Here is a 94,017-nt window from a genome sequence, read left to right on the forward strand (position 1 = left end):
GCAGGGGGGACCCTGTGGGAGAGTAGGACGCCGCCGAACAATCATTGTGGGAAAGCCCCGCACCTTATGGTGCGGGGCTTTTCTGCGTTCTGGATCAGGTACGAACTGTGGGCTCCCTGCCGGGAGCCCACAGGCAGTTTCAGAGGCGGCCGGCCGCCTTGAGTGCGAGGTAGGCGTCCGCCAGTGCGGGCGCGAGATTGTCGGGGGTGGCGTCCACGACCGTGACGCCTTGGCGGCGGAGTTGCTCCGCCGTGCGGTGGCGCTGGGCCTGGGCCTGGGTCGCGGCGGCGGCCTCGTAGACGCCGTCGATCGTGCCGCGGCTCGCCGCCATTTGGGCCGTGTGCGGATCGGCGACGGATGCCACGAGGACCGTGTGGCGCTGGGTGAGTTGAGGGAGGACCGGGAGGAGGCCCTCCTCGATCGGAGCCGCGTCGAGGCTCGTGAGCAGGACGAGGAGCGAGCGGCGCGGGGCCCGGGCCAGTGCGGTGGCGGCCAGGGAGCGCGCGTCCGTCTCCACGAGCTCGGGCTCGATCGGGGCCAGGGCGTTCACCACCGCAGGTAGGACGTCGGCGGCCGAGCGGCCCTGGACCTGGGCGCGTAGGCGGCGGTCGTAGGCCAGGAGGTCGACACGGTCGCCGGCGCGGGAGGCGAGGGCGGTGAGGAGCAGAGCGGCGTCCATCGCGGCGTCGAGGCGCGGGACGTCTCCGACGCGGCCCGCGGACGTACGGCCCGTGTCGAGCACGATGAGGATGTGGCGGTCGCGCTCCGGGCGCCAGGTGCGGACGGCGACGGTGGTCTGGCGGGCCGTGGCACGCCAGTCGATGGAGCGGGTGTCGTCGCCGGGCACGTACTCGCGGAGACTGTCGAATTCTGTGCCCTCACCGCGGGTGAGGACGCTGGTGCGGCCGTCGAGTTCGCGGAGGCGGGCCAGTCGTGAGGGGAGGTGCTTGCGGCTGGTGAACGGTGGCAGCACGCGGACCGTCCACGGCACGTTGTGGTTGCCCTGTCGGGCGGCCAGGCCGAGGGGGCCGTAGGAGCGGACGGTGACCCGCTCCGCGTGGCGGTCGCCGCGGCGTGTGGGGCGCAGGGCGGTGGTGATCCTGCGGCGTTCGCCGGCGGGGACCGTGAGCTTGTGCCGGGAGGCGGCCTGGTCGGCGCCCGGGAGCCAGCTGCTCGGCGGCCAGGCGTCGCGGAGCTGGGCGCGCAGACGGCGCCGGGAGGTATTGGTGACCGTGAGCTGCACGTCCGCCCCGTCACCCAGTCGAACTGTTGTGTCACCACTTCGGGTGAACTGCAGCGTTCGCACTGGCGCGGCCATCGCGTAGTCGCACAGAATTGCGAGTGAGAGGGGCGCGTTCACCGCGAGCATCCCCGTCCAACTGGGGGCGAGGATGCCTACGGGGAGCGATCCGAGGGCGGCGAGCAGTGCGGTTCGTCCGGTGAGGGCCATGGGGCGCCGTTCTCAGCGGGGGACGGGGACGTGGGCGAGGATCGAGTTGATGACGGAGTCGGCGGTGACTCCTTCCATCTCGGCCTCGGGCCGCAGCTGGATGCGGTGACGCAGGGTGGGCAGGGCCAAGGCCTTCACATCGTCCGGGGTGACATAGTCCCGGCCGGTGAGCCAGGCCCAGGCCCGGGAGGTGGAGAGCAGGGCGGTCGCACCTCGGGGGGAGACACCGAGGGTGAGTGAGGGGGATTCACGCGTGGCACGGCAGATATCGACGACGTAGCCGGCGATCTCGGGGGAGATCGACGTCTTGGCGACGGCGGCGCGGGCGGCCTCGAGTTCGGCGGGGCCGGCGACCGGACGGACTCCGGCGGCCTGGAGGTCGCGGGGGTCGAAGCCGTTCGCGTGCCGGGTCAGGACGTTGATCTCGTCCTCGCGGGAGGGCAGCGGGACGGTCAGCTTCAGCAGGAAGCGGTCGAGCTGGGCCTCGGGGAGGGGGTAGGTGCCCTCGTACTCGACCGGGTTCTGGGTCGCGGCGACCAGGAACGGGTCGGGCAGCGGGCGGGGGGTGCCGTCGACGGTGACCTGGCGCTCCTCCATCGCCTCCAGGAGCGAGGACTGGGTCTTGGGAGGCGTGCGGTTGATCTCGTCGGCGAGCAGCAGGTTGGTGAAGACGGGACCGGGCTGGAAGGAGAACTCCGCGGTACGGGCGTCGTAGACCAGTGAACCGGTGACGTCGCTCGGCATCAGGTCGGGGGTGAACTGGACGCGCTTGGTGTCGAGTTCGAGGGTGGCGGCGAGCGCACGGACGAGCAGCGTCTTGGCGACGCCGGGGACTCCTTCGAGGAGGACGTGGCCCCGGCAGAGCAGGGCGACGACGAGTCCGGTGACGGCGGGGTCCTGGCCGACCACCGCCTTCGCGATCTCGGTGCGCAGGGCCTCCAGGGAGGCGCGGGCGCTGTCCGAGTTCGTAGCGGTCTCGGGGGTCGGGGCGCTCATGAGGTGCGTACCTCTCTTTCGAGGGCGTCGAGTTGGTCTGCCAGGCGGATCAGGGCGGCGTCGTCGGCGGGAGCCGGGCCGAAGAGCAGGTCCCGGGGGGCTGCGGCGGTCTCGGGGAGTCGGGCCGAGAGCGCGGGGAGCAGGGCCTCGGGGGAGTGGGCGTCCTGGGTGGCGACGCCGAGGAGGGGGGCGATGCGGGTACGGGTCGCGCTGCGCAGTACGGCAGCCGCGCGGTCGCGGGCGTTCCCCTTGCGGTAGAGGCGGGCGCGGCCCTCGGTGGCCTCGGAGGCCCGGATGGCGACCGGGAGACGTTCGGTCACGAGAGGGCCGAGGCGCCGGGCTCGCCAGATGGCGGCGAGGACGGCGGCGAGGGCGAGTTGGAGGGTGCCCCACAGCCAGCCCGAGGGGACGAGCGAGAGGAAGCTGTCGGCGGCGCTGTCGGGGGATTCGCCCTCGGGGTCGTTCTCGGCGACGGAAGTGTCGGAGAGGGAGGGGAGGTACCAGACCAGATGGGTGCGGGAGCCGAGGAGTTGCAGGGCGAGGGAGGCGTTGCCCTGCTTGTCGAGACGCTCGTTGTAGAGGATGTCGGCGGAGCCGAGGAGCACGGTGTCGCCGCCGCCGGAGGCCCGGACCCTGACCAGGGTGGGCAGCCCGTCGCCGAGGTAGCAGGTGTCGGCCGTGTCGGCACCGGTGACGTACCGCTCGCCGCCGATGTCGACGCTGCCGGCGCGGACGGCGGCCGGAAGGGAACAGCCGGGCTGACGGGCCGTCACCGAAGTGCTGGTGCCGGAGGTGATTCCGGGGGCCAGGGCGTCGAGGGAGGGACTGCCCGCGCCGACGAGGACGGTGCGGCCGTGAGAAGCCGTCATGGCCCTGTGCAGCTCGGACTGCTGGCGCTCCGTCAGGAGGTCCGGGGTGGTGACCAGGAGCGTGCTGTCGGCTCCGGTGGCGGCGGCGGCCTCGTCGAGGGTGGTGACCACCCGGACGGTGACACCCTGGGCCTTGAGGAGCTCGGCGACGGCCCGGCTGCCGTTGGGGTCGGCGGAGCGGGGGTCGAGGCGGCCGTGGTGGTCGGCGGAGCGCACGGTCGCCAGGACGATGCCGCCGATCAGGATCAGGCCGAGGAGGACGAGTACGCCGCGAGCCCGGCTCCAGATCTGGCGGGGGGTCAGAGAGGCCGAGGTGGCGCTGGTGCGTGTCCGGCTCATTCGGATGCCCCCGCGGGGGCGGTGTCGAGGGTGGGCCTGGTCCGCTCCAGGGACACGTCCAGCTCCTCGATGCGACGGTACGCGGACTCGTCGGCCGTGCGGCCGCCGTATGTGACGTCGTCGAAGGAACGGGCGGCGGCGCGGAGTTCGTCCGTGTGGGAGGGCAGGGAACGGCCCGCCTCGGCGGCGGCCTCGTCGGCCGTGCGGCCGGGGCGCGGGTCGAGGAGGGTGCGCTCTTCCAGGGAGCGGACGATCGCCCGCATCCGCTCCTGGACCGCCTGGTTCCAGCGGCCGGCGGAGGCGTGCTTGGCGGCTGCGGCACGGTGCTGGTCGGCCGTGCGGGGGCCGTCCTCGAACAGCGAGTCCGCTGTGGTGGGGGTCAGCTGCGGAGTGCCGAGCCGCCACCAGAGCGCGCCGACCAGGGCGAGCACGACCACGACGATCGCGAGAAGTCCGAGCAGGCCGCCGGGGGTCGCCCCCGAGGCCGAGTCGAAGAGGTCGCCGACCCACTCCCAGAAGCGGTCGAGGCCGCGTTCGAGCAGGCTGGGGTCGTTCTCGTGGTACATCGGCTTGGACAGTTCCCGCTCCGCCGCCTCCCGGGCGGGGACGCGGGGGATGTCCACCGGTACGTCGTCGGCTGCCCGGATCGGCAGCCGCGCCGTGATCGTGCCCCCCGTTGTCTGCACCCCGTCAGCTCCCGGTGGCCTGGTCGCCGGGGGCGGGGCCGTAGCCGGGGAGGCCGGCGGCTCGGGCGAGTTCGAGGTCCAGGGCCTCGCGGCGGATGCGCTGGTCCACGTAGAGGAGGACGGTCACGCCGGCCGAGATCGGGTAGGTGATCGCGTTGGTGATGACACCGCCGATGCCGGTGATGATCAGGAACGACCAGCCGAACTCGGGGGTGGAGCCGGAGATCAGGCCGCTGAAGCCCTCGCCGTCGACAGTGATCGCGATGATCGCGAACGGGATCGCGATGATCATCGCGACGAGGAAGAGCAGCAGCTGCGTCAGCAGCGTGATGCCGAAGATGCGCCACCAGGAGCCCTGGACGAGCTTGGCCGAGCGCTTCATCGACTGGATGATCCCCTGTCGCTCCAGCATCAGGGCCGGCGAGGACAGGCTGAAGCGGACCATCAGCCAGACGACCACGACCAGGCCGGCCAGAGCGCCGAGGACGACGAGCGCGCCGCCGGTGGCGTCACCGAGGAGGATCCCGGGCAGCATGGCGACGAACACGATGGCCGCGCTCATCGCCGGCAGCAGCAGGGTCAGCCCCAGCAGGTGGGGCAGGCGGGGCCGGGCCTCCTGCCAGGCGGCACCGATCGAGACCGGGCGGCCGAGGACCGCGCGGCTGACGACCACGGTGAGGAGCGCGGCGCTCACCAGGGTGGCCATCAGAAGGATCAGGATCGCGGGGATCGAGGCGATCAGTGTCGTCTGCAGGGACTCGCCGAGCTGCGCCACGGCCTCGTCCGGGGAAGCGTCCGGGTTGAGCTCCGGCGGGGTCGGGGCCAGGAAGCGCTGGACGAGGATGTCGGCGACCTGCGAGATCACCGCGACGGTGACCGTGATTGTCAGGACCGTGCGCCAGTAGGTGCGCATTGTCGACACGGCGCCGTCGAGGATCTCGCCCATGCCCAGGGGGCGCAACGGGATCACACCGGGCTTGGCGGCCGGCGGCTTGCCCCAGTTTCCCTGCTGTGGCGGACCGCCCCAGCCCTGGCCGGGCCGAGGCGCGGGGGCCTGGCCGGGGACAGGGGCCGTCGGCGTGGACCACTGTCCGGCGGGGGGCTGGTCCTTGGACCACTGAGGGGCGGAGCCGTTCGCGTCACCGGGCGTCGCGGGCCGGGGAACCCCGGAGCCGTCCTGGCCGTCGGAGGGAGCAGATCCGGGCGAAGTCCAGCCCGGAGTGTCGTTCACGGTCGTCCACCTCGAGGAAGGGTCGCGGGGCCGGCTCGGCGAGCCGGCACGGTCTCAGGGGCCGATCGCCTGTACGGGCGGCGGGCCGTGAGCCATCGTGCCACGAGGGGCCCGCCGGTGGGCGGGGGCCGCCATCTCCATTCTCGCCTTCATTGTGGGCGCTCCAGGGGGCAGACTGGGCGGATGCCTGATCAGTGCGCACAAACCGCAGCGGCGGCGGGCAGAGCAGGGACGAGTTCCCCGGATCACGACCGGGGCTGTGGAGGGGCTGTGTGGCAGGTCACGGCAGGTAACGATTGGCTAATGGGATGATGTCGATATGAAGGGACGCGTTCTTGTCGTCGACGACGACACCGCACTGGCCGAGATGCTCGGGATTGTGCTGCGGGGTGAAGGGTTCGAGCCGTCGTTCGTAGCGGACGGCGACAAGGCGCTCGCCGCATTCCGTGAGGCCAAGCCGGACCTGGTGTTGCTGGACCTCATGCTGCCCGGAAGGGACGGCATCGAGGTGTGCCGGCTCATCAGGGCCGAGTCCGGTGTACCCATCGTCATGCTGACGGCCAAGAGCGACACCGTCGACGTGGTGGTGGGGCTCGAGTCCGGGGCCGACGACTACATCGTCAAGCCGTTCAAGCCGAAGGAGCTCGTCGCCCGTATCCGGGCGCGGCTGCGGAGGTCGGAGGAGCCCGCGCCGGAGCAGCTCGCCATCGGCGATCTGGTCATCGACGTGGCCGGTCACTCGGTGAAGCGGGACGGGCAGTCCATCGCCCTGACCCCGCTCGAGTTCGACCTGCTCGTCGCGCTGGCCCGTAAGCCGTGGCAGGTGTTCACCCGTGAGGTCCTGCTCGAGCAGGTCTGGGGCTACCGGCACGCGGCCGACACCCGGCTGGTGAACGTGCATGTCCAGCGGCTGCGCTCGAAGGTCGAGAAGGATCCGGAGCGCCCGGAGATCGTGGTGACTGTCCGCGGTGTCGGCTACAAGGCGGGGCCGAGCTGACATGAGCGTAGGCAGTACTGCTCCGAAGCCCGGGGAGCCGGGAGTCCGGTCGGGGCGGACTGCCGGACCGAGGCGGGGGGGCTCGCGATTCGGCCGTCTGCTCCGTGGCGGATTGCTGCTCCAGGACGGAGCACCGGGTGGACCGGTGCTCCGGCTCTTCGCCCGCTGGGTGCGCCGTCCGTTGCTGCCCGCCGTGCGGTTGTGGCGGCGCAACATCCAGCTGCGGGTCGTGGCGGGCACCCTGCTGATGTCACTCGGTGTCGTGCTGCTGCTCGGCCTGGTCGTCATAGGCCAGGTCCGCAACGGTCTGCGTGACGCCAAGGAGCAGGCCGCCCAGAGTCAGGCCGCCGGCGGCTTCTCGGCCGCCCAGGACAAGGCGGCGACGACCCCGTACGTGCCAGGTGGGCAGGACGGCGGCCGTGCCGGCGCCTCGCTGACCTGGCGCTCCACGCTGGTCGAACAGCTCGCCAGTGGCGGCCAGAGCGCGTTCAACGTGGTCGCGCTGTCCCTGGAGGACTCCGACGGACCCGCCAGCCGGGGCGCCCGCGCCTCCGGCGAGGTCGACCCGGCCACGAGCATCCCCGCCGATCTGCGGGGCTACGTGGCCCAGGGCGCGGGCACCTTCCAGACGTACACCCGGATCCACTACACCAACGGCAAGGACTCCGAGGCCGGGCTCGTGGTCGGCAAGCGGCTCAACGACGCCGAGGGCACCCAGTACGAGCTGTACTACCTCTTCCCGCTGACGCACGAGGAGGACTCCCTCGCCCTGGTGAAGGGCACGCTGGCGACCGCCGGACTGTTCGTGGTCGTGCTGCTCGGGGCCATCGCCTGGCTGGTGGTCCGCCAGGTCGTCACGCCCGTGCGGATGGCGGCGGGGATCGCCGAGCGGCTCTCGGCGGGCCGCCTCCAGGAGCGGATGAAGGTCACCGGCGAGGACGACATCGCCCGGCTCGGTGAGGCCTTCAACAAGATGGCGCAGAACCTTCAGCTGAAGATCCAGCAGCTGGAGGAGCTCTCGCGGATGCAGCGGCGGTTCGTCTCGGACGTGTCGCACGAGCTGCGTACGCCGCTGACGACGGTGCGGATGGCGGCAGACGTCATCCATGAGGCGCGTGTCGACTTCGACCCGGTCACCGCCCGCTCCGCGGAGCTGCTGGGCGACCAGCTCGACCGCTTCGAGTCGCTCCTCGCCGATCTGCTGGAGATCAGCCGTTTCGACGCGGGGGCCGCGGCCCTGGAGGCCGAGCCGATAGACCTGCGCCAGGTCGTCCGGCGGGTGATAGGCGGCGCGGAGCCGCTCGCCGAGCGCAAGGGCGGCCGGATCGTCGTCGTCGGCGACGAGCAGCCGGTCGTGGCCGAGGCGGACGCCCGCCGGGTCGAGCGGGTGCTGCGCAATCTCGTCGTCAACGCCGTGGAGCACGGCGAGGGCAAGGACGTGATCGTCAAGCTGGCCGCCGCGGGCGGCGCCGTCGCGGTCGCCGTACGGGACTACGGCGTGGGGCTCAAGCCGGGCGAGGCGACCCGGGTCTTCAACCGGTTCTGGCGGGCGGACCCGGCACGCGCGCGTACCACCGGTGGGACGGGCCTGGGCCTGTCGATCGCGGTGGAGGACGCGCGGCTGCACGGCGGCTGGCTCCAGGCGTGGGGCGAGCCCGGTGGCGGTTCGCAGTTCCGGCTCACGCTGCCGCGGACGGCGGACGAGCCGTTGCGCGGATCCCCGATCCCGCTGGAGCCCGAGGACTCACGGCGTAACCGTGAGCAGGCGGCGGCCGAGGTGGCCGCCGGGCACGGGCCGCAGAGTGGGCCTCGGCGGGTGACCCTGCCGGTGCAGCCCGTGGGCGACCGGCCGGCTCTGCCCGTACCGCCGCGGCTGCCTACGGTGCCGCGGGCCACGGTGGATCCGACGGCCCTGCCGGGCAGTGGTGCGCGGGTGGTCGCGCGGTCGACGGCGGAGTCCGCCAGCGGTGAGGCGATGGCGTCGGCGAACGCCGAGGGGGAGGACGGAACAGGTGAGCGCTGACTCCCGAGGCCGGCGGTTGCCCGGCGGCGTGCGGACAGGTGTGCTGTTCGCCTGCGGTGGGCTGCTGGTGACCGGTTGCGCGACGATGCCCGACAGCGGGGACGTACGGAGCGTGAAGGCGTCCAACCCGGGCGACTCGCAGGTCCGTGTCTATGCCGTGCAGCCGCGGGAGAACGCGGAGCCCGACGAGATCGTCGACGGCTTCCTGGAGGCCATGACCAGCGACGACCCCGGTTTCGCCACGGCCAGGAAGTATCTGACGAAGGAAGCCGCGCGCACCTGGAAGCCCGCGCAGAGCATCACGGTGCTGACCACGGCGCCGGACCGTGAGCAGGCCGACCGGCTCGCGGACCCGGAGAGCCAGGGACGGTCGTATCCGATCCGCGGCCGGCAGATCGCCACGGTGGACGCCCGGCACGCGTACCAGCCGATGAGCCCTGCCGAGTACAAGGACTTCATCCACGTGGTGCAGCAGCCCGCCGCGGACGGCAAGGGCAAGGAGTGGCGCATCGACCACCTGCCGCCGGGTCTGGTGCTCAGCGAGGCCGACTTCCAGCGCAACTACCGCTCCGTCAACAAGTACTACTTCGCCTCGGGGCAGGAGTGGGTCGTCGCGGACCCGGTGTACATCCGGCAGCGGCAGGACCCGGTGACCCGGATGGATCCGGTGACCCAGACCGTCAAGGCGCTGCTCGAGGGCCCGACGAACTGGCTGAAGCCGGCCGTCGATTCACGCTTCCCCTCCGGTACGGAGCTGAAGGAGGGCGTCACTTCGCTGGCGACGGACGACCAGTCCACGCTGAAGGTGCCGCTCAACGCCAAGGCCGACCGGGTGGGCGGGGAGGTGTGCCGGCGGATGGCGGCTCAGTTGCTGTTCACGCTCGGCGATCTGACGTCCGTACGGGTCGAGCAGGTGGAGCTGCAGCGAGGTTCCGACGGCGGGCGGCTGTGCGTGCTGTCCAAGGAGCAGGCGCAGGACTTCGCCCCGGTGCACGACTCGGGGCGGGCGGAGAACCCGTTCTTCCTCGACGAGCACGGCCTGTTGAAGACGCTGCCGGTCGGCGGCAAGGAGGACACGGAGGCGGACTCGACGCTGGGGCCGTTCGGCAAGGGCGAGATGCCGCTGCGGTCGGTCGCCGTGGACCGTGAGGAGAGCCGGGCGGCCGGGGTCGGCAAGGACGGGCGGGAGCTGCGCGTGGCGTCGATCCTGTCCGACGACGAGCTGCCTCCCGCGCTGGTGTCGAGCGGTGCGGCGCGGCTGGAGGACCGGTTGTCCGCGCCGAGCTGGGACGGCCGGGGCGATCTGTGGGTGGCGGACCGCGACCCTGTGAAGCCGCGTCTGTGGGTGGTTCCGGGCGGTGACGGGGAGCCCGTCGAGGTACGGGCCCCCTGGCTCGCGGACGGTGCCCGGGTCGAGTCGCTGCGGGTCTCCGCGGACGGTGTGCGGATCGCGCTGCTGCTCAAGGAGAAGGACGGCCGCACCACCCTGAAGATCGGCCGGGTGGAGCGGGACGGCGGCGGGACGCAGCACACCGTGTCGGTGGCGGATCTGCAGCCTGTGGCGCCGCGGATGGAGGCCGTCACCGCCGTGTCCTGGGCCGGTCCGAGCAGGCTGGTCGTGGTCGGCAAGGAGGCGGGCGGGGTCCAGCAGGTCCGCTACGTCCAGACGGACGGCGCGACCTCGACGGCCTCGGTGCTGCCGGGCCTGAACGGCGTGACGGCGGTCGCCGCGCCGAACGACGAGCGCGCTCCGGTGGTCGCCGACTCGGGCAACGACGGCATCGTGCGTCTGATGCCGGGCGCGAACTGGCAGCGCATGGTCAAGGTCGCGGGCTCCGCGCCGGTCTATCCGGGATAGCCGCCGAGATCCGGCCGGTCACCCTGCCGGTCATCCGGCCGGTCACCCGGTCGGCCTCCCGCTCTGCTCGTGATCGGCCCTGCCGCCCCGTTGTCCACAGGGGTGGCCGGACCGGACCGGCAGGAGGACAGTGGAGCCATGCGGGGGTGGTGGCGTGAGATCGCCGGACTGGTGCTGCCGGTCGCCTGCGGAGGCTGCGGCAGGGCCCGTACGGAGCTGTGCGCGCGGTGCCGGGAGGAGCTGGCAGGCCCCGGCCCGCGCCGGGTGCGGCCCCGTCCCGAGCCGGCCGGACTGCCGGTCGTCCATGCGTCGGCGCCCTATGCCGACGCCGTGCGGGCCGTGCTCCTCGCCCACAAGGAGCGTGGCGCGCTTTCGCTCGCCGGGCCCCTGGGGTCCGCGCTCGCAGGCGCCGTGGAGGCTGCTGCCGGGCGCTCTGGCGCATCGGGGACCGGCCCCCTTCTCCTCGTACCGGTGCCCTCGTCACGTCGCTCGGTGCGGGCACGTGGCCACGATCCGACCCGGCGCATCGCGCTGGCCGCGGCCGGCAGGCTGCGCTGTCGGGGGCGGGCCGCCCGGGTGATTCCGGTGCTGCGCCAGCGTCGTGCCGTGGCGGACCAGTCGGGGCTCGGTGCTCGTGCGCGGTTCGCGAATCTGGCCGGGGCGCTGGAGGTGGTGGCCGGAGGGGCACGGCTCATGGCGGGCGGGCAGGTGGTGCTGGTGGACGATCTGATGACCACGGGTGCCTCGTTGAGGGAGGCGGCGCGGGCACTGCGTGCCGTACACCCGCCGTTCATTCCGGGACAGCACGGAGGCACGGCGGAAAACGGCGCGACGGAAAGCGGATTCGTACAACCCGCGGCGGCGGTAGTGGCATGTTCTCCGTCGTCGTTCGAGTTAAACCGGAACTGACGGAGAACTTGCATCGTTGCAGGTGATGAGAGGTGGAAACACCCGTACGGAGGTATGTGGCGGCAGCGGGTGCCGACACCCGTCCGAACGAGCTATGTTCGGTTGTGAGGAATGGCGAATGCTACGCCTCAGCGAATGCACGGGTGCGCCTACAGGACAGGAGTTCAGGGCGAATTAACCTCGGGTCGGTGGGGTGGGGATCTTGCCGACTGGGGAGGAGGAGGTGAAAGTCGCCAAGTCCGAGGCTCCGGCATTCACCGGAGTCTGGTGCAAAGGGAGATGCTCAGCGGCACAGGAGCCGCTCCGAGCGATCCGGGAACGGAGTTCTGCGTGGACATCGTCGTCAAGGGCCGCAAGACCGAGGTGCCCGAGCGGTTCCGCAAGCACGTGGCCGAGAAGCTGAAGCTGGAGAGAATCCAGAAGCTCGACGGCAAGGTGATCAGCCTCGACGTCGAGGTGTCCAAGGAGCACAACCCGCGGCAGGCCGACAGGTCCGACCGTGTAGAGATCACCCTCCACTCCCGAGGCCCGGTGATCCGGGCGGAAGCGGCGGCAGGCGACCCGTACGCAGCGCTCGACCTCGCCAGCGACAAGCTGGACGCGCGACTGCGCAAGCAGCACGACAAGCGGTACACCCGCCGTGGCAGCGGCAGGTTGTCGGCGGCCGAGGTCGCCGATGTGGTGCCGGGCGTCGCACAGCTCAACGGAAGCGGCGAGCTGGTCGCCGAAGAGGCCGGTGGAGTGCCCACCACGATGATGGGCTCGATCGAAGTGCAGGGCGAAGGCCCGCTGGTGGTCCGCGAGAAGACCCACAGCGCCGCGCCGATGACCCTCGACCAGGCGCTCTACGAGATGGAGCTCGTCGGTCACGACTTCTATCTGTTCGTCGACTCCGACACGAAGCAGCCGAGTGTCGTCTACCGGCGACACGCGTACGACTACGGCGTCATCCATCTGGAGAGCGACCCGCTCGCCGAGGGCGGCGGCGCCGGTGGTGCCCTCGGCGGCTGACCCGCAGCCGCAGCACCACACCCACTCTGTCCGTCACGGTGCCCCTGGAGCGCCCCTTGCGCCCCCAGGGGCACCCCCGTGCGACCCCGTGGAGAGCACGGGATCACCGCGCCGTCGTCCGGGCATGAAATCATGGCGTGCACGCCAACCGGTGCTTCGAGAGCAGTGGTTGGAGGACCGAACACGAATTCAGGCCACGGCCTTCAGGGGGAGGAACGATGGCGGACAGCTTCGGGCCGGTGCACAGCGGGCGGGAGCCCGATGGCGCGGCCACCCCCGAGGGATCGGATTCGGACAGCGGGGATTCCCGCAAGGAGCCGATCCGGGTCCTCGTGGTGGACGACCATGCCCTCTTCCGTCGGGGTCTGGAGATCGTCCTCGCCCAGGAGGAGGACATCCAGGTCGTCGGCGAGGCGGGTGACGGGGCGGAGGCCGTCGACAAGGCCGCCGACCTGCTTCCCGACATCGTGCTGATGGATGTCCGGATGCCCAAGCGCGGCGGTATCGAGGCCTGCACCTCCATCAAGGAGGTGGCCCCGAGCGCGAAGATCATCATGCTGACGATCAGCGACGAGGAGGCCGATCTCTACGACGCGATCAAGGCGGGCGCGACCGGCTATCTCCTGAAGGAGATCTCCACCGACGAGGTCGCCACGGCGATTCGCGCGGTGGCCGACGGCCAGTCGCAGATCAGCCCCTCGATGGCGTCCAAACTCCTCACCGAGTTCAAGTCGATGATCCAGCGGACGGACGAGCGCCGGCTGGTACCTGCGCCCCGGCTGACCGACCGCGAGCTGGAGGTCCTCAAGCTCGTCGCGACCGGGATGAACAACCGGGACATCGCCAAGGAGTTGTTCATCTCCGAGAACACGGTGAAGAACCACGTCCGCAACATCCTGGAGAAGCTCCAGCTGCACTCCAGGATGGAAGCGGTCGTCTACGCGATGCGGGAGAAGATCCTCGAGATCAGGTGAGGGCGGCGGTCAGCTCCGCGCCCACCGCGGGGCTGTCCGCCCGCTCGATCCGTACCGCGTCGCAGCCCACCCACTCGGCCGCCTCGCGCAGGGCCTGCGCCATCGGACCGACCGCCTTGGGGGAGTCGAGGGACACCTGCTTGGCCACCAGCGTCCGGCCCTCGCGCGCCGGGTCGACGCGGCCCAGCAGCTTCCCGCCCGCCAGCAACGGCATGGCGAAATAGCCGTGCACCCGCTTCTGCTTCGGCACGTACGCCTCCAGGCGGTGTGTGAAGCCGAAGATCCGCTCCGTGCGCGCCCGCTCCCAGATCAGCGAGTCGAAGGGCGAGAGCAGCGTCGTACGGTGCCGGCCGCGCGGCTCGCTCGCCAGCGCCGCCGGGTCGGCCCAGGCCGGCTTGGCCCAGCCCGCCACCGTCACCGGCACGAGCCCGGACGCCTCGACCACGGCGTCGAAGTGCTCGCCCTTGATCCGGTGGTAGTCGGCGATGTCCGCGCGCGTGCCCACGCCCAGCGCCTCGCCCGCCTGGCGCACCAGCCGACGCAGGCACTCGGTGTCGTCCAGGTCGTCATGGAGCAGGGTGTCCGGGATCGCCCGCTCGGCCAGGTCGTAGACCCGCTTCCAGCCGCGCCGCTCGGTGCACACCACCTCGCCGTACATCAGCGCCCGCTCCACGGCGATCTTCGACTCGGACCAGTCCCACCACTCGCCCTTGTTCTTCGCGCCGCCGAGCTCGGTCGCCGTCTGCGGGCCCTCGGCCCGCAGCTGCTTGATCACCGCGTCGTACGCGCCGTCCGGCAGGTCGTGGTACCAGTGCGGACGGTCGCGGTAGGCCCGGCGGCGGAAGGCGAAGAGCGGCCACTCCTCGACCGGCAGGATGCAGGCCGCGTGCGACCAGTACTCGAAGGCGTGCCCCTCGGTCCAGTACGCGCCCTCGACCGTCGTACGGCCCACCGCGCCCAGGCGCGCGTACGGGATCAGCTCGTGGGAGCGGGCCAGGACGGAGATCGTGTCGAGCTGTACCTGGCCCAGGTGACGCAGCACGCCCCGCACCCCCGCGCGGCGGTCCGGCGCGCCCAGGAATCCCTGGGCGCGCAGGGCGATCCGGCGGGCTTCGTCCGCGGACAGTTCGGTGGCGGGCGGCGGCACAGTGGTCATGATCCGCACCCTAGAGGGCGGCACTGACAGTCCGCCCGGGCTCTGCGGAAATCAGCCGCGGCCCGGCAGATACGGCAGCGGGGACGGCAGGTCGAGGTCCGAGGGGAGCAGGGCGGCGACCCAGCAGTCCCGGACGGTGCCCCTGGTGGTGAGGCCCGCGCGCTCGACGCCCTCCACGTGGAAACCGGCCCGCTCGGCCACCGTGCGCGAGCCCGTGTTGCCGACCTCGGCCCGCCACACCAGACGATGGCAGGAGGCCTCGGTGAAGGCCCACCGGGCCAGGGCGCCCACCGCCTCCGTCACGTAGCCCCGGCCGCGGTGCTCCTTGGCGGCCCAGAAGCCGACCTCCCGTACACCCGGACCCCTGTCGTGCAGGCCGGTCGCGGCGAGCAGCGGCCCGCCGTCCAGCGGCTCGACGGCGAAGGTGAACTCCGCGCCGTCGCGCCAGCCGTCCGGCACCAGGCGGCCGAGGAAGTACTCGGCGTCCTGACGCGTGTACGGGGAGGGCACCGTCGTCCAGCGCTGGATGTCGGGGTCCTGGCAGGCGGCGAAGACCGCCTCGACGTCCTCCGGGACGAAGGGGCGCAGTCGTAGGCGTTCCGTGGTCAGTGTCGTCGGCTCCATGACGGAATTCTGGTGATCGGGCCGACGGGAAGCGAACACTTTTCGGGCTCGGCGGCACCTTCGGTGCGTCTCATGCGTTCTCATTCCGGGCAGCGGTGACGCTCCGGCCCTTCGGGCCTCCCGGCGCGGCGGCGGTCTCGCTTACGATGGCCGTTGCGGTGGGGACCACCTGCCGTGCCCGCGCCCGAGTCCATCACACGACCCAGTGCAGGCCCGACCGGCAAGGAGACCAGCCTCAGTGTCCGTCTTCAACAAGCTCATGCGTGCAGGCGAAGGCAAGATCCTGCGCAAACTGCACCGCATCGCGGACCAGGTCAACTCCATCGAAGAGGACTTCGTCAACCTCTCCGACGCCGAGTTGCGGGGGCTCACCGAGGAGTACAAGCAGCGGTACGCCGACGGTGAGAGCCTTGACGACCTGCTCCCCGAGGCCTTCGCGACCGTCCGTGAGGCCGCCAAGCGTGTCCTCGGCCAGCGTCACTACGACGTCCAGCTGATGGGCGGCGCCGCCCTGCACCTCGGCTACGTGGCCGAGATGAAGACCGGTGAGGGCAAGACCCTCGTCGGCACGCTCCCGGCGTACCTGAACGCGCTGTCCGGCAAGGGCGTGCACCTGATCACGGTGAACGACTACCTGGCCGAGCGCGACTCCGAGATGATGGGCCGCGTCCACAAGTTCCTGGGCCTGACCGTCGGCTGCATCCTCGCCAACATGACGCCGGCCCAGCGTCGCGAGCAGTACGGCTGCGACATCACGTACGGCACGAACAACGAGTTCGGCTTCGACTACCTGCGCGACAACATGGCGTGGTCCAAGGACGAGCTCGTCCAGCGCGGCCACAACTTCGCCTGTGTCGACGAGGTCGACTCCATCCTCGTCGACGAGGCCCGTACGCCGCTGATCATCTCCGGCCCGGCCGACCAGGCCACGAAGTGGTACGGCGACTTCGCGAAGCTGGTCACCCGCCTCACCAAGGGTGAGCCCGGAAACCCGCTCAAGGGCATCGAGGAGACCGGCGACTACGAGGTCGACGAGAAGAAGCGCACCGTCGGCATCCACGAGTCGGGCGTCGCCAAGGTCGAGGACTGGCTGGGCATCGACAACCTCTACGAGTCGGTGAACACCCCGCTCGTCGGGTACCTGAACAACGCCATCAAGGCCAAGGAACTGTTCAAGAAGGACAAGGACTACGTCGTCATCGACGGCGAAGTCATGATCGTCGACGAGCACACCGGCCGTATCCTCGCCGGCCGCCGCTACAACGAGGGCATGCACCAGGCGATCGAGGCGAAGGAAGGGGTGGACATCAAGGACGAGAACCAGACCCTTGCCACGATCACCCTGCAGAACTTCTTCCGCCTCTACGACAAGCTCTCCGGCATGACCGGTACGGCCATGACCGAGGCGGCCGAGTTCCACCAGATCTACAAGCTCGGCGTCGTCCCGATCCCGACGAACAAGCCCATGGTCCGTAAGGACCAGTCGGACCTGATCTACCGGACCGAGGTCGCCAAGTTCGCCGCCGTCGTCGACGACATCGCGGAGAAGCACGAGAAGGGCCAGCCGATCCTCGTCGGTACGACGTCGGTCGAGAAGTCCGAGTACCTCTCCCAGCAGCTCTCCAAGCGCGGCATCCAGCACGAGGTGCTCAACGCCAAGCAGCACGACCGTGAGGCGACGATCGTCGCCCAGGCCGGCCGCAAGGGCGCTGTCACCGTCGCCACGAACATGGCCGGCCGAGGCACCGACATCAAGCTCGGCGGCAACCCGGACGACCTGGCGGAGGCCGAGCTGCGCCAGGCGGGCCTGGACCCGGTCGAGCACGTCGAGGAGTGGGCCGCGGCCCTCCCCGCCGCCCTGGAGCGCGCCGAGAAGGCCGTGAAGGCGGAGTTCGAGGAGGTCAAGGAGCTCGGCGGGCTGTACGTGCTGGGCACCGAGCGCCACGAGTCGCGCCGGATCGACAACCAGCTGCGCGGCCGTTCCGGCCGTCAGGGCGACCCGGGCGAGTCCCGCTTCTACCTCTCCCTCGGCGACGACCTGATGCGCCTGTTCAAGGCCCAGATGGTCGAGCGCGTCATGGCCATGGCCAACGTGCCGGACGACGTGCCGATCGAGAACAAGATGGTCACGCGCGCCATCGCCTCCGCGCAGTCCCAGGTCGAGACCCAGAACTTCGAGACGCGTAAGAACGTCCTGAAGTACGACGAGGTCCTCAACCGCCAGCGCGAGGTCATCTACGGCGAGCGCCGCCGCGTCCTGGAGGGCGAGGACCTGCACGAGCAGATCCAGCACTTCATGGACGACACGATCGACGACTACATCCGCCAGGAGACCGCCGAGGGCTTCGCGGAGGAGTGGGACCTCGACCGGCTGTGGAACGCGTTCAAGCAGCTCTACCCCGTGAAGGTCACCGTCGAGGAGCTGGAGGAGGCGGCCGGCGACCGTGCGGGCATCACCGCCGAGTTCATCGCCGAGTCCGTCAAGGACGACATCCACGAGCAGTACGACGCCCGTGAGAAGTCGCTCGGCTCGGACATCATGCGTGAGCTGGAGCGCCGCGTGGTCCTCTCCGTGCTCGACCGCAAGTGGCGCGAGCACCTCTACGAGATGGACTACCTCCAGGAGGGCATCGGCCTGCGCGCGATGGCGCAGAAGGACCCGCTGGTCGAGTACCAGCGCGAGGGCTTCGACATGTTCACCGCGATGATGGAGGGCATCAAGGAGGAGTCCGTCGGCTACCTGTTCAACCTGGAGGTCCAGGTCGAGCAGCAGGTCGAGGAGGTCCCGGTGCAGGGCGGTGCCACGTCGCTCACCAAGGAGGACGCGGTGCCGGCCGGCGCCGCGCGTCCGGAGATCCGCGCCAAGGGGCTCGACGCCCCGCAGCGGCCGGACCGGCTGCACTTCACCGCGCCGAAGGTGGACGGCGAGGGCAGCATCGTCGAGGGCGACTTCGTCAGCGACGAGGCCGCGGCGGGTGGTGACGGCCTGACGCGTGCCGAGCGGCGCAAGGCGCAGAAGAGCAGCGGCGGGCGTCGCCGCAAGAAGTAACCCCCCTGTGGGGAGGAGGGGTCGGGCACCTGGTGAGGTGGCCGGCCCCTTCGTCATGTCCGGGCGGCGCCGGACTGGACCGGCACGCGCGCGTGGAGGCCGTCCAGCTCGACGGCGGCGCAGCGCCAGCGGCGGTCGGCGCCGAGTTCGAGGCGGAAGGCCATGGCTCGTACGCCCTGGTGCGTGACGATGCTGGCGAACGCCTCCATGGCGCCGGGGCCGGGCTGGACGCGGCAGCTGCGGAGCACGGGGCGGGCGCCCTGACCCCCGAAGGGGGTCGCGGGGGCGAGCTGCACCAGCTGCTCGTACGCCTCGCCGACGGTGTGGCCCAGCATCCAGTGGACGGGGCGCCGGCCGCTCAGGACGAGCAGGAGACGCTCGGCGAAGTGGGCGTGGGTGGGAAGGACCCGAGGCGGCGCCGTACGGCCGCGGGAGGCGGTCCCGGGGCGGGTCCCCGCGGAACCGCGGGGGCCGGTGCCGGCCGGGCCGCGGGGCGCGGAGCGAGGGCGTGGGGTGCGGGGGCGGGTCGTGGCCGCGGCCAGGGGCCCGGGCATGGGCGGCGTGGCCGGGGGCAGGGGCGCGGGCGTGCGCGGCGTGGCCACGGGCAAGGGCGCGGGCATGGGCGCGGGCATGGGCGGCGTGGCCGGGGGCGTGGGCGGCGTGGTCGTGGCGGTGGTGTCCATGGGCGGTCCCCGTTCCGTCGCGCCCGATGGCCTACCGGGCGGTAACTTCTGTTGGGGATCTTGTACGGGGATGCTCGGCGCCCTCGCAAGGCGGCGTGGGCCCCCGTGCGGCCGTTCGGCAGGTTCACCTATCAGAGTGAGGAGGCGGTCCTGCGGGTCTGTCGGCGCAGGGGTGGGGGATGCCTCGGGTGGACCGGCGGGACGGCGGCCCGAGAACCCCGAAGGGGGACTCCGCACGTATCCTGAGGGCGTTTCCGACTACGAAAGCGGCCAGCCATGCGCGTGTACGTCCCCCTGACCCTCCCCGGTCTCGCACAGGCGCACAAGGCGGGCGAGCTGGGCCCCGGCCCGCTGACCGCGTACGCCGTGACCCCCGCCCTGCGCGAGTGGTACGTCTCCGACGACATCGAGGAGCTGGAGTACGCGGCGCTCAGCCGGGCCGCCTCCGCGTCCCTGCGGCTGCTCGCCGGGGACCCGTCGGCCGCACGGCGCCGGATCGTCGTCGCCGTCGATGTGCCGGACAAGGACGCGGTGGTCGACCCCGACCGCGGCCTGGACGCCGGCTCGCTGGGTGAGGTCCGGATCGCCGGAGCCGTACCGCTGGCCAAGGCGGCGGCCGTGCACGCCGACGCGGACGACGCCGAGGCGGACGTCTCGGCGGCGGCGGACGCGCTGGGCGCGGCGGACCTGGGTGACGACGACGCGCAGTTCACGGTGGACGGTGCGGAGGACCACGAGCTGCTGTGGTTCGGCGTGCAGGAGATCCCGGGGCTGCTCAGCTGACCGTCCTCGTCCTGTCGGTGGGTGCCGGTACCGTCTTCGCATGGGGAAGAACGGGAAGCCCGGGAAGCATCTGGTCTGGGACTGGAACGGCACGCTGCTCGACGACATCGAGGCGGTCATCGGGGCGACGAACGCGGCGTTCGCCGAGCTGGGTCTGGAGCCGATCACGCTCGCGCGCTACCGGGATCTGTACACGGTGCCGGTGCCGAAGTTCTACGAACGGTTGATGGGGCGGCTGCCCACGGACGCCGAGTGGGCGCTGATGGACGGCGCCTTCCACCGGCACTACTGGCAGCGGGCCGAGAGCTGCGGTCTGACGGTCGGGGCGGCGGAGCTGCTGGCGACGCGCCAGGCGTCCGGGTTCACGCAGTCGCTGCTGTCGCTGGCGCCGCACGCCGAGCTGATACCGCTGGTGCGGAGGCACGGCATCGAGGAGCGCTTCGTGCGGGTGGACGGGCGGATCGGGTCCTCGACCGAGGGGAAGTCGGCGCACATGGTGCGGCATCTGGCGGCGCTGACCGACGTCCCGGCGGAGCGGGTGGTCGTCATCGGGGACGCCGCGGACGACGCGCGGGCCGCGGCGCATGTGGGGGCGCGGGCGGTGCTGTACACCGGGGGCTCGCACAGCCGGGCGTCGCTGGAGGCCGTGGGGGTCCCGGTGGTGGACTCGCTGGCCGAGGCGGTCGCCGTCGCGGAGGAGCTGGTCTAGGACGGCGTACGGAGCCGGGTGCGGCCCGGAGGGGGCAGGGTGGCGGCGGAGCCGCCACCCCTCGGTGGTCAGGCCTTCGCGCGGAGGAGCTTGAGGAATTCGCGCATCCAGGTGGGGTGGTCCGGCCAGGCACGGGAGGAGACCAGGGTGCCGTCGACGACCGCCTCGGTGTCCTGGAAGCTCGCGCCCGCCGCCTGCATGTCGAGTTCCAGGGCCGGATACGCCGTGACCCTGCGGCCCTCCAGGCCCCCGATCGCCGCCGTCAGGAGCGGGCCGTGGCAGATCTGGGCCACCGGCTTGTCCGCGTCGAAGAACGACTTGAGGATCTTGCGGAGCTCCGGGTCGTTGCGGAGGTACTCCGGGGCCCGGCCGCCCGGGATCACGACCGCCACGTAGTCGCCCGGATCCACCTCCGAGAACGCCAGGTCGGCGGGCCAGGTGTAGCCCGGCTTCTCGGTGTACGTGTCGAAGCCCGGCTCGAAGTCGTGCACCACGAACCGCAGCTGCTTGCGCGCCGGAGCCGCGATATGGACCTCGTACCCCTCTTCGAGAAGGCGCTGGTAGGGGTACATGACCTCCAGCGACTCGGCCGCATCCCCGGTCACGATCAAGATCTTCGCCATGGCGACTCCCGGATCCCAGTGGTGTACCCACCACGCTGCCCGCCGCGGGCTGCTTTGCCAAGAGGACATGTGTCGCTGTCCATAACGTCAAACTTCCACCCCCTCTTTTGTACACATACGGACCATGACGGCCCCCGGGTGGAGAGCGATAGGCTTTTCCCGTGATCAGCGCGATACGCCGAGGGGGCAGCGAAGCCCCCGGCTCTCGCCCGGTCCGCTACCGCGGCCGGGCCGACATGGCGTTCGCTGATCCCTTCCGTCCGGGCCTCCCGCCGACAATGGCCGATATCGGCCCGGACATCTCTCATCCCGGCATAGCGTCGACCTCGACCGGTGACACCGCGTCGTGGCGTTGTGCCATTTCTTCCACCGACGTCACGCAACGGCGCGCGACAGGAGCCAGAGGACATGCAGACCAAGCTGGACGAAGCCAAGGCCGAGCTGCTCGCGCGGGCCGCCCGGGTAGCTGAGACCGGCCCGGTCGGGGGGCAACTTCCGACGGGGCCAGGGAACGGGAAGCGTCCGGACAGGGACACCCTGCTCGACTACCTCCAGCGCTACTACCTGCACACCGCGCCCGAGGACCTCGCCGACCGGGACCCGGTGGACGTCTTCGGCGCCGCTCTCTCGCACTACCGGCTCGCGGAGAACCGCCCCCAGGGCACCGCGAACGTCCGCGTCCACACCCCGACGGTCGAGGAGAACGGCTGGACCTGCAGCCACTCCGTCGTCGAGGTCGTCACCGACGACATGCCCTTCCTCGTCGACTCGGTCACCAACGAGCTCTCCCGCCAGGGCCGCGGCATCCACGTCGTGATCCACCCGCAGGTCCGCGTCCGCCGCGATCTGACCGGCAAGCTCATCGAGGTCATGGCCGGCGAGCCCAAGGGCGAGCAGGCCCACGACGTGCTCACCGAGTCCTGGATCCACGTCGAGATCGACCGCGAGACCGACCGCGCCGACCTCAAGCAGATCACCACGGACCTGCTGCGCGTCCTGTCCGACGTCCGCGAGACCGTCGAGGACTGGGAGAAGATGCGCGAAGCGGCGCTGCGCATCGCCGAGAACCTGCCCGACGAGCCCACCGCCGACGACCTGCGCCCCACCGAGGTCGAGGAGGCCCGCGAGCTGCTGCGCTGGCTCGCGGACGACCACTTCACCTTCCTCGGGTACCGCGAGTACGAGCTGGTCAACGGAGACGCGCTGGCCGCCGTCCCCGGCACCGGCCTCGGCATCCTGCGCTCCGACCCGCACCACGGCGGCGACGAGGACCACCACGCCCACCCCGTCTCGCCGTCCTTCAGCCGGCTGCCGGCCGACGCCCGCGCCAAGGCGCGCGAGCACAAGCTGCTGATTCTGACGAAGGCGAACAGCCGGGCGACGGTGCACCGCCCCTCGTACCTCGACTACGTCGGTGTGAAGAAGTTCGACGCCGAGGGCAACGTCGTCGGGGAGCGCCGCTTCCTCGGACTGTTCTCGTCCGCCGCGTACACCGAGTCCGTCCGCCGCGTCCCGGTCATCAAGCGCAAGGTCCAGGAGGTCCTGGAAGGCGCCGGCTTCTCGCCGAACAGCCACGACGGCCGCGACCTGCTCCAGATCCTGGAGACGTACCCGCGCGACGAGCTCTTCCAGACGCCGCCCGACGAGCTGCGCTCCATCGTCACCTCCGTGCTCTACCTGCAGGAACGCCGCCGACTGCGGCTCTACCTGCGCCAGGAGGAGTACGGCCGCTTCTACTCGGCCCTCGTCTACCTGCCGCGCGACCGCTTCAACACCACCGTCCGCGAGCGTCTGACCGACATCCTCAAGGAGGAGCTCGACGGGACGAGCGTCGACTTCACGCTCATGAGCACCGAGTCGGTGCTCACCCGGCTGCACTTCGTCGTGCGCGTCGCGCCCGGCACCGAGCTGACCCACCTCACCGACGCCGACAAGGACCGCATCGAGTCCCGGCTCGTCGAGGCCGCCCGCTCCTGGGCCGACGGCTTCGCCGAGGCCCTCAACGCCGAATGCGGCGAGGAGCGCGCCGCCGAGCTGCTGCGCAAGTACGGCAACGCCTTCCCCGAGGGCTACAAGGCCGACCACTCGCCGCGTGCCGCCGTGTCCGACCTGGTCCATCTGGAGCAGCTGAGCCGCAGCGGCAAGGAGTTCGCGCTCTCGCTGTACGAGCCGGTCGGCAGCGGCCCCGGCGAGCGCCGCTTCAAGATCTACAAGGCCGGCGACCAGATCTCCCTCTCCGCCGTGCTCCCGGTGCTCAACCGGCTCGGCGTAGAGGTCATCGACGAGCGTCCGTACGAGCTGCGCTGCGCCGACCGTACGCACGCCTGGGTCTACGACTTCGGTCTGCGGATGCCCTCCCCGACCGCCAACGGCCAGTCCTTCTCCGAGGACGCCCGTGAGCGCTTCCAGGAGGCCTTCGCCGCGACCTGGACCGGCGAGGCCGAGAACGACGGCTTCAACTCGCTGGTGCTCTCCGCCGGTCTGAACTGGCGCCAGGCGATGGTGCTGCGCGCCTACGCGAAGTACCTGCGCCAGGCCGGTTCGACGTTCAGCCAGGACTACATGGAGGACACCCTCCGCAACAACGTCCACACCACCCGGCTGCTCGTCTCGCTCTTCGAGGCCCGGATGTCGCCGGAGCGCCAGCGCGCCGGCATCGAGCTGATCGACGCGCTGCTCGAGGAGCTCGACGCCGCCCTCGACCAGGTCGCGAGCCTGGACGAGGACCGGATCCTCCGCTCCTTCCTCACCGTCATCAAGGCGACCCTGCGGACGAACTTCTTCCAGAACACGGTGGACGGCGTCCCGCACGCCTACGTGTCGATGAAGTTCGACCCGCAGGCCATGCCCGACCTCCCCGCGCCCCGCCCGGCGTACGAGATCTGGGTGTACTCGCCGCGTGTCGAGGGCGTCCACCTGCGCTTCGGCAAGGTCGCCCGAGGCGGTCTGCGCTGGTCCGACCGCCGTGAGGACTTCCGTACCGAGATCCTCGGCCTGGTCAAGGCGCAGATGGTGAAGAACACCGTCATCGTGCCCGTCGGCGCCAAGGGCGGCTTCGTCGCCAAGCAGCTCCCGGACCCGTCCGTGGACCGCGACGCCTGGCTGGCCGAGGGCATCGCCAGCTACCGGACCTTCATCTCGGCGCTGCTCGACATCACCGACAACCTGGTCGCCGGCGAGGTCGTGCCCCCGGTCGACGTGGTCCGCCACGACGAGGACGACACCTACCTCGTCGTCGCCGCCGACAAGGGCACCGCGACCTTCTCCGACATCGCCAACGAGGTCGCCGTCTCCTACGGCTTCTGGCTCGGCGACGCCTTCGCCTCGGGCGGCTCGGCCGGCTACGACCACAAGGGCATGGGCATCACCGCCCGCGGCGCCTGGGAGTCCGTGAAGCGGCACTTCCGCGAGCTGGGCCACGACACCCAGACCGAGGACTTCACCGTCGTCGGCGTCGGCGACATGTCCGGCGACGTCTTCGGCAACGGCATGCTGCTCTCCGAGCACATCCGCCTGGTCGCGGCCTTCGACCACCGCCACATCTTCATCGACCCGACCCCGGACGCGGCCGTCTCGTACGCCGAGCGGCGCCGCCTCTTCGAGCTGCCCCGCAGCTCCTGGGCGGACTACAAGACCGAGCTGCTCTCCGCGGGCGGTGGCATCCACCCCCGTACCGCCAAGTCGATCCCGGTCAACGCGCAGATGCGCGCGGCCCTCGGCATCGAGGCGGGCGTCACCAAGATGACCCCGGCCGAGCTGATGCAGGCGATCCTGCACTCGCCCGTCGACCTGCTGTGGAACGGCGGCATCGGTACGTACGTCAAGTCGTCCGCCGAGTCGAACGCGGACGTCGGCGACAAGGCGAACGACGCCATCCGCGTCAACGGCGAGGACCTGCGGGTCAAGGTCGTCGGCGAGGGCGGCAACCTGGGTCTGACCCAGCTCGGCCGCATCGAGTTCGCCCGCAAGGGCGGCGCCGACGGCGAGGGCGGCAAGGTCAACACCGACGCCATCGACAACAGCGCCGGCGTGGACACCTCCGACCACGAGGTCAACATCAAGATCCTGCTCAACGGGCTCGTCACCGAGGGTGACATGACCGTGAAGCAGCGGAACAAGATCCTCGCCGAGATGACCGACGAGGTCGGCTCGCTCGTCCTGCGCAACAACTACGCGCAGAACGTGGCCCTCGCCAACGCGGTCGCCCAGTCGCCGTCCCTCCTCCACGCCCACCAGCGGTTCATGCGCCGCCTGGGCCGGGACGGTGCCCTCGACCGCTCGCTGGAGTTCCTGCCCAACGACCGGCAGATCCGCGAGCTGCTCAACAACAACAAGGGCCTGAGCCAGCCGGAGATCGCCGTCCTCCTCGCGTACACCAAGATCACGGTGGCCGACGAGCTGATCGGCACCGAGCTGCCGGACGACGCCTACCTGCGCGGTCTGCTCCACGCGTACTTCCCGACGCAGCTGCGCGAGAAGTTCGCCGACGCGGTCGACAGCCACCCGCTGCGCCGGGAGATCGTCACCACGGTCCTGGTGAACGACACCGTCAACACCGGTGGCTCGACCTTCCTGCACCGCCTCCGCGAGGAGACCGGCGCGTCGATCGAGGAGATCGTCCGCGCGCAGACCGCCGCCCGCGCCATCTTCCGGCTCGGCGAGGTCTGGGACGCCGTCGAGGCGCTCGACAACCAGGTCCCGGCCGACGTCCAGACCCGGATGCGGCTGCACTCCCGCCGTCTGGTCGAGCGCGGTACGCGCTGGCTGCTCGGCAACCGGCCGCAGCCGCTCCAGCTCGCCGAGACGATCGACTTCTTCGGCGAGCGCGTCGAGGAGGTCTGGGCCGAGCTGCCGCAGCTGCTGCGCGGCGCGGACCTGGAGTGGTACCAGTCGATCCTGGAGGAGCTGACCGAGGTCGGCGTGCCGGAGGAGCTCGCCCTGCGGGTCGCCGGCTTCTCCTCCGCCTTCCCGACGCTCGACATCGTCGCGATCGCGGACCGCACCGCCAAGGACCCGATGGCGGTCGCCGAGGTCTACTACGACCTGGCCGACCGGCTGCGGATCACCCAGCTCATGGACCGGATCATCGAACTGCCGCGCGCCGACCGGTGGCAGTCGATGGCCCGCGCCTCCATCCGCGAGGACCTGTTCGCCGCGCACGCCGCCCTCACCGCGGACGTGCTGTCGGCGGGCAACGGGACCTCGACGCCGGAGGAGCGCTTCAAGGCCTGGGAGGAGAAGAACGCGGCGATCCTCGGCCGGGCGCGCACCACGCTGGAGGAGATCCAGGGCTCGGAGACCTTCGACCTGGCGAACCTGTCGGTGGCGATGCGGACGATGCGCCAGCTGCTGCGGAGCCACAGCTAGTCGGTACGTGTGAAGGGGCCCCGCCGGTTTTCGAACCGGCGGGGCCCCTTCGTCATGCCGGGACGGTGACGGTCGAGGTCCACAGGCGCCGCGCGGCCAGCAGCGCCGCCGCGAGCAGCAGCCCGTTGCGGACCACCATGACGGCCACGCCCGGCCAGGAGGCGGCCACCACCTCGTCGTACAGCACCGGGTACGCCAGGGAGCTCAGCGCGGCCGCGGGCAGAAGGAGCAGGGTTACGGGCCGCATCACGGTTTCTCGCGACGTCAGACAGACGGCGGCGAGGCCGAGCAGCCAGATCATGTACTGCGGACTGATCACCCGGCTGGTGACGGTGAAGAGGAGTACGGCGGCGAGCGCGGCGTCCAGCGGGGTCGCCTCGCTCCAGCTGCGGGCGCGCAGCCGCCACAGCACCAGCCAGACGAAGGCGAGGACCGTCAGGAGCAGCGCGAGCCGGCCCACGCTGGAGACGTACGGGCCGATGTACTCGAAAGCGCCGTAGCGGTACTCGACGGTGCCCGGCCAGCTGCCCGTCCATCTGGCCAGCGCGAGCGCGGTGCCGCCCAGCGACTCGATCTGGATGCCGCGGCTGCCCTGCTGGCGCAGGAAGCCGAGCGAGTCCGAGAAGAGCAGGGCGAGGGTGCCGAGGAGGGCCACGACGGTGGTGGCGGCGGCGATCCAGGCGTCGCGGGTGGTACGGCCCCGGGGCGTGCCGATCAGGGTGAGGACCGGCCACACCTTCACCAGCGCGCCGACCCCGGCGAGCACCCCGCCGAGCACCCCGCCGAGCCGGCGCGCCGCGGCCGAGCGGGACTTCAGCGCGAGCAGGCCGAGTACGGCGAGTGCGGTGACCTGGACGTCGTACCGGGCCAGCGGGATGTGCAGGAGCAGCGGGAGTCCGCCGACCCAGACCCATGCGCCGTGGGTGACCCGGTCGCTGTCGGCCCGGGCGAGGGCCAGCGTGATCGCGGCGTCGGCGAGGAGCGCGAGGGCGACGAAGCCCTGGAAGTACGTGAGCGAGGGCAGCACCCCGGGGGACATGATCACCAGTCCCGCGCCGGGCGGGTACTGCCAGGTGACGTCGTCCACCGGGAACGTGCCCTGGGCGAACTGCCGGTACCAGAGCTGGTAGAGGACGTACACCTCGCGGCCGACACCGCCCACGCCCAGGCTGTCGCGGAGCAGGAGCAGCGCCATGCCGGCCCGGGTGACGACCCAGACCACGGCGAGGGCGAGGGCGGGGCCCCGCCCGACCGAGACGAAGGTGGCCGTGGTGAAGGTTTCCGAGTCGAAGGGTGAGCCGGTGAGGCCCCGTGGTGCGGGGGCGCACGGCTGCTTGTCGCCCGGCTCGGGCGACGGCTGCGGGGTGTGGTCGCGATGCGTCGTCATCGAAACCGCACTCTATTGCGGTTTGGGTGCTTTGCTGGTGTTTTGTCAGGCCTTCTTGGTGAACGCCTCGTACGCCGCCACGACCTCCTTCGCCGGTCCGTCCATCCGCAGGGTGCCCGCCTCCAGCCACAGCGCGCGGTCGCAGGTCTCGGTGATGGTGGAGTTGGAGTGGGAGACGAGGAAGACGGTGCCCGCCTCCTCGCGCAGCTCGTCGATCCGCTGCCGGCTGCGGCGGCGGAACCTCGCGTCGCCGGTGGAGAGCGCCTCGTCGATGAGCAGCACGTCATGGCTCTTCGCGGCCGCGATGGAGAAGCGGAGGCGGGCGCCCATGCCGGAGGAGTACGTCCGCATGGGCAGCGAGATGAAGTCGCCCTTCTCGTTGATGCCGGAGAAGTCGACGATGTCGCCGTAGCGGGCGCCGACCTCCGCGCGCGTCATGCCCATCGCGAGCCCGCCGAGGATCACGTTGCGCTCGCCGGTCAGATCGTTCATCAGAGCCGCGTTGACGCCGAGGAGGGAGGGCTGGCCGCGGGTGTAGATCCTGCCCTCGTTGACGGGCAGCAGGCCGGCCACGGCCTTGAGGAGGGTGGACTTCCCCGATCCGTTCGAACCGATCAGGCCAATCGCCTCGCCTCGGTACGCGACGAAGCTGACGCCCTTGACCGCATGCACCTTGCGGGCGCCCGGGGTCGCGCGTCGGGAGAAGATCCGGCTGAGCGCGGCGGTCGCGCTTCCCTTGCCGGTACGGGCGCCGTTGACGGTGTACGTGATGTGGACGCCGTCGGCGACGACGGTGGGGGTCTGCTCAGCCACGGCCGTAGGTCTCCTCTGCCTTCCAGAAGTAGATGAATCCGCCCACGAAGCCCACCAGCGCCCAGCCGGCGGCGAGCGCCCAGACGTGCGGCGGCAGCTGGTCGGAGGTGAAGCTCTCGATGAGCGCGAAGCGCATCAGGTCGATGTAGACGGCCGCCGGATTGGCCTGCAGGACCGCGATCACCGCGTCCGGGAGCCGGCCGCTCGCCGCCAGGTGCTGGATGGACCACATGGCGCCGGAGACGTACATCCAGGTGCGCAGCAGGAACGGCATCAGCTGGGCGATGTCCGGGGTACGGGCGGCCAGGCGGGCCATGACGAGCGCGACCCCGGAGTTGAACAGCGCCTGGAGGAGAAGTGCGGGGACGGCCAGGAGCCAGCTTGCGCGAGGGAACTCGCCGCAGCAGAACAGGATCGCGACGAGCACACCGAGCGAGAGGACGAGCTGCTGGAGCTGCTGGAGCGCGAGGGCGAGGGGGAGGCTCGCGCGGGGGAAGTGCAGGGCGCGGACCAGACCCAGATTGCCGCTGACCGCCCGGGTGCCGGTCATGATCGACTGGGAGGTGCAGGTCCAGACGAAGATGCCCGTGATCAGGAACGGCACGTAGTCCGGGATGCCCTGCTGGACGTTCATCAGGACGCCGAAGATCAGGTAGTACACCGCCGCGTTGAGCAGCGGGGTCATCACCTGCCAGACCTGTCCGAGCTTCGCCTGGCTGTACTGGGCGGTGAGCCGGGCGGTCGCGAACGCCGCGATGAAGTCGCGCCGCGACCAGAGCTGCCGGACGTACGTGGGGAGGGCCGGGCGGGCGCCGCTGACGGACAGGCCGTGGCGCAGGGCGAGCGCGCGCAGGTCCGGCGCGGGGTGCGGGTCCGGCGGGGACGCGGGGGGCTTCTCGAGCGTCTCGGTGGTCACGAGGTCGCTTTCGACGAGGGTGCAGGGCATCGCTGGCGATGGAACGGGTCCGTATCGTCGCTACGGGGAGAGTAGGACGGTCTTGCGTCGCAACGCAACCGTATCGTCGTGACGTCAGCGTTCGCCGTTGGTTAGGATCCCGTTCATGACGACACCCTCCGGATCCCCCCGCCGCGCCCCCGCGGGAGCCGCCGTGCTCCGTGAGGACGTCACGGAGGCCATTCGCCTGGCCGTCTTCGAGGAACTGGCCGCCGTCGGCTTCGCCCGTATGTCCATCGAGGGCATCGCGCGGCGCGCGGGCGTCGGCAAGACCGCCGTCTACCGCCGCTGGAAGTCCAAGCTCTCCCTCGTCCTCGACCTCGTCGGCGCCTTCGCCGCACAGGGGCTGCCGGCGCCTTCGACCGGCTCGCTCCACGGTGACGTGCGCGCGCTCCTCGAAGTCGCCTCGCACGCCCTGCGCCACCCGGTGGCCTCGCAGGTCATCCCCGACCTGCTGGTGGAGGCCGCGCGGCAGCCGGAGATCGCCCAGGCGATCAAGGCGGCGCTGCTCGACAGCCAGCAGGGGGTCGTCGCGCAGATCGTGCGCGAGGCGGTGGCGCGCGGGGAACTGGCCGAGGGCGCGGACCCGGACCGGGCCCTCGACGTGGTCGTCGGGCCGCTGTACTGGCGGCTCGTGGTGGTGCGCGGCGAGCTGCCGAAGGGGTACCTGGACGACCTCGCGCGCTCGGCGGTCGCGGCGCTCAAGGCGTAGGCGCGCCCGCGGCGTGAGGACGCGCAGCGGTACGGGTACGGGGGCGCCGCCCTCGTACCCGTACCCATGAGGCCGCGCGGCGGGGCTACTTCACCGCGCCCGCCATCACGCCCGAGACGAACTGCCGCTGGAAGGCGAAGAAGACCACCAGCGGAATCACCATCGACACGAATGCGCCCGGCGCCAGCACGTCGATGTTGTTCCCGAACTGCCGCACCTGCTGCTGCAGCGCCACCGTGATCGGCGGGGACTCGGAATCCGCGAAGATCAGCGCGACCAGCATGTCGTTCCAGACCCACAGGAACTGGAAGATGCCCAGCGAGGCGATCGCCGGCCCGCCCAGCGGCATGACGACCCGGGTGAAGAGCCGGATCTCGCCCGCCCCGTCCAGCCGTGCCGCCTCCAGCAGCTCCCTCGGGATCTCCGCGAAGAAGTTCCGCAGCAGGAAGATCGCGAAGGGCAGCCCGAAGGCGGTGTGGAAGAGGACGACCCCGAGGGTGGTCTCGAAGATGCCGACCGTCCCGAAGAGCTTCGACACAGGGATGAGCGCCACCTGCACCGGGACCACCAGGAGCCCCACGACCACCAGGAACCACCAGTCACGGCCGGGGAAGTCCAGCCAGGCGAAGGCGTATCCGGCGAGCGAGCCGATGACGACGACCAGGACGGTGGCAGGGACGGTGATCAGGACCGTGGACACGAGCGAGCCCGTGATCGTGTCGTTGGCGAGGAGCGCGGAGTAGTTCTCGACCGTCAGCTGGGCGGGGGACGAGAAGACCTGCCACCAGCCGCTCTCGCTGATGTCGGACGGCGAGCGGAGCGAGGACAGCAGCAGCCCGACCGCCGGCATCAGCCAGAACAGGCCGACGACGACGAGGAAGATCCGCATCGCGCCGCCCGCGGCACGGGCGGCGAGCCGTGAGGCCGGGCTTCCCGTCGCCCGCGTTCTCGTCTCCGGGGTTTTGACCGGCGGAGTCGTCATCGGCGGGGCGCTCATCGGCGGGCCTCCCTTCGCATCCGGCGGATGTTGAACGCCATCACCGGGATCACCAGGAGCAGCAGCAGGACGGCGATGGCCGAGCCGACCCCGAGATCCGCGTCCGTGCCGAAGGACGAGCGGTACAGCTGGAGCGCCAGTACGTTCGCGTCGTCCTGGGCCGAACCCGGCGCGATGATGAAGACCAGGTCGAAGACCTTCAGCACGTTGATCATCAGGGTGACCAGGACGACGGCGAGGACCGGAGCGAGGAGGGGGACCGTGATCCGGCGGAACACCTGCCACTCGTTCGCCCCGTCGACCCGGGCCGCTTCCAGGAGTTCACGGGGCACGCTCGCCAGACCGGCGGCGATCAGGACCATCGCGAACCCGGCCCACATCCACACGTAACTGCCGATGACGGCAGGGGTGACGAGCGAGGGGCCCAGCCACTCCACCCCGTTGTACTGCTCGCGGAAGTTGCTCGCGGGCAGCCGCAGCAGGGATCCGTCGGCGGCGGCCGGGAGGCTGAACGTGCCGTCGGCGGCCACCGTCGTGGACGCGACGACCTTCCCGTCCTTCACCGCCTCCACGCGCAGCCCCTTCAGGCCGAGCTCCTTCGGGTCGACGACGTTCGGCTTCCCGCCGCCGCCCCGGGTGAAGTCCAGCCAGGCGGTGCCGGTGATCCGGCCCTCCTGGCGGGGCGGTTCGAGCGCCGGCCGGGCGTCCTTCGGCATCTGCGCCGGAGCGACACCGATCAGCGGCAGCCGCGCCGTCTCGCCCGCGCGGACCGGGCTCTTGGTGACGTACGCCCCGCCGCCGGCCGCCTCGACCGGATGGACGGGCAGCGGGCGCGCCCGTGGGAAGACCGAGGACTCGGCGAAGCTGTCGTGGACACCGACCCAGACGGCGTTCGCGACGCCCCGGTCCGGATCCTGCTCGTAGACGAGCCGGAAGATGATCCCGGCGGCCAGCATCGAGATCGCCATCGGCATGAAGACGATCAGCTTGAACGCCGTGCCCCAGCGCACCCGTTCGGTCAGCACGGCGAAGATCAGGCCGAGCGCGGTGGCGACGGTCGGGGCGAGGACCACCCAGATCGCGTTGTTCCGGACGGCGGTGAGGATCGTGTCGTCCGTGAAGAGCTCGACGTAGTTGTCGAATCCGGCGAAGGAGTCCCCTGACTTGTCGAAGAACGAGCGGTGGACGGAGTACCCGATCGGGTAGACGATGAGCGCGCCGAGCAGGACCAGCGCGGGGAGGAGGAACCCCACCGCGACGGACCTGCGCGTGCCGGTGACCCTGTGGGCGGACGGCACGGCGTCAGCTCTTGTACGCCTTGGCCGCGTCGGCCTCCAGCCTCGCCTGGGTCCCCGCGATGTCCTTCGGGTTCTTCAGGAAGTCCTGGAGCGCCTTCCATTCGCCCTTGCCGGGCGTGCCGCCGAAGGACTGCGGCATCTGGTCGGACATGTCGAAGCGGAAGTCGTCCCCGGCCTCCATCAGCGCCTTGGCGATCTCGCGCTGGACGTCGTTCGGGTACGCAGTCAGGTTCAGGTTCTTGTTGGGGGACAGGAAGCCGCCTGCGCCCGCCCATACGGCGGCCGCGTCCGGGGAGGCGAGGAAGGTCAGCAGCGCCTGGGCGCCCTTCGTGTCCTTCAGGGCCACGGCCGCGTCTCCGGCGGTGACGACCGGGGAGGCCGCGCCCACCGACGGGAACGGGAAGACCTTCGCGTCCGTACCGATCTTCGCGCTGGTCTGCGCGATGTTGACGGCGGCGAAGTCGCCCTCGAAGACCATCGCGCCCTTGGGCTGGTCGCCGCCCGTGAAGGTCTGGGTGACCGAGACGGGGAACTCCGTCTGCAGCGCGCCGTCCGCGCCGCCCGCGATCAGGTTCGGCTTGCCGAACAGCTCGGCGAGGGTGGTGAGCGCCTGCGTGACCGACGGGTCCGTCCACTTGATCTCGTGCTTGGCCAGCTGGTCGTACTTCACCGGGCCCGCCTGGGAGAGGTAGATGTTCTCGAACCAGTCGGTCAGGGTCCAGCCGTCCGCACCGCCGACGGAGACGGGGGTGACGCCGGAGGCCGAGATGGTCTCGGCGGTGGAGAGGAAGTCCTTCCAGGTCTTGGGCTCGGAGGCGCCCGCGTTCTCGAAGGCGGCGTTGTTGTACCAGATCAGGGACTTGTTGGCGGCCTTGAAGTACACGCCGTACTGCTTGCCGTCGACCGCGCCGAGATCCCGCCAGCCCTGCGAGTAGTTCTTGACGAGCTGCGCCTCGGTCTCGGGGCCGACGGGCTTCAGCCACTTCTGGGCGGCGGCCTGCTGGATGGCGCCGACCTGGGGGAGCATCGCCACGTCGGGCGGGGAACCACCGGCGATCTTCGTGCCGAGGAAGTTCACGATCGGGTCCTGGGCGGGCACGAAGGTGACGGTGGCGCCGGTGCGCTTCTCGAACTCCTTCAGGACCTTGGTGAAGTTCTCCTGCTCCGGGCCGGTCCAGACGGCGGCCACCTCGATCTTCTCGCCCTTGAGGGAGGGCAGCTGTAAGGAGCCGCCGGAGGTGCTGCCGGATGCGGCCGGCGCCCCGGGGTCCTTCTCCTTCTCGCCGTCGCCGCCGCAGCCGGCGAGAGCGAGGCCGAGCGCGAGTGTCGTGATCGTGGCGACTGTGCTTGCGGCCCTGCGTGTACGAAGAGTTGTACGCATTCCTGCCCCGTCTCTCCTGTGCGCGTGCTCGTCCCGTGCGCTCAGGTCTACGCCGGGGGGTCGGGCGCCGCAATACCGCCTTCCGTGTCGATCGGGGGATCGTGATGGCCTCGTGACGTCCTGTCAGGCGCGCGTCGCGGGGGTGAGGGGCGGTACGGGCGGGGCGTCGACCGAGCGGGCGGCACGGTCGAGAGCGCTCGCGAGGAGTGCCAGATCGGTCGGGCCGTTGCCCAGCTCGCGGACCGGGCGGCGGGTGGGCGGGTCACCCATCCGCTCCCACTCCAGCGGGACGACGGTCGGGCGCAGGGTCGCCGTGCGCGGGATCCGACCGGTGACCCGGCCGGACTGGAACGGGGTCACCCGGCCGTCCGGATGGCCGAGCCGTCCCCGGCCGGGCGCCGGTTCGTCGGGACCGGCGGCCGCGGGGGCCGGGTCGAGCACGACGCGCAGCCGGGCGCCGTGCGCCAGCTCCGTGTCCGCCGTACGGTCCGGGCGCGCGGAGGTCGCGACCAGGTGCACCCCGAGCCGCTCGCCGGACCGCGCCACGGCTTCGAGGGCCCGTACGACGGACCCGGCGGCGGGCCGGCCGGGCGATCCGAGCGCGGGCGCCACGAGCGCGTCGAAGTCGTCGACGAGGACGACGAGCCGGGGAAGGACGGTGCCGGCCGCCTCGGTCCGCATGCGCGGGGCCGCGGATGCGTACGCGTCGGGCTCCCCGCCGGGGCGCGGCACTCGACCGGACGGCCGGTCCACGAGGTCCTCCCCGCCGGCCCCGGTCCGCGGGTCGCGCCCGCCGGGGTGGTCACTGGTCCGAGCCGTCCGGCTGCTGGGCCGGTCGCCGATGTCGCCGTCACCGGTGCGGGTGGTTCGGCCGCTGGGGAGGTACGTCAGGTCATCGGCGCCCGCGCGCCGGGTCCGGCCGCTGGGGCGGTCGTCGAGCGTGGCGTCGCCCGGGTGCGAGGTCCTGCCGCTGGGGAGGTAGGTGAGGTCGTCGGCGCCGGTGCGGGTGGTTCGGCTGCTGGGGCGGTCGCCGATGTCGCCGTCGCCTGTACGGGTGGTTCGGCCGCTGGGGTGGTAGGTGAGGTCGTCGGCGCCGGTGCGGGTGGTTCGGCTGCTGGGGCGGTCGCCGATGTCGCCGTCCCGGGCTGTGCGGCTGCTGGGGCGGGTTCGGAGGTCGTCGGCGCCTGCTCGGGGGTCGCGGGCGTCGGGGCGGTCGCCCACTGCGCCGTCTCCCGTGCGGAGCGTCCGGCCGCTCGGGCGGTCGGAGAGGGTGGCGTCTCCGGTCGGGCGGGGGGTCCGGCCGCTCGGCGCGTCGGACAGCGAGCCGTCCCCCACCCGGGCCTCGGGGACGCGGGCCGTCGCCCGGGCGCCCGGCGGCACCGTCTCCGCCGCACTCGGAGGCCGCTGGCCGATCAGGCGCCCCGCGGCCCGGCGGTCGGAGAAGTGACCGTCTCCCAGGATCTCGGCGCGACGCTTCAGCTCGGCGCCCAGTGCCTGGGCGAACTCCCGCATCCGGACCGGGTCGGAGGCGACCAGGTGCTCCGTGACGTGCGGCAGCTCCGTACACGCGGCCAGGCCCTCGCCACGCTCGCCTCCCGCGCCGTCGACCAGAAGCAGGCCCAGCCGGTCGGGGCGGCCGCCGGCCGCCAGTGAGGCGGCGATCGAGCGCAGCAGCTCCGTGCGTCCGCTGCCCGCGGGCCCCTCGATCAGCAGGTGCGGGCCTTCCTCGGTCAGGTCGACCGAGACCGGCCCGCGCGGCCCGGCGCCCAGAACGGCCGTCCCCTCCCCGGCGGCGGCCCAGCGGGCCATCAGCGAGGCGGGCGTGGCCCGGGCGAGACCGAGCTCGTCGAGCAGCCGGGAGGACCGGGGCAGCGCCGTCGCGGCCGTCCGCCCGTGCGCGGCGGGGGTGTCGGTGCGCAGCGGAGCCACCGCCCGCCCGAAGCGTTCGGCCCAGGCGACGGAGACCGCGTCCACCACGCCGACGGTTCCGTGGCCCGCGGCCCGGCCTCCCGCCGTACGCAGCAGCCGCAGCGCCGTCGCCACGTCACCGCTGAGCAGCCCCACGGCCCCGCACTCGCGGAAGGCGAGCGAGGCCGCGCAGGCGCTCTCGTACGTCGCGGCGACCGGGGAGACCGGCGAGGCGGCCGGTGCCTCGGCCAGACAGATCAGGTGGATGCCCGCGGCCGCCCCCGCCCCGGCGAGCCGCGCGGTGGTCTCGCGCAGCGCCGCGGAACCGGGGTCGCCGTCCACGATCACGACCGTGGCCGGACCCTCGTAACGGGCCGCGGCGTCGGCGACGGCCGTGCGGTCGGCACTCGGCCAGCCGGGCCCGAGCGGCCCGTCGTCCAGCCTGCGGGTGAGTTCGGCCGTACGGGCGTGGGCCTGATCCCGGTCGTACGCGAGGAGGAGCCGGCAGTCCTGGCCGTGCGCCGGACGCAGATGGGGGAGCCAGCCGAGCCAGCCCCAGGCGCGGCGCCGCTCCTCCAGGGGCCGGTTCCGGTCCGCGCTGATCAGCACGATCTCCAGGTCGGAGGGGGAGTGCAGGGCGGCGAGCTGGGCCACGACGGAGCGGGCGAGCCCGGCCAGTCGCCTGCCGGGGCCCGCGAGCCCGAGCGATCCGGCCTCGCGGAGCCCGACGGTGACGGGCACCCCGGACAGCTCGGCCCGGTCTGTGGTGCCGAGCCGGACGACGAGGGACTCGGGATGGCCGGGGCCACGCTCCCAGAGCCGCGGGCCGGGGCCCAGAGCGGTGAGCAGCACGGCGGCCGGGTCGGGCCAGGTGTCGGCGGGCTGCGAGTGACCGGGGGCCCGGTCCGTACCGGACGCGGCGCCGGTCTCCGCGCGGGGATCGGCGCCGGGGACCGGCAGGTCCTCGCGAGGACCGGTGAACCTGCGGGCCCAGGCGCCGATGCCACGCTTGCCGCGCGGGGGCGTCGCCTCGCGGGAGGTCTGCCGGGTCCTGCTGTGCGCCTCGCCCGAACCCTCGTCGTCCACCGGCTCCGCGGCGCGCGCGTGCGTGGGGGAGGAGGGAGCGGGGAAGCCGCCGTGGGTCGTCTCCTGGGAGCCGGAGGCGTGCGGGCCACGGCCTCCCTGGCCGTCCGTCTCCCGCCAGGCACCGCGCCCGTGACCGTGGCCCGCCCCGTGCGCGCCGGCGTCGGCGTCCGCACCGGGCCCCTGCGCCGTACCCGGTCCCGTGCTCGTCCTGTGCGGCCCTGAGCCGTACGGGTCCACCCGCAGGTGCCCCTCCCCGTCCGGCGTGGTCGGCAGGGAGTCCGTACCGCAGCGGCCCGGGCCCGCGAGCCGGAGGGCGGACTCGCCCAGACGCAGCAGCGCCCCGGGCAGCAGGCGGACGGGGCGGTCGCCGACCGGCGTGCCGTCCAGCGTCGTGCCGTTCGTGGAGCCGAGGTCCGCGACCGTGACCCGGCCGCCGTCCCCGACCGTCACCGTGCAGTGCACCCGGGAGACGTCCGGGTCGTCGAGCGGGACGTCCGCGTCCACGGAGCGGCCGATCCTGATCGGGCCGCCGTGCAGCAGATGCACCCCGCCCGCGTCCGGCCCCGCGACCACGTGGAGCCGGGCCGAGGCGCCCTCTCCGAGGCTCTCGTCCTCGCCGGGGACCTGGAGCGTGAGGATCGCGCCGTCCACCAGCGGGGGCTCGCCGAGCGCGCAGCGCCGGGCGTCGAGCCGCTCCTGGCCCACGTAGAACACGGTGGAACCGGACAGGGACGTGTCCGGGCCGGAGACGGCCGCGGCCAGACCGGAGGCCACGGCGGCCAGCGCCGTCCCCGCCGGGGCGGTGACAAGCACGTCGCAGGCGCGGCCGGCGCCGTGGCCGGCGTGCGGCGCGAGAACGGTCAGCCGGATCTGCATCGCCGTCAGCGGTCCCTTCTGCACGTGGTGCTCGGCAGGGGAACGCGTGTGACTCCCCCCACCCCGCACGGACGCGTCGTCCGGTACAGGTCGGCACGGCGCGGGGGCTCCCGACCCCGTCGATGCGACGTGCTGTGTGCATCCTCGCACCTGCCACTGACAACCCGCCCGCGGGTCGGCTCCAAGTGATCTTGAATGGTCGGCTGTGGACGTAAAAGTGCCTGGTTGGGTACGCCTTACGACGCCCCCGGCAACCACCGGTACGACAAACGCGTCTTGTTTTCGGACAAGTCGACAGCCGGAATCAGCCGCCTCGTGGTCGACCGTTGACCCGTTCGGCGGCACTAAAGTGGGTCGGACACCCAGCCGGGTCACAACAGATGACAGAGACCCCCGGGGAACCCCAGGACCACGATCAGCAGGGAGCGCGTGACGTGCGGCCAATCGGCAGCAAGTACCTGCTCGAGGAGCCGCTCGGACGCGGCGCCACGGGCACCGTCTGGCGAGCCCGCCAGAGGGAGGCCGCGGGCGCCGAGGCGGCCGTGCAGGGCCAGCCCGGCGAGACCGTGGCCATCAAGGTCCTCAAGGAGGAGCTGGCCAACGACGCGGACATCGTGATGCGCTTCCTGCGCGAGCGGTCCGTGCTCCTGCGGCTCACCCACCCCAACATCGTGCGCACCCGCGACCTGGTCGTCGAGGGCGATGTCCTGGCCCTGGTCATGGACCTCGTCGAGGGCCCGGACCTGCACCGGTACATCCGCGAGAACGGCCCGCTCACCCCGGTCGCCGCCGCGCTCCTCACCGCCCAGATCGCCGACGCGCTCGCCGCCAGCCACGCCGACGGCGTCGTCCACCGCGACCTGAAGCCCGCCAACGTCCTGCTCGCCGAGCGGGACGGCCAGATGCACCCGATGCTCACGGACTTCGGCATCGCGCGCCTCGCGGACTCCCCGGGCCTGACCCGTACGCACGAGTTCGTCGGCACGCCCGCGTACGTCGCGCCGGAGTCCGCCGAGGGCCGCCCCCAGACCTCCGCCGTCGACATCTACGGCGCGGGCATCCTGCTCTACGAGCTGGTCACCGGCCGTCCCCCGTTCGCCGGCGGCACGGCCCTCGAGGTCCTGCACCGGCACCTCAGCGAGGAGCCGCGCCGTCCCTCGACCGTTCCCGGCCCGCTGTGGACGGTCATAGAGCGCTGCCTCAGCAAGAACCCGGACCACCGGCCCAGCGCCGAGAACCTGGCCCGCGGACTGCGCGCGGTCGCCGCGGGCATCGGCGTGCACTCCACCCCGGCCCAGATCGAGGCGGCCGACGGCGTCGGCGCGCTGCTCGCCCCCGACCCGGCGCCGGCGCCGGTCCCGGAGACCCCGGGAGCCGCGGACCCGACCCAGGTGCTGCCGAGCGGGGGCGGTGCTCAGTTCGACCCCGCCGCCGCGACCAGCGTCATGCCGACCAGCGGCCCGGCGGGCGGCGGCGCCGACCCGACCGCGGTCATGCCCCCCGTACCGCCGCAGCCGCCGCAGGGCGCCCCCGGCGAGGACCCGCACCCCTGGCAGAACCAGCTGCGCGCGGCCCGCGACCGCAACGAGCAGACGCAGGTGCAGTACCTGGACCCGAGCCAGGACCCGCTGCGCCGTCGTCCGCAGCGCCAGCCCCAGCCGCCGCAGCACCAGCCGCAGCCGTACGCGCAGCAGCCTCAGGCGTACCAGCAGCCGCAGCAGCCCCAGCGGCCGCCGCAGCGCCAGCAGTACGCCCCTCAGCCGCAGCAGCAGTACGCGCCGCCGCCCCAGCAGCAGTACGCGCCCCCGCAGCCGCCGCCCCAGGCGCCGGCCCCGCGCGAGCCGCGTCCGCCGCGTCAGCGCAGCGCCAACCCGATGCGGATCCCGGGTCTGGGCTGTCTGAAGGGCTGCCTTTTCACGATCGTGCTGTTCGTCGTCGCGGGCTGGCTCATCTGGGAGCTGACCCCGCTGCAGGACTGGGTGGCCCAGGGCAAGGGCTACTGGGAGGCCATCGGCGACGGGATCTCGTCCTTCAGTGACTGGGTCTCCGAGCTGACGAACTCCACGAGCGGCACGACGAGTGGTACTACTACCGGCGGTACGGGGCAGTAGTACTGCCGATTTATCGACTTCCGAGGGGTGATTTCCCCTCGGAAGTGACGACCAGCGGCTGTGGACGCGTAACTTTGTCGCGACCGCCAGCCGCTGAGGGAGCAGTCTTGGCACGGAATATCGGCAGCCGCTACACGGCCCACCAGATCCTCGGTCGGGGCAGCGCCGGCACGGTGTGGCTCGGCGAGGGCCCCGAGGGCCCCGTCGCCATCAAGCTGCTGCGCGAGGACCTGGCCTCGGACCAGGAGCTCGTCGGACGCTTCGTCCAGGAGCGCACCGCCCTGCTCGGTCTCGACCACCCGCGGGTGGTCGCCGTCCGCGACCTCGTCGTCGACGGCAACGATCTCGCGCTCGTGATGGACCTGGTCCGCGGCACCGATCTGCGCACCCGCCTCGACCGCGAGCGCAGGCTCGCCCCCGAGGCGGCCGTCGCGATCATCGCCGACGTCGCCGACGGTCTCGCCGCCGCGCACCGCGCCGGAGTCGTCCACCGCGACGTCAAGCCGGAGAACATCCTGCTCGACATGGAGGGCCCGCTCGGCCCCGGCGGAGCCCACCCCGCCCTGCTCACCGACTTCGGCGTCGCCAAGCTCATCGACACCCCCGGCCGCACCAAGGCGACCCGGATCATCGGGACGCCGGACTACCTCGCCCCGGAGATCGTCGAGGGCCTGCCACCCCGCGCGGCCGTCGACATCTACGCCCTCGCGACCGTCCTCTACGAGCTGCTGGCCGGCTTCACGCCCTTCGGCGGCGGCCACCCCGGCGCCGTGCTGCGCCGCCACGTCACCGAGACGGTCGTCCCGCTGCCCGGCATCCCCGAGGAGCTGTGGCAGCTGATCGTCCAGTGCCTGGCCAAGGCCCCGGCCTCGCGGCTGCGCGCCTCGGAGCTGGCCACCCGGCTGCGCGAGTGCCTGCCGCTGCTCGCCGGACTGCCCCCGCTCGACGTGGACGAACCGGACGACGCGGAGCAGCAGACGGAGGCGTACGAGGAGGAGTCCTACGCCACCCGTTCCGGCCAGGGCCCCGGCCAGGCCTCGGGCGAGGGCGCCCCGCGCCGGGCCGCCGTACCGCTGGTCCCCGGAGCCTCGCCCGACTCCAACCGCGACACCCACACCTCCATGCGCGTCCCCGCCCCCGACGAGCTGGCCGGCGGCCCCCTGGGCACCGCCCGGGCCCCCCGCCCGGCCGGCGCCAGGAGACCCGGCTCGGCCCGCCACAAGGCGGAGGCGGTCCGCAAACGCCGGATCACCCTCTCGATCGCGGCGGTCGTCGTCGCGGGCGCCCTGGGGGCGGGCGGGTACCTGGCGACCGCCGGGGACTCCGACGCACCGCCGCGGGACTCCAAGCAGTCCACCCAGCCGTGAGGCCTGCGAGGACCTGGCATTTGCGGGGAGCCGTTACGCTGGACGCGTGGCAGTCGTCGATGTATCCGAAGAGCTGAAGTCCCTCTCCTCGACCATGGGGTCGATCGAGGCCGTCCTGGACCTCGAAAAGCTGAGGGCCGACATCGCCGTGCTCGAAGAGCAGGCCGCGGCCCCGTCCCTCTGGGACGACCCGGAGGCGGCGCAGAAGATCACCAGCAAGCTTTCGCACCTCCAGGCCGAGGTCCGCAAGGCCGAGGCCCTGCGCGGCCGGATCGACGACCTCGGGGTGCTCTTCGAGCTCGCCGAGGAGATGGACGACCCGGACACCCGCGCCGAGGCCGAGACGGAGCTCGTCGCGGTCCGCAAGGCGCTGGACGAGATGGAAGTCCGCACGCTGCTCTCCGGCGAGTACGACGAGCGCGAGGCGCTGGTCAACATCCGCGCCGAGGCGGGCGGTGTCGACGCCGCCGACTTCGCCGAGCAGCTGCAGCGCATGTACCTGCGCTGGGCGGAGCGGCACGGCTACGGCACGGAGGTCTACGAGACCTCGTACGCGGAAGAGGCCGGCATCAAGTCGACCACCTTCGTGGTCAAGGCGCCGTACGCCTACGGGACGCTCTCGGTCGAGCAGGGCACGCACCGCCTGGTCCGCATCTCCCCCTTCGACAACCAGGGCCGCCGCCAGACGTCCTTCGCGGGTGTCGAGATCCTCCCGGTCGTCGAGCAGTCCGACCACGTCGAGATCGACGAGTCCGAGCTGCGCGTGGACGTCTACCGCGCGTCGGGCCCGGGTGGTCAGGGCGTCAACACGACCGACTCGGCGGTGCGCATCACGCACATCCCGACCGGCATCGTGGTCTCCTGCCAGAACGAGCGCTCCCAGATCCAGAACAAGGCGAGCGCCATGAACGTCCTCCAGGCCAAGCTCCTCGAGCGCCAGCGCCAGGAGGAGCGCGCCAGGATGGACGCCCTCAAGGGCGACGGCGGCAGCTCCTGGGGCAACCAGATGCGCTCGTACGTCCTCCACCCGTACCAGATGGTCAAGGACCTCCGGACGGAGTTCGAGGTCGGCAACCCGCAGTCGGTCCTGGACGGCGAGATCGACGGCTTCCTCGAGGCGGGCATCCGCTGGCGCAAGCAGCAGGAGAAGTAGCGGACCCCGGTCCCCACGCTCTTACGACGCCGGGCCCCTCGTACCTTCGGGTGCGAGGGGCCCGGCGTTCTCGTCACAGAGGCAGATCGTCCGGGAGGACCCGGAACGCCTTGTGACGTCCGAGAGGACGCACGGCGCGGAAGTCCCGACGGTCCAGGGTGAGGATCGCGTCGGTGTCGTAATCGGCGGCGAGTGCCACGTTCACCGCGTCGGCGAGGTCGAGGTCGAGCGTCGCGTAGCGCGCCCGAACGGACTGGGCGGCGCCCAGGTGGGTCTCGGTGATCTCAGGGACGGAGATCCGACCGCGTCGCATCCAGTGCCTGATGTCGTCCACGGCGCTGACTGCCGCCTCGCGCCCGAGTTCGCGGGTGGCGACGTGGTCGATCTCGGCCAGCAGGAGAGGGGACATGATGAGGAGACCTGCGGCCATGATCGCTTCGTTCGCGGCGTGATGCTCGGGGTGGGTGGAGTCGAGGGCGGCGATCAGCCCGGAGGTGTCGGCCACGACGATGATCACGCGGCGGTTCCGGTCTCCCGCTGGACCGCGTCCGCGACCGCGCCACGTACGTCGTCCTTGGAGGGGGTACGGCCCGTACCTTCAAAGGTCCGGGAGAACAGCGGCTCGTCCCAGACGCGGTTGGCCATGGCGGCGAGGTGGATGCCCTGCCGGATGATCTCGGCCTCGCTTATGCCGCGACGCTTGGCCGCTTCCTTGATGATGGCGAGGTCTTCCGGGTCGGCGTAGACGTTGGTTCGCTTCATCGACATGTACCAATGTTAACCCATGTACCAGATAGGTGTATGTAGAGTCACGGACTTTCGGGCGGCTCTTGCGACGCCGAGTCGCCGTGAGGGACGCTCCTCGCCGACGTCTCGCCCGGGTGTCCTTGCGGCGGGAAGGGATTCGCGGGCGCAAGTGGAAAGTTGGCGTTCCTGACGCTTTGTCGACAAGGGAACTGGCGTGGTGGGGCCGGAAGTTCGGCGTTTACGTCACAGTTGCATCCCCGCATGGCAGGCAACTCGTGATCTTTCGGGCATCGCACGCGCAACGACCTTGACGCGTATGCGGAAACTCGGGAGGGTGGCGCTTGGCATGCGTATCTCTGGGGCGTGTGTGAACGGGGGCCGGTCGAGTGTGATCACGCCGCTCCCGATGCCCGTAGCCCCGAGCGCAGCTCCATGACGAGATGAGCTACTGGGGGTAGCAGGCAAATGACGAAGAAGACGCGGGTCCGCGTGGCGCGTATAGCGGCCGGCGCGGTGATCGCCGCCGGTGCGTCGCTGACGGCGGCGGGTGCCGCTCAGGCCGTGGGCGTGTCCTTCGGCGCCGAGATCGAGATCGGCGCCAACGGGCCGGAGGACTGCATCCCCGGGGATGCCTCCTGCGAGACCCCGCCGGTGACTCCGCCGGTGACCACGCCGCCGGTCACGACCCCGCCGGTGACCACGCCGCCGGTCACGACCCCGCCGGTCACGACTCCGCCGGTCACCACGCCGCCGGTGACGACCCCGCCGGTGACCACGCCGCCGGTGACGACCCCGCCGACGGGCAAGCCGACCGACAAGCCCAAGCCCACCGAGCCGGCGCCGGGTGAGACCCCCGCGCCGACCACGCCGGGCGACGGCTCCGACGACTCCAACACCTGCACCGTCGACCTCGACGGCGCCGAGTGCGTCGACAACAACCCGGGCACCAACAACGCCGGCCAGCAGCCGGTCGAGCAGGGCAAGGCCAAGGAGGAGCTGGCCGAGACCGGCGCCGCCGAGACCTCGTTCCTGATCATCGGTGCCGCCACGATGATCGCCGGTGGCATCGGCTTCCGCATGCTCCCGCGTCTCGTGGGTGGCGGGCGTGCCGCCGTCTGAGGCACCTGAGGCATGACGAAAGAGGGCCGGGGGGCGTACCCCCGGCCCTCTCTCGGGTCCGGCTCGTATGCGGAGTGCTACGCGGTCTGCAGCGCTGCGAGCAGCGCCACCATCGCCACCAGGGCGATCACCAGAGTCAGCAGCATCGCCGGGGTCAGACCCGTCGACGGGTTCAGGCGTTCCCGGCTCGCGCGGCAGACAGGGCAGCGGCCCTCTGCGACGGGGGCCGCGCAGTTGGCGCACACCAGTCGGTCGTAGGTCATGCGCTCTCCTCCTCCCGCACGGGGGTCCACACGGGGTTCACACCAAGAACAACGCCCGGCCGTACCCGAGCGTTCCCTCTACCACTGTGCCAGCTCCCGCGCGTTTCGGCGCGCCCCGTCGGATTACACCCGGATCGCAACCGTTGCACCCCGAGGGTCGAAAAGGATAAACCACGCAAGCCGGGACCGCGACTGCGCGGCGCATCCCCGGTCGCGTAAGGTCGCGCACACCTACCCCCGGCCGACCGTGGTGCATCCGTGATCCGATTCGACAATGTGTCCAAGTCCTATCCGAAGCAGAACCGCCCCGCGCTTCGGGATGTCTCCCTGGAGATCGAGAAGGGGGAGTTCGTCTTCCTCGTCGGATCCTCCGGCTCCGGAAAGTCGACCTTCCTCCGGCTGATCCTGCGCGAGGAGCGCTGCAGCCACGGCCAGGTGCACGTCCTCGGCAAGGACCTCGCCCGGCTCTCCAACTGGAAGGTGCCGCAGATGCGGCGCCAGCTCGGAACCGTCTTCCAGGACTTCCGGCTGCTGCCCAACAAGACCGTCGCCGAGAACGTGGCCTTCGCCCAGGAGGTCATCGGCAAGCCGCGTGGAGAGATCCGCAAGGCCGTGCCCCAGGTCCTCGACCTCGTCGGCCTCGGCGGCAAGGAGGACCGCATGCCGGGCGAGCTCTCCGGTGGTGAGCAGCAACGTGTCGCCATCGCACGGGCCTTCGTCAACCGGCCGATGCTGCTGATCGCCGACGAGCCCACCGGCAACCTCGACCCGCAGACCTCCGTCGGCATCATGAAGCTGCTCGACCGCATCAACAGGACAGGGACCACCGTCGTCATGGCGACCCACGACCAGAACATCGTCGACCAGATGCGCAAGCGCGTCATCGAGCTCGAAAAGGGCCGCCTCGTCCGCGACCAGGCGCGCGGCGTCTACGGATACCAGCACTGAGCAGGTAGGGGATAGAACACCATGCGCGCTCAGTTCGTGCTCTCCGAGATCGGCGTCGGCCTCCGGCGCAATCTCACGATGACCTTCGCCGTCATCGTCTCCGTGGCCCTCTCGCTCGCCCTCTTCGGCGGTGCGCTGCTCATGCGCGAGCAGGTCAGCACGATGAAGGACTACTGGTACGACAAGGTCAACGTCTCCATCTTCCTCTGCAACAAGAACGACGCGGCCACCTCTCCCAAGTGCGCCAAGGGTGCGGTGACCGCGCAGCAGAAGGAGCAGATCGAGGCCGATCTGAAGAAGATGGACATCGTCGAGACCGTGCACCACGAGTCGACCGACGAGGCCTACAAGCACTACAAGGAGCAGTACAGCGACACCGCCATCGCCTCGGTCATCACGCCCGACCAGATGCAGGAGTCGTTCCGGGTCAAGCTGGACGACCCGGAGAAGTACAAGGTCGTCGCCACCGCGTTCGCCGGGCGGGACGGTGTGGAGTCCGTCCAGGACCAGCGCAACATCCTGCAGAACCTCTTCGACCTGATGAACGGCATGAACATCGCCGCTCTCGGCGTCATGGGGCTGATGCTGATCATCGCGCTGATGCTGATCGTCAACACCGTGCGCGTCTCCGCCTTCAGCCGACGGCGCGAGACCGGCATCATGCGCCTGGTCGGCGCCTCCAGCTTCTACATCCAGATGCCGTTCATCATGGAGGCCGCCTTCGCGGGTCTCCTCGGCGGCGCCGTCGCCTGCATCATGCTCCTGGTCGGCCGGTACTTCCTGATCGACCACGGCATCGCCCTCGCCGACAAGATGCAGCTCGTCAACTTCATCGGCTGGGACGCCGTCCTCGCCAAGCTGCCTCTCGTCATCGCCATCGGCCTGCTGATGCCCGCCCTGGCCGCCTTCGTGGCGCTGCGCAAGTACCTCAAGGTGTGAGAAGAACCTTCTGAGCACTCCGGGCGCCGTACGGTCAACCACCGTACGGCGCCTTTCGCTTGTCCTAGAGTGCATGGCATGCCGGTCGGCCCCGAGTTCTGTCTCCGGCCCCGCGGAGTCCTCCGTGGGGCCGCTCTGACGCTGGTCTTCGCCGGGGTGCTCGCCACGGCCGCGGTCACCGGCTCCCTGCCCCGGCAGGAGAGCGCCGCCGTGAAGCGCGAACAACCGGCCCCGCCGCGCGACACCGTGGACCGGACCGCCCTCGCCCGCGCCGCCGCCGATGCGATGGCCGACGGCAAGTCGGGCAAGAAGGCCGCCGAGGAGTTCGTCAGCCGCAGCGGCGACCGCTGGGGCGCGGTGTACGACCGGGCGGAGTACGAGGAGTTCGAGCAGGCACTCGACGGCCATTACACCGGCGTCGGACTCTCCGCGCGGAAGGCGGCGCAGGGGCGCATCGAGATCTCCCGGGTCCAGGCCGGCGGCCCCGCCGCGAAGGCCGGGCTACGGGTCGGCGACCGCCTCGTCTCGGTCGACGGGCGTGCCGTCGGCGGACTGTCCGTCTCGGAGGTCGTCTCCCTGCTGCGTGGCGACGGCGTCGCCGGCTCCACCGTCGCCCTCGGCCTCGAGCGCGGACGCTCCGCCTGGACCGAGACCCTGAGCCGGGCCCGGCTCGCCACCGAGGACGTCACCGTGCGCCGCCTCGACGACGGCGCGGTGCTGATCAAGGTGGTCGCCTTCACCAAGGGCGCGGGCCAGCGGGTACGGGAGGCGGTACGGGACGCCCCGGCCGGGGCCGGAGTCCTGCTGGACCTGCGGGGCAACGCCGGCGGCCTGGTCGCCGAGGCGGCCGTCGCCGCCTCCGCCTTCCTCGACGGCGGTCTGGTCGCCACGTACGACATCGACGGTGAGCAGCGCGCCCTGTACGCCCAGAGCGGCGGAGACACCGCCCGGCCCGTGGTCGCGCTGGTCGACGGCGGCACCATGAGCGCCGCCGAGCTGCTCACCGGCGCGCTGCAGGACCGCGGCCGGGCGATCACCGTCGGCTCCCGCACCTTCGGCAAGGGCGCGGTGCAGATGCCGAGCACTCTGCCCGACGGCTCCGTCGCCGAGCTCACCGTCGGCCACTACCGCACCCCCGCCGGGCACGGGGTCGACGGCCAGGGCATCACCCCCGACCTGATCGTCGGAGACTCCACCGGCGAGCGGGCCGAGCAGCGGGCGAGAACGGTATTGAGTGGCCTCGGAGGGGGCTCGTAGTGCGAAAATGGCCGCACTATGGCAAAGGGACTCGTGAACGTGCAGGGCAAGCCTGCCAAGAAGAAGGACCCGGACAAGGGTCCTGAGCGCAAGATCATCGCGCAGAACAAGAAGGCGCGCCACGACTACCACATCATCGACACCTACGAGTGCGGTGTGGTGCTCATGGGCACCGAGGTGAAGTCGCTCCGGATGGGCCGGGCGTCGCTGGTCGACGGCTTCGTGCAGATCGACGGGCACGAGGCGTGGCTGCACAACATCCATGTGCCCGAGTACATGCAGGGCAGCTGGACCAACCACTCGGCGAAGCGGAAGCGCAAGCTGCTCCTGCACCGCGCCGAGATCGACAAGCTGGAGGCGAAGTCCCAGGAGACGGGTCACACGATCGTGCCCCTCGCGCTGTACTTCCTGAAGGGGCGCGTCAAGGTCGAGATCGCGCTCGCCAAGGGCAAGAAGGAGTACGACAAGCGGCAGACGCTCCGCGAGAAGCAGGACACGCGCGAGACGAACCGGGCGATCGCGGCGGCGAAGCGGCGCCAGCGGGCCGCGGCGGTCTAGACAGCGGCGGCTGCCGTCCGGACCCCGTCCGGCCAGGGCCCCTTAATAGCTGGCAACCGTACGCGGTCGTCACGTACCATGGGACCCGCACCTCACAGCGGGTGCATGCTTTGAAAAATCAACATGGGGATGATCGGTTTCGACAGCGGATGTCGAAGCAGGGGAAGCGTGTCGAGGAAGCGGCAATGATCTCGTAAACCATATGTCGCAACCAATAATCGCCAACTCCAAGAGCGATAACTCCCGCTTCGCCCTCGCTGCCTAATTTAGGTAACGAGTAGAAGCCTCTGTGAGGAGCGTCAGCCCGGGGATGGTCCCGACCCGGATCCTGGCGTCATCTAGGGATCTAAACCTCTAGCCCCGGTCACGGGGGCCTGAGGGAAATCAAACAGTGACTGAGCCCGTCGGAGACTTGTCCGCGTGATCTCCGGGGCTGAGAAACTCTTAGCGGACTGCACACGGAGAAGCCCTGGTTCTGCACCGTTGGACGCGGGTTCGATTCCCGCCATCTCCACCGAGCGTCCGAGGGGGCATGCCCCTCCCGGACACCTCATCCCATGTGGGCAAAGGCCCGGCAGTCGTCACGACGACCGCCGGGCCTTTGTCATGCCTTGGTAGCCCCCGACCCGGGTCACCGCGCACAGCGCGAGGGCCACGGCGGCCGCGGCCGTCGGGACCAGGAAGGCGGACGTCGTCGTCGGGCCGTGTTCGGCCGCCCAGCCGCCGGTGGCCGAGCCGGCCGCGATGCCGCCGAGAAGGGCGGTCACCGCGAGGGTCATGCCCTCGTTGAGCCGGCCCGCCGGGGTCAGACGCTGGACCAGGGTCATGCCGGTGACCATCGTCGGGGCGGTCGCCATGCCCGCCACCAGCAGGCCGCCCGCGAGGGCGAGCAGAGAGCCGGTCGACGCCCCCAGGAGCGGCAGCGACATCAGCACGGTCATCGCCGCGAGGCAGGTGTGCAGCCGGACCGAGCGTCCCGCGCGACCGTAGACCAGCCCCGCCGCGCAGGAGCCCGCCGCCTGGAGGGCGAGGACGGGGCCGGCGGCCGGGCCGTCCACGTGCGCGAGCGTCACGACCTCCATCGCACCGAAGACCGCGCCCGTGGCCAGGAAGACCCCGAGCAGCGGCGCCATGCCCGGAGCCCGCAGCAGCGAGCCGGCCGCGGCGGCGGAGCGGGGCGCGACCGGGGGCTCGGTGGCGCGCTGGGCCGCGAAGATAAGGACGCCGCCGAACAGCATCACCGCGCCGATCAGGGTGCCCGCCTCGGGGAACAGGGCCGCGCAGAGGACGGCGGCCAGGACCGGGCCGATCATGAAGCAGAGCTCGTCGACGGCCTGCTCGAAGGCGTTGGCCGTGTGCAGGGCCTTCGGGTCGCCCCGGTGGAGGTGGGCCCAGCGGGCGCGGGACATGCCTCCGGTGTTGGGCGTGGTGGCCGTGGCCGCGTACGCCACGAAGAGGGTCCAGGCGGGCGCCTCGTGGTGCACGCACAGCAGCAGGGCGAGCGAGCCGAGCGCGGCCGCCGCGGTCGCGGGGACCGCGACCCGGGCCTGCCCGTACCGGTCGACGAGCCGGGCCGTCCACGGGGCGACGAGGGCCGTGGCAGCAAGCCCGGTGGCGGTCACCGCGCCCGCCAGGGCGTACGAGCCGTACGACCCCGCGATCATGATCACCGCGCTGACGCCGAACATCCCCATCGGCACGCGCGCGATCAGGTTCCCGAGGGTGAAGGCGCGGGTTCCGGGGGTGGCGAAGAGGCGGAGGTAGGGATTCGAGGGGGCGGTGGTGGTGCGCGGTTCGCGGTAGCGGGGGGCGAGCGTCGGGCCCGCGGGGGTCATCACGAGGTCGTGTTGCGGCATGGAAGAAGCCTCGCGGGAGCGACGGCGAGCGGTCCAACACCTGCTCCGTGGCCATTCACGCGCCTGTGTTGTTAAATGCGGGGTGGCCACTTCGTACGACATCGACCCACGGCTCCTGCGGGCCTTCGCAGCCGTCGCCGACGAGCTGCACTTCACCCGGGCGGCCGCCCGCCTCTACGTCGCCCAGCAGGCGCTCAGCCGCGACATCCGGCGTCTGGAGCGCGAGTTGGGCACGGAACTGTTCGTACGGACCACCCGGCAGGTCTCCCTCACCGCGGACGGCGAGCGGCTCCTGCCGTACGCGCGACGTGTGTTGGCCGCCTGCGACGAACTCGCCGACGCCTTCCGCGCGGCCACCCGGCCCCTGCTCGTCGATCTCAACGGCGTGGGCTTCGCGCACGGCCGGGTCCTGGAGCGGGCGCGTGAACTCGCGCCGGAGCAGGAGTTGATGGCCCGCTATGAGAGCGGGCTGACCGGGGCCGCGGCGCAGATCCTCGCCGGCCGGCTCGATGTCTCCTTCGGGCGGTACGGGGGACTGGAACCGGCCACGCGGGCGCGGCTCGCCTCGCAGTTCGTACGGTACGAGCCGATGGCGGTGCTGCTGCCCGAGGACCACCCGCTGGCGGATCGGGACACCGTCCCGCTGACCGCGCTCGCCGGTGAGAGCGTCTACGCGGGCGCGGGCAACGACCGCACCCTCGAGTGGACCGACCTGGCCGCCCGGCTCTTCGCGGGGCGGGGCATCGCGGTCGCACCGCCGGCACCGATGGTGGTGGGCAAGGAGGAGTTCCGCCGGATCATGGCCAAGCTCCGCACCCCGGCCCTCGCGGTCGTCGACTTCCCTTCGATACCGGGCAGCGTGCTGCGGCCCCTCGTCGACCCCGTGCCGATCTCCCCGGTGAGCCTGGTGTGGCGCAAGGGGCTCCGCCACCCCGGCCTGGACGCGCTGCGCGCGGCGGCGACGGAGATCGGCGGGCGGGAGGGCTGGCTGGAGCGTCCCGAGGGAGCCTGGCTGCCGGAGGGGGAGCCGGGGGTCCCGGCCGCCTGAGCCCGGGCGCCCGGCGGGCCCGGCCTTCGCCCCGTCGCGCGGGAGGCCGAGCCCGGCTTCCGCCCCGGCGCGCGGGGGCGCTCACAGCAGTCCGGCGCGCCGGGTGAGAGCAAGGTTCCGTACGTGTCACTTCCCGCCACCGGTCTGAAACGCGGCGTCTTTAGCCTCGGGTCCACGAGGTCCAGAGCATCTGGACACTCGGGACCCGACACCGTGGAGGTACCTGATGGGCGGCCGGTGGATCGAACGGTGGGAGCCGGAGGACGAGACCTTCTGGCGTGACCAAGGAGAACGGATCGCCCGGCGCAATCTGATCTTCTCCGTGTTCTCCGAGCACATCGGCTTCTCCATCTGGAGCCTGTGGTCGGTCATGGTCCTGTTCATGGGACCGCAGTACGGCATCGACCCGGCGGGGAAGTTCTTCCTCATCGCGACCGCCACCTTCGTCGGCGCGCTCATCCGGATCCCGTACACCTTCGCCGTCGCCCGGTTCGGCGGCCGGAACTGGACCATCGTCAGCGCGCTGCTGCTCCTCCTGCCGACGGGCTTCGCCTACGCGGTGATGGAACCGGGCACCTCGTACAACACCTTCCTCCTGGTGGCAGCGCTCACCGGCGTCGGCGGCGGCAACTTCGCCTCGTCCATGACGAACATCAACGCCTTCTTCCCGCTGCGGAAGAAGGGCTGGGCGCTCGGCCTCAACGCGGGCGGCGGCAACATCGGCGTCCCCGTCGTGCAGCTCGTCGGCCTGCTCGTCATCGGCACCGCCGGTGCCATGCACCCGCGGATCGTCCTCGGCGTCTACATCCCGCTGATCCTGATCGCCGCCGTGTGTTCCGCGCTCTTCATGGACAACCTCGCGCCGGTGAAGAACGACACCGGGGCGGTCAAGGAAGCCGTGGCGGCCAAGCACACCTGGATCATGTCCTTCCTCTACATCGGCACCTTCGGCTCCTTCATCGGCTACAGCTTCGCCTTCGGCCTCGTCCTGCAGACGCAGTTCGGCCGCACCCCGCTCCAGGCGGCCTCGCTCACCTTCATCGGCCCGCTGCTCGGCTCGCTGATCCGGCCCGTCGGAGGCTCGCTCGCCGACAAGTACGGCGGCGCCCGCATCACCCTGGCGAACTTCGCCGGGATGGCCGTGGCGACCGGCGTCGTGATCTACGCCTCCGTCATCGAGTCGCTCTCCGTCTTCCTCGTCGGCTTCATCGTGCTCTTCGTCCTGTCGGGCCTCGGCAACGGCTCCACGTACAAGATGATCCCCGCGATCTTCCTCGCGCAGGGCCACCGCAAGGGGCTGTCCGGCGAGGCGGCGGAGGCGTACGGCCGCAGGCTCTCCGGGGCCTCCATGGGGCTGATCGGCGCGGTGGGCGCGCTCGGCGGGCTCGGTATCAACCTCGCCTTCCGGCAGTCCTTCCAGACGGCCGGCACCGGCACCTCCGCCTTCGTCGCCTTCCTGGTCTTCTACGGCGCCTGCATGGTCGTGACCTGGGCGGTATACCTTCGCCGGCCGGCCGTCGTGCCGGACACGGCCGAGGGCGCGGCAGGTGCCTCGGGCGAGACGTCGCCGCAGCGCGGTTACGCCGAGGTGTGATCCGGAGTGGTCCGTAACGGCCAGGAAATACCGGCGAACCGAGTCTGTCACGCATCCCCGCCAGGCTCGGTCGTCATGTACGAGCAAGAGCAAGGTCCCCTCGCGGGGTTCACCGTCGGAGTCACTGCGGCCCGTCGCGCGGACGAGCTGGGCGCGCTCCTCCGGCGCCGCGGCGCCGCCGTGGTGCACGGCCCCGCGCTGCGGATCGTGCCGCTCGCGGACGACACGGAACTCCTCGCCGCCACCAAGCAGCTCATCGACCACGCCCCGGACGTCGTCGTCGCCACCACGGCGATCGGCTTCCGGGGCTGGGTCGAGGCGGCGGACGGCTGGGGCTACGGCGAGGAGCTCCTTGCCTGCCTGCGGGGCGTGGAACTCCTCGCCCGCGGGCCCAAGGTCAAGGGCGCGGTACGGGCGGCGGGACTCACCGAGTCGTGGTCGCCGTCGTCCGAGTCCATGGCCGAAGTGCTCGACCGTCTGCTCGACGAGGGGGTGGACGGGCGGCGGATCGCGCTCCAGCTGCACGGGGAACCGCTCCCGGGGTTCGTGGAGGCGCTGAAGGCGGGCGGCGCGGAGGTCGTCGGCGTACCGGTCTACCGGTGGATGCCGCCGGAGGACATCGGCCCGCTGGACCGGCTCCTGGACGGGGTGCTGAGCGGGTCCGTGGACGCCGTCACCTTCACCAGCGCGCCGGCCGCCGCCTCGCTGCTGACGCGGGCGGAGGACCGGGGCGTGCTGCCGGAATTCCTCGCTGCACTGCGGAACGAGGTGCTCGCGGTGTGCGTGGGGCCGGTGACGGCGCTGCCGCTCCAGGCGCACGGCATCGACACGCTCCAGCCCGAGCGGTTCCGGCTCGGGCCGCTGGTGCAACTGCTCTGTCAGGAACTGCCCTCCCGGGCCCGCACGCTCCCGGTGGCGGGCCGCCGCATCGAGATCCGGGGTCACGCGGTCCTCGTCGACGGCTGTCTGCGCCCGGTGCCGCCGGCCGGGATGGCGCTGCTCGCCACCCTGGCCCGGCGACCCGGCTGGGTCGTCTCCCGGGCCGACCTGCTGCGCGCCCTGCCGGGGGCGGGCCGCGACGAGCACGCCGTGGAGACGGCGATGGCCCGGCTGCGGACGGCACTCGGGACGCCGAAGCTCATCCAGACCGTGGTCAAGCGGGGGTACCGGCTCGCGCTCGACCCGGTGGCGGAGACCAAGTACGACGAGTAGGGGGTACGGGCTCTCGCCCGGCCCCCGAGACCGTCACCGGCCGCGGCGTACGGACAGCGCCCGCAGCAGGCAGGCGAAGCCCATTGCCGTCAGGACCGCCCGGACGACGTTCCAGGCCACCCACGGGGTCTCGAAGTCCGCGCGGGCCCGTACCGGGTCCGTCGCCGCCGCGAGGGCGTCGTTGAGCGGGACGTTCACCGCCGAGGTGACCACGAAGACGGCCACGTACAGGACCAGCGCCGCGAGCACCCACACCTTCGCCGGTGTGCCCCGCAGCTGCCATGCGGCGACGGCCGTCAGGATCAGCGCCCCGAAGAACGGCGTGAAGAAGACCGGGTTCTGGATCACGTCGTTGATGTTCCGCATCACCTCGACGAAGACCCGGTCGTCGCTGCGCCCCAGCGCCGGCATCACCGAGCAGACGTACGCGAACCACACCCCCGCGATCAGTCCGGTCGCCACCGTCGCCGCGCCCAGCACCGCGCCGGCCGCCGTCCCACCCCTGTTGTTTGTCATGATCTCAGTCAAACGGTCGGCGGCGCCCGGGACCATGGGAAAGCGTCCAGATCCCATGCGCGGGCGTCTCACGGCCGTCCACCGTGACGGAATGATCCCCATCCGCCCCGCCACCCCGGCCCCGCCCTCGCCGCCGCACGCCCTCTAGTCGCGCACCGCGTTCGGGGGCACTCTGGTCGGGCGCCCGACCAGCCCCACGACCGCGAGGTGGTGACAGGGTCATGACCGTACGGTTCGACTCCGGGCGGATCTGCCTGGATCTGGCCGCCCAGGCGCTCCACCGCGCCGACGCGCTCGACGAGTTCCTGCGCAGCACCGAACTCGTCCCGGCCGCCACCCCCCTGAGCGCGCTCGACGCCCACTGGGTCGTACGCTTTCGCGAACTGCGCGACTGTGTCCGTGAACTGGTGGGCGCCCAGCTCGAAGGGCGGCGCGCCGACCCCGCACTGGAACGGCTCAACGAGTTCGCCGCCGCCTCCGCCCCGCCCGCACCCCGCGCCGTCCGCACGGAAGCCGGCGGGCTCGTACGGGCGTTGAGCGACGAACCCGACTGCCGCGCCCTGCTCGCCGCCGTCGCCCGGGACGCCGTCGATCTGCTCACCGACCCGGCCGCCCGCGCCCTGCTCCGACGGTGTGAGGGCGACAACTGCCGCCGCTGCTACCTCGATACGTCGCGAGGACGCCGTCGGCGCTGGTGCTCCAGTGAGACCTGCGGTAACCGCGAGCGAGTTGCCCGGCATCGGGCAGCCCGAAGGGGAATCGTGCCCGTGTGAAAAAATCTTGAGCGACGTTGAGTCGAACCCGTTCCTGCTCCGTACCTCTCGACGACAACAGGGTCTCGACCGGGAGGTTCAGGTGCGCAAGGATGCGGCCGTGGCCGATGACCGTCCGCATCGGGCCCGGCATCGCAGTGAGGTCCCACGCTTTCGACCCGACGTCCCTGACGAGGAGTTGATGCGTGCTCTCTACCGCGAACATGCCGGGCCCTTGCTCGCCTATGTACTACGCCTCGTCGCCGGCGATCGCCAGCGTGCCGAGGACGTCGTGCAGGAGACGCTCATCCGTGCCTGGAAGAACGCCGGCCAGCTCAACAGGGCTACCGGCTCCGTCAGACCTTGGCTGGTGACGGTTGCCCGGCGCATCGTCATCGACGGCCACCGCAGCCGGCAGGCCCGGCCTCAGGAGGTCGATCCGTCACCGCTCGAGGTCCTGCCCGCGGAGGACGAGATCGACAAGGCGCTGTGGCTGATGACGCTCTCTGATGCGCTCGAAGATTTGACGCCCGCCCACCGGGAAGTGTTGGTCGAGACCTACTTCAAGGGGCGTACGGTCAACGAGGCGGCCGAGACCCTCGGCATACCCGCCGGGACCGTGCGTTCCCGGGTGTTCTACGCACTCCGTTCGATGAAGCTCGCGCTGGAGGAGAGGGGGGTATCGGCATGACACCGCCGCACGACGCCGCGGGTGCGTACGTACTCGGCATCCTGGACGACGTCGACGCCGCCGCCTTCGAGGCGCACCTGGTGACCTGCGACCTCTGCACCGCGCACGTGGAGGAGTTCGCCGGGATGGAGCCGATGCTGGCCATGCTGGCGGACGGCGACACCGCCCCCGCCGCCACGGACCCGTACACCGGCCGCCCGTACGCCGCCCCCGACCCTTACTCCGGCCCGGTCGGCTCCATGGGGCCCGTGGGTCGCCCGGCCGACCCGTACGCCGACGCGGCCTTCGACGACTTCGCGCCTCGGCCGCCGGCCCCGCCCGGTCCTCGGCGCGTCCCCTCCGCCGCCGTCTCCCTCGACTCCACGCCCGGGCCCCAGCTCCTCGACCGGCTCATCGACGAGGTGGGCGCCAAGCGTGCCCGTTCGCGCCGCCGCTCCTTCGCCCTCGTCGCGGCCGCCGCCGTCCTCGTCATCGGCGGTCCCGCCGTCGCCGTCGTCGCCACCTCCGGAGGCGGCAAGGAGAACCGGGCGATCGAACCGCACCCCACCAGCCCCGCCGAGGACGCCTTCTTCCACCACATGGAGGAGAAGATCCAGGCCACCGACCCGACGACCAAGGTCAGCGCCACGGTCGGCATGGAGAAGAAGGGCTGGGGCACCCACACCGTCCTGGAGCTCAAGAACGTCAGGGGCCCGCTCAAGTGCCGGCTCGTCGCCGTCTCCAAGAGCGGCGAGGAGGAGGTCGTCACCTCCTGGGCCGTGCCGAAATGGGGATACGGCATCCCCGGAGCCACCCAGGAGAGCGCCAAGAACCCGCTGTACGTGCACGGCGGAGCGGCCATGGAGCGCAACGACATCGACCACTTCGAGGTCAGGACCTTCGACGGCGAACGTCTCGTGGAGGTCGAGGCCTGACATTTCGGCCCCCTGTGGCGTACGCTCGACGGCTGCCCAGTGCACGTCAGAAGGGGGCCTTAGTGGCCGCGCAGGAAGCCGTGGACACCATGGACACGGTCCGGGACCGTGAGATCGGTGTCGAGCAGGAACATCTGGATCAGGTCTACCGCCGCCTCGAGGAGAAGATCCGCGAGGCGGAGTTCCTGATGCACGACGCCGCCAAGCGCGGCCAGGTCGGCACGCCCGGCGCGCTCGCCGAGCGCGACGCCCAGGTCTTCCGGGCCGGTGTCCACCTCAACCGGCTCAACAACGAGTTCGAGGACTTCCTCTTCGGCCGGATCGACCTGCTCCACGGCAAGGACGGCAAGAAGGGCCCCGACGGTGCGTACACCTCCGTCGAGCCCGCCGAGGACGCCGTGCGGCCCGACAACACGGCCGACATCGGCGAGACCCTCCACATCGGCCGGATCGGCGTCCTCGACTCCGACTACGCGCCGCTCGTCATCGACTGGCGCGCCCCCGCGGCCGCGCCCTTCTACCGCTCCACGCCGGTCGACCCCGGCCGGGTGGTGCGCCGCCGGGTCATCCGCTCCAAGGGCCGCAAGGTCCTTGGCGTCGAGGACGACCTGATGCGCCCCGAGCTGAAGGCGACCCTCGCCGGGCGTGAGCTGCCGGTGATCGGCGACGGCGCCCTGATGGCCGCGCTCGGTCAGGCACGCAGCCACACGATGCGCGACATCGTCTCCTCCATCCAGGCCGAGCAGGACCTGGTCATCCGCGCGCCCGCCGCCTCCGTCACGTACGTCGAGGGCGGCCCGGGCACCGGCAAGACGGCGGTCGCCCTGCACCGTGCGGCCTATCTGCTCTACCAGGACCGGCGGCGGTACGCGGGCGGCATCCTGATCGTCTCCCCGACCCCGCTGCTCGTCTCCTACACCGAGGGCGTCCTGCCCTCGCTCGGCGAGGAGGGCCAGGTCGCCATCCGCGCCCTCGGATCGCTGGTGGACGGGGTGGAGGCCACCACGTACGACGAGCCGGCCGTGGCCCGCGTCAAGGGCTCCTCCCGGATGCTCGCCGTCCTGCGCAAGGCGGCCCGCGGGGCGCTGGAGACCCCGGCGCCCAAGCCGGCCCAGGGCGACGACCAGCTCTCCTTCGGAGAGGAAGAGACCCCGCCGGCCCCCGTCGGCACCCCTACGCGCCTGCGGGTCGTCGCCTTCGGCCGCCGGCTGGAGCTGGAGGCCGACGAGCTCCAGCGCATCCGGCACAACGTGCTCGGCGGCTCCGCACCCGTCAACCTGCTGCGTCCGCGCGCCCGCCGGCTGCTGCTCGACGCGCTGTACGCCAAGTCCGGCGCCGCAGGGCGGCACAGCGATCCCGAGCTCGCCGCCGAGCTGCGTTCCTCCTTCGACGAGGACGTCTCCACCGAGGACTCCTTCCTCTCCTTCCTCGACGCCTGGTGGCCCGAGCTCACGCCCCGCCAGGTCCTCGACGCGATGGCCGACGAGAAGCGTCTCGGCCGCTGGGCCCGGCGCATCCTCAACCCGGGCGAGGTCCGCCGGGTCGCCCGCTCCCTGCGCCGTGACGGGCTCTCGGTGCACGACGTGGCGCTCCTCGACGAGCTCCACACCCTCCTCGGCGCCCCGGCCCGGCCCCGCAAGAAGCGGGAGTACGACCCGCTGGACCAGCTGACGGGCCTGGAGGAGCTGATGCCCGTACGGGAGGAGACGCAGCGCGAGCGGGCCGAACGGCTGGCGGCCGAGCGCACCGAGTACGCGCACGTCATCGTCGACGAGGCCCAGGACCTCACGCCCATGCAGTGGCGGATGGTCGGGCGCCGCGGCCGGCACGCGACCTGGACGGTCGTGGGCGACCCGGCGCAGTCGTCCTGGTCGACCCCGGACGAGGCCGCCGAGGCCCGGGACGAGGCGCTCGGCAGCCGCCCCCGTCGCCGCTTCGAGCTGACCGTGAACTACCGCAACCCCGCCGAGATCGCCGAGCTGGCCGCCAAGGTGCTCGCCCTCGCCATGCCCGGCAGCACCTCCCCGCGCGCGGTCCGGTCGACCGGCGTGGAGCCGCGCTTCGTCGCGCTGGAGGACAAGAGCGATCTGGCCGAAACCGTACGGGCGGAAGCGCGCCGTCTCCTCGAACGGGTGGACGGAACCGTCGGTGTCGTGGTCGCCATGAACCGGCGCGAGCAGGCCGCCCGCTGGCTGGCCGAGCTCGGCGACCGGGTGGTGGCGCTGGGCTCCCTGGAGGCCAAGGGCCTGGAGTACGACGCCACGGTGGTGGTCTCCCCCGCGGAGATCGCGGACGAGTCCCCGGCCGGGCTGCGGGTGCTGTACGTGGCCCTGACCCGGGCCACCCAGCAGCTGACGGTGGTCTCGGGCGCCCGGGACGTACCGGACGCGGACGGGGTCCCCGACCTGCTCAGGGACTGATTTCCGGTCAACATGCGTCGCAGGAATCACTTACCAGAGTGGTTTGTTAGCCTGTCTATGGCACCGGCTCGATCCAAGCCCCCGGGCCCAACCTTCGTCCCTCAGAGGGACCACTTGCCGCGAGGCGAGCATGGCGGGTCGGTGCCACTTAGTGCATAGCTACGAAGTTGAGGTCCCTGTCACCCCTGGTGACGGGGACCTCTTCTGTTTCCCCGCAGGTTCTCGTATGGTGGAAACTACTTTCCGAAAACAAAATGACCGCATTACCTGCTACCGGCTGGTAGGTGCGACGATCGGAGGGCGCCGCCGGGCAACCAGCCGGGGCGGCGTAGCAACGAAGCTCAGGGAAAGCAGAGGAACTCGGCCATGGCAACGGCGCCCAGCGTCTCGTACTCGATGACGGTCAGGCTGGAGGTTCCCGCCAGCGGAACCGCGGTCTCCCAGCTCACCACGGCGGTGGAGTCCCACGGCGGTTCAGTCACCGGCCTCGACGTGACCGCCTCCGGCCACGAGAAGCTGCGGATCGACGTCACCATCGCCGCGACCTCGACCGCGCACGCCGACGAGATCGTCGAGCAGCTGCGCACCATCGAGGGTGTCGTCCTCGGCAAGGTCTCCGACCGTACGTTCCTGATGCACCTCGGCGGCAAGATCGAGATGGCGTCCAAGCACCCCATCCGCAACCGTGACGACCTCTCCATGATCTACACCCCGGGCGTGGCCCGGGTGTGCATGGCGATCGCCGAGAACCCCGAGGACGCCCGCCGCCTCACCATCAAGCGCAACTCCGTCGCAGTCGTGACGGACGGCTCCGCCGTCCTCGGTCTCGGCAACATCGGCCCCAAGGCCGCCCTGCCCGTCATGGAGGGCAAGGCGGCCCTCTTCAAGCGCTTCGCGGGCATCGACGCCTGGCCGATCTGCCTGGACACCCAGGACACCGACGCCATCGTCGAGATCGTCAAGGCGATCGCCCCCGGCTTCGCCGGCATCAACCTCGAGGACATCTCCGCCCCTCGCTGCTTCGAGATCGAGGCCCGCCTGCGCGAGGCCCTCGACATCCCCGTCTTCCACGACGACCAGCACGGCACCGCGATCGTCGTGCTCGCCGCCCTCACCAACGCACTTCGCGTGGTGGGCAAGGGAATCGGGGACGTACGGGTCGTCATGTCCGGCGCCGGCGCGGCCGGTACGGCCATCCTCAAACTGCTCATCGCGGCGGGTGTGAAGCACGCCGTCGTCGCCGACATCCACGGTGTCGTGCACGCCGGACGCGAGGATCTCGTCGAGGCCGCGAAGGACTCGCCGCTGCGCTGGATCGCCGACAACACCAACCCCGAGGGCGTCACCGGCACCCTCAAGCAGGCCGTCGTCGGCGCGGACGTCTTCATCGGTGTCTCGGCCCCGAACCTGCTCGGCGCGGACGACGTCGCCGCCATGGCGAAGGACTCCATCGTGTTCGCGCTCGCGAACCCGGACCCCGAGGTCGACCCCGCAATCGCCCGTCAGACGGCGGCGGTTGTGGCCACCGGCCGCTCGGACTTCCCGAACCAGATCAACAACGTGCTGGTCTTCCCCGGTGTCTTCCGCGGCCTGCTGGACGCTCAGTCCCGCACCGTCAACACGGAGATGATGCTGGCGGCCGCCTCGGCCCTCGCCGATGTCGTCACCGAGGACGAGCTCAACCCGAACTACATCATCCCGTCCGTCTTCAACGACAAGGTCGCGGGCGCCGTGGCGGGCGCCGTCCGCACCGCCGCCAAGGCGGCGGGCGCCGGAGCTGGCAACGGGACGAACGGGCTCTGACGGAGCTCTGGAGAGCCTCTGAAGGGGCTCCTCAGGGGCAGGCGTGGGGCTGTGACGGGCCCCACGCAGGCCGCCGAAACGGCGCGTCGCGAGTCGCGGCGCCGTAAACCCGCCTTTAGGGTGGCTGTTCGGCTCCAAAGAGTTTCGGCGGAGTCGACGGAACGTCACCACGCCGGAGGCCGTGGCGCTTTTCGTGTGACCCCAGAGGGTGCCGGATTGGCGTTCCCGCCGCTGGTGGGGGCAGGATGCCTATTCGGGCGCGAGGGTCTGTCAGCAGACCCGGGTCCGGGGACTGTCCGAGGGCCCTGGCAGCATCGGCTTCGATCTCACGCCTCACAGGCAAGAAGAACACGGGAGTAACAACATGAACCGCAGTGAGCTGGTGGCCGCCCTGGCCGACCGTGCCGAGGTGACCCGCAAGGACGCCGACGCCGTGCTGGCCGCTCTCGCCGAGACCGTCGGCGAGGTCGTCGCCAAGGGCGACGAGAAGGTCACCATCCCCGGCTTCCTGACCTTCGAGCGCACCCACCGTGCCGCTCGCACCGCTCGTAACCCGCAGACCGGCGACCCGATCAACATCCCGGCCGGCTACAGCGTGAAGGTCTCCGCGGGCTCGAAGCTCAAGGAAGCCGCCAAGGGCAAGTAAGGCAGCCTGTAGGCAGTAGAAAGGGCGGCCACCCTGTCAGGGGGTGGCCGCCCTCTCGTCTGCCTCTGTACGGGCCCTGGGAGGCGTCTGCCTCCGTACGGGCCCTCGGCGGCTCGCTACGCTCGCTACACGAGCGCGCTGCCCGGGAGCTCGACCTTGGCGCCCAGCTCGACGAGCTTCTCCATGAAGTTCTCGTAGCCGCGGTTGATCAGGTCGATGCCGTGGACGCGGGAGGTCCCCTGCGCCGCCAGGGCCGCGATCAGGTACGAGAAGCCGCCCCGGAGGTCCGGGATGACCAGGTCGGCGCCCTGGAGCTTCGTGGGGCCGGACACGACCGCCGAGTGGAGGAAGTTCCGCTGGCCGAAGCGGCAGTCCGAGCCACCCAGGCACTCGCGGTACAGCTGGATGTGCGCACCCATCTGGTTCAGCGCGGAGGTGAAGCCGAGCCGGGACTCGTACACCGTCTCGTGGACGATGGAGAGGCCCGCCGCCTGCGTCAGGGCCACCACCAGCGGCTGCTGCCAGTCGGTCTGGAAACCGGGGTGCACGTCCGTCTCCAGGGCGATCGCGTTGAGCGAGCCGCCCGGGTGCCAGAAGCGGATGCCCTCGTCGTCGATCTCGAAGGCGCCACCCACCTTCCGGTAGGTGTTGAGGAAGGTCATCATCGAGCGCTGCTGGGCGCCGCGGACGTAGATGTTGCCCTCGGTCGCCAGCGCCGCCGACGCCCAGGAGGCCGCCTCCAGGCGGTCCGGGAGCGCGCGGTGCGTGTAGCCGTCGAGCTTGTCGACACCGGTGATGCGGATGGTGCGGTCGGTGTCCATGGAGATGATCGCGCCCATTTTCTGCAGGACGCAGATCAGGTCCTCGATCTCCGGCTCCACGGCGGCGTTGGAGAGCTCGGTGACACCTTCCGCGAGCACGGCCGTGAGCAGCACCTGCTCGGTCGAGCCGACCGAGGGGTACGGGAGGCGGATCTTGGTGCCGCGCAGACGCTGCGGGGCCTCCAGGTACTGGCCGTCCGCCCGCTTCTCGATCGTCGCGCCGAACTGGCGCAGCACGTCGAAGTGGAAGTCGATCGGCCGGCCGCCGATGTCGCAGCCGCCCAGACCCGGGATGAAGGCGTGGCCGAGGCGGTGCAGCAGCGGGCCGCAGAAGAGGATCGGGATCCGCGACGAACCGGCGTGGGCATCGATGTCGGCCACGTTGGCGGACTCGACGTGCGTCGGGTCGAGGACCAGCTCGCCCGGCTCCTCGCCGGGGCGGACGGTCACTCCGTGCAGCTGGAGCAGGCCGCGGACCACCCGGACGTCACGGATGTCGGGCACGTTGCGCAGCCGGCTCGGCCCGCTGCCGAGGAGGGCGGCGACCATCGCCTTGGGCACGAGGTTCTTCGCGCCGCGGACACGGATCTCGCCCTCCAGCGGGGTTCCGCCGTGGACAAGCAGTACATCGTCTGTGCCGGTCATGAATCTCGCGTTCCGGAGAGGTCGGGCAGGGGGCCAGGGAAAAGGGTAAGGGGCGGGAGCACCCCTCTTGGAAGCTTCGGGGGGCCTGTCAGATGTAATGAATTCGGCACAACACCCTCCGTTCATCCGATCTTGCGGAGCGTCACCGTCCACTTGTGTCCTCTCCTGCCCAGAGGTCCCGCGTTCATCCCACCCCTGAACTGCGTCGGCCTCCCGTGTGCGCCGGACGACCCCCGTAATCGCCGAAGATGCGGGATCATGTGTCGCATGACCGAGGTGTCCTCGCTCACAGGACGGCTGCTCGTCGCCACCCCCGCCCTGGCCGACCCGAATTTCGACCGCGCGGTGGTGCTGCTCCTCGACCACGACGACGAGGGCTCGCTCGGCGTGGTCCTCAACCGGCCGACCCCCGTGACGGTCGGCGACATCCTCGCGCCCTGGGCCGACCTCGCCGGCGAGCCGGGCGTGGTGTTCCAGGGCGGCCCGGTCTCCCTGGACGCGGCGCTCGGGGTCGCGGTGATCCCCGGCGACGAGGGCCCGCTGGGCTGGCGGCGGGTGTACGGCGCGATCGGCCTGGTCGACCTGGAGACCCCGCCGGAGCTCCTCGGCCCCGCCCTGGGGTCCCTGCGGATCTTCGCCGGCTACGCGGGCTGGGGCCCCGGCCAACTGGAGACGGAGCTCGGCGAGGGCGCCTGGTACGTGGTGGAGTCCGAACCGGGCGACGTGTCCTCGCCGCGCCCGGAAACCCTGTGGCGGGAGGTGCTGCGACGCCAGCGGAGCGACCTCGCGATGGTGGCGACGTACCCGGACGACCCTTCGCTCAACTGACCCGTCCGGTCTTCAGTACCCTTGGCCTCATGAGCACTCTCGAGCCCGAGCGCGGGGCAGGTACGGGAACCCTCGTGGAGCCGACGCCGCAGGTGTCCCACGGTGACGGCGACCACGAGCGCTACGCCCACTACGTCCAGAAGGACAAGATCATGGCGAGTGCCCTCGACGGCACTCCCGTGGTGGCACTGTGCGGCAAGGTCTGGGTACCGGGGCGCGACCCCAAGAAGTACCCCGTCTGCCCGATGTGCAAGGAGATCTACGAGTCCATGGGTCCCGGCGGGGACAAGGACAAGGGCGGCAAGGGCGGCGACAAGAAGTAGCTCGACCCCTGCCACGGGGACGGCCCCCGGTGTGCGTACTTCGGTACGCGCGCCGGGGGCCGTTTCGCGTTGCACGGGGTGCTTCCGCCGGTCACAGAGTGGTTGAGACCACTTGTCGGAGAGTTGGTCCGGCCCTAACCTCTCGCGTGTTGTGCAGCACGAAACGCCCGTTGCGTATGCTGCAACGCCGATTGGTGGGAGCCCCCGTATGAAGCTTTCTGCCCGTATCGCCACCCCGGTCACCGCACTTGTGCTCGCCGGCCTCACCGCCACCGCCTGCGCCCCGCAGACCTCCGACCGCAAGGCCGCGACGGACGAGAAGAGCGGCACCCTGCGCGTCTGGCTCTTCCAGGAGGTCAACAACGCGCCCAAGAAGCAGGTCGTCGACGCGGCCGTCGCCGCCTTCGAAGCGCAGCACAAGGGAGCGAAGGTCGAGGTCGAGTACATCCCCGTCGACACCCGCGCCCAGCGCATCAAGGCCGCCTTCAACGACCCGAAGTCCGCCCCCGACCTCGTCGAGTACGGCAACACCGACACCGCCGGCTATGTGAAGGACGGCGGACTGGCCGACATCAGCGCCGAGTTCGGGGCATGGGCCGACGCCAAGGACGCCGACCCCACCGCCACGTCCTCCGTCACCGTGGACGGCAAGATCTACGGAGCCCCGCTCTTCGTCGGCGTACGCGCCCTCTACTACCGCACCGACGTCTTCAAGGACCTCGGCCTCTCCGCGCCCAAGACGCAGGACGAGCTCATCTCCACGGCCAAGAAGATCCACAAGGCGAAGCCGGAGCTCTACGGCATCGCCGTCGGAGGCGCGTACACCTACGGCGCGATGCCGTTCATCTGGGCCAACGGCGGCGAACTCGCCACGCGGGAAGGCGCGTCGTACAAGGCCGCCATCAACAGCGAGGCCGCGCGCAAGGGCATCGCCTCCTACACCTCCCTCTTCGGCGACGACAACTGCCCGGCCGCCAAGTGCGCGCAGATGGGCGGCAACGCGACCGTCACCGCCTTCGCCTCCGGCAAGGCGGCGATGGCGATCGGCGGCGACTTCAGCCACGCGGCGGTCGAGGCGGGCACGGTGAAAGGCCGGTACGCCGTCGTCCCGCTGCCCGGGGTGACGGCCGGCTCGATCGCACCGGCCTTCGCGGGCGGCAACAACCTCGGCGTGATGAAGAGCAGTTCGCACCGCACCCTCGCCGTCGAGCTGATGAAGTCCCTGGCCGGCAAGGAGACACAGGGCAAGCTCTTCGACGCGATGGGCTTCCTGCCGACCTACACCGACGTCCGGGCGCAGGCGGCGCGGAAGGAGCCCTTCGTGAAGCCCTTCATCGACTCCCTCGGCGCCGGCGCCAAGTTCGTCCCCGCCTCCCCGGGCTGGGGCAAGATCGACTCCTCCCTGGTGCTGCCGACGATGTTCCAGGAGATCGTCAGCGGCCGGAAGGACGTGAAGGCCGCCTCGGACGACGCCGCCAGGAAGATGGACGAGGCCTTCGCGGCCGCGGGCCGATGACGATGACCGGTCCGAACGGTACGAAGACGGCCGGGGCGGCCACCGCCCCCGGCCGGGTCCCCGGCGCCCGCAAGGGCAGCGACGGTCCGGCCGCACGCCCGCGGAGGGGCACCGACGGTCCGGGCGCGCGCCCCCGGGGCCGGCACCCGGGATGGACGCCCTGGCTCTATCTCCTGCCCGCGCTCGTGGTCCTGGGCGGGCTCCTCCTCTACCCCATCTACCAGCTCGGGCTCATCTCCTTCCTGGAGTACACCCAGGCCCAGGTCAGCGGCGGCGAACCGACCTCCTTCCAGGGCCTCGGCAACTACACCGCCCTCTTCTCCGACCCGCAGTTCTGGCAGGTCCTCCTCGCCACGGTCCTGTTCGCCGCCGCCTGCGTCGTCACCACCCTCGCGGTGGGCTGCGCGCTCGCGGTCCTGCTGACCCGCGTATGGGCCGTGCCCCGCCTCGCGCTGATGCTCGCCGCGCTCGGCGCCTGGGCCACGCCCGCCGTCACCGGCTCGACCGTCTGGGTCTTCCTCTTCGACCCCGACTTCGGCCCCGTGAACCGGCTGCTCGGCCTGGGCGACTTCTCGTGGACGTACGGGCGCCTCAGCGCCTTCGCGCTGGTCCTCTTCGAGGTCGTCTGGTGCTCGTTCCCGTTCGTGATGGTGACGGTGTACGCGGGCATCAAGGCCATCCCGTCCGAGGTCCTGGAGGCCGCGGCGCTCGACGGCGCCTCGCAGTGGCGGATCTGGCGCTCGGTCACGGCGCCGATGCTGCGGCCCATCCTGGTCGTCGTCACGATCCAGTCGATCATCTGGGACTTCAAGGTCTTCACCCAGATCTACGTGATGACGAACGGCGGCGGCATCGCCGGCCAGAACCTCGTTCTCAACGTGTACGCCTACCAGAAGGCGTTCGCCTCGTCCGAGTACAGCCTCGGCTCGGCGATCGGCGTCGTCATGCTGCTGATCCTGCTGGCGGTCACGCTGGTGTACCTCCGACTGCTGCGCCGTCAGGGAGAAGAACTGTGAGCGACGGAAGTGTGAGCGCCGGGACCGTGGGCGCCGGACGTTCGGGCGTCGGAAGTGGGAGCGCCGGAGGTTTGGGCGTCGGAAGTGGGAGCGCCGGGGGTGTGAGCGTCGGACGTGTAGGCATCGGACGGGCGGGCGCCGGACGTGTGGGCGTTGGAAGTGTGGGCGCGTTCCGCATACGACGGCCGGGGCGGCTCGCCGCCGAGGCGGCCGCCCTCCTCGTCGCGGCCGTCGTCGCCTTCCCGCTGTACTGGATGGTCCTCTCCGCCTTCAAACCGGCCGGCGAGATCCAGTCGACCGACCCGCGACCGTGGACGCTGTCCCCGTCCCTCGACTCCTTCCGGCGCGTCTTCGAGCAGCAGGAGTTCGGCCGGTACTTCCTCAACTCGCTGCTCGTGGCCGGCACGGTCGTCCTCGCCTCCGCGCTGATCGCGTTCCTGGCGGCGACGGCGGTGACCCGGTTCCGCTTCCGCTTCCGGACCACGCTGCTCATCATGTTCCTGGTCGCCCAGATGGTGCCGATCGAGGCGCTGACCATCCCGCTCTTCTTCCTGATGCGGGACTTCGGCCAGCTCAACACGCTGGGCTCGCTGATCCTGCCGCACATCGCCTTCTCGCTCCCGTTCGCGATCTGGATGCTGCGCGGCTTCGTGAAGGCGGTCCCGGAGGCGCTGGAGGAGCAGGCCCAGATCGACGGCGCGAGCCGTACGCGATTCCTGTGGCAGATCCTCTTCCCGCTGGTCTTCCCGGGGCTGGTGGCGACGAGCGTCTTCTCCTTCATCTCGACCTGGAACGACTTCCTCTTCGCCAAGTCCTTCCTCATCAGCGACACCTCGCAGTCCACCCTTCCGATGGCGCTGCTGGTCTTCTTCAAACCGGACGAGAACGACTGGGGCGGGATCATGGCCGGGTCGACCGTGATGACGCTCCCGGTGCTCGTCTTCTTCGTCCTCGTACAGCGCCGCCTGGTCTCGGGACTGGGCGGGGCGGTGAAGGATTGACGGAGCGCCGCCCCACGCCCTCGGGCCGCGCGCCCCGTGCCCCGCGACATCCGCTTCCGAAAGGCCGATGCCATGCATGGCGACCACGTCCACCACGACGACCGCGGCCGTGACGACGACCGCGGCCGTGACGACCACGACGGCCGTGACGACCTCGGCGGCCGTGACGACCACGCCGATCAGCACGAGCCGCTGATTCCCGCACCCGGCAGGGTCGAGACGCGCGGGGCCGCTCCCGACCGCCTCTCGCTGGACGAGCACACCACCGTCGACGCGGGCCCCGGCACCGAGGGCGTGGCGCGCTGGCTGCGGGGGGCGCTCGGCGCCGCCACCGCGCTCCCGTTCGCGCCGGGCGGCGGCGGTCCGCGCGGGATCCGGCTGCGTGTCAGCTCCGAGGTCGAGGAGGCGTACGGCCCGGAGGGATACCGCCTCTCGACCGACGGCTCCGTCGACGCCGACGTCGCCGTTCTCGTGGAGGGCGGTAGCGCGGCAGGCGTCTTCTGGGGCCTCCAGACGCTCCGTCAGCTGCTCGGCCCGGACGCGTACCGCAAGGCACCCGTGGCGCACGGGCGACACGCCTGGGACCTTCCCCGCCTCACCGTCACCGACAGCCCCCGCTTCCGCTGGCGCGGGCTCATGCTCGATGTCTCGCGGCACTTCATGCCCAAGGACGACGTCCTGCGCCAGCTCGACCTCCTCGCCGCCCACAAGCTCAACGTCTTCCACTTCCACCTCACCGACGACCAGGGCTGGCGCATCGAGATCAAGCGCCACCCCCGGCTCACCGAGATCGGCGCCTGGCGGGCGCGCACGAAGGGGGGGCACCGGGCGTCGCCGCTGTGGAACGAGACCCCGCACGGCGGCTTCTACACACAGGACGACATCCGCGAGATCGTCGCCTACGCCGCCGAGCGGCACATCACCGTCGTCCCGGAGATCGACATCCCGGGTCACTCGCAGGCGGCCATCGCCGCGTACCCCGAACTCGGCAACACGGATGTCGTCGACACGACCGCCCTCACCGTCTGGGACACCTGGGGCGTCAACCCGAACGTCCTCGCCCCCGCGGACGCCACCCTCCGCTTCTACGAGGGCGTCTTCGAGGAGGTCCTCGACCTCTTCCCGTCCACCTTCGTGCACGTCGGCGGCGACGAGTGCCCCAAGGACCAGTGGCAGAAGTCCCCGACGGCCCAGGGCCGTATCCGGGAGCTGGGTCTCGCCGACGAGAACGAGCTGCAGTCCTGGTTCATCCGCCACTTCGACCGCTGGCTCGCCGACCGCGGACGCCGGCTCATCGGCTGGGACGAGATCCTGGAGGGCGGCCTCGCGCCCGGCGCCGCCGTCTCCTCCTGGCGCGGATACGCGGGCGGGATCACCGCGGCCGAGGCCGGCCACGACGTCGTCATGTGCCCCGAGCAGCAGGTGTATCTGGACCACCGTCAGGCGCCGGGCGAGGACGAGCCGATGCCCATCGGCTACGTACGGACCCTGGAGGACGTCTACCGCTTCGAACCCGTACCGCCGGGCCTGAGCCCCGAGGCCGCCGCCCACGTCCTCGGAACCCAGGCCAACGTCTGGACCGAGGTCATGGAGAACCGCGATCGGGTCGACTACCAGGTCTTCCCGCGCCTCGCCGCCTTCGCGGAGGTCGCCTGGTCGGCCCTTCCCGCGCCCGCGGAACGGGACTTCGCGGACTTCGAGCGACGGATGGCCGCCCACTACCGGCGCCTCGACGCCCTCGGCGTCGGCTACCGGCCGCCGACCGGCCCGCTGCCGTGGCAGCAGCGCCCCGGGGTCCTGGGACGCCCCATCGAGGGGGCGCCCCCGAACGTGTGAGGTACCTCGCGTCCCCGTGTCACCCAAGAGCGGCAAAACGGAAGTTACCGTGCCCGGTGGGACGTCCTGGACGGAACCGTCCTTCGCGGACCCTCGCGTCGGACGGCTCGGAAGATGTGCCAGAGTTGCCACGTCCGGGCTGTGAGCACGTACGGTACGGCCACACAGGCGTCACAGCCGGGGACAGTCGGGGACCGCCGGGGACACCGGGAAGGGGCAGCGGGTTGACCACGCACGCACCACAGACGGCGCAGTCCGTGACGCTGCCCGCCTCGCTCGACGAGGCCGTGGCGGCGCTCACCGCCATGCCCGCCGCCGTGCCCGTCGCGGGCGGCACCGACCTGATGGCCGCCGTCAACAAGGGCCAGCTCCGGCCCTCCGCGCTCGTCGGTCTCGGCCGGATCAACGAGATCCGCGGCTGGCAGTACCAGGACGGCCACGCGCTCCTTGGCGCCGGCCTCACGCACTCCCGGATGGGCCGCCCCGACTTCGCGGCCCTCATCCCCGCCCTCGCCGCCGCCTCCCGTGCTGCCGGACCGCCCCAGATCCGCAACGCGGGCACGCTCGGCGGCAACATCGTCACCGCGGCGCCCACGGGCGACTCCCTGCCCGTCCTGGCCGCCCTGGAGGCCGACCTGGTCGTCATGGGCCCGCTCGGTACGCGCGAGATCCCCGTCTCCCACCTGCTCGCGGGCCGCGACCTGCTGGCCCCCGCCGAGCTGGTCGCGTTCGTCCGCGTCCCCCTGCTGCACGCCCCGCAGGTCTTCCTCAAGGCCACCGGCCGGACGGGCCCGGCCCGCGCCACGGCCTCCGTCGCCGTGGTCCTCGACCCGGCCAGACGCGGGGTGCGCTGCGCGGTGGGCGCGATCGCGCCGATGCCGCTGCGCCCGCTGGAGGCGGAGCACTGGATCGCCTCGCTGGTGGACTGGGACGGCGAGCGGGGCCTCGCGCCGGAGGCGCTGACGGCGTTCGGCGAGTACGTGGCCGCCGCCTGCATCCCGGACCCGCCGGGCGACGAGCAGCTGCCGCCGGCGGTACTGCACCTGCGGCGCACGGTCGCCGCGCTGGCCCGACGTGCACTGGGGAGGGCGCTGTCGTGAGCAACGAAGACCATGGCCACGGGCAGGGGGGCGGCTGGGAGCCGATCCCGCAGAGCGAGGGGTACGACGGCGATGCCACCGCCTTCGTACAGCTGCCGCCCGAGTTCATGCTGGACGGCGTCCCGCTGGAGGCGCCCGGCCACGGCTACGTACCGCCGATGATCACTCCGCTCGTCCCGCTGACGCCCGCGGCGGCGACGGATCCGGCGGCGACCGGTTCGTGGGTGGTGCAGGTGCCGCAGGCGGCGGAGGCGATCGAGCCGGCGTCGCAGCCGCGGCCCGAGCAGGAGCCGGAGTTCCTGGGGGAGCCCGAGTTCCTGGGGGAGTCCGAGTTCGTGGCGGAGCCCGAGTTTGTGGCGGAGCCCGATCCGCATGCGACGGGTCAGTGGAGCTTCGAGGCGGCGTCGGAGACCGGCCAGTGGAAGATTCCGGTCGCTTCGGACTCGTCGGACGAATCGGGCGAGTTCACGACGTCGATGCTGGCGCAGTACGCGAGCAGCGCACCGGCGACGCTGCCGGGCGGCGCGCCGGCGCCGTGGGCGGTTCAGGAGCCGGAGGCGGTGGATGCGGTCTCTGAGGCTTCTGAGGCCACCGAGGCCGCTGAGGCCCCTGGGGATCCTTCCCAGCACCTGCCGACCCCCGAGGAGGCTGCTGAGGGCGCCCACGAGGCCGCTGCGGAGGCCACCCCGCCGGCGCTCTCCACGGGCAACAGCGCGGACAGCGACGAGCACCCCCACACCTCGTACGTCCTTCGTGTGAACGGCGCCGACCGCCCCGTCACGGACTCCTGGATCGGCGAGTCGCTGCTCTACGTGCTGCGCGAGCGGCTCGGCCTGGCCGGCGCCAAGGACGGCTGCTCGCAGGGCGAGTGCGGCGCGTGCAACGTCCAGGTCGACGGTCGGCTCGTCGCCTCCTGCCTGGTGCCCGCGGCGACCGCCGCCGGGAGCGAGGTGCGTACGGTCGAGGGGCTCGCGACCGACGGCGAACCCTCGGACGTGCAGCGCGCCCTCGCCCGCTGCGGAGCCGTCCAGTGCGGCTTCTGCGTCCCGGGCATGGCCATGACCGTGCACGACCTGCTCGAGGGCAACCACGCCCCGACCGAGCTGGAGACCCGCCAGGCGCTCTGCGGCAACCTGTGCCGTTGCTCGGGCTACCGGGGCGTCCTCGACGCCGTCCGGGAGGTCGTCGCCGAGCGCGCGGCGAGCGCGGCCGCGGACCACGCCGACGAAGCGCGCATCCCGCACCAGATCCCCCACCCGCACGACGGAGGCATGGCGTGAGCAGCGACGCGACCACCGCCACCCCCACCCCCACGGCGCTCGACGCCGTCGAGCAGGAGCCGGTCGCCCACGGCCTGGGCACGTCGCTCCCGCCGGCCGACACACGGGCCAAGACCGAGGGCACGTTCCCGTACGCCTCCGACCTGTGGGCCGAGGGCCTGCTGTGGGCCGCGATCCTGCGCTCGCCGCACCCGCACGCCCGGATCCTCTCCATCGACACGACGGCCGCGGCCGACATGCCCGGCGTACGGGCCGTGGTCACGCACGCCGACGTGCCGGGGGAGGCGACGTACGGCAGGACCGTCGCCGACCGTCCGGTGTTCGCCGCCGAACTGGTCCGCCACCACGGCGAGGCCATCGCCGCCGTGGCCGCCGACCACCCGGACACGGCCCGACTCGCGGCGGCCGCGATCGCCGTCGAGTACGAGGTCCTCGAGCCGGTCACGGACCCGGAGAAGGCCTTCGCCGCCGAGCCGCTCCACCCGGACGGGAACCTGATCCGCCACATCCCGCTCCGCTTCGGCGACGCGGAGGCGACGGGCGAGGTCGTGGTCGAGGGGCTGTACCGGATCGGCCGACAGGACCCGGCCCCCATCGGCGCGGAGGCCGGCCTCGCCGTGCCACGCCCGGACGGCGGGGTCGAGATCTACACGGCCTCGACCGACCCGCACACGGACCGGGACCTGGCGGCGGCCTGCTTCGGCCTCTCGCCCGACCAGGTCAAGGTGGTCGTGACGGGCGTCCCGGGGGCGACGGGCGACCGTGAGGACCCGGGCTTCCACATTCCCCTGGGCCTCCTGGCGCTGCGTACCGGCTGCCCGGTCAAACTGGCCGCTACGCGCGAGGAGTCCTTCCTCGGCCACGCCCACCGCCACCCCACGCTGCTGCGCTACCGCCATCACGCGGACGCGGAGGGCCGGCTGGTGAAGGTCGAGGCACAGATCCTGCTGGACGCGGGCGCGTACGCCGACGCGTCCTCGGAGTCCCTGGCCGCGGCCGTGGCCTTCGCCTGTGGCCCGTACGTCGTTCCGCACGCCTTCATCGAGGGCTGGGTGGTCCGTACGAACAACCCGCCGTCCGGCCATGTGCGGGGCGAGGGCGCGATGCAGGTGTGCGCGGCGTACGAGGCGCAGATGGACAAGCTGGCGGCGAAGCTGGCCGTCGACCCGGCCGAGCTGCGGCTGCGCAACGTCCTGGCGACGGGCGACATTCTCCCGACGGGCCAGACGGTGACCTGTCCCGCGCCGGTGGCCGAACTCCTTTCCGCCGTACGGGACTTCCCGCTCCCTTCCCTGCCGATGGACACCCCTGAGGAGGACTGGCTGCTCCCCGGCGGCCCGGAGGGCGCGGGCGAGCCGGGCGCGGTACGGCGGGGCGTCGGCTACGCACTCGGCATGGTCCACATGCTCGGCGCGGAGGGCGCGGACGAGGTCTCGACGGCGACGGTACGGGTCCAGGACGGCATCGCCACGGTCATCTGCTCGGCCGTCGACACGGGTTCGGGTTTCTCGACCCTGGCTCGCCAGATCGTCCAGGAGACGCTGGGCCTGGAGGAGGTCCACGTCGCCTCGGTCGACACGGACCAGCCGCCGGCGGGCCCGGCGACGCACGGCCGGCACACGTGGGTGTCGGGCGGTGCGGTGGAGCGCGCGGCCAAGATGGTCCGCACGCAGCTGCTCCAGCCCCTGGCCCACAAGTTCGGGATGTCGACGGAGCTGCTGCAGATCACCGACGGCAAGATCACGTCGTACGACGGCGTGCTGTCCACCACGGTCACAGAGGCCATGGACGGCAAGGAACTCTGGGCCACGGCCCAGTGCCGCCCCCACCCCACCGAGCCCCTCGACGAGTCGGGCCAGGGCGACGCCTTCGTGGGCCTCGCGTTCTGCGCGATCCGCGCGGTGGTGGACGTGGACATCGAACTGGGCGCGATCCGCGTGGTGGAGATGGCCGTCGCCCAGGACGTCGGCCGCATCCTCAACCCGGCCCAACTGGCCACCCGCATCGAGGCGGGCATCACCCAGGGCGTCGGCGCGGCCCTCACGGAGAACCTCCGCACGGCCCGCGGCCTGGTCCGCCACCCGGACCTGACGGGCTACGCACTCCCGACATCCTTGGACGCCCCGGACATTCGCATCGTGAAACTCGTCGAGGAACGCGACGTGGTGGCCCCCTTCGGCGCGAAGGCAGCCAGCGCGATCCCGGTGGTCACCGCCCCGGCGGCAGTGGCTTCAGCAGTACGCGCAGCAACCGGACGCCCCGTCAACCGCCTCCCGATCAGGCCGCAGGCGGCGGTGGGCGTGCCCAATTCGTAACCATGTGATTCGCGTTGCTTGTGCAACCGAGAGGTGCGCGGTGTCAGTCTTCCTCGGTACAGTGAACTCATAGACTTGGACAGGTCTGTTGATTCAACGGGGGAGGGCCGATACGGATGGCGACTGCCAAGGAACCGATGTCGGGGAGCGAGCGGTCACTGCGGGCGGTCAATCCTGCCTTGGCGTCTGCACTTTACGACTACGAGTCCATTGATGACTTCAAGACCAGGATCGACACCCTGATCAGCAACCTCAACGAGTCTCCGGCCGGCTCGAAGAACGTGGCTGCGGAACCGGTGGCTCGCACGCAGTTCGGTGGCGGCGGGGGCGCCTGGATCGAGGCGTCGAGCATCTTCACGGCGTACGGGAACGTGATTTCCGAGCTGAAGAAGCTGTCGGGTCTGCTGGGCGACTGCCTGGAGGGCATGGGCATCGCGGTGATCGCGGCCAGCCAGGGCTTCTCCCAGGTGGACGAGGAGAACCGGCGGCGCATGGCGAGCATCATCCAGCGCACACAGGCAGCCAAGGAGCAGGCGGAGCGCGAGGCGAAGGGCGAGTCGGGACCGCAGTCGACGACGCAGGACCCCGCGCAGCCCAAGCCCGGTCCGACCTTCAGCGACAACACGCTCGGCGAGTAGCGCGGCATACGAGGACTTCGGGGACACGGGGAAGAGGCGACACATGGAGATCAACGACAACGGTGGTGGAGGCGGAACGAACTTCCGTTCCATGTCTCACCAGGACATGTTGGCGTGGGTGGACGCGGCCAGCAGCTTCTACGTGCGAGAGGCGGCCGGCAAGCTTTCCCTCGCCGCTGCCGAGATGCGTGAAATCGCGCAGCAGCTGAAGTTCCGCCCGGAGCGCGTGAACTGGAAGGGGGAGACCCCCGACGCGCTGGTGGAATGGGGGGCCAACCTCTCCAGCTCCACGTTCAGTCTCGCGGACTACAGCGACAACGCCGCGAAGTGGATGACCGAGGCTGCCAACGCGATCGCCACGGCACAGAGCGCGATTCCGCGCTACACCTCCCACGCGCAGGCCAAGGAGAACCTCGAGGCCGCCAAGACGTACCGCAACGATCCCGACTCGCAGACCATCGCGCGGAACGCCCAGTCGCAGATGGCGGAGAGCGAGAAGCCCGAGGTCATCGCGGCGAAGGAAGAGGCGAACCGACAGGCGGCGGCAGCCGAGATGGAGAAGCTGTCGCAGTCGTATTCGTGGTCCCAGTACCAGATGGAGAACGGCGCCAAGGTGCCGACGTTCCCGCCGCCGCCGAGTGAGTACAAGCCGCCGCCGGTGGAGCAGGACCGTGGTGACAGCGCCCAGACGTCACGCACCACTGTCGACAGCGGCGATCGCACGACGGACTACAACACAACAACTAATACGAGCCGTTCCGAGGACAGCAGAAGGACCCCCGATGTGGGTGTGGTCCCTCCCTCCGGTGACAAGACGGGCCCCGTCCGCGTGGTCCGGCCTGAGGTCCCCGTGGACCTCGGCATCGACCATGTGAACACGCTGCCTCCGCCGACGACCACGACGCCGCCGACACCGGGCACGCCTCCGGTTCTTGGCAGGCCGGACACTGGGCTGACACCTCCGCTCGTGGTTCCTCCCACCCTGGGCACGCCCCCCGTGAGCGGGGGAACCAGCACCACGCCGCCCCCTGGCACACGTGCCCCCGTGGGTCCCAATGGCCGGACGGGCCTCGTGAACCCTGGTCCTCTGGGCGGCACCGGTATGCCGCGTGACGGCATCTCCGGCGGCCGCGCCGTGACTCCCACGACGGGTAGGCCGACGACCGGTATCCCGCGCAGCCCGGTGATCGGTACCGAGTCCGGCACGGGCACCGGCCGTACGCCCATGGGCGGCACGGGCCACATGGGCGGCGGGGGGCATGGCCTCGGTGGCCAGAACGGCATCAGCGGTGGCCGCCGTCTCGCGGTCGAGACCGGTGGCGTCGTCGGTGGCCGTCCGCAGCAGCCCGGTGCGGTGAGTGCGCGTCCGTTCACCCCGGGAGGTTCGGGGCTCGTTCGGGGCGGCGCGCAGGGTGGTGCCGGCTCCGGGTCGGCTCCGCTGGGCCGTGGCGGGGTCATGCCCGCCGGCACGCACGGTGCGGGCTCGCGCCGCGAGGACAGCAATGGAGAGCGGCCGGACTACCTCGTCGAGGACGAGGAGACCTGGCAGCAGGGCGGTCGTCGAATCGCGCCGCCTGTCATCGACTGAGTAGCCAGAGGAAGTAGATGCGTACCAGCAGTATTCGTTCGGGCCGCGGACGGGCAGTCGCTTCGGCCGCTCTGGGGATGCTGCTGGTGGGCATCGCTTCTGTGCCTGCGCACGCGGAGACGATCCGCTCCCGGCAGTGGCACCTCGACATCATGAGTGCCGAGAAGATCTGGAACATCACCACCGGCAAGGGCGTCACGGTGGCAGTCATCGACCGTGGTGTGGACAAGAACAACCCGGACCTGCTCGGACAGGTGTTGGGGGGCAAAGACTTCGCCCCCAATGAGCCTGGCAACCAGTTCACCGACTCCACAGGGCACGGAACGGGTATGGCGGGAATCATCGCCGGCACCGGCCAGAGCGGCGGGGGAGACGGCGCGTTCGGTCTCGCGCCGGGTGTGAAGATCATGCCCCTTCGAGTCCCCAGGCCGGACACGAACAAGAGCATGAAGGAAGCGGACGAACAGCTCAACAGAGCAGCGTCCGAGGCCATTCGGTATGCGGTCGACTCCGGTGCCAAGGTCGTCAACATCTCCCAGGGAGCGGAGTCGGGTTCGCAGCAGCTCACCGATGCGGTGAAGTACGCCCTGGACAAGGGTGCCCTTGTCTTCGCTTCCGTCGGCAACAGCGGGGACAAGGGCAACACAGTCGAATACCCGGGCGCCACGCCGGGCGTCGTCGGGGTGGGGGCCATTGACAAGAGTCTGGACCGTACGAAGGAATCCCAGTACGGGTCCCAAGTAGACATCGTGGCTCCCGGCGACAAGATCATTCATGCTTGCCGGAATGACACCAACTTGTGCGACTCCCACGGTACGAGCGCCGCCACCGCCCTCGCCTCTGCTTCCGCTGCCCTTATCTGGTCCAAGCATCCCGACTGGACCAACCACCAGGTCCTCAAGGTCATGCTCAACACCATCAACCCCCCTGGTGGCGGCGAGAAGCGCAACGACTACATCGGCTACGGCGCCATCCGCCCCCTCCGCGCCCTGAAGACTCCCGGCGACCCCGGCCCCGCCGATGTCCGTCCCATCCCGGACCTCGCGGTCGCCGAGACGACGTCGCCCTCGGCCGCTCCGTCCAAGGCCGGCGAGCAGTCCGGCGCGCCTGCGCCCGCGCCCGCACCGGTGGCCGCGGAGGACAGCGGCAGTAACACCGGCCTCTGGATCGGCCTCGGCGTCGGCGCCGCCGTCCTGATCGGTGCAGCGGTCGCCGTTCCGGTCATGCGGTCCCGACGGAGCTGACCGTTCGCTCTTGACGGGCAGCGCAGCCACCTTCGATGGTCATCGGCTGCGTTGCCCACCGCCCGGGCCGGCCACCCGCGGTTCAGGCACCCCTTCCGTCTGCGGATGACCTCCACGAGGGCCCCTGCTGAGCGGAAGCCGAAGAAGTCTCATCCACTACGGGGGAGATCATGTCGTTCGAGAACGAATGGGCCTCGGTCCGGAGCAACTCGACCAGCGCCGTCAGCATGCGGCTCAACCAGGTGCCCGCCGATCCCGGTGGAGGCAGTAGCACCGCCGATCTGAGCGTCAATCAGGACAAGCTCGGCGCCATCGGCAGCGCTGCCTACGCCCTGCACGGCCGGCTCGTGAAGGACGGGAACCACGCCCGGACCAACACCACGGAGGCGGCGACCGGGATGTCCACCAGCGGCTTCCGTACCGGGGCCGCGATGGCGACCGTTCAGGAGACGTGGAGTTCCCAGCTGAGCACCCTGTTGGACGCCTGCGCCAACATCTCCAATCACCTCGACTACAGCGCCGCCTCGCACGCCAAGGAAGAAGCCGACATCCAGGCGGCCCTCGCCGCGTCCAAGATCAACGAGTATCTGAAGTAGGGCGGGGAGCAGCTGTGCTGACCTTCGACAACGTGTATCAGGCACCGCTCGACAAGATGAAGGCTGCGGCCGACAACTGGTCAGAGATGAAGGGCAAGCTGGACAAGCTCGCCGAGGATGCCCGTACGACCATGGCCGCCAAGGCCAAGGACGACTACTGGCGGGGTGTGAACGCCGAGGTCACGAAGCCCTTCGTGGACAAGACGGCGAAGGAGTTCGAGGACGCGGCGAAGGCCGCCGACGGCATCCACAAGGTTCTCGAGGACGGCTACAACGCCTTCAAGAAGGCGAAGGACGACCTCAAGAAGATCTTCGACACCGAGGCTCCCGCACAGCACCTGGTCGTCAAGCCGGACGGCAGGGTCGAGGCTTCGTACCCGCTGGAGAAGGACAACGCAGCCCGTCATGACCCGGACTACCCCGAGGCGTTGCGCAAGCAGCGCGCGGCCATCGACGCGATGCAGAAGAGGATCGACGCGATCGTCGAGACGTGCGACGACGCCGACGTGGCCTGCTCCAACGCGCTGAAGGCCAACATCACCGGCGACAAGCACAACTTCAGCGCGCCGAAGTACGGCAGCCTGGATGCCGAGGAGGCGCAGCGCGCCCTCGACCTGGCCAAGAAGGGCCGGGACATCTCCCATGAGGAGCTCGAGCGGCTGAACGAGCTGCTCAAGGACAACAGCTCCTCCAAGCAGTTCTCCCGAACCTTCTATGACGGTCTCGGGCCCAAGGGTGCCTTGGAGTTCTTCGGCCAGCTCTCGACGGACACGTACGAGTACGCCGAGCTCGACAAGCAGCGTCTCGCCGATGTGCAGGAGCTCCAGCGCAACCTCGGTCTCAACCTCGCCGCGGCTACGCAGGGCGGCGACAAGTGGACCGAGAACTGGTCCACCGAGATGCGCAAGCTCGGCACCGAGCGCATCCCGCTGGCCAAGAACGACTACAACGGGCCGTTCGGCTATCAGTTGCTCGGCGGCATCATGCGGTACGGCAACTACAACGAGAAGTTTCTCGTGCCCATCGCCGAGCACGTGGCACAGTTGCACGCCAAGGACCCATACACCTTCGCCGACAACAAGGCGATCGGCGGATGGCAGAAGAACCCGTTCAACCCGTCCGGGGTCAACGGAGCCGGCTACGACCCCATGGTGCCGATGCTGGAAGCGCTCGGGCACAGCCCGGAGGCCGCGAAGCAATTCTTCTCCGCCGACCCCACTTCGTACAACAAGGACGGGTCTCCCGGCGGCGAGCTGAACCTTGGCAAGGACAAGGACGGCAACCGGATCGACAACTATCTCGACTTCTTCGGTAACGAGAAGTACGAGTTCTTCCCGGACATCGACGGCCACCACCCCGACGACGCAAAGAAGTCCGTGGCCTACATGCCCGACGCGCTGGGCCACGCGCTCGAGGCGGCCACACTCGGCCACGCCTGGGACGATCCGTCTCCGAAGCTCGTCAAGGACGAGACGACAGTGGAGATCATGGAGAAGGTCGTCGAGAAGTACGGGACGGACCCCGGCCTGCTCAAGAAACAGGAGTCGATGGCCGACAGCCTCGGCACCATGGGCGCGGGCTATATCGACGACCTCAACTGGGCGCTCAACGAGAACGATCCCAAGAGCATGTACGCGCCGGAGAACGCGAATTCCGCGAAGTACCCGGAGGCTCGCGACGCCAAGAACCACGCGGTGTTCGGTCGCGACGGCGCACTGGACTTCCTGAGCACGCTCGGACAGCACGCCGATTCCTACGCGACGATCGCGACGGCCGAGCGCGTCTACACCAACGGCATGCTGGACGCCCACGCCGTCGACGCCAACGGAAAGATCGACACCGGCCACGCCCGCTCCGCGATCTACACGGGTGCCGAGGTGCAGGGCATCCTGGACCAGTCGCGGGCCGATCAGGTCACCGCGGAGACTCTCAAGAAGGACGAGGAATACAACGAGGCCCTGGAGGCTCGCGCGGGGTGGATGGAGTTCGGGGCGGCCGCCGCCATCGGCGCGGGTGTGGCGTTCCTGCCGGCGACGGCCGCCGCGGCGGGAGCCGCGGCCATTCTCGTACCGCTTGCCGTGGACACAGGCAGTGGTGCGCTGGAGCAGCTGTCCGGTCAGTTCATCGGTGACTGGTCCGATGCCAAGCAGGAGGAGCACAAGGACGAGGTCGAGGACCAGATCCGGGAGCAGAAGTCGAACATCTACACCGCGGGCGAGGACAACTCGAAGGCGGCGATGAGGGACTTCATGCAGCGGCACCAGGTCGCGCCCGACAGCGACTTCGGACAGGACTTGAAGGAGTCGGCCAACGGCGGCTACGGCAATGGAAACTCCAAGGAAGAGCAGCAGGGACAGGATCCCGAGACCGGGTGACAGGGTGACTCAGGTGAAAGAGCGTCGTAGGGCGGCCTTCGCCGCGGTGTTGTCCGTACTTGTCGCCGGCGCCGTGGGGTGCGGTGGCACGAATGACGAAAAGGAGGCGCGAGACAGCGCCTCGCCGCAGGCGACGAGTTCCGAGGCCGGACTCTGCGGGGGCGCCGTCACGCCCGCGGCCCGCTCGGCTCTGTCGATGTTGACGGGCACGTCCGAACTGCATCCGACGGACGCTGCCGAGAACCCGAGCGCTACGGCCGACGGGCTGATCGCCAACTGGGCGCCGCTGAGCACGCCGTCCCACAAGAGGGATCCCGTCCCGCTCTGCTCGATCTCGACGGAGAAGAATCTCGGCGCTGGTCCCGCCGACGTCCGGATCGAGTTCCGTCTCTCCGATGCAGAAGAGGCGAAGGGCGACGGCAAGATCGCGGCGTCGTTGGAGCGGTACGAGATGGGGATCCGAGCCTCGGTCGGTACCAAGCGGGCGTACGTGTGGTTCTCGTGTGAGAGCAGTCGGCTGAGCGGATCCGAGCAGGCACCCGCATACATCCTCGCCTCGGTGGAACTCTCACGGGCGCCCAAGGGCGAGGTGGGAGCCCTGCAGGACGCCAATGCCGGCGTCCTGCACTCCTCGGCTCGAGCGGTGGCCAAGGAGTTGGACTGCGCCGGTGACGGCGGCCTCGCGCCGGAGCCGGCGCTGAAACACAGTTAGAACGGCAAGAGGAAGTTCCACGTGAGCATGCCGAATGTCCGGCGACGGTACGGCCAGATCACGCTTCTCGGCGTCGTCGCTCTCACAGCGGTGGCCTGTTCTGGTGGTGGGTCCGGCGATGGGGATAGGGAGGCGGCGACAAAGGCGGCGCTGGACAGCTGTGGCAGAGTCCTCGGGGCCGAGAATGTGGAATCCGTCCGCGCTGAGCTCGGGGGGAACGTTCGCGCGGAGAGCAAGGCCCCGGACAGGATCAAGGGTCTCTTGCTGAAGACGGCGCAGGAATGGAAGCCCGAGAGCGACGATTTCAGCCGTGCCGCCTACGATCTCTGCCTGATGAGGGCCGCCGGTGAGGAGAACCGATGGTCCGTTGTCGGCTCGGTGAAATGGTCACAGCTCACCATGCAGTCGGTGTCCAAGGGTGAGCACAGCGCGGAATGGCGCAAGGCCGCAGACGACGTGTACGTGCAGCGGCTCGCTCGTACCCCTGGCCTCGCAGCCGTCGTCCCGTGCACGTTGCCTGGTACTGCCGCCGGTCAGAGCGAACAACTCCCGTTGGAGATGGCGGTGCTGGACGACGGGCTGAGCGAGGACGGCGGCGCATTGTCGGGGCGTCTGCTCTCGGCTCTTGTTGCCAACACGCGCGCATTCCTCGGGTGCCGGGACTCCGTCTCCGTGCCGCCCGTCCTGAGCCCTTGACCGAGAAGGCGGCAGTTTCGAGGCACGGGGCATCCACACGGCTGTGATCGGCCTCCCGACATTGAACTGGTCCGCATTCACGCGGACCGGGGCCGTACGGGGGTGTCTCGCGCGTGACGAATCTGTGGGCACAGGCCAATTACCAGCCGCGCGGCGGTCGAACAGGGTGTCTGCCGCGCATGTGCGGTGACCGCATACGATCAAGTCGTCTCCGTCGACCAGGGACGGCGTACGGCGAACGGGGACGAGGCGATGAGCGGTTACGGGGAGAGCATGGCGTCCGACAGGAATCAGGGGCGGGACAGTCGGAGCGGCCGCGGTGGGGCGCTGCGATGGGCCGCCGGGATCCTCGGCTTCGCCCTGCTCGCGATCGCGGCGACGCCCGCCCACGCCGAGACCATTCGCTCCCGGCAGTGGCATCTCACCGCGATGAATGCCGAGCAGATCTGGGGCCTCAGCAAGGGCGAGGGCGTGACCGTGGCGCTCATCGACACGGGGGTGAAGGCGGTCCCCGAACTCGCGGGGCGGCTGGTCGGGGGCAAGGACTTCCCGGGTGCCGACACCGCCAAGGACAAGACCCTGGGGACGATTCCGGCTTCGGTGATCGCAGGGACGGGCAAGGGGCCCGGGGGAGTGGAGAGTGCGTTCGGGCTGGCCCCCGGGGCCAAGGTCATGCCGCTGAACATCACGGACGGCTACACGGGCAAGGGAAGCCTCGCGGACCAGGTCGACGCCGTCGCCGAGGGCCTTGCGCCGGCCCTCCGATACGCCGCGGACTCACCGGCGAAGATCATCTCCATCTCCATCTCCCTCCCCACGACCGAAGGATCCGTCGAAGTCGACGACGCAGTGCGCTACGCCCTTTCGAAAGGGAAGCTGATCTTCGCGTCCGTCGGGTCCGCCGACTACACCGACGAGCCGTCGGTCGAGTACCCGGCGACGCTTCCCGGAGTCGTCGGCGTCGGAGCGATCGACAAGAAGCTCAAGCGGGTCAAGCAGACTGCCGTCGGACCGGAGCTGGACGTGGTCAGCCCGGGGACCGAGATCATCAGCGCGTGCTCGGGCGGGACGGGGCTGTGTACGTCCAAGGGCCCCCACGTCGCAACGGCCCTCGCGGCTGCGACTGCCGCCCTCGTGTGGGCCGAACACCCGGACTGGACGCGCAACCAGGTGCTGCGCGCTCTGCTGAACACGATCAACGGACCGGAGGGAGGCGAGGTGCGCAACGACTACCTCGGTTACGGTGCCCTCCGGCCCTTGCGCGCCCTCAAGACCCCGGGCGACCCGGGCAAGGCCGACGAGTTCCCGATGCCCGATCTCCGTGACGCGTCGCCCACGCCCCCACCCGCGCCGTCCACTTCCGCCGTGCCGCCTGCCCCGACGCCGTCGGAGGCCGCGGTCGACGTCGCCGCATCCACGGATGGCGGCCACAGCCCCGGCTTCTGGATCGCGCTCGGGGTGTCGGCCGCCGGGCTGCTCTGTGTCGCCGTCGGGACGCCGCTCCTGGTGGCCGAGCGGCGGCGCACCGCGCCCTCGTAGTCCTCAGGCGTCCTTCTGTGCGAACGCCGCGACACCCCCGCCGACGGCGAGGACCGCACCCCCCGTGACGAGCGCCGTCAGGAAGCGGCGACGAGCCGGCGCTGCCGCCGACACCGCCGTGACGGACCCCGACGTGGTGTGCGCGGCGCTGTTCTCGCGCCGCTTGATGTCCTCGGCGAGCGGGCCCTTGCGCCAGGCCCGGTCGGCGCCCTTGGGCAGGGTGAAGGCAGCGGTGATCTGCGCCGGTAGGGGTCGCAGTGCCGGGTCCTTCGTGAGGCAGGGGCCGATCAGCGTCTGCAGGTCCGGCGGGACCTGGCTCAGGTCAGGGGTGCCGTGTACCACCTCGTACTGCACTGCCGCCACATGCGTTGCGTCGAATGCGCGTCGGCCGCTCGCCGCGTACACGAGGACGGCACCCAGCGAGAAGACGTCCGACGGCGGGCCGACGCGTTGACCGAGGACCTGCTCCGGGGCTCCGTACCCGGGAGTGACCGGGATCTGTCCTGTCGTCGTCAGCGTCAGGCCGTGCTCTGGGCGGGCGATGCCGAAGTCGATGACGCGCGGGCCCGACGACGTCAGCACGATGTTGCCCGGCTTGAGGTCCCGGTGGACGAGACCCGCCGCGTGGATGTCGTGGAGCGTGCGGGAGAGGAAGTGGGCCAGGGCGCGGACGGTGGGCTCGTCCATCGGTCCGTACGTACGGATGGCCTCGGCGAGGGTCGGGCCGGCGAGGAATTCGGCGGCGATCCAGGGCCGTCCGCCCTCTGTCTGGGCGCCCAAGATGCGCGCGATCCCCTTGCTCGTCACCGCTCGGGCCATTTCGGCCTCGCGGACGAAGCGCTGGGCGAGGTGGTGGTCGTGGGCGAGTTCGGGGCGTAGAACCTTGACCGCGGCGGTGCGGCCGGCGGAGTCCTGGCCGAAGTAGACCTTGCCCATGCCGCCTTCGCCGAGGACGCCGAGGAGGCGATACGGGCCGAGGCGGAGGGGGTCGCCGGTGGAGAGCGGGTTCATGGGGTCGGTCACTGGTCCTTCCGCTGCGCCTCGAAGTGCTTCAGGCTCTCGTTCCCGACGCCGTAGAACCAGCGATCCCCCGCGGCTGTGAGCCGGACGGTCCCTGATGCCAAGGTCTGCGCGTAGCGGTGCGCCGCCAGGTCGACGACACCGACGCCCTGTTCGTTCCCGAGACAGAGGACGGTGGCGCCGGCAACGGGCGGCACTTCGAGACTGGGTGTGCCGCCCGCCGTCACGTCGGTCTGCCAGGCCAGTTCGCCCCGCTGGGAGTCCACCGCCACCAGGGTACGGGTCCCTTCCACGGCATAGACCAGACCGCCGCGCACCAAGGGAGCGCCGTAGTGGCGCTCCCTCGAACGCAGGTCGCCGTAGTCGCGGTTGTGCCCGAACTTCCAGATCTCGTGCCCGTCGGACAATCGGAACGCGTACAGGAACTCGGCCCCGACGTAGATGTGCATGCCGTCCTCCGCCACCTCGGATCCGCTGGTGGGGATGTGCACGAAGGGCGTCGAGGCCTCGGGTACGACACGGCGCCACAGCACCTTGCCGGAGCGGGTGTCGTACGCGGTCAGGGTCATGTCGATCGTGGCCTGGCCGACGAGGAGTCGGTTGCCGACCGCCCGCGCGAAGTACACGTTGAAGCCGTGACCGGGCTCGGACTCCTTGATGGGGACGCGCCAGCGTTCCTTACCGGTGCCCGTGTCGAGAGCGATGAGGCACCAGTCGTACGTGCCTGGTGTCGCCTCGGGCTTCTTGCGGTCGACCGCCAGATAGATCGTGTCGTCGCTCGCGTACAGCAGTTTGGAGAGGCCGGGGATCCACGCGTGCTTGAAGTCGGCCAGCATGGCAACGGTCCGTTCCCGCTCGCCGCTGTTCGCGTCGACGGAGAAGATCGTCAGCCCGTTGACCTCGTCGGCGATCAGGCCGTAGACGTTCTTCTCGCCCGCCACGACCTGGTCGTCGTGGATCAGTTCGTTGCGCGTCCACTTCAACTCGCCCGAGGACTCGAAGGCTTGCAGCCCGTCCTTGATCATGGTCATGACCACCGAGTCCCGCGCGATCGGTGGGGTGGAACCCGTAGCTCCGGCGGCGTCGCTCGTCCACTCGGTCCGCAGCGGACCCACCTCCTCGACCGGAGTCTTCGTGGGCGTGGCCGGGGTCTTCGGCTTGGCGTCCGCCTTGTCCTGATCCCCGTCAGGGGCCAGCCACGCCCACACCCCAGCGCCCACGCCGCCCAGCCCCAGCAGCGAACCGCCTCCCGTCGCAAGGAGCTTGCGGCGGGAGAGGGCGGGGCGGGCGGGGGTGGAGGTGGGGGCGTACGGGTCGTCCTCCGGGGCCGGGAGGCGGTGGGGGTGGTGGAGCCAGACCTGTGTCGCGCGGTGGGCGATGTCCGTGAGGAGGTGGGGTGGGAGGTGGTCCGCGAACTCGCCCCGGCCGTCGTGGAGGTGGGCCGCCAGGTCGGTCGTCGTCGGGCGGGTCGAGGGGTCCTTGGAGAGGCAGGCCGTCAGGACGGGGAGCAGGGATTCGGGCACGCCCGTAAGGTCGGGCTCGGCGTAGCGGACGCGGTAGAGGAGGTCCGCCGGGGCGCCCGTGCCGAAGGGGCCGTGGCCCGTGGCCGCGAAGACCAGGACGCCCGCGAGGGCGAAGACGTCGCCGGCCGGGGTGTGTTCCTGGCCGCCCGCCTGTTCGGGGGACATGAACGCCGGGGTGCCTGCCGCCGCGCCCGTGCTCGTCAGGCGGTCGTCGCCGGCCGCGCGGGCGATGCCGAAGTCGATGATCTTCGGGCCGTAGGCGGTGACGAGGACGTTGGAGGGCTTGAGGTCGCGGTGGACGACGTCCGAGGAGTGGAGTTGCGCCAGGGCTCCCGCGAGGGCGGCGCCGAGCGCGCGGACCGTCGGTTCGGGAAGCCGTCCGCACAGCGACACCGCGTCGTCGAGCGGCGGGCCGAGGACGTACTCGGTGGCCAGCCACGGGGTTTCGGCCAGCGGGTCCGCGTCGACGACGGCCGCTCCGTGCCGGGCGCCGATGATCCGTGCCGCGTCCGTCTCCAGCCGGAAGCGGGTACGGAAGTCGGCCTCGGAGGCGAGGCGGGCGTGCATGGTCTTCAGGGCGACCGTACGGCCGCCGGGGGTGCGGGCCAGATAGACCGTGCCCATGCCGCCGGAGCCCAGGCGGGCGAGCAGACGGTACGTGGCGATGGCCGCCGGGTCGGCGTGGGTGAGCGGTGACAGCATCGTCTCGGTTCGTCTCAGTTCCAGGGCAGTTCGGCGGAGAGGATCTCGGACGACTGGCGGGCGAGCGCCGCGACGACCCGACCGGGCAGCCAGCCGGGGGTCAGCAGCGACCCCGCCGAATTGAGGACGGTCTGGTGCGGGGTGGGCGGCGCGTGCGCGGCCAGGACCTCCGCCGCGGTGGGGCGGTTCGCGGGATCGCGGGTCAGGCAGGAGGAGATCGACTGACGTAGCGCGGGCGGGAGTTCGGAGCGCTCGGGGACCGTGTGGCCGGTGGCGGCGTACGAGACGACCGTGCCGAGCGCGTACACATCACCCGGCGGCCGCGGCAGCCCGCCCGTCGCCTGCTCGGGTGCGAGCGCGCCGGCGTCCAGGTCCGAAAGCCGGCCCTCCGCCGCCCGTACCGCGCCGAAGCACGTCAGACGCGGCCCGTCGGCGGTGAGCAGGACGGCGGCGGGGGACACGCCCGCGTGCGTGACGCCCTGTGCGTGTGCGGCGGCCAGCGTCTCGGCGAGGGCGACACCGATCACCCGGACCGTTTCCTCCGGCAACGGCCCGCCGTGCACGGCGAGGGCGACGGGGAGCGGGAGGGAGGGGACGTACGGCGTCGCGTGGAACGGGGAGCCCGTGGCCGACACCTCCGTGATCGGGGCGATCCACGGGCCCAGAAGCCGCTGCCCCGCCTGTGCCTCCGTCAGGAAGCGCGAGGCGTCGGCGCCCGCCAGGGGCGCGGAGAGCAGCACCGTACGGTCGCCGTCCGCGCTGCGGGCGACGAAACGGCGGCAGGGCGCGAGTGTGCGGGGCGGGTCCAGGCGGGTGATCAGACGGTACGGGCCGATCCGTCGCGCGGACTCGTCGTTCGGGCGCGGCCGTTCCACGTGTGAACCCCCCTGTCGGCAACCCCTGCGGCCCCAGCGGTTGCTGGAGCAACAGGAGCCTACTCAAGGGGGGCGGGGGAGGTCGCAGGCCGTCGGTCCGCCGCCAGTTCGACGTCAGTCCGCGACCGGGTCCTCGGCCGGGCGCGACGCGCCGATCAGGGACAGCGCGAGGATCGAGACGCGCGTGATGAGGGCCGCGAGGAGGATCGTGCCGAACCCCTCCACCCGCCACGGGCCGATCTCGCCGCCCAGCCAGGACAGCAGCCACCAGATCAGTGAGTCCTGGACGAACCCGGCGGCGGCGAAGGCCAGCAGGGGCAGGGGCGGGACCGGGGCGGAGGGGCCGATGTAGATGAGCTGTGTGAGGAGGCCGACCACGATGCCCGCGATCAGAACGGAGAGGATCACGTCCGCGGTTTCCGCGCCCAGCGTCACGCCCGGCAGCGCAGCCCCGGAGATGCCGACTCCGACGAGTGCGCCCAATCTGCGTCTCGTGCCTGTATCAGTCATGGGCGGACTCTGACATGCGCGGTGTGATCTTGTGAAGATCCCATGGAGACGGATCCAGAGACCGTGATCGGAATCGAACCGACGTAACTCGCTTTGCAGGCGAGCCCCTCAACCACTCGGGCACACGGTCGTGTTGTGCACGAGTACGACCGTAGGGCGGGCGATCGGCGGGGCTCAAGGGTTTCGGGCGGCGTGCAATACGACTGCCATACGGCGTTCACGGTCGGGCGGTGGGGGGTGGGTGGCGGGCGGTGGGCGGCGGGTGGGCCGACGGGTCTGCCGGCCGGTCTGCCGGTCGGTCGTACGACCAAAGGAGCAGCGCGGACCCGACCCCGGACAGGGGCCATTTGGTGTTACGACCCTTACTCTGGGGACCATGAGTGCCCTCGAACCCCGCGACGCCGATGCCGATGCCGGCGTCGCACCGATGACCGCCGCCCCCTCGGGCGGCGGATCCGTGCTCGACCGGGACCACCGGGCGCTCAGTATCGGCATCGTCTCCGTCGTCCTGCTGATCGCCTTCGAGGCGACCGCCGTCGGGACGGCCATGCCGGTCGCGGCGCGGGAGCTCCACGGGATTCCGCTGTACGCGTTCGCCTTCTCCGCGTACTTCACCACCAGCCTCTTCGCCATGGTCCTGTCCGGGCAGTGGTCCGACCGCGGCGGGCCCCTCGCTCCGCTCACCGTCGGCATCTCCGCCTTCGCGGCCGGCCTGGTGCTCTCCGGGACCGCCGGCACGATGTGGCTGTTCATCCTCGGCCGGGCCGTGCAGGGGCTGGGCGGAGGGCTGGTGATCGTGGCGCTGTACGTCGTGGTCAGCCGGGCGTACTCCGAGACGCTGCGACCGGCGATCATGGCCGCCTTCGCTGCCAGTTGGGTCGTGCCCTCGGTGATCGGGCCGCTCGCCGCCGGGACGATCACCGAGCAGCTGGGATGGCGCTGGGTCTTCCTCGGGATCCCCGTCCTCGTCGTCTTCCCGCTGGCCCTCGCCCTTCCGGCGATCCGCCGTACCGCGTCCGGGTCCGCCGACCCGGCCGCACCGCTCCCGCCGTACGACCGGCGGCGGATCCGGCTCGCGCTCGGCATCTCGGCCGGGGCGGGGCTGCTGCAGTACGCGGGCCAGGAGCTGCGCTGGCTCTCGCTGTTGCCCGCGGCGGTGGGCGCGGCGCTGCTGGTCCCGGCCGCGCGGGGGCTGCTGCCGCGCGGGACGTACCGCGCGGCGCGTGGGCTGCCGTCCGTGGTGCTGCTGCGGGGGATCGCGGCGGGGTCGTTCATCGCCGCTGAATCGTTTGTTCCGCTGATGCTGGTCACCCAGCGGGGCCTGAGCCCCACGCTCGCGGGCATGTCGCTCGCGGCCGGCGGTGCGACGTGGGCGCTCGGCTCCTGGATCCAGTCGCGGCCGTGGACGGAGCCGTACCGGGAGCGGCTCGTGGTGCTCGGCATGGTGCTGGTCGCGGCGGCGATCGCCACGGCGCCGAGCGTGCTGATCGCTTCGGTGCCGGTGTGGCTGGTCGCGGTGGCGTGGGGGTTCGGGTGCCTCGGTATGGGCATGGTGATCGCCTCGACGAGCGTCCTGCTCCTGAAGCTCTCGGCGCCGGAGGAGGCGGGCGCGAACTCGGCGGCCCTGCAGATCTCGGACGGCCTCTCGAACGTGCTGCTGCTTGCGGCGGGGGGTGCGGCGTTCGCGGCGCTGGGCGGGGGAGCGGTGGGGCATGCGGCCGCCTCCGCCGAGGGCGCTCACCCCGGGGCGTTCGCGGCCGTGTTCCTGCCGATGGCGGGGGTGGCGGCGGTGGGGGCATGGGTCGCTACACGGTTGGGCGAGCGCCGGAAGTAGTATCACCGTGGCCCCATAAGCGGTACCGTGATGGTATGGCTATGAACCTGCGTCTCCGCGACGACCAGCAAGAGGCCCTCAAGCTCCGCGCTGAGGAGGAGGGTCGCAGCATGCACGCCATCGTGCTTCAGGCGATCGACCGCTATCTGGAGCAGGAGGTCGACCGGGAGGCCGTTCGCAAGCTCGGCGCCAAGTACGCGCTGCGCCATGCCGACCTGCTGAAGCGGCTGGGGGAGTAGGTGAAGTACCTGACAGCCGAGGAGGTCCTCGAACTGGCGGATCTCGCCTGCGCCGGGCAGAAGATCGCCGTGCGTGATCTCGGCCTGCTCAAGTCGGCGGTGCACCGCCCCCAGTCGCAGATGTACGGGATCGAGGCGTACAGCGATCTCTTCGAGAAGGCTGCCTCGCTGCTCCAGTCGCTCGCCGTGAATCATCCATTGGTGGACGGCAACAAGCGCATGGCGTGGATGTGCACGGTCGTCTTCCTCGACCTCAACGGCTCGGAGATGGTCGACGTCGACCAGGACGAGGCGTACAAGCTGGTCATCGAGGTGGCCTCCGGCGAGCTGGAGGACGTCACCCTGATCGCGCGACGGCTGCGAGGCCTGCACGAGGCGACGTGAGCTGAATCGCACCCGGGCGGACCCCGGGGCGTTCGTAGGAGGTTCCGGCCGGGCCGCCGGTAGGGTGGCCCGGTTGTCATACCTGGACGAGCGTCGAACCGGAGACCGTGACTACCACCGCCACCTCCTCCCATCACCTCTCTCCCGCCTTCCCCGGCCGGGCCCCCTGGGGTACCGCCAACAAGCTGCGTGCCTGGCAGCAGGGCGCCATGGAGAAGTACATCCAGGAGCAGCCCCGTGACTTCCTCGCGGTCGCGACGCCCGGCGCCGGAAAGACCACCTTCGCGCTGACGCTCGCGTCCTGGCTGCTGCACCATCACGTCGTGCAGCAGGTGACGGTCGTCGCTCCCACCGAGCACCTGAAGAAGCAGTGGGCCGCCGCCGCCGCGCGGATAGGGATCAAGCTCGACCCCGACTACAGCGCCGGGCCGCTCAGCAAGGAGTACCAGGGCGTCGCCATCACCTACGCCGGTGTCGGCGTACGGCCCATGCTCCACCGCAACCGCTGCGAGCAGCGCAAGACCCTCGTCATCCTCGACGAGATCCACCACGCCGGCGACTCCAAGTCCTGGGGCGAGGCCTGTCTGGAGGCCTTCGATCCGGCGACCCGCCGCCTCGCCCTGACCGGTACGCCCTTCCGTTCCGACACGAACCCGATCCCCTTCGTCACGTACGAAGAAGGGAACGACGGCATCCGCCGGTCGTCGGCGGACTATACGTACGGCTACGGGAACGCCCTCGGCGACGGCGTCGTGCGGCCCGTCATCTTCCTCAGCTACAGCGGCAACATGCGCTGGCGCACCAAGGCCGGTGACGAGATCGCCGCCCGCCTCGGCGAGCCCATGACCAAGGACGCCATCTCGCAGGCGTGGCGCACCGCGCTCGACCCCCGCGGCGACTGGATGCCGAACGTCCTGCGCGCCGCCGACCAGCGTCTGACCGAGGTCAGAAAGGGCATCCCCGACGCCGGCGGGCTGGTCATCGCCTCCGACCAGGACTCCGCCCGCGCGTACGCCAAGCTGATCCGCGAGATCACCGGTACCAAGGCCACGGTCGTCCTCTCCGACGAGGCCGCCGCCTCCAAGCGGATCGACGAGTTCAGCGAGAACAACGACCGCTGGATGGTCGCCGTCCGCATGGTGTCCGAGGGCGTCGACGTCCCCCGCCTCGCCGTGGGGGTCTATGCGACGACGATTTCGACCCCTCTCTTCTTCGCGCAGGCCGTCGGACGTTTCGTACGTTCACGCAGGCGCGGCGAGACCGCGTCCGTGTTCCTTCCCACCATCCCCAACCTCCTCGGCTTCGCCAACGAGATGGAGGTCGAGCGCGACCACGTGCTCGACAAGCCGAAGAAGGACGGCGAGGAGGACCCGTACGCCGAGTCCGAGAAGGAGCTGGCGGAGGCCGAGAAGCAGCAGGACGAGGACACCGGCGAGCAGGACATGCTGCCCTTCGAGGCGCTGGAGTCCGACGCCGTCTTCGACCGGGTGCTCTACGACGGCGCCGAGTTCGGCATGCAGGCCCACCCGGGCAGCGAGGAGGAGCAGGACTACCTCGGCATCCCCGGGCTCCTCGAGCCCGACCAGGTGCAGCTGCTGCTCCAGAAGCGGCAGGCCCGGCAGATCGCGCACAGCCGCAAGAGGCCGGACACCGAGGCGGATCTGCTGGAACTCCCGGCCGAGCGGCGGCCTGTCGTTTCGCACAAGGAGCTGCTCGAGCTGCGGAAGCAGCTCAACACCATGGTCGGCGCGTACGTCCACCAGAGCGGCAAGCCGCACGGCGTCATCCACACCGAGCTGCGGCGGGTGTGCGGCGGTCCGCCGAGCGCCGAGGCGACGGCCGGCCAGATCCGCGAGCGGATCAAGAAGGTGCAGGAGTGGGCTACGCGGATGCGGTAGCGCGGGTGCGGTGAGTCCGGGTGCGGTAGCTCGGGTGCGGTGAGTCCGGATGCCGTGCGTCCGGGACGCGGTGAGTCCGGAGGCCATGCGTCCGGGTGCGATACGTCCGGATGCGGTGAGTCCGGACGGCTCTGGGTCCGTACGCGAGGAGTGCGTACGGGCCTGCTCGTTTCGGGCACCCGACAAAGCCGATCTTGTCCGGCGAACTCCCCGGACCGGCCGACTTACGCCTCGAAGCGGCCGTATCCGGTCGCTCGCGCCCGGATTCTGGACGAGGTCTTCCGCTGAGCGGAGTGGCTCGCTACTGTCCCCCGCAATGCAAACGCCCCGTGGCAGCGCCGCCGCGGAGCGCAGCCGGTGCGCATGGCCTGCCGGCGGCCTCTGACGTGCGTCGCCGCGGGACCGGCGTCGCTGCTCTCGTTTGAAGGTCCGCCGTCACTCACTCCGAAGGAGAGGGCGTCGTGACCGCGGAAACCTCCCAGACGCTCGACCGGGGCCTCAGGGTCCTCAAGCTGCTCGCCGACACCGACCACGGCCTGACCGTCACCGAGTTGTCCAACAAACTCGGTGTCAACAGGACCGTCGTCTACCGTCTGCTCGCCACACTCGAACAGCACGCGCTCGTACGACGGGACCTGGGCGGTCGTGCCCGGGTCGGCCTCGGCGTGCTGCGGCTGGGCCGCCAGGTCCATCCGCTGGTACGCGAGGCCGCGCTGCCCGCGCTGCGTTCGCTCGCCGAGGACATAGGCGCCACCGCCCACCTCACCCTCGTGGACGGGGCGGAGGCGCTGGCGGTCGCGGTCGTCGAACCGACCTGGACCGACTACCACGTGGCCTACCGGGCCGGTTTCCGGCATCCGCTGGACCGGGGCGCGGCGGGCCGCGCGATCCTCGCGGCCCGGCAGGGAAGCCTGATCGAGCCCGGCTTCACGCTCACCCACGGGGAGCTGGAGGCGGGCGCGAGCGGTGCGGCGGCTCCGCTGGTCGGGGTGACGGGCATAGAGGGCAGCGTGGGCGTCGTGATGCTCGCGGACGCGGTGCCGGAGCGGGTGGGGCCGCGGGTTGTGGACGCGGCGAGGGAAGTCGCCGACGCGTTGCGCTAGAGCGCGCGGCGGACCCCCCGCCGTTGCGCTAGAGCGCGCGGCGGGCACCCCCGCGCCCCCCCCGGGTGGGCACGCCCCGCCCTCCCCCCCCGTGTGGGCAATCGTCCCGCTGGGGCGGGACGGGTGGGCACACGGGACGGCGCCCCTGCGGGCGCGTTCCGCTCCAGGGCCCCGCACCCCGAGGCCGTCCAGGTGC

At 71.1% G+C, this 94,017-nt stretch carries 75 protein-coding genes, 1 tRNA gene, 1 other RNA gene and 1 pseudogene; 51 read left to right on the forward strand and 27 right to left on the reverse strand.

Annotated features, from left to right (window positions below; genetic code table 11):
• Positions 1–139: 139 nt before the first annotated feature.
• From ABZ939_RS31345 to ABZ939_RS31365, 5 genes are read right to left on the reverse strand one after another with little or no spacing between them, the layout of a single operon-like run.
• Positions 140–1,450 (reverse strand): DUF58 domain-containing protein, encoded by a 1,311-nt coding sequence (locus ABZ939_RS31345; protein WP_361862667.1) that lies wholly within the window; start codon positions 1,448–1,450, stop codon positions 140–142.
• 12 nt (positions 1,451–1,462) lie between these two features.
• On the reverse strand, positions 1,463–2,446 hold the full coding sequence (locus tag ABZ939_RS31350; protein WP_361862670.1) for a MoxR family ATPase: 984 nt from the start codon (positions 2,444–2,446) through the stop codon (positions 1,463–1,465).
• Positions 2,443–3,654, reverse strand: a complete 1,212-nt coding sequence (locus tag ABZ939_RS31355; RefSeq protein WP_361862673.1) for a DUF4350 domain-containing protein — start codon at positions 3,652–3,654, stop codon at positions 2,443–2,445. Before ABZ939_RS31355 ends, ABZ939_RS31350 begins: the two co-directional genes overlap by 4 nt.
• Positions 3,651–4,340 (reverse strand): DUF4129 domain-containing protein, encoded by a 690-nt coding sequence (locus ABZ939_RS31360; protein WP_361862676.1) that lies wholly within the window; start codon positions 4,338–4,340, stop codon positions 3,651–3,653. The genes ABZ939_RS31355 and ABZ939_RS31360 overlap by 4 nt, the downstream gene beginning before the upstream one ends.
• A gap of 4 nt (positions 4,341–4,344) precedes the next feature.
• Positions 4,345–5,571 (reverse strand): hypothetical protein, encoded by a 1,227-nt coding sequence (locus ABZ939_RS31365; RefSeq protein WP_361862678.1) that lies wholly within the window; start codon positions 5,569–5,571, stop codon positions 4,345–4,347.
• A gap of 319 nt (positions 5,572–5,890) precedes the next feature.
• On the opposite strand from ABZ939_RS31365, the gene mtrA reads away from it, so the two are divergent.
• The 6 genes from mtrA to ABZ939_RS31395 all read left to right on the forward strand — a co-directional run bounded on the left by mtrA (position 5,891) and on the right by ABZ939_RS31395 (position 13,343).
• Entirely contained in the window at positions 5,891–6,568 is a 678-nt protein-coding gene (gene mtrA / locus ABZ939_RS31370; RefSeq protein WP_009333493.1) for a two-component system response regulator MtrA, read from the forward strand.
• A gap of 1 nt (position 6,569) precedes the next feature.
• Positions 6,570–8,591, forward strand: a complete 2,022-nt coding sequence (gene mtrB / locus ABZ939_RS31375; protein ID WP_361862681.1) for an MtrAB system histidine kinase MtrB — start codon at positions 6,570–6,572, stop codon at positions 8,589–8,591.
• An 85-nt stretch (positions 8,592–8,676) separates the two neighbouring features.
• Complete coding sequence (locus ABZ939_RS31380) at positions 8,677–10,449, forward strand: LpqB family beta-propeller domain-containing protein (RefSeq protein ID WP_361862847.1); 1,773 nt, start codon at positions 8,677–8,679, stop codon at positions 10,447–10,449.
• Positions 10,450–10,587: 138 nt separating this feature from the next.
• The gene (locus ABZ939_RS31385) at positions 10,588–11,358 is read left to right on the forward strand and encodes a ComF family protein (RefSeq protein ID WP_361862683.1); all 771 of its coding nucleotides are present in this window, start codon (positions 10,588–10,590) and stop codon (positions 11,356–11,358) included.
• Between the two features lie 279 nt (positions 11,359–11,637).
• Positions 11,638–12,369, forward strand: coding sequence for a ribosome-associated translation inhibitor RaiA (gene raiA, locus ABZ939_RS31390; RefSeq protein ID WP_361862686.1), 732 nt, complete (start codon positions 11,638–11,640; stop codon positions 12,367–12,369).
• Positions 12,370–12,587: 218 nt separating this feature from the next.
• Complete coding sequence (locus ABZ939_RS31395) at positions 12,588–13,343, forward strand: response regulator transcription factor (RefSeq protein ID WP_361862689.1); 756 nt, start codon at positions 12,588–12,590, stop codon at positions 13,341–13,343.
• Here the strand turns inward: ABZ939_RS31395 and ABZ939_RS31400 are convergent.
• Positions 13,336–14,499, reverse strand: a complete 1,164-nt coding sequence (locus tag ABZ939_RS31400) for a crosslink repair DNA glycosylase YcaQ family protein (protein WP_361862692.1) — start codon at positions 14,497–14,499, stop codon at positions 13,336–13,338. The two genes, ABZ939_RS31395 and ABZ939_RS31400, sit on opposite strands and share 8 nt — an antisense overlap.
• A gap of 51 nt (positions 14,500–14,550) precedes the next feature.
• Complete coding sequence (locus tag ABZ939_RS31405; protein WP_361862695.1) at positions 14,551–15,123, reverse strand: GNAT family N-acetyltransferase; 573 nt, start codon at positions 15,121–15,123, stop codon at positions 14,551–14,553.
• Between the two features lie 238 nt (positions 15,124–15,361).
• Between ABZ939_RS31405 and secA the strand changes: the two genes are divergently transcribed.
• Complete coding sequence (secA, locus tag ABZ939_RS31410) at positions 15,362–18,172, forward strand: preprotein translocase subunit SecA (RefSeq protein ID WP_361862698.1); 2,811 nt, start codon at positions 15,362–15,364, stop codon at positions 18,170–18,172.
• A gap of 53 nt (positions 18,173–18,225) precedes the next feature.
• Here the strand turns inward: secA and ABZ939_RS31415 are convergent, their stop codons facing one another.
• Positions 18,226–18,855, reverse strand: coding sequence for an Rv3235 family protein (locus ABZ939_RS31415; RefSeq protein ID WP_361862700.1), 630 nt, complete (start codon positions 18,853–18,855; stop codon positions 18,226–18,228).
• Positions 18,856–19,131: 276 nt separating this feature from the next.
• On the opposite strand from ABZ939_RS31415, the gene ABZ939_RS31420 reads away from it, so the two are divergent.
• The gene (locus ABZ939_RS31420) at positions 19,132–19,638 is read left to right on the forward strand and encodes a hypothetical protein (RefSeq protein WP_361862703.1); all 507 of its coding nucleotides are present in this window, start codon (positions 19,132–19,134) and stop codon (positions 19,636–19,638) included.
• 40 nt (positions 19,639–19,678) lie between these two features.
• On the forward strand, positions 19,679–20,347 hold the full coding sequence (locus tag ABZ939_RS31425) for an HAD family hydrolase (RefSeq protein ID WP_361862705.1): 669 nt from the start codon (positions 19,679–19,681) through the stop codon (positions 20,345–20,347).
• Positions 20,348–20,415: 68 nt separating this feature from the next.
• On the opposite strand, the gene ABZ939_RS31430 is transcribed toward ABZ939_RS31425, so the two are convergent.
• Entirely contained in the window at positions 20,416–20,970 is a 555-nt protein-coding gene (locus ABZ939_RS31430; protein WP_361862708.1) for a DJ-1/PfpI family protein, read from the reverse strand.
• A 408-nt stretch (positions 20,971–21,378) separates the two neighbouring features.
• On the opposite strand from ABZ939_RS31430, the gene ABZ939_RS31435 reads away from it, so the two are divergent.
• On the forward strand, positions 21,379–26,337 hold the full coding sequence (locus ABZ939_RS31435) for an NAD-glutamate dehydrogenase (protein ID WP_361862711.1): 4,959 nt from the start codon (positions 21,379–21,381) through the stop codon (positions 26,335–26,337).
• A 52-nt stretch (positions 26,338–26,389) separates the two neighbouring features.
• On the opposite strand, the gene ABZ939_RS31440 is transcribed toward ABZ939_RS31435, so the two are convergent.
• The 3 genes from ABZ939_RS31440 to ABZ939_RS31450 form a co-directional block, all read right to left on the reverse strand.
• The gene (locus ABZ939_RS31440; protein ID WP_361862850.1) at positions 26,390–27,532 is read right to left on the reverse strand and encodes a glycosyltransferase 87 family protein; all 1,143 of its coding nucleotides are present in this window, start codon (positions 27,530–27,532) and stop codon (positions 26,390–26,392) included.
• 237 nt (positions 27,533–27,769) lie between these two features.
• Positions 27,770–28,537, reverse strand: a complete 768-nt coding sequence (locus tag ABZ939_RS31445) for an ABC transporter ATP-binding protein (protein WP_361862714.1) — start codon at positions 28,535–28,537, stop codon at positions 27,770–27,772.
• Positions 28,530–29,483: an ABC transporter permease gene (locus tag ABZ939_RS31450; protein WP_361862717.1), complete on the reverse strand. Its 954-nt coding sequence runs from the start codon at positions 29,481–29,483 to the stop codon at positions 28,530–28,532. Before ABZ939_RS31450 ends, ABZ939_RS31445 begins: the two co-directional genes overlap by 8 nt.
• A gap of 115 nt (positions 29,484–29,598) precedes the next feature.
• On the opposite strand from ABZ939_RS31450, the gene ABZ939_RS31455 reads away from it, so the two are divergent.
• A complete protein-coding gene (locus ABZ939_RS31455) occupies positions 29,599–30,204 on the forward strand; it encodes a TetR/AcrR family transcriptional regulator (protein WP_361862720.1) in 606 nt (201 codons plus the stop codon).
• 85 nt (positions 30,205–30,289) lie between these two features.
• Here the strand turns inward: ABZ939_RS31455 and ABZ939_RS31460 are convergent, their stop codons facing one another.
• The 4 genes from ABZ939_RS31460 to ABZ939_RS31475 form a co-directional block, all read right to left on the reverse strand.
• Positions 30,290–31,186 (reverse strand): carbohydrate ABC transporter permease, encoded by an 897-nt coding sequence (locus ABZ939_RS31460; protein WP_361862853.1) that lies wholly within the window; start codon positions 31,184–31,186, stop codon positions 30,290–30,292.
• Between the two features lie 11 nt (positions 31,187–31,197).
• On the reverse strand, positions 31,198–32,499 hold the full coding sequence (locus ABZ939_RS31465; protein ID WP_361862723.1) for a sugar ABC transporter permease: 1,302 nt from the start codon (positions 32,497–32,499) through the stop codon (positions 31,198–31,200).
• A gap of 4 nt (positions 32,500–32,503) precedes the next feature.
• Positions 32,504–33,880 carry an ABC transporter substrate-binding protein gene (locus ABZ939_RS31470; RefSeq protein WP_361862726.1) on the reverse strand — a complete coding sequence of 459 codons (1,377 nt, stop codon included), beginning with the start codon at positions 33,878–33,880 and terminating at the stop codon, positions 32,504–32,506.
• A 123-nt stretch (positions 33,881–34,003) separates the two neighbouring features.
• Positions 34,004–37,750, reverse strand: a complete 3,747-nt coding sequence (locus ABZ939_RS31475; RefSeq protein WP_361862856.1) for an FHA domain-containing protein — start codon at positions 37,748–37,750, stop codon at positions 34,004–34,006.
• 434 nt (positions 37,751–38,184) lie between these two features.
• Here ABZ939_RS31475 and ABZ939_RS31480 point away from each other — a divergent pair, with 434 nt between their 5' ends.
• The 3 genes from ABZ939_RS31480 to prfB all read left to right on the forward strand — a co-directional run bounded on the left by ABZ939_RS31480 (position 38,185) and on the right by prfB (position 42,381).
• Entirely contained in the window at positions 38,185–39,861 is a 1,677-nt protein-coding gene (locus ABZ939_RS31480; RefSeq protein WP_361862729.1) for a serine/threonine-protein kinase, read from the forward strand.
• Positions 39,862–39,968: 107 nt separating this feature from the next.
• Positions 39,969–41,228, forward strand: a complete 1,260-nt coding sequence (locus ABZ939_RS31485) for a serine/threonine-protein kinase (protein WP_361862732.1) — start codon at positions 39,969–39,971, stop codon at positions 41,226–41,228.
• 46 nt (positions 41,229–41,274) lie between these two features.
• Positions 41,275–42,381 (forward strand): peptide chain release factor 2, encoded by a 1,107-nt coding sequence (gene prfB, locus ABZ939_RS31490; protein ID WP_361862735.1) that lies wholly within the window; start codon positions 41,275–41,277, stop codon positions 42,379–42,381.
• A 73-nt stretch (positions 42,382–42,454) separates the two neighbouring features.
• On the opposite strand, the gene ABZ939_RS31495 is transcribed toward prfB, so the two are convergent.
• Together ABZ939_RS31495 and ABZ939_RS31500 are read right to left on the reverse strand one after the other, a co-directional pair.
• The gene (locus tag ABZ939_RS31495; protein ID WP_361862738.1) at positions 42,455–42,898 is read right to left on the reverse strand and encodes a PIN domain-containing protein; all 444 of its coding nucleotides are present in this window, start codon (positions 42,896–42,898) and stop codon (positions 42,455–42,457) included.
• Positions 42,895–43,149: a CopG family transcriptional regulator gene (locus tag ABZ939_RS31500; RefSeq protein WP_361862741.1), complete on the reverse strand. Its 255-nt coding sequence runs from the start codon at positions 43,147–43,149 to the stop codon at positions 42,895–42,897. Before ABZ939_RS31500 ends, ABZ939_RS31495 begins: the two co-directional genes overlap by 4 nt.
• A 444-nt stretch (positions 43,150–43,593) precedes the next feature.
• Between ABZ939_RS31500 and ABZ939_RS31505 the strand changes: the two genes are divergently transcribed.
• Positions 43,594–44,247: an LPXTG cell wall anchor domain-containing protein gene (locus ABZ939_RS31505; RefSeq protein WP_361862744.1), complete on the forward strand. Its 654-nt coding sequence runs from the start codon at positions 43,594–43,596 to the stop codon at positions 44,245–44,247.
• Positions 44,248–44,324: 77 nt separating this feature from the next.
• On the opposite strand, the gene ABZ939_RS31510 is transcribed toward ABZ939_RS31505, so the two are convergent.
• Positions 44,325–44,510, reverse strand: coding sequence for a hypothetical protein (locus ABZ939_RS31510; protein WP_361862747.1), 186 nt, complete (start codon positions 44,508–44,510; stop codon positions 44,325–44,327).
• Between the two features lie 258 nt (positions 44,511–44,768).
• On the opposite strand from ABZ939_RS31510, the gene ftsE reads away from it, so the two are divergent.
• From ftsE to ssrA, 5 genes are all read left to right on the forward strand, one after another.
• Positions 44,769–45,458, forward strand: a complete 690-nt coding sequence (gene ftsE, locus ABZ939_RS31515) for a cell division ATP-binding protein FtsE (protein ID WP_260229593.1) — start codon at positions 44,769–44,771, stop codon at positions 45,456–45,458.
• 21 nt (positions 45,459–45,479) lie between these two features.
• Entirely contained in the window at positions 45,480–46,397 is a 918-nt protein-coding gene (ftsX, locus tag ABZ939_RS31520) for a permease-like cell division protein FtsX (RefSeq protein ID WP_361862749.1), read from the forward strand.
• 78 nt (positions 46,398–46,475) lie between these two features.
• Positions 46,476–47,654 (forward strand): S41 family peptidase, encoded by a 1,179-nt coding sequence (locus ABZ939_RS31525; protein ID WP_361862752.1) that lies wholly within the window; start codon positions 46,476–46,478, stop codon positions 47,652–47,654.
• 18 nt (positions 47,655–47,672) lie between these two features.
• Positions 47,673–48,212 carry an SsrA-binding protein SmpB gene (gene smpB / locus ABZ939_RS31530; RefSeq protein WP_361862755.1) on the forward strand — a complete coding sequence of 180 codons (540 nt, stop codon included), beginning with the start codon at positions 47,673–47,675 and terminating at the stop codon, positions 48,210–48,212.
• 125 nt (positions 48,213–48,337) lie between these two features.
• Positions 48,338–48,729, forward strand: a transfer-messenger RNA (tmRNA) gene (gene ssrA, locus ABZ939_RS31535).
• Between the two features lie 64 nt (positions 48,730–48,793).
• Here the strand turns inward: ssrA and ABZ939_RS31540 are convergent.
• Positions 48,794–50,047, reverse strand: a complete 1,254-nt coding sequence (locus ABZ939_RS31540; RefSeq protein ID WP_361862859.1) for an MFS transporter — start codon at positions 50,045–50,047, stop codon at positions 48,794–48,796.
• Positions 50,048–50,150: 103 nt separating this feature from the next.
• Between ABZ939_RS31540 and ABZ939_RS31545 the strand changes: the two genes are divergently transcribed.
• From ABZ939_RS31545 to ABZ939_RS31555, 3 genes are all read left to right on the forward strand, one after another.
• Positions 50,151–51,116, forward strand: a complete 966-nt coding sequence (locus ABZ939_RS31545; protein WP_361862758.1) for a LysR family transcriptional regulator — start codon at positions 50,151–50,153, stop codon at positions 51,114–51,116.
• 226 nt (positions 51,117–51,342) lie between these two features.
• Positions 51,343–52,710, forward strand: a complete 1,368-nt coding sequence (locus ABZ939_RS31550) for a nitrate/nitrite transporter (RefSeq protein WP_361862761.1) — start codon at positions 51,343–51,345, stop codon at positions 52,708–52,710.
• A 75-nt stretch (positions 52,711–52,785) separates the two neighbouring features.
• Positions 52,786–53,922: a uroporphyrinogen-III synthase gene (locus ABZ939_RS31555; RefSeq protein WP_361862764.1), complete on the forward strand. Its 1,137-nt coding sequence runs from the start codon at positions 52,786–52,788 to the stop codon at positions 53,920–53,922.
• Positions 53,923–53,955: 33 nt separating this feature from the next.
• On the opposite strand, the gene ABZ939_RS31560 is transcribed toward ABZ939_RS31555, so the two are convergent.
• Positions 53,956–54,438, reverse strand: coding sequence for an anthrone oxygenase family protein (locus ABZ939_RS31560; protein WP_361862767.1), 483 nt, complete (start codon positions 54,436–54,438; stop codon positions 53,956–53,958).
• Positions 54,439–54,659: 221 nt separating this feature from the next.
• Here ABZ939_RS31560 and ABZ939_RS31565 point away from each other — a divergent pair, with 221 nt between their 5' ends.
• From ABZ939_RS31565 to ABZ939_RS31590, 6 genes are all read left to right on the forward strand, one after another.
• Positions 54,660–55,211, forward strand: a complete 552-nt coding sequence (locus tag ABZ939_RS31565) for an ABATE domain-containing protein (protein WP_361862769.1) — start codon at positions 54,660–54,662, stop codon at positions 55,209–55,211.
• Positions 55,212–55,293: 82 nt separating this feature from the next.
• Complete coding sequence (locus ABZ939_RS31570; protein ID WP_361862862.1) at positions 55,294–55,881, forward strand: sigma-70 family RNA polymerase sigma factor; 588 nt, start codon at positions 55,294–55,296, stop codon at positions 55,879–55,881.
• Positions 55,878–56,795, forward strand: a complete 918-nt coding sequence (locus tag ABZ939_RS31575) for a zf-HC2 domain-containing protein (protein ID WP_361862772.1) — start codon at positions 55,878–55,880, stop codon at positions 56,793–56,795. Before ABZ939_RS31570 ends, ABZ939_RS31575 begins: the two co-directional genes overlap by 4 nt.
• 62 nt (positions 56,796–56,857) lie before the next feature.
• The gene (locus tag ABZ939_RS31580; RefSeq protein ID WP_361862775.1) at positions 56,858–59,215 is read left to right on the forward strand and encodes a UvrD-helicase domain-containing protein; all 2,358 of its coding nucleotides are present in this window, start codon (positions 56,858–56,860) and stop codon (positions 59,213–59,215) included.
• A gap of 366 nt (positions 59,216–59,581) precedes the next feature.
• Positions 59,582–61,018, forward strand: a complete 1,437-nt coding sequence (locus ABZ939_RS31585; protein WP_361862778.1) for an NAD-dependent malic enzyme — start codon at positions 59,582–59,584, stop codon at positions 61,016–61,018.
• A 364-nt stretch (positions 61,019–61,382) separates the two neighbouring features.
• Positions 61,383–61,664: an HU family DNA-binding protein gene (locus ABZ939_RS31590; protein ID WP_017237029.1), complete on the forward strand. Its 282-nt coding sequence runs from the start codon at positions 61,383–61,385 to the stop codon at positions 61,662–61,664.
• A gap of 125 nt (positions 61,665–61,789) precedes the next feature.
• Here the strand turns inward: ABZ939_RS31590 and murA are convergent, their stop codons facing one another.
• Complete coding sequence (murA, locus tag ABZ939_RS31595) at positions 61,790–63,130, reverse strand: UDP-N-acetylglucosamine 1-carboxyvinyltransferase (protein WP_352187417.1); 1,341 nt, start codon at positions 63,128–63,130, stop codon at positions 61,790–61,792.
• Between the two features lie 267 nt (positions 63,131–63,397).
• Between murA and ABZ939_RS31600 the strand changes: the two genes are divergently transcribed.
• From ABZ939_RS31600 to ABZ939_RS31680, 17 genes are all read left to right on the forward strand, one after another.
• On the forward strand, positions 63,398–63,958 hold the full coding sequence (locus tag ABZ939_RS31600) for a YqgE/AlgH family protein (RefSeq protein ID WP_361862781.1): 561 nt from the start codon (positions 63,398–63,400) through the stop codon (positions 63,956–63,958).
• 29 nt (positions 63,959–63,987) lie between these two features.
• Positions 63,988–64,281 (forward strand): DUF3039 domain-containing protein, encoded by a 294-nt coding sequence (locus ABZ939_RS31605; RefSeq protein ID WP_361862784.1) that lies wholly within the window; start codon positions 63,988–63,990, stop codon positions 64,279–64,281.
• Between the two features lie 208 nt (positions 64,282–64,489).
• Positions 64,490–65,797, forward strand: coding sequence for an extracellular solute-binding protein (locus tag ABZ939_RS31610; RefSeq protein WP_361862786.1), 1,308 nt, complete (start codon positions 64,490–64,492; stop codon positions 65,795–65,797).
• A gap of 2 nt (positions 65,798–65,799) precedes the next feature.
• Complete coding sequence (locus tag ABZ939_RS31615) at positions 65,800–66,813, forward strand: sugar ABC transporter permease (protein WP_361862789.1); 1,014 nt, start codon at positions 65,800–65,802, stop codon at positions 66,811–66,813.
• Positions 66,814–66,974: 161 nt separating this feature from the next.
• A complete protein-coding gene (locus ABZ939_RS31620; protein WP_361862865.1) occupies positions 66,975–67,814 on the forward strand; it encodes a carbohydrate ABC transporter permease in 840 nt (279 codons plus the stop codon).
• A 72-nt stretch (positions 67,815–67,886) separates the two neighbouring features.
• Positions 67,887–69,650: a beta-N-acetylhexosaminidase gene (locus tag ABZ939_RS31625; protein WP_361862792.1), complete on the forward strand. Its 1,764-nt coding sequence runs from the start codon at positions 67,887–67,889 to the stop codon at positions 69,648–69,650.
• Positions 69,651–69,874: 224 nt separating this feature from the next.
• The gene (locus ABZ939_RS31630) at positions 69,875–70,750 is read left to right on the forward strand and encodes an FAD binding domain-containing protein (RefSeq protein WP_361862794.1); all 876 of its coding nucleotides are present in this window, start codon (positions 69,875–69,877) and stop codon (positions 70,748–70,750) included.
• Entirely contained in the window at positions 70,747–72,030 is a 1,284-nt protein-coding gene (locus tag ABZ939_RS31635) for a 2Fe-2S iron-sulfur cluster-binding protein (protein WP_361862797.1), read from the forward strand. Before ABZ939_RS31630 ends, ABZ939_RS31635 begins: the two co-directional genes overlap by 4 nt.
• Entirely contained in the window at positions 72,027–74,345 is a 2,319-nt protein-coding gene (locus tag ABZ939_RS31640) for a molybdopterin cofactor-binding domain-containing protein (RefSeq protein WP_361862800.1), read from the forward strand. The genes ABZ939_RS31635 and ABZ939_RS31640 overlap by 4 nt, the downstream gene beginning before the upstream one ends.
• 179 nt (positions 74,346–74,524) lie before the next feature.
• Positions 74,525–74,983, forward strand: a complete 459-nt coding sequence (locus ABZ939_RS31645) for a hypothetical protein (RefSeq protein WP_361862803.1) — start codon at positions 74,525–74,527, stop codon at positions 74,981–74,983.
• A 43-nt stretch (positions 74,984–75,026) separates the two neighbouring features.
• Positions 75,027–76,571 (forward strand): hypothetical protein, encoded by a 1,545-nt coding sequence (locus ABZ939_RS31650; RefSeq protein ID WP_361862806.1) that lies wholly within the window; start codon positions 75,027–75,029, stop codon positions 76,569–76,571.
• A 17-nt stretch (positions 76,572–76,588) separates the two neighbouring features.
• Positions 76,589–77,815 carry a type VII secretion-associated serine protease mycosin gene (gene mycP, locus ABZ939_RS31655; RefSeq protein WP_361862809.1) on the forward strand — a complete coding sequence of 409 codons (1,227 nt, stop codon included), beginning with the start codon at positions 76,589–76,591 and terminating at the stop codon, positions 77,813–77,815.
• Between the two features lie 170 nt (positions 77,816–77,985).
• Positions 77,986–78,411 (forward strand): hypothetical protein, encoded by a 426-nt coding sequence (locus tag ABZ939_RS31660; protein WP_361862812.1) that lies wholly within the window; start codon positions 77,986–77,988, stop codon positions 78,409–78,411.
• A gap of 14 nt (positions 78,412–78,425) precedes the next feature.
• Positions 78,426–80,786 (forward strand): DUF6571 family protein, encoded by a 2,361-nt coding sequence (locus tag ABZ939_RS31665; RefSeq protein WP_361862814.1) that lies wholly within the window; start codon positions 78,426–78,428, stop codon positions 80,784–80,786.
• A gap of 196 nt (positions 80,787–80,982) precedes the next feature.
• Positions 80,983–81,498 carry a hypothetical protein gene (locus tag ABZ939_RS31670; protein WP_361862817.1) on the forward strand — a complete coding sequence of 172 codons (516 nt, stop codon included), beginning with the start codon at positions 80,983–80,985 and terminating at the stop codon, positions 81,496–81,498.
• Between the two features lie 21 nt (positions 81,499–81,519).
• The gene (locus tag ABZ939_RS31675; protein WP_361862820.1) at positions 81,520–82,194 is read left to right on the forward strand and encodes a hypothetical protein; all 675 of its coding nucleotides are present in this window, start codon (positions 81,520–81,522) and stop codon (positions 82,192–82,194) included.
• A gap of 186 nt (positions 82,195–82,380) precedes the next feature.
• A complete protein-coding gene (locus ABZ939_RS31680) occupies positions 82,381–83,733 on the forward strand; it encodes a S8 family serine peptidase (RefSeq protein WP_361862823.1) in 1,353 nt (450 codons plus the stop codon).
• Positions 83,734–83,769: 36 nt separating this feature from the next.
• Here the strand turns inward: ABZ939_RS31680 and ABZ939_RS31685 are convergent.
• The 5 genes and pseudogenes from ABZ939_RS31685 to ABZ939_RS31705 all read right to left on the reverse strand — a co-directional run.
• Positions 83,770–84,744: pseudogene (locus ABZ939_RS31685) on the reverse strand (serine/threonine-protein kinase); the annotation flags it as partial.
• 8 nt (positions 84,745–84,752) lie between these two features.
• Positions 84,753–86,978, reverse strand: coding sequence for a serine/threonine-protein kinase (locus ABZ939_RS31690; RefSeq protein WP_361862826.1), 2,226 nt, complete (start codon positions 86,976–86,978; stop codon positions 84,753–84,755).
• Positions 86,979–86,992: 14 nt separating this feature from the next.
• Entirely contained in the window at positions 86,993–87,853 is an 861-nt protein-coding gene (locus ABZ939_RS31695) for a serine/threonine protein kinase (protein WP_361862829.1), read from the reverse strand.
• A gap of 114 nt (positions 87,854–87,967) precedes the next feature.
• On the reverse strand, positions 87,968–88,363 hold the full coding sequence (locus ABZ939_RS31700) for a hypothetical protein (protein WP_361862832.1): 396 nt from the start codon (positions 88,361–88,363) through the stop codon (positions 87,968–87,970).
• 58 nt (positions 88,364–88,421) lie between these two features.
• Positions 88,422–88,493: transfer RNA gene (locus ABZ939_RS31705), tRNA-Cys, on the reverse strand.
• 246 nt (positions 88,494–88,739) lie between these two features.
• On the opposite strand from ABZ939_RS31705, the gene ABZ939_RS31710 reads away from it, so the two are divergent.
• The 5 genes from ABZ939_RS31710 to ABZ939_RS31730 all read left to right on the forward strand — a co-directional run bounded on the left by ABZ939_RS31710 (position 88,740) and on the right by ABZ939_RS31730 (position 93,821).
• Positions 88,740–90,197, forward strand: a complete 1,458-nt coding sequence (locus ABZ939_RS31710; protein WP_361862835.1) for an MFS transporter — start codon at positions 88,740–88,742, stop codon at positions 90,195–90,197.
• A gap of 41 nt (positions 90,198–90,238) precedes the next feature.
• Positions 90,239–90,436, forward strand: a complete 198-nt coding sequence (locus ABZ939_RS31715) for an Arc family DNA-binding protein (RefSeq protein ID WP_361862868.1) — start codon at positions 90,239–90,241, stop codon at positions 90,434–90,436.
• Positions 90,437–90,820: a type II toxin-antitoxin system death-on-curing family toxin gene (locus tag ABZ939_RS31720; RefSeq protein WP_361862838.1), complete on the forward strand. Its 384-nt coding sequence runs from the start codon at positions 90,437–90,439 to the stop codon at positions 90,818–90,820.
• A 107-nt stretch (positions 90,821–90,927) separates the two neighbouring features.
• Positions 90,928–92,718, forward strand: a complete 1,791-nt coding sequence (locus ABZ939_RS31725) for a DEAD/DEAH box helicase (RefSeq protein WP_361862841.1) — start codon at positions 90,928–90,930, stop codon at positions 92,716–92,718.
• A gap of 461 nt (positions 92,719–93,179) precedes the next feature.
• Entirely contained in the window at positions 93,180–93,821 is a 642-nt protein-coding gene (locus tag ABZ939_RS31730; protein ID WP_361862844.1) for a helix-turn-helix domain-containing protein, read from the forward strand.
• Positions 93,822–94,017: the final 196 nt, after the last annotated feature.

The sequence above is a fragment of the Streptomyces sp. NPDC046712 genome (assembly GCF_040645695.1).
GTDB lineage: Bacteria > Actinomycetota > Actinomycetes > Streptomycetales > Streptomycetaceae > Streptomyces.

Excerpts from the sequence above, each read along its gene's own strand:
- ABZ939_RS31500 (WP_361862741.1), bottom strand. The coding sequence starts at position 43,149 with ATGTCGATGAAGCGAACCAACGTCTACGCCGACCCGGAAGACCTCGCC.
- ABZ939_RS31575 (WP_361862772.1), top strand. The coding sequence starts at position 55,878 with ATGACACCGCCGCACGACGCCGCGGGTGCGTACGTACTCGGCATCCTG.
- ABZ939_RS31550 (WP_361862761.1), top strand. The coding sequence starts at position 51,343 with ATGGGCGGCCGGTGGATCGAACGGTGGGAGCCGGAGGACGAGACCTTC.
- smpB (WP_361862755.1), top strand. The coding sequence starts at position 47,673 with ATGGCAAAGGGACTCGTGAACGTGCAGGGCAAGCCTGCCAAGAAGAAG.
- ABZ939_RS31600 (WP_361862781.1), top strand. The coding sequence starts at position 63,398 with ATGACCGAGGTGTCCTCGCTCACAGGACGGCTGCTCGTCGCCACCCCC.
- ABZ939_RS31710 (WP_361862835.1), top strand. The coding sequence starts at position 88,740 with ATGAGTGCCCTCGAACCCCGCGACGCCGATGCCGATGCCGGCGTCGCA.
- ABZ939_RS31555 (WP_361862764.1), top strand. The coding sequence starts at position 52,786 with ATGTACGAGCAAGAGCAAGGTCCCCTCGCGGGGTTCACCGTCGGAGTC.
- ABZ939_RS31700 (WP_361862832.1), bottom strand. The coding sequence starts at position 88,363 with ATGACTGATACAGGCACGAGACGCAGATTGGGCGCACTCGTCGGAGTC.
- ABZ939_RS31415 (WP_361862700.1), bottom strand. The coding sequence starts at position 18,855 with ATGGACACCACCGCCACGACCACGCCGCCCACGCCCCCGGCCACGCCG.
- ABZ939_RS31380 (WP_361862847.1), top strand. The coding sequence starts at position 8,677 with ATGCCCGACAGCGGGGACGTACGGAGCGTGAAGGCGTCCAACCCGGGC.
- ABZ939_RS31400 (WP_361862692.1), bottom strand. The coding sequence starts at position 14,499 with ATGACCACTGTGCCGCCGCCCGCCACCGAACTGTCCGCGGACGAAGCC.
- ABZ939_RS31450 (WP_361862717.1), bottom strand. The coding sequence starts at position 29,483 with ATGCCCTGCACCCTCGTCGAAAGCGACCTCGTGACCACCGAGACGCTC.
- ABZ939_RS31405 (WP_361862695.1), bottom strand. The coding sequence starts at position 15,123 with ATGGAGCCGACGACACTGACCACGGAACGCCTACGACTGCGCCCCTTC.
- mtrA (WP_009333493.1), top strand. The coding sequence starts at position 5,891 with ATGAAGGGACGCGTTCTTGTCGTCGACGACGACACCGCACTGGCCGAG.
- ABZ939_RS31395 (WP_361862689.1), top strand. The coding sequence starts at position 12,588 with ATGGCGGACAGCTTCGGGCCGGTGCACAGCGGGCGGGAGCCCGATGGC.
- ABZ939_RS31540 (WP_361862859.1), bottom strand. The coding sequence starts at position 50,047 with ATGACCCCCGCGGGCCCGACGCTCGCCCCCCGCTACCGCGAACCGCGC.
- ABZ939_RS31350 (WP_361862670.1), bottom strand. The coding sequence starts at position 2,446 with ATGAGCGCCCCGACCCCCGAGACCGCTACGAACTCGGACAGCGCCCGC.
- ABZ939_RS31560 (WP_361862767.1), bottom strand. The coding sequence starts at position 54,438 with ATGACAAACAACAGGGGTGGGACGGCGGCCGGCGCGGTGCTGGGCGCG.
- ABZ939_RS31460 (WP_361862853.1), bottom strand. The coding sequence starts at position 31,186 with ATGACGACTCCGCCGGTCAAAACCCCGGAGACGAGAACGCGGGCGACG.
- raiA (WP_361862686.1), top strand. The coding sequence starts at position 11,638 with ATGCTCAGCGGCACAGGAGCCGCTCCGAGCGATCCGGGAACGGAGTTC.
- ftsX (WP_361862749.1), top strand. The coding sequence starts at position 45,480 with ATGCGCGCTCAGTTCGTGCTCTCCGAGATCGGCGTCGGCCTCCGGCGC.
- ABZ939_RS31625 (WP_361862792.1), top strand. The coding sequence starts at position 67,887 with ATGCATGGCGACCACGTCCACCACGACGACCGCGGCCGTGACGACGAC.
- ABZ939_RS31605 (WP_361862784.1), top strand. The coding sequence starts at position 63,988 with ATGAGCACTCTCGAGCCCGAGCGCGGGGCAGGTACGGGAACCCTCGTG.
- ABZ939_RS31440 (WP_361862850.1), bottom strand. The coding sequence starts at position 27,532 with ATGGCGCTGCTCCTGCTCCGCGACAGCCTGGGCGTGGGCGGTGTCGGC.
- ABZ939_RS31690 (WP_361862826.1), bottom strand. The coding sequence starts at position 86,978 with ATGCTGTCACCGCTCACCCACGCCGACCCGGCGGCCATCGCCACGTAC.
- mtrB (WP_361862681.1), top strand. The coding sequence starts at position 6,570 with ATGAGCGTAGGCAGTACTGCTCCGAAGCCCGGGGAGCCGGGAGTCCGG.
- murA (WP_352187417.1), bottom strand. The coding sequence starts at position 63,130 with ATGACCGGCACAGACGATGTACTGCTTGTCCACGGCGGAACCCCGCTG.
- ABZ939_RS31670 (WP_361862817.1), top strand. The coding sequence starts at position 80,983 with ATGTTGACGGGCACGTCCGAACTGCATCCGACGGACGCTGCCGAGAAC.
- ABZ939_RS31715 (WP_361862868.1), top strand. The coding sequence starts at position 90,239 with ATGAACCTGCGTCTCCGCGACGACCAGCAAGAGGCCCTCAAGCTCCGC.
- ABZ939_RS31475 (WP_361862856.1), bottom strand. The coding sequence starts at position 37,750 with ATGCAGATCCGGCTGACCGTTCTCGCGCCGCACGCCGGCCACGGCGCC.
- ABZ939_RS31565 (WP_361862769.1), top strand. The coding sequence starts at position 54,660 with ATGACCGTACGGTTCGACTCCGGGCGGATCTGCCTGGATCTGGCCGCC.
- ABZ939_RS31505 (WP_361862744.1), top strand. The coding sequence starts at position 43,594 with ATGACGAAGAAGACGCGGGTCCGCGTGGCGCGTATAGCGGCCGGCGCG.
- ABZ939_RS31650 (WP_361862806.1), top strand. The coding sequence starts at position 75,027 with ATGGAGATCAACGACAACGGTGGTGGAGGCGGAACGAACTTCCGTTCC.
- ABZ939_RS31470 (WP_361862726.1), bottom strand. The coding sequence starts at position 33,880 with ATGCGTACAACTCTTCGTACACGCAGGGCCGCAAGCACAGTCGCCACG.
- ABZ939_RS31585 (WP_361862778.1), top strand. The coding sequence starts at position 59,582 with ATGGCAACGGCGCCCAGCGTCTCGTACTCGATGACGGTCAGGCTGGAG.
- ABZ939_RS31660 (WP_361862812.1), top strand. The coding sequence starts at position 77,986 with ATGTCGTTCGAGAACGAATGGGCCTCGGTCCGGAGCAACTCGACCAGC.
- ABZ939_RS31355 (WP_361862673.1), bottom strand. The coding sequence starts at position 3,654 with ATGAGCCGGACACGCACCAGCGCCACCTCGGCCTCTCTGACCCCCCGC.
- ABZ939_RS31345 (WP_361862667.1), bottom strand. The coding sequence starts at position 1,450 with ATGGCCCTCACCGGACGAACCGCACTGCTCGCCGCCCTCGGATCGCTC.
- ABZ939_RS31425 (WP_361862705.1), top strand. The coding sequence starts at position 19,679 with ATGGGGAAGAACGGGAAGCCCGGGAAGCATCTGGTCTGGGACTGGAAC.
- ABZ939_RS31615 (WP_361862789.1), top strand. The coding sequence starts at position 65,800 with ATGACCGGTCCGAACGGTACGAAGACGGCCGGGGCGGCCACCGCCCCC.
- mycP (WP_361862809.1), top strand. The coding sequence starts at position 76,589 with ATGCGTACCAGCAGTATTCGTTCGGGCCGCGGACGGGCAGTCGCTTCG.
- ABZ939_RS31610 (WP_361862786.1), top strand. The coding sequence starts at position 64,490 with ATGAAGCTTTCTGCCCGTATCGCCACCCCGGTCACCGCACTTGTGCTC.
- ABZ939_RS31525 (WP_361862752.1), top strand. The coding sequence starts at position 46,476 with ATGCCGGTCGGCCCCGAGTTCTGTCTCCGGCCCCGCGGAGTCCTCCGT.
- ABZ939_RS31430 (WP_361862708.1), bottom strand. The coding sequence starts at position 20,970 with ATGGCGAAGATCTTGATCGTGACCGGGGATGCGGCCGAGTCGCTGGAG.
- ABZ939_RS31510 (WP_361862747.1), bottom strand. The coding sequence starts at position 44,510 with ATGACCTACGACCGACTGGTGTGCGCCAACTGCGCGGCCCCCGTCGCA.
- ABZ939_RS31420 (WP_361862703.1), top strand. The coding sequence starts at position 19,132 with ATGCGCGTGTACGTCCCCCTGACCCTCCCCGGTCTCGCACAGGCGCAC.
- ABZ939_RS31590 (WP_017237029.1), top strand. The coding sequence starts at position 61,383 with ATGAACCGCAGTGAGCTGGTGGCCGCCCTGGCCGACCGTGCCGAGGTG.
- ABZ939_RS31435 (WP_361862711.1), top strand. The coding sequence starts at position 21,379 with ATGCAGACCAAGCTGGACGAAGCCAAGGCCGAGCTGCTCGCGCGGGCC.
- ABZ939_RS31455 (WP_361862720.1), top strand. The coding sequence starts at position 29,599 with ATGACGACACCCTCCGGATCCCCCCGCCGCGCCCCCGCGGGAGCCGCC.
- ABZ939_RS31385 (WP_361862683.1), top strand. The coding sequence starts at position 10,588 with ATGCGGGGGTGGTGGCGTGAGATCGCCGGACTGGTGCTGCCGGTCGCC.